The sequence below is a fragment of the Brevibacillus humidisoli genome (assembly GCF_020923435.1).
GTDB classification, from domain to species: Bacteria; Bacillota; Bacilli; order Brevibacillales; family Brevibacillaceae; genus Brevibacillus_E; species Brevibacillus_E humidisoli.
This window is the reverse complement of sequence record NZ_CP087263.1, coordinates 57,672-173,014: the sequence shown is the minus strand read 5'-3', so window position 1 is coordinate 173,014 and position 115,343 is coordinate 57,672. Positions and strand designations below refer to the sequence as shown.

Here is a 115,343-nt window from a genome sequence, read left to right as displayed (position 1 = left end):
CGGCTCCGCCGGTGGTTCCAGTACAAAGACGGCTGCCGAGCCGCGAGCCTCCTGCTCAATCAGCGAACGTGATGACGGGCTGCCAATCTCTTCGTCACTGTTGAGCAGCAGGACCACTTTTTTGTCCATCGGCAGCCGATCCGCTAACAGCAGCAGGTGCAAGGCATACATCGCCTGCAGCACCCCTGCTTTCATATCGTATACGCCAGGGCCGTATGCTTTCCCATCCTCGACACGAAAGGGGCGTCGTGCTGATTCCCCCAGCGGCCAGACCGTATCGTAATGTCCGATCAAAAGGATCTGCTTGTCACCACTGCCGACCGTACAGCGAAGCTGGTCTCCATAGGTCGGATTGGCAATTCGCTCTACCCTGCCATCCGTCAACTGTACAAACTGTCGTGCATACCACTCCGCCATCTGATCGCCTTGTCGTTTGTCCCTGGAGGGAGAATCTACGTTAACGCTTTGTTCAAGCAACTGTAAAAATTGGTGCATCTTCTCTTGCATATTGGTTTGAACCGACATGGTCTTCTCCATCTCCAATTAATGTGATTGGGAGTTAAGCCCGAACAACCGCTCCAAGCCGTATACTTTTTCCAGCAGCACGATGAACACCAGACTCAACAGGATCACGACGGTGGAGACCGAAGCCACCAAAGGATCAAGTGTCTCCTGCATGTAGCTGAAAATGGTCAGCGGCAGGGTTGTCGTGCCAGGTGCAACCAGGAACAGCGATACGGTCACGTTGTCAAAGGACGTCAGGAACGAAAAAATCATTCCCGAGACGATCGCTGGACGGATCAGCGGAAGGGTAACATCCCAAAAGACGCGCAGAGGTCTCGCTCCAAGCATGTATCCGGCTTTCTCCAATGTGTAGTCGAACGTGCTGAGACCGGTCAGCACGAGCCGCACGACGTACGGGATCGAGATCAGGATATGGGCAAGCAGCAGACCAGTAAACGTCCCCGCTAACCCGATGCGGGTAAAAAACATCAACGCAGCGATCCCGATAATCAGTGTAGGTACGGTAAGCGGAGACAGCATCAAGGCGTTCAACACACGGCTTCCGCGAAATGTGTATTTGGACAGGGCGAATGCCGCCAACGTTCCGATCAATGTGGACAGTACCGCCGTAACGGCGGCCAACTGCAAGCTGAACAAAAATGAATCGATAAACTCAGGCCGGTCAAATATCTTGGCATACCACTGCCAAGAGAACCCGTCCGGCGGAAAGGCGAGGTAGCCGGCAGCTGTAAACGAACTGGGGATAATGATCAGAAACGGCAGGTTGACGAGTATCAGGACGACAATCGTAAGAACTCCAAGCCAATTGATCTTTTTCATGCCGAGAACACCTCTTTATACCGTTTCGTCTCCACCAGCCGTGCAAACAGCGTGACGAGCAGAATGCTGCTCCCCAACAGCATGAAGGCGAGCGCAGCGCCCAACGGCCAATTGAGTGTCGTCATGATTTGTTCATACGCGCTCACCGGGATCACCTTGACCGATGTGCCCCCCATCAGGGCTGGCGTGACGAATGCACTCATCGACAAGCTGAATACCAGTGTAATCCCCGCCACCACTCCGGGCAGGCTGAGAGGCAGCGTAACGGTAAAGAACGTGCGGATGTGGGATGCTCCCAAGATCGCAGACGCTTTGTACAGGGAGGTGTCGATCGCGTACAGACTAGTGGCAATCGCCAGCACCATGTAAGCGATAAAGGCATCGGTCAAGCCGATCACCACGCCTAGCTCGTTGTACAGCAAGCGGAGCGGCTGATCGATCACACCCAGCGAGAGCAGCGTCTCGTTGATCCAGCCTTTCTCTCCGAGGATCACCACCCAACCGAAGTTGCGGATCACCACGCTAATGAGATGAGGTGCCAGAATAAGCATGGCCACGATGCCCCGCATACGTCCTGATGCTCCGGCCATAAACATGGCGACGGGAAAGCCGAGCACCAATGTGCACAGCACTGTCCAAAGACTGACCCGAATGGTGCGGCCCAGAAGTTCCAAGTAGTATGGATCTTGGACCAGCAACAGGTAATTCTGCAGACTGAACTGCTCGGTCTCGTCTTGTAAGCTGAGCAAGAACATCATCAACATGGGAATGAGAAACACGCCCAGCAGAACGATCATGCTGGGGGCTGTTAAAAGCAGGATAGACAGGCGCCTCGTCATCTCGCATCCCTCTCGGTCGGCATCAGCAGAACATCCTCACGATTCCAGCTGCAGCCTACTGTCTGCCCCTGCCTCAGATCGATATCCTGCTCCATCATCTGCACTTTTACCGAGAGCAATTGCTCGCCAATCCGCACCTCACACTCGGTAAAAGCCCCCAGGAACGATGTCATGACAAGCTGTCCAACACCACCGTTTGCCGCCATTTCCTCAGCTGGGAACAATCTGATTTTTTCCGGACGGATAAACACGTGAACCTCCTGTCCTACATCGAACGATTGCCTTTGAGCCGCTGTCTCGATAACCAATCCACTGTCCGTCAACACAGTAAACCGATCCTGCCCGACCTCCGTCACCTTTCCGGTCAGCTTGTTTGTTTTGCCGATAAAGGTGTGGACGAATTCGGAAGCTGGATGGTTGTAGATCTCGGCGGGCGTACCGATTTGTTCGACATGGCCATCGTTCAGCACGACAATGCGGTCGGACAAGGAGAGTGCTTCCTCCTGATCATGGGTAACAAAGATCGTGGTTACGCCGATTTCCTGATGGAGCCGCTTTAATTCGTCACGCAATTCTTCACGCAGTTTCGCATCCAGGTTGCTGAGCGGCTCATCGAGCAGCAGCAGCGACGGTTCAATGACCAGCGCCCGTGCGATGGCAATCCGCTGCCGCTGTCCGCCGGAAAGCTGCTTGGGATAACGATCAGCGACCTGCGGTAATTTCACCAGTTTGAGCACCCGCTCTACCCGTTCCGCAATCTCCGCCTTGCCCACTTTGCGCAGCTTCAAACCATACCCCACATTTTCCGCCACTGTCATGTGCGGGAACAGCGAATAGGTCTGAAACACCATACCTAACTCTCGCTTATAGGGAGGAACGCCGTTCATCCGCTTTCCCTTGATCAGCAGATCCCCTCCATCCGGCTCCAGAAACCCGGCAATCATGTTTAATGTGGTCGTCTTGCCGCAGCCGGAGGGGCCGAGGAAGGAGACGAACTCTCCTTGCTCGACCTGCAGATTAAAGTTCTTTACCACGACATTGTTCTGAAACCTTTTTTCGATGTTGCGCAGTTCCACGTCGATCATGTTGCTCAAGATGACACCTACTTTCCTGCCAATGGTGCGACTTCCTTGTTGAAGCGGTCAAGCCACTCGGCTGTTTTGCTTGCCACTACATCGTTGTCAAACGTCACTACCTTGCTGCGGTCAAACTCCAGCATTTTCGCTACATCATCAGGCAGCTTGACGTCTACCGACGGGCTGTAGAACAGGTCGGTCGCATACATCGTCTGGATTTCATCGGTCAACAGAAAATCAATAAACGCCTTGGCCGCTACCGGATGTTGTGCTCCTTTTACCTGCGATGCGACGGTCAGCACGGCGTTTCCTCCCTCTTCCGGGAAGACGAATTCGAGCGGCAGACCTGAGTCTTTCAGCACCAGACTGCGCGCCATCGTCCAGGTGGTGTAGGCGGCACTTTCGTTTTGCAGGTTTTGCATCAGTTGGGCAGAGCTTTTGGCAAAGGTAGGCATATACCCTGCAATGATCTTCAACTTCTCAAAGCCAGGGTCCATATCTTTCTCCGATCCACCGTTCGCATACGAGAGCATGATCAGTGGAGAACGTCCGAAGTTGCTGGTGATGCCAGCCATTGTGATGTAGCCCTTCATCTCTGGTTTGGTCAGATCGTTCCAGGATTTTGGGATCGGCAGTCCTTTCTCCTCAACCAGCTTGGCATTGTAGGAAATGCCGATCGGCGTCACGTTCACGGTAACGCCACTGTTATCGCTTACATGATACTCTTTGGGAACCTTGTTCATGTTAGGTACGTCTTTTTCTGTGATAGGCTCCCAAAGTCCAGCTTGGTGCCCTTTCTCCTGCTCGCCGCCTTCAATCACAGCCACGTCAATCTGGGGCGCATTTTTCTGTGCTTTCACCTGGGCGACGATCTCTGTTGAGACACCAGGAACATAAGTAAGCTTTACGTTTGGATATTTCTCATTAAACTTTTTGAAAATCTTGTCTTTCATTAACTTCTCTACAGTAGAACCATTGCCGGCAACTACCAGTTCTCCTTCCATTTGAACCTCGCTGCCTGCATTCCCTCCCGACGTCGTCTGATTAGATGCAGCGGGTTGGGGCTCGGAGTTCCCACAGCCAGCCAGCAGCAATCCAACCAGCGACATGACGGATAATACGGATAATGCCTTTTTCATCACGACAATCAACCCCTCTTGTTCTCAAATGTTGTTCACTATATATGAACAGTGTTTCCAATTAGGAAACTACTATGCTATACTAGCATAAAGGGACTGACAATTCAACTAAATCTGAGAAAAGCACCACGCCGGGTTGTCGATTGCGCTTTCCACGTTTTTTTGCTTGAATTGTGGTAGACTAGTAATTATTTTCCTAAGACTGATTTTTTAAAGGGGCTTTATGACGATGGAGAACTTCCTTTCTTCTGTACGTAACAGCTGCAAGCTTTTAAAAGTGTTTCTAGATTCCCCCAAAGAGTTGGGTGTCACGGAGTTAAGTAAGCGGTTGCAACTGTCAAAGGGGGCCGTGCACAAGATCTTGGCAACGCTTGAGTCTGAAGGATTTATTCGGCAAAATGAGGCAACCAAGCAGTACACTCTGGGATACACGTTATTGGAGTTGGGCAACAAAGTAATCAAAAACCACGATATTGTCGACTTTTCTGCTCCCTACCTCAATCAACTGCTTGCGCAGACCAAGGAATTAGTGGTTCTTTGCATTCTCGACAAAACCGATGCACTCTACGTTGCCAAACTGGATTCACCTCATCCCATCCGCTTCAACGTGGAAATCTACCGTCGTTTTCCGCCTTATGCAACGAGCGGTTCACGTGTTCTGCTTGCCTATCAATCCGATGCCTTCCAGCAGGAAGTACTGTCAGATGTGGAGCTAAAAAAATACACGCCGCAATCCTTTGCTAGCGTGGAGGAGATTAAAGAAAACTTGCGGCAAATCAAAGAGAGAGGCTATGAGATGAGCTGGAATCGCCGCAATCAGGGAGTGACGGGAATGGCTGCTCCGGTGTTCGACGCAACCGATCAGGTGGTTGCAGCTGTGAGCGTGATTGGTCCAACTGACCGTGTGCAACCGCAGGTTGACTCGATCCGCAACCATCTGCTTCAGATCACATCAGAAATGTCGGAGCAGTTGGGGCACAGACCTTAAAAAGAATTGGAGCTGCGAAAAGAACCAGAGCTATGGCAGCAGGCGCATTCTCGACGATTTGTCCTGCTGTCCAGCCTGTTGGAAGCGATCCGTTTTGTCCCAGACGGGCGCTTTTTTTGTTCGCTTCAGCTTGATTTGGAAGTAAAGCGCCCGCAACAAAATGAACAGCCAAAGCTGGGAATAGGAAAAGTACATCACGAACGATACGAGCAAATCCAGCGGCCTGATCACTTTGTCAACCATTTGGGCAGATACGAGTTGAACATAGTAGATCAGCCACGATTCAAACCAGAGGATCAGCAGAGGCACCTGTACCGCCTGGGCCAGATCGGTCATGCCAAACAGCCCGAACAGAAACCAGAGATCCGACACCAGGAGGAATCCGGTAAAGCACACATAGACCAACAGCAATTGGGCTGTATTGAATAGATTGCGCCCCTTGAACATGCACGGGTTTTTCATCGCCTTTTCCAGCAGATACAGATTCCCCTGCATCCAGCGTGTCCGCTGCCTCAACCATACCCTGATCGTTTCCGGCTCTTGTTCCCAGGTGCGAGCCTCTGGAACGATGAGCAAGAGCCCTCCCCGTTCTGTCAGTGTCACGGTTAAATCGGCGTCTTCTGCCAGCGCATACGGATCATATCCACCGGCATCCAGCAAGTCTCGTCGTTTGACCAGCATGTTGGTGCCGGTCAGTGACCCGAGCTGAAACAGCATCCAGCGGCCGGACTGCATCAGCAACTGAAAGGTGGAGAACTCCAGGGCAATCATCCGGGTCAACCAGTTGGCCGACTCGTTCATCGTCTTCACATAGCCGACGGCACCGACGGCACCGGGAACCGTTTCCGCTGCTTCTACCAACAATCTCACGCTCTCCGGCTCTGGCTGATTGTCTGCATCGTAGACACAGATGTAGTCCGACTCCGTCACGGAGATGCCGTAATTGAGCACACGCGCTTTCCCTCTGGGCTCGCCTGGCGGGACGTGGACATGATGAAAATAGGGGTATGAGTGCTCATAATACTGAGCAATCTCTCCTGTCTCATCCTGAGAACAATCATTTAGCACGTAGATCTGCAGATCGCCGGGATACTTGATTTTGCTCATCGCGTACAGGGTATCAGCGATAACAACCGCTTCGTTGTGGGCCGGTATAAGGATCGCTACACTAGGGTAACGCTCCAGTTGCGACGGTGGTTTGCTCCGCACCCGATAGAGCAGGCCCGCCACCGTCAGGAGCGAATAGTAGAACAGGAGCAGCCAGAAAAAGAAGGTAATGATCATCAGTAAGCTGCTCATGCCGAGATCTCCTCAGCAAAGGCCGTTGTCTCCCGTTCAAAGGTGGTCCAGTCCTCAGCGATTTGCTGTATGCGAACCTGCAGCATCCACATGTCCAGATTAGGCTCCTGCACCACTTTCTGCTCGAATCGTTCCAAGACGGACTCGACACCTTTACGGTTGGTATTGGTCAGAAAGACAACCAGCCGATCGCAAGCCAGCTTGCCTACTAGATCATAATCTTGGCGAACCGTCCGCAGCAGGATGGCCACCACTTTTTCGTACAGGACAGGCTGTTTGTACGGCTTGCCGTCCTGTTCGCCAACGATCTGAATCAAGAGGCAAAACCCCTGCTCGCCTCTTCGTTTTACTCCGGTAAAAAGCAATTTTGCCTTTTCCATGAATTCATTGAAGGTTAGCACACCCGTGGATGGTTCCACTTTTTGCAGTTCGGCCACCTGGCGGCGAAGCTGCTTCAGTTCTTCCCTCTGCTGTTTGATGCTGTAGACGAACAGCCAGACCGCCGCAACTGCCAGCGTCCACACGGTCTGCCTCCAGATCAACGCACCTTGCAGCCCAAGCTGGATATCCCGGTCAAAGGAAACCCATAAGGTGTAGCCCACCAAGCCCATCACATACACGATCAGCAGCGTAAATCCGTGCATTCTATGCAGGAGAAGAAAAAGCAGCCCCATGGCGAGGATGCTTCCCGCCAACACGTACTGTTCCGCCTGCGACAAAGAAATGATCCCCAAAGCAAGAGATGTCAGCAGCAATAGAAACATCGCGCCAACGCTCGTCATTCTCTCCACAGTACACACAACCTCTTGTTCAGGATGTAGGAATCAGAAGCTTGCCAAGTAGTCCCTCCTGCGATGGACATCATCACGTCCTCAACAGAGACGAATGGAAGCCAATCCTCTTCAACAATACCCTAGAACAAAGAGCTTGCAATCACTCAATTTATGTAAGATTACGGAAAGGATAACCAGCCTGACAACCGAACCAGGGGTCGGGGTCATTCAACCATTTAAGAATCGGAAAGCCTGCCAAAATGCTTGCGGGAACTGAGATAGTGAGCGATCAGATAAATCACCATGTAGACGGGAAACGAATAATAGTGCTCCCAGTTTCTCGGTTGATACAGTTGCAACCAGACAAACAAGGGCTCACCTACAAATGCGGCCAGTCCTGCAAACAACACAGCCTTCACAAATGGAGACATGTTGGGTCTAAACTGGAGCAGAAACAGCACAGTAACAGGCATTAAGGTAACATCCCAAGGCTCGTAGGCAGGAAACCAAGGGAATACTTCTGCTTTGTAATACCACAGCCCGTTCCTGACACCCAGAAAATCAAGAAACGCGGAGATCATCATCACAAAAAAACCGGCATACATCAGGCGATGCGTGCTCTCTCTCGTTCGAAAAAACAACCACAACACCCAGGGGACAATACTGAGAATCACCCCTAACCACCAATTGGGGGTAAACAAAATCTCCTTCTGCCACAACGCTGCCATCCGGTCGTCGAGCAATATGTTTTCCTGATACAGTTTTTCGATTTGTTTTTGAACGGGTTCAGATAACTGCATCGGTGCTCCCTCAACTTTCGCGATCCTATCCATTTAGTATTTCCACATCTCACCAATCCATGACGCGATTTTTCTGTGAAATGAGGCACAAATCCGCTTTCTTTAACCTGCTGAAGAACGCATTTGAAGCGATACCTGAGAAAGGCAACTGTCACCGTCAAACATTTTGTCAAAGATGAGCAGGTCTTTGTCATCATTCAGGACACGGGAGTAGGGATCCCGCGAGACCGTCTTGAACGACTAGGCACTCCTTTTTTCTCCACGAAGCCAAGTGGAACCGGAATATGTGGAAGGTCAAGGGATCCGGGAGTTCTTTTTGGAAAACCGAGCCGCTTTTGAGGAGCGATTGCTGGCAGAAGCAGTCAATGTGCGAGACAAGATCGAGGAGATAAACGCTATCGGCAACATTAATCTATTACATAATGCACACAAGCTGGTGCTCTATATCGTCGAAAACAGGGAGCACGAGATGATCACATTTGCCAAAGTGGAAGGGGAAGCATGGGCAAAATATTCTTTGACGCTAGCCTTTAAACTGGAATGGATCCAGTCGGTGCGAAGGGCGATGTGGAATTTCCTGTACAATTACGATCGGCTTCGTGGAAATGAAAGCAACCGTGAAGAATTCTTTGCACTGGAGAAACAGATCAACGAGATGGTCGATCATTTCCTGAGCTGTTTCTTCCTTAGCTATTCGCAGTTTAAGGACAGGCTGATCCAGGTGCAGCGCAATCTGGTTGAAGATTTGTCCGTTCCGATCATACCGGTAACGGAAGCAGTCTCGATCCTTCCCCTGATCGGCGTCATTGATTCATACCGGGCAAGCACGATTGAAGAGAAGGTGATTCAAGCCGTAGGGAATACCCGGATTGAGAGCCTGATCCTGGACTTGTCGGGAACGGCCAACATGGATCCAGAGGTCATTCAGCACATGCTGAAAGTAATCGAAGGAATCTCCATGATGGGGTGCAAAACGATTGTGACCGGTATACGACCGGAAATCGTCAGACAAATGATTCGATCCGGATTAACATTTGAACACCGGGCGGAGACAAAAGGGACGCTGCAGCAAGCCCTGGCCGACTGCCTCACTATTCAAGTGTGATCGATATACTTTCATAAACAGGCCAACCGGATCCTGGAATTCGGTTGGCCTGCTATTTGTCATTCCCTCAAATTGTCGTATCTTGAATCCCTTCTGCGTCACTTCGTTTTGACCAGCTCTCTGCGGTTCTCCGCTTGCGGAGGCTGTTCCATCCATCTTCGATTTACCATAATGGAAAATCCTTCTTCAGCATACAGGATGATCTCACCGATGACCTTGCTGTAGTTTGCCGCCAGATCGGTCCTCATCGACAGGGAGAGAGCATGTCCTACCAGTGTGATATCAATGGAATTCAGGTAATGAAAAAGGCTAACAATCAACTTGTCCGAAAAGGGAGACGTAGTGGAATCCGTTACCTCCATACTGACTGGCACCGTTCCCAGCAGCTCCTCCTGAATCAACAGATCGTTAAACAAACGAATCTGTTTTTCAGAGATCGCCTTACCCTTTTTTAAATATCGTTGGATTTCCTTGTCTTTCACCACCTGCAGCAGCCCCAGACAGATTAATACGGCGAAGTAGTTGCGCTCGATGTTTAAGAAGATTTCGGTGAGCTCTACTGCATTGAGCGGCCTTTTTTTGCCTAGTAGTCCCATCATGTAAGAATGCTTTTGGACGTACTCCACCTTTTTGGGATAAGCGATCATCGGTGGTCGGTCGTAAATCCCTTTGGACAACATGAGTGACGTGGAATCGTTGTAAATCTCTGCTGCCTGATTGAGACAAGATGTAAAAAAGGTACGGACGTCATTTCGTGCGGTACTGGAGAGCACAAAAGCGTAATTGACCATCGACATTCGACTCATTGCGTATACAAAGCTTAACGTGAATGGATCGTAAAAGAGCGGTGGAGCAGTCAAATCAACATCCTCGCTCGTAAACCCGTTGGGAGTCGGGAAATTCTCCTCCGCAAAAAGCGCCCGGATCTGCTCCATACGTGACAGGGAGTACGACAATGCTTTCTGCAGAACGTTTTTTATCTCCTCATCTTGGAGATGATGGAGAAAGTACTTCTGCATACAGACGGTCATGCTTTCTTGCTGGTACGTACCCCACAAGCCCCCTATTTCGGGACTAGAAAGCCTGATATTCCGCTTCATACTGCCCCCCTGCCAATACAGATTTGTTTCTCTAGGATTCCGTGTCAGGCTAACCTTTATTCTTCAATGAAAACGGGTCGAGCCACCGCCATGACGCATACAGCCGTAGCGATTAAAAAAGATGGGGATGATACATTCAAATATACTTTTGACTGTAACATCAAATCCTTATATGATAGAAAAAAACTGCCAAAAAAGCGGGTGATACACATGCCGACTAGAGCAGATTGCTGTGAAGTTTTCTGTTTTGATGAACAGAAAGTAAATCGAGTAAAGTCAGATTTGACAACTCAAGATACAAGAACAGCTGCACGGGTGTTCAAAGCATTGGCTGACGATACGCGGATGAAGATTGCATACGCACTCTGTGTGGAGCAGGAGTTATGTGTCTGTGACGTAGCCAATATCATCGGTTCAAGTGTCGCTACCGCGTCACACCATCTGCGCCTGCTGCGAAATATGGGCTTGGCCATATACCGCAAAGAGGGAAAATTGGTCTTCTACTCTCTCGATGACGACCACGTCAAGCAGTTGATTCTGTTAGCCATGGTACACAGCAAGGAGCGTGAATAACGTGGATGAAAGCGTCAAAAGAAACATTTATCGGGTAGAGGGTTTTACGTGTACAGGCTGTGCCGCTACCTTTGAAAAAAACGTGAAGCAGTTGCCGCATGTCCAGGACGCCCAGGTTAACTTCGGTGCAGCGAAACTAACGGTTGTCGGAGAAGCGTCCATCGCAGAACTGGAAAAGGCCGGAGCGTTTGAAGGCTTGAAGATATACCCCGAATCAGAGCGATCGGCTGGCCGCAAGGAACCGTTCTGGCATCGAAAAGCGACCATCCGCACCGCCATTTCGGCGTTGCTGCTGCTGACCGGCTGGCTGCTTGGCGCGCAGTACGGCGACGAGAACAGTCTGTCTGTTTTCAGCTATGGTCTGTCGATCCTGATCGGCGGCTATACACTTTTCTTAAAAGGAGTCCGCAATCTCGTCCGCCTCCAGTTTGACATGAATACCTTGATGACGGTTGCGATCCTCGGAGCTGCCGCCATTGGCGAATGGGGAGAAGGGGCAATGGTGGTCTTTCTGTTCGCGATCAGCGAGGCCCTGGAGAGCTATTCCATGGACAAGGCAAGAGAATCGATTCGATCACTCGTCGAGATCGCGCCAAATGAAGCCCTGATTCGCCGGAACGATCAAGAGATACAGGTGCCTGTGGACGAGGTGCGTGTCGGAGAGATTATGATCGTCAAACCGGGGCAGAAAATCGCCATGGACGGCAAAGTAATCACGGGCGCCTCCTCGGTCAATCAGGCAGCGATAACCGGTGAGTCGGTCCCCGTCACCAAAGATGTTGACGATGAGGTATATGCTGGGACTCTGAATCAGGAAGGGCTGTTGGAGGTATCCGTAACGAAGAGGTTCGAAGACACGACGCTGGCAAAAATCATCCACCTGGTAGAGGAAGCACAGGCGGAACGGGCTCCCTCCCAAGCGTTTGTCGACCGATTCGCCAGTGTATATACGCCTCTCATCATGCTGACAGCATTGGCCATCGCCGTGCTGCCCCCCCTGTTCGCTGGAGCAAACTGGGCGGAATGGATCTATCGGGGGCTGGCCGTGTTGGTTGTAGGCTGTCCCTGTGCACTGGTGATATCCACGCCCGTAGCGGTCGTGACCGCGATCGGCACGGCTGCCCGCAACGGTGTCCTGATCAAAGGGGGCATTCATCTGGAAGAAGCAGGCAGGCTTTCTGCCATAGCTTTTGACAAAACAGGAACACTGACGAAAGGTGTACCGACGTTAACCGACATCAAACCGGTTGGCTCCCTGCCCAGGGATGAATGTCTGATCATCGCAGCGGCGATCGAGAGAGGGTCGCAGCATCCGCTGGCCTCGGCGATCATCAGGCAGGCCAATCATTTGGGCAAGCCGATTCCCGCTGCAGAAAGCTTCGTCTCCCTTACCGGAAAAGGAGCCAAGGCAGTAGTGAACAGCACGTTGTACCATATCGGCAGTCCACGCCTTTTTGAAGAGATCCTCCCCGGTGGAATGGATCAGTCGAACCGTCAAGAGATTGCCACCCTGCAGGAACAAGGAAAAACCGTGATGCTGCTTGGCACGAAAGAAGAAATCATCGCCCTGTTCGCCGTGGCCGATGAGATCCGTGAAACCAGCAAGCAGGCATTGCAAAAACTTCATCAGTTAGGTATCGGTCAGACAGTGATGCTGACCGGAGATCATCAAGCAACGGCTGCGGCAATCGCCCAACAGCTTGACATCAGCGATGTGGACGCGGGATTGCTGCCACAGGATAAACGAGAAGCAATCAAGCGATTGATCAACAAACATGGTCATGTGGCGATGGTAGGGGACGGCATTAACGATGCGCCGGCTCTCGCTACGGCCACGGTCAGCTTTGCCATGGGCGGCGCAGGCTCAGATACGGCTCTGGAGACGGCAGACATCGCGCTGATGAGTGACGACCTGTCCAAACTGCCATTTACGATTGCGTTAAGCAGGAGGGCTCTGGCCATCATCAAGCAGAATATCACGTTTTCCCTGGCGATCAAGGCTGTTGCCCTGCTGTTGATTTTTCCAGGCTGGCTGACCCTCTGGATGGCGATATTTGCCGATATGGGAGCTACGCTCCTGGTTACGCTTAACGCGCTGCGCCTGTTGCGTATAACCAACTAGAGACGGTAGCAGGTTCCGACAAGGATTCCTGCGAGAGGCGTTGAACAAGGTTACCTTGAAGAAACTAGCTTACTTTGGAGTGCGTACTTTCAAAAATCGGGCGTATGCCTGATAATCGGTATATTACTGTGTACGGAATCATTTGCGGTTCCTACGGAGGAGGAGACCATGAAACTAAGAGTAGCGGCTGTCCAATACCATCTGCATACCATCCGCTCATTCGCAGATTTTGCCAATCAATCGGCCCATTATGTGAAAACAGCCGAGGAATTCGGCGCCGAGTTTCTGTTGTTCCCTGAGTTTTTTACCACTCAATTGATGTCGATCGGAGACAAACAAGGCAACGCCCTGACGATTCAAGACCTGCCCGACTTCACAGAGCAGTACCGGGAGTTGTTTTCGTCCTTAGCCGAGCAAACGAACATGCACATCATCGCAGGAACCCATGTCATCCGCAAAGACGATCGGCTGTACAATGTGGCCCATCTGTTTTATCCGGATGGCAGGATTATCGAACAGCCCAAGCTGCATATCACGCCGACAGAAGTGAAGGAATGGGGGATGACTCCAGGGGAGAATCTCCAGGTTTTTGAAACAGACAAGGGAACGATCGCGATGCTCACCTGCTATGACATCGAGTTTCCCGAGATCGTTCGGATGGCGAAGGCCAAGGGAGCGGATGTGATATTCTGTCCGTCTTGCACCGATGACCGGCATGGATTCCATCGGGTCCGCTACACCAGCCATGCGCGAGCGGTAGAAAACCAGGTATACGTCGTCACTACAGGAACAGTCGGGTCCCTGCCAACCGTTGACTTTATGCGGGCCAATTTCGGTCAGGCGGCGATCATCACTCCTAACGATATCCCATTCCCTCCACGCGGCATCTTGGCAGAAGGAGAAATTAACGATGACATGATCGTGACCGCTGACCTGGATCTGGAACTGTTGTATCAAGTTCGTGAAAGCGGCTCGGTTACCACTTGGCGTGATCGACGTACCGATCTCTATCCGGATTGGAAATAAACAAGCGAGAGCTAATCTACTCTTTGAGGGGGAGGCGCATGTATTGCAAAGAGTTTTACGTTTTTGACCAGGATCGGCCAATCCCGGCTGTCATCCGCAATTATACCGAACAGGACTTTCCCGGGTTAATTCGCATTCAGCAGGAGAGTTTTCCTCCTCCATTCCCGTCTGAACTGTGGTGGAATACCGAGCAACTACAAAACCACGTGAGCTTGTTCCCGGAGGGGGCCCTGTGTGTTGAAGTAGACGGGGAGATCGCCGGATCGATGACCGGCTTGCTGGTCAACTTTGACCCGGATCATCCGGAACACACATGGGAAGAAATCACAGATAGCGGCTACATCCGCAACCATGACCCAAAAGGCAATACCCTTTACGTAGTCGATATTGGCGTACGCCCTGCTTACCGAAAGCTAGGGTTGGGAAAATGGCTGATGTTATCGATGTACGATGTAGTGGTTCATAAACGCTTGGAGCGGCTGTTGGGCGGCGGCAGGATGCCTGGCTATCATCGAAAGGCAAATGAGATGACTGCTGAGCAATATCTGGAAGCTGTCGTAAAAGGGGAGCTGAAAGATCCTGTCCTCACCTTCCTGCTGCGCTGTGGACGCACCCCCGTTCAGGTAGTGGCCAACTACTTGGAAGATGAGGAATCTTGCCATTATGGGGCGCTGATGGAATGGAAAAACCCTTTTTGCCCGTCACTACCTTCGCAAGGAGAATGATGAAAATGGATTATGTAAGAATTACAAGTATCGAAGATCCCTTGTTTGCAAAAATGCATCAGCTCATGCAGGACGTGTTCCCGCCTGAGGAGGTATTGGCATTCGATCTCTGGAAAGAGCCGCTGGAAGACCCGGGAATCCGCGTATTTGTTGCCGTTCACGATGGCAACGTCGTTGGAGCGACAGAGTATCGCTACTATGAAGATATGCATGTGGCGATGACCGACTTCACAATCATTGGTCAAGCTGGTCTGGGGATTGGCCGGTTTTTGGCTCGCAAGCGGATGGACGACCTCACCGCGCTTGCCGCCGCATGCGGAAAGCCGTTATACGGGATGTTTGCCGAAATCTACGATCCCTATCGGGTGGAGGAGCACCAGTTTGGCGGGATAAAGCCAATGGACCCCTATGTTCGGCGTGAAGTATTGTCTCATCTTGGGTACAAACGTCTGGACTTCCCTTACGTCCACCCTTCCTGGAACAATGACGGACAGCCCGTAACCGGACTGGACCTATGCTTCCTCCCGTCTGAAGAGGAGACCAACCAGTTGGATGCAAAACTGATCGTCGATTTCCTGACTCGCTACTACTCCGTCCTGCCGAACAAGCCGCAGGAGTGGCACCAAATGATAGAAGCTCTCTCCTCGAAAGAGAGCGTAGCGCTGCTCCCTATTTAGAAAAACGGTACGATCAAACAGCCCTTTATAGAGAAGGGCTGTTTTTGTGTGTAGACAAAACCTCGGTACAGGCGGAGAACAGCTCTTTTCCGGAAGGAGCAACTTTTGCCAACCAACCTAGCGGAGCCAGTCCGAAGCGGGGGCTTTCGGGCGCAACTCTGAGTTGCCTCGTAGCAATAACCCCTTTTGCGCCCGCCCGCTTGCGTACTGGCGCAGCGGACAGTCCCGCTTCCTCGCAGGTTGGCAACGGCGCGACTGCAGGAAAAGAGCTGCTCTCCCCCCGCGACGCCCCCACCTGTCTACAGTCTAACAGCCCCATCCTCAAAACATCTTCTGCTTAAAAAACGAGGGATACGACAAAAAACTGACCAGCAGGGCCGTAATCGCAGAAGTGGACATGGAACTGACCAATATCACCAACTGGTACTTTACGGCGATGATAGGGGAAGCACCGGCAATAATCACTCCTGTCATCATTCCTGGCAGATGAATCAGCCCGGTTGATTTCATCGTCTCGATATTGGGGATCAAAGCCGCTTTTACAGTCGCCTTTATCATTTCCTGACACGCCTGTCGCGGATTCGCTCCCAAGGCAAGCTTGGCCAGTATCATCTGTTTTGTCAGCTTAAACTCGTTTAGCATCCGCTCAAAGGTCACACTGGCTACAATCATCGATCCACCGATGATCATCCCGCTCATCGGCAGGATGTACTGTGCTTTGGCGTCGATGATATCAAACATGAGCCATACCGAAACGGATATCACTTCCGCCACCAATATCGCGGCACTTGCAATGGCAAACGCATGAGGGAACTGCTTCCCTCTCCGCGCACAATTCCTGCCTGCGATCATGATCATGGTGAGGATAAAAAGTCCCAACGCATACCATGATTCAATGGAAAAAACGTAGGTAATCACGTACCCGATCACGATCAACTGAATCGCGCCACGGAGGGTAGAAAGCGCGATTTCCCTGGCAATACCAAGGTTTTGCTGATAGGAGACCCAGATCGGGATCAGGATAAAGATGCAGGTGATCAGGAGTGCGGCATGGCTGATGTCTTTCACGGTTTATCCTCTTTTCCCATCTTATTATTCTATAACTGGTCTGCCCGTCCCCCGCCCGAAACCCGCCGCGTCGGCGCTGCGGAACATCCGGAGCCCTGCTACCGTAGTGTGGTGTGCAGCCCATAGCAACCACTGGTTACAACCCATGATACGATTTCGACGATCTGCCCCAAGTTCCTCCCCCAGAAACTTCTCCTCACGTAACGAGCCTTCTCTGCCTGTTGACATCTCTTCCTTTCACTTGTATCATAGTTGCATCAACAACAGTTGTATAGTAAACCAAAAAAAAAGGGGGGGGGAATGATGGATTCCGACAAGTCTTTGATTCTGCAACAGCAAATCCAACAGTTTATTCGCTTGTTTGGCGTATTGGAACAAAATAAAACACCTTGTGGAGCACCGATCAACATCACACAAGCCCATGCTCTCCATGAATTAAGCAGCGCAGGTGCGATCACGCAGCAAGAATTGGCAAACAGGTTGTACATCGACAAAAGTACAACCAGCCGTCTGATTGATGCTTTTGTGAAAAAGGGATTCGTTTTAAGAACAACGAACCCCCACAATCGACGAGAAACGCTCATATCCATTACCGATCAGGGGCGACGGGCGAACGATCAGGTGGAAAAAAGGCGACGGGCAAAATATCAGAAAATACTGGACGGTATTCCACTCGACAAACAACCAGAGGTATTGTCAGCCTTGTCTCACCTTATCCAATCACTGAAAAAGGAAAAAGAAAATACGATGACGGAGGAGTGAGAATGTGTTCAGCAAAACAATCCTTCTGACCGGTTTGCTTTCGTCCGTAACCGTTCTATCCATCGGATGTAGCGCTGCAGAAACAACGGAACCCGCTGTTTCACAACCATACACCGACTTGCAGAGCCGCACGATAAAAGCCTTGTCTGCCGAAAAAATAGAAGGCCTGTTGAAAGGTGCGGGCTTGCAGTACGCGCTATCTGCGGAACTAAATCACTATCCCGGTCCCAAACACACACTCGACTTTGGCAAGGAATTAGGGCTGCATCCTGATCAAGAGAGTGCGATCAAGGAATTGGCCGACGACATGACCTCAGAGGCAAAAACACTGGGAAAAAGACTGGTTGAACTGGAAAGCCAGTTAGACAAATCGTTCGCAAGCGGGTGGATCACAGAGGAAGAGCTCACCGCAATAGTCAACCAGATTGCCATGGTGGAAGGGCAATTGCGAACTGTCCATCTGCAAACCCATCTCAAAACAAAAGAAATCCTCTCCCCCGAGCAAGTTGCCCGTTATGACGTATTACGCGGGTACATAGAAAATCGTGATGCTTCTACACAAGGCAAACAGCACCAGCATGATCATTGAAGCGGAAAAAGGGACCTCTTCGCATTGGCGCAGGGGTCCTTCGGGGGTATAACGAAACCAACGAATCGCCGTACCGATCCTCTTCATTCTCCTAAAGCATTGTAGGTCTGCGATACGAATACGTTTTTTTCCATAAACCGTTTAACGTAACCCTGATCGGACAGCTTGCTGCTGACCTCCTTCTCCCATCGCTCTTTTTCCTGCAGGGAGTTGAACGCATCTCCGTACCATCGTTCTACCGCCTCTCTTCGAATCGTATAGGAGTCGTCCTGGAAGTTGAGCTTCAGGACTTGCAGATTATCGATCAGTACAAAGTTTGCCGTTGAATTGTAGACGATCGCATGCGTACGCAACTCTTCATCGATGCTGGCCGCTGCCTCCTCGTAGGAAATCTCTGCCGTTAGCTGATCAGGGTAGAGCTGATACGTTTTTGCGATATTGTACAGGGGGAGCCGGTTGTTGAGGTTGGTCAGATTGCCTGCATTCCCCATGTACTTGCTTTTATATGGCAACACGTGAGCGATATCATGGGTCAAGGGGTTGAGCTGCGCCAACTGCTCCTGCTGTTCCTGTCGCTGCAGCTGCGGCTTGGCAACGCCCTCCACATACAACATGCCGATAACACCAATCATCATCAGTGCAATGATCCATCCATTTCTCTTCTTCATCTCACACGTTCACCTCGTATCTGCTGGCCAGACGATGCGCTGTCTGAAATAGCAAGGGTACAACAATTGCTGCAAAAGGTGCCGCAAAATCAACCGCAGCGACGGCAAACTGGTATGGGCCATCGATGCTGATCGGGCGGCCAAACCAGAGATCACTTCCGAACCAGATCGCTGCGGTATAGGCCGTCATCATCAAAACGTACATCGCCCAGATGACCCATGCCGCTTTGCTTCGTTTGGCCAGCTTCATCGGATGGATAATCGATACCGCATTGCGAAAGTGATCATCCTTCTTCGATGCGAGGAGGAAATAGGCAACCGTGCAAAGTGCGACGGCCAGCGTGAACAAGTTGTTAACCCATACGCCTGTCGATACCATTCGAATTGGGATGGTCAGAATCCAGCCGACCAGCAGATACAAGAGCGCCGTCTGTACCAGATCCGTTTTGTAGCGATTTACGTATACCGGTTGATGGTCCTCGACCAGAAAGTCAACCGTATCCATATGTCTAGTGGCGCGATGGACGGCTTCCAGGTAAGGAATGCCCTCAGCGATGTAGTCGGTTGCTTTCGCCTCCAGGTTGCTGAGTATTTCCCTCTTCAGTTCTTGGATCTCTCTGGTTTCTCTGTAGTTGGCAAACAAGTCTTCTACAAATCGCTCCAACTCTTTCACGGCTTACTCCTCCCCTCCACTCTCGATCAGGCGGTCTATCAGATCTCTCGCTGCCTTCCATGCCGCATAATTTTGTCTGTACATCTCCCTGCCCGCCTCCGTAATGTGATAGTATTTTCTCCGCCCGCCCTGGGTCTCTTCACCCCAGTATGATTGGATCATGTTCTGTTTTTCGAGACGTCGCAAACTGGAATACAGCGTCGGCTCTTTTAATTCAAACCGGTTTTCACTTTTGCGGTAGATTTCCTTAATTAACTGATAACCGTAATTATCCCCTTGCAGCAGCACACAGAGGATAATGGTATCGATGTTTCCCCGGACCAAATCACTGTTGTAAAACGGCTGGTTCAATCTGTTACGCCCCCCATCCTTCAGCCAATACATCATAACACATATTACTATGTCTGTAAAAGTACTATTTCAAACAAAAACACGGAAACAGGCATCCGTGCTTTCGTGACTTTCTCTCATTTGCCTACAGATGGCCTCAGTATCTGCAGCAACATTCATACTAGGTCGATGGTGAGGCTGCTTGGCACCCATGCTGCAGCATCACACCTGATCAGCATGGGGTTTCACCCCCATACCTCCCTTAATGCCGCGCGGAACAGTTCGTCGAGCTGATCATCCTGACTCCCCGCAGAGCCGTTATCGAAGTTGGCAGCCAGCCGTTCATAACGGGCAATCCGTTCTTCCAGGAAATCGTGAAGCGGCTCTATTCTCGGCTCAACATCCCATTCTTCGCCCGCCTTTTTTCGTATCAGCAACTGCTCTATGCTGGCTTTCACTTCACTCCCATCAGGAAGCAGTTCCTCCATCAGGCGATGAAACTGTATAGGCGGCATCGTTCCATATTGTTCGATCCACCAGCAGGCCAGGATGGGCCGGAGTACATAGAAATACTTTTTGCTCTTCACCTGTTCACTCTGGAGATAGTCCCTATAGTTGCCCTTGGCCATGTTTAGATAGTGATACACGCTGGATTTTGGCGCGTACGTAAGTGACGCCAACGCCCGGATTTGATTTGCCACGCTGTACTGCTCCAGGTATACGATCGGCGATTGCAGCCACTCCAACAGGGACGGGTTGGATTTACGAAACAACTGCAGGGCTTTTCGCAGATCCCAACCGCTGATATCCAGCATCTCGTGAATGGGCCGCTCAATCACATCTCTCCTGTCAAAGATAGAGAGATACCAATCAACAGGGCGGATATAGAGGAAGCGCACATCATAGTCACTGTCTTTGGAAGGAAATCCCCATGCCCGGCTGCCTGATTCACAGGCGTACAGGATGCGGATCCGCTCTTCCTGTTCGATTTTTTGCAGCTCATGCAGTATCGTCCCGGTCATGTCAGCCATGGGAAGACCTCCTCTTGGTCGTTGCTTCACTCTTCTTCTATCACCCGTTCGTTCCATGTCCCCTCTACGTAATAGCGCAAGATCAACTGAGTCTCCTTTTTCTGCAAATCAAACGAGTAGTAATCCGAATCGCTGTCTAAATCCGTGCTCTCCGTTGTTCGGGACACGTGCACTCGCTGCTCATCCCAGTAAGCATCGATCACCACTTCTTGTTGCACGGCGATCTCGTCCCATATCTGGTGATGCAGATTACGGATGTCGCCAGCAAGGAATTGTTTCACCCGATGGAACACCAGGTTCGTCTCCTTCGCTTTCCCGTAAAAATCCAATATCTTCTCCGTATCGTAGTCCAGACTGATCTCGATTCTCTCAGCGTCTGGATTGTAACGAACTTCTCTGATGGCGGACCAATCCAGCAGTCCGCTTTGCTCTGCCCGAAGGGAGCTGACGAACTGCCGGACGTCAGCGGTTTCCCGCCTCACTTCTTGAGAGACCATATAGGTGATGGGAAATGACAACACCAGCAGCGGAACCACCGCGAACACGATCAGCCCGAGATAGGCCCATCTCGTGCGCCTGCTCTTCCCGTCAGGCCACGATGCGAGCAGTGCTGCGATCCCGATGAGAAACGATACGCCGATCACCACCAACGCCCCTGTTTCGTACTCCAACTCTCTGGCCATATTGCTGGCAAACGTACCGTGAGAAAACAAGGATGTGAGCAATGGAGAGACGGATAAGGAGAGGACAGAGAAAAAAAGACGAGAATTGAAATGAACGAGAGAATCCTGATCGCACGCCACCCCCCCACTGTACCAGACGTAGTAAACCTTCCAAGGGGATCCAAGACCCTGTTTAGAAGCCCTTCATACTACAAATGCAAACTCATCGTGATATTTCTATCGACAAAACCAAGCTGCTCATAGAGCCGTTTCGCATGATTTTCCACGTACACGCTCAGCCGAACTTCACGATACCCCTCTGCTGACAACTGTTCGATCGCCTCTCTCATCAACCGCTTGGAGACACCCTTCCCCCTGTGTTCCGGCAGCACATAGAGCTCATAGATAAAGCCAAACCATTGATCACTGAACTGATCCTGTCTTGCTCCAAACAGAACCCATCCAGCCAACTGGTTCTCTTCTACTGCGACTACGTAGCGTCCACCTTGCTGCAGCAGGGATTCCACCAACTGCTTTATCTTCTCAAAAGTAGGTCGCGTCCTGCCCATCGTGCCTTCGAAAGCCGCCTGCGGCGAATGTTGCAGGATAAGCTCCAACTCGCCCTCTGTTGGTGTTCTTACTTCCATCTAATCTCCCCCTCCTTACTAGTTACTCGTTTTCTCCGTTCACCTCAAAAACAAACCATACACTGCCATAATCCCAAGATCGGCCAGCATATGACTAACAATGGAGCCAAGCAGGGACTGACCGATCAGCCGCATATATCCCCAGATCACTCCAGCCAGAAAGACGGAAGCGATCACAACAACATGGTACGGTCCATTCATCAACGGTAACACCGACAGCAGATGATACAGCGTGTAAAAGAGTGAGCCAAACACGATGATCGCTCTCACACTCCACGCTGTACGCAGTTTTTGCCACATATACCCCCGCCAATACAGCTCTTCCAGTATTGGATTGAGAAACATGACGATGCCCATCAGCCAAATCACCTGATCTCCTGAAAAGTTCCATCCAGCCAACACCCTCTGCAGATGAGACAACTCAAATGCGTAACGATGAAACAGGTATCCGGCCGTCAGTATTGTCAGGAAGAAAAAAAGGCCGGAGAAGAAGCCATGGTACAGGTTTTTCCGATTCAGACTCAGTCCCAGGCTGCGGAATGTCTCTGACAGCGTCATTCTTCTGATCACCAGCAGTTCCCACAACGGCACGGCAAACAGCCAGCTATAGAACAGCAGAAACGTGATCGGCACACTGCCCATCACTTGCAGGCCGAGGAATATCATCAGCGTAGGTCCAAACATAAGAAGGATAAGAGCCATGTGATCCCCACCAGATCCTAGTATATGTGCCTATCAAAATAGTACCTGGTCTGAGAAGCGGTTCATAGTACCAACCTAGCGTAGTACCGGCTGCCCTTGGTGGCTGGGCCGATTTCTGCACACCGACCTGTTACAAGCGTACAAATATGGTAACATAGGGAAATAAGATTGCGGAAATAGGTGATACAAGTGGTATTTATATCCCTTTTGATCTCCAGCATCCCCCTCCTCTTCCTGATTCGGGGCTTGTCGTCCAACAACCCAAAACCCCTGAGACAAAAAATATTACCCGGGCTGCTGGCGTACCTGGTCCTTTTGGGAGTCACCTCATGCCTCCACCTCTATTTTCGGTCTACATACGATTTTCCTCTACTCCCTTCTGTTGGTGACTTTACGATCGGATTTATCATGCTCATTATATTTGGCGCCATCTTTCTGCTTGTCGGAATTGTCTCACTCGTTATCACTCGCGATCTGTTCGGAACAATGGTTGCCTTGTTTATTTTGATTCTGCTATTGGTGCAAATCTTCCTCTCCATTTTCTGGTTCGCATCACTGGGGGAGAAGTGGGAATATGCAGAAATACTGGATCGGGCAGAACGGGTTTTTGCCACAGCAGGAGATGAAGAGGCAAAACAGGAGATCTCCGTAGAACTGCTCTACTCCGCTCGGGGTTTTTGTTGGAGAGACTGCTCTACTGAAGACTATCGCAATCTGTTTATGGTGAAAAATCACCTGGATCAGCCGGTACAGGCAGAATTGAAGATCCTCGCCGCCAATGAAAGAAAGCAACAATTGGCGATGTATGAATCATTGCCCATAGACCTGCAGCCGGGCGAATACCGCGTAGTGGTTACCGAGGAGACGAACCTGGAGGACAGTGTTTGGGACCGTTGGACTTCCTATACCGATGAGAAAATAGCATTTTTCCAATACCAATACCGATATGAACCGATAAAATAAAAAGAGTCAGAGACAGCGCCGCATCGGAAAGCACTGTCTCTGACTCTTTTTGTCCCAAGCTTAGCAAAAACACTCCGGTCCATCATCTCGGTTCTGCTGAGGCGGGTTATCGCCTTCCTCTTCATAGGAGTTCAGTGCGTGAACGCCATGGCTGAGAATCGCTCCAGCACATGTACATCAATACAGTAAGGACATCCCGAGACGTGGGCTACTGCGATCGCGAGCAGTTCCTGCTTGTCTTTTGTGGTATGGCGTCTGCCGTCTGGTAGACCTGCTGCTCGAAATGTTGATAGGCGGCAGCCGCTTGGGGGCTTAAGCTGACCAATTCCGGGATACGCCTTAGATTGGCAGAGGAGTAATACGGCTTCATCTCATTCCCTCTCCTTTCATGAACGGTTGGTCGGGCAGGTACTCACACCTAGAATGCCATAGGTGAAACAGACACCGAGCAGACCTGTCAGCAGCAGTGGAATCCCCAACCATGCTGCGTATTTCCATGGGGCTTCCACAAACCCGAGCATCGATAGCAAGAGAATGCCCAGCACGACTCGTAGCACCCGATCCCATTTTCCGACGTTTTTCCTCATGTTCATCCCTCCTCTACACTGTTTATGGTAGGAGATGAACCTACATCGCTTCTGTGACTACGTCACTATACCTGAACCAGCCGTTCCAGATCGCTGCGCTGAACCAGGTAGATTTTCCCTCTGCCTAGGCGAATCGAGCCTCGTCTTTCAAAATCCTTCAATATCCTGCTGACCACTTCCCTGGCCGTCCCCAATTCGATAGAAAGCGACTGATGGGTCGCATACAGGGGGGCATCCGTTTGAGCGTTGGTTTTGCGCAGGAGCAGGTCCGCTACTCTGTGAGCCATAGGGTAAAACGACATCTCTTCCACCAATCCGGTTACCGACACCATTCTCCTGATAAACTGGCGATAGATAAATCGGCTGAGGACAAATGAGGCATGCTGAAAGATATGTCCCTCCTCGATTACCGGTCGGGCGGGAAGGGTAATGGTCGATATACCCGCCTGCTGCCATTCTTTAGATGGTACTGCCGCAAAGCAGGGGACCGCCGATACCATTTTCTCGATTTGCTCGGGCCGCATGTGTTGGATCACTTCCTCATTCGCCTAATCCCAGGTTTCCTGCAAACGATCCGCATAGAACAAGATCGCTTTCTTGTATCCGGCAATCCCCGGATCATCGGTCACTTCTACGATTTTTTTCAACAGGGTTTGCATGGCCCCCTCGTACTCCCCCACGTTGTGCAGCACCATTGCGTAAAAAACAGAAAACTCATGGGCGTCAGGCATTTCTGCCAATCCCTGTTCAAACACTGCCTTGGCCATGTCGTACTGCCCAAGCGCACGATAGGTGCTGCCTAACCCCAACAGGGCACCTCTTCTCTCCTTGCTTTGCAGTCCCATCTGTATCGCCTTTTCGTAAAATGGAACTGCCTCTCTTTCCAGTCCGAGCGCATCATGGATCCATGCACATTGATAGAGGACGGATGGATTTTCCGGCTCTCTCGCATACAGGTCGAGCAACAACCGCTTCGCTTCCTCTAACTGCCCTTCTTTTCTCAACGTTATTGCTTTTTGCAAATCAGACATCTGTACCTCCATCGTCACGTGTGTATTCGATCTTGCTGTCATTCTATCATGCCTAGACAGAAAGAGTAGGAGCTAGCAAGCATCGACATGCGAAGCGACTCCCTCCTTCAAAAAAAGTTCCTCCCTACTGCAATCATACGGTACAATTATGTATATTCTGTAAAATCAATTGCGGTAGAGGAATCGTTTATGTTTGATCGCGATTCCAACACAAGTACGCCGATGGCTCAAAGTACTGGCTGTCATTGTTATGGTCGCTACTTTACCTCAACGAGGAGCGTGTATGAATCATGCTGTTGATCAGCCTGCTTTCTTTTCTGGCAGGAACAGTCTTAGTACTCGTTTCTTTCTATACGACTCGCAATGTTTTGCGAAGCAGCGTGGCGCTGCTGACCATATCTTTTGTCACATTCGTTTGTGGCATTTGGGGCGCAGCAGTTGATTTTTTATCTCTGCTTGATTTGATTGGAGAGTGAGCAAAACGCTGTAACTCCTGTGTGATTGCTCTCCAAGAAACATGGAGGTGGGCATGGTCATCTATGTTTTTCTGCTACTCCATGTTGTGCGCAAAAAACCAGACATCTAAACCTTGCATCGGAATCGTCTGTTGATGATTTCTTGTGAAGTTCGGGTTGCCCTTCTTTTTTCTGCAACCCTAAAAACCAGGAAAAGAGGTCCACCTATGAAGCAAACACGGTTTCATTTTTTACAGCGTGAGTTTCCCAGCGCAAACATGGTGTTGATCGGGGGAGATGAACCGATTCTGGTCGACACCGGCTTTGGCAGTGACATTGCCGCCGCCGAAGAAGCGATAAAAGAGCTGGGAATCCAGCCGGATCAGCTGCGCCTCATCGTTAATACCCACTACCACAGCGACCACGTCGGCGGAAATCACCACTTCCAGCAAAGATACGGTGTGCCAATCGCCGCCCACCGCTGGGACGCGGAGATGATCAATCGGCGCGACCGGGAAGCTTGCTGCGCAGAGTGGCTTGATCAGCCGGTGGAACCATACATAGTCAATCAAGCGCTATCCGATGGTGATGAAATCGCTGCGGGAGAGATCCGTCTGCGAGTGATCGATACGCCTGGTCATACGCTGGGCCACCTGTCGCTTTACTCCCGCGAGCATCAGATCCTGATCGGCGGTGATCTGTTTCATCGTGACGATGTGGGCTGGATCAACATCTACCGGGAGGGTGTCGCTTCCCTGCATCGGTCTCTGGAAAGTCTGGAGCAGGTAGCTCGTCTGCCGCTGCAACGCGTCTACCCTGGGCATGGTCCGGCCATAGACGATCCGCAAGCCGCTATTGAAGCAGCAAAACGCCGCTACACCAAATGGCTGAGCGAACCGGACAAGATGAATTGGCATGCGGTCAAACGGATATTTGCTTTCACACTGATGATCCGCAACGGATTGGCTGAGCACGAGCTAGAGCCGTACTTGCTCACCTGTGGCTGGTTTCGTGATTTTAGCATCCATGCGTTCCGGCAAGAGCCCCATGATTTTGCCAAAACCTTGCTGGATGAGATGCTTCGCTCTGGTGCGGCGGTCTGGCAAGGGAACATGTTGACGGCAACTACCCCGTTTCTCTCCCCTGCTGCCGACTGGTCGGGGCGTGAGCGATCGCCTGCCAATTGGTAGGAAGTGCGGCCGATCCTGCCATGGAGTCTGCGCTTCCACACAGTATCGCAGACTACTGTTATTCTAGGTACAACAGCACTTTCCCCAAGCTGTTTCTGCCCTCTACCAATTGATGTGCGAGCGATGCGTCTTTCAGCGGAAACCGTTCACTGATTTTGATGTCCAACTGTCCATTTTCCAAAAGAGAAAATACGTGAGTTGCTGTTTCCTGTAATAGCTCGGGACGTTCTTTTCTAGTGGTTCCCAAACTGAATCCAAGTACAGAGCGGCAGCTGGCGTGCAGGTCACTGGTTTGCACTTGTCCGCTCTTTCCACTAGAGTTCCCAAACATGACCAGACGCCCGTAATGAGCAAGACATTGGAAACTTTTCTCCGTTATCTCTCCGGCAATCGAGTCCAAGATGATATCGACACCTTTGCCTCCCGTCCATTCGTTAACTTTTTCAGAAAAATTTTCTCTTTCATAACAGATTACATGGTCTGCTCCGGCACTCATGGCCATTGGTATCTTGTGTTCGCTGCCGACGGTTCCGATAACGCTTCCCGCTCCTAACACTTTGGCCATCTGAATCGCCGTCGTTCCTACCCCTCCGGCTGCAGAGTGAATCAGAACCGATTCCCCCTTGCTCAACTTAGCTACATCAGCAAGCAGCTTGTAGGATAAAAAAGATACGATCCCACAAGCCCCGGCCGTATCAAAATCAAGCCGATCGGGAATGGCGAAGGTTAGGTTTTCGTCCGCGACAATATACTCTGCATACGACCCTTGGTGAGGAAAAGCGATGACGCGTTGACCTACCTGTATCGACTTCACGTCATCGCCTACTTTTTCCACCACGCCCGATGCTTCCAATCCGGGGATAAAAGGCGGTTTCTGCCCTTTCCCGCCGTATCTGGCTTTAATATCTGCAAAGTTAACGCTGGTCGTTTTGACGCGAATCAATACTTGTTTCGAATGGATCGTGGGCATCTCCATGTCTACATAGTTCATATTCTCTGCTGAACCAAAGTTTTCAACAATAACGGCTTTCACCCTTGTCCGTCCCCTCGTTCCGTATTATGCAATACAGTTCCATTTCTTTGAATCTTATAACCAATCGTAGAGAAAATCAAACTTGCAGGAAAAGCACAAATAATCAAAAACAAGAAAGTGCTGTCGTGCATAATGGTGTTGAGCGAACAATCAGAAAGGAACGAAGAACATGGACTATTATAAAAGGATTCAACAGGCGATATCCTTCATAGAGGAACATCTTCATGAGGAGATGAACATTGCTGAGATTGCTTCAGCAGCCTGTTTCTCACCCTTCCATTTTCAAAGACTTTTCCAGGCGATTACCGGATTTTCTGTGCATGAATACATCCGCAAGAGGCGATTGTCGGTAGCTGCCGACTTGCTCAAGCAGACGAATACCAGCGTACTAGATATCGCGCTGACCTCCCACTATAACTCGCAAGAAGCGTTTACGCGTGCTTTTGAGCAGCTATTTGGCATTACACCGGGCAAATACCGCAAAGCGGATACTAGTGTTCGACTGCAGCCAAAAATCGATCTACTTGACTACCAAAAAGCGATGAAAAAAGAGATCAACGTACAGAAACCCGTGACGAAGCATCTGGACCCTATCGAGATCATTGGTTACGAATACAAAACCAACTTGAATTATGAGCGATACTTTGAGGAGATCCCCGGTTTTTATCGCGAATTCGGGGAACAGGGACGCTACATGCACATACAGAATAAACGTGCGCCTCATATGGCCTATGGCATCTCATGCAACTTTCAGGATGATGGTACGTTTTCATTTATTGTTGGGGAAGAAGTGGAGCCCTTTGATGGCGGTTTGCCAGACGGTTTTGTCCATCTTGTGATTCCCGCGGGGACGTATGCCGTCTTTCAAGCCTACGGTGGGGACGGCATTGTCCAGGATACGAGGAAGTATATTTATGGCACATGGCTGCCCAATTCCAACTTTGAGAGAAACGAAGGGCCAGATTTTGAGGTTACGGATGTGGTCGGCTCCGTCTACCCCCATGATTTAAAGATCACCATATACATACCGTTGAAGAGGTAAGAACCGTTTCACTGCCAGCACCTGCTGACGGGTTGAATCGATGACCCGCAATTGGTCCACACGATACACGATTGCGGGTCGTAGCAGGTTCTCACAGCAGTCTGCTCCCTGCTTACTTGCATGCAATGCTTAATTCTCGCAAATATCGTTCTGCTTTCACATACAAACGATGCGCTTCTTCTATCGATACTTCCGCAAATCGCAGTTGATGGCCGGGCAGCATTTGCGCAATATAGGGCAAATCGACCGAAATCACTGTACCGATCCTCGCATATCCACCCGTTGTCTGACGATCCGCAAGCAGAATAATCGGTTCCCCATTGGCGGGAACCTGGATCGTCCCAGGTACGATCGCGTCAGAAAGAATGTCCGCCCCTTCCCGGTGTCTGATCTTCGGACCCGCTAACCTGTATCCCATCCGATCCGCCTGTTGGGTGATCTGGTATTCTCCCTGAAGGAATATGGTAATCCCTTCTTCCAGGAACGAATCACGATCCGGTCCCAGAACGACCCTAGCTGTATAGGAATCCCGATACTGCGGTATTTCCGTCGGCATCAGCCCTCGGCCGATCAGATGTTGCAGCGGTCGATCGCTGCTGCCTTGCTGCAGGATATCCCCTTTTTGCAAGGCTCTGCCTGCCAATCCGCCTACGCCTGCTTTCATATAGGTCGATTTGCTGCCCAATACCAGAGGTACATCAATTCCACCGGCCACCGTAAGATACGCGCGCGCTCCTTTTTTCGGGGCGCCAAAGCGTAGGGTTTGTCCTTTTTTGGCTTTCAACGATTTCCACATCGGCACACGGCTTCCATCGAGCGTCGGAGAAAGCTCTGCACCGCAAATCGCAATCACGGTATCACAGAGGATTTCCAATTCCGGTCCGATTAACGTGATCTCCAGACCGGCTTCGCCTCGTCCGTTTCCAACCAGCAGATTTCCCACCTGCAAGGCAAATGGATCCATCGCACCGGCGACAACCATCCCATATTGTTGATAGCCTGTCCGCCCCAAATCTTGAACAGTTGTGAGCACGCCCGGCTTCTTTACCCTGAACACATCTTTTCCTTGCTTCACTCCGATCCCACTTTCTTGATCGCAATCTGATGGTGTTGCAAGCCCTGCTTTAGCTTTTGCACAAATAACAGCGCACTAGGCTCATCCCCATGTACACAGATCGTGTCTGCTTGAATCGCAACATCAGAGCCATCAACTGCCTCCACTTTTCCTTCTTTGATCAAACGAATCATCCGTTCCACCGCCTCTTCGGCATGATGTATCATGGCGTTGGGCTGCGTACGCGGCGTCAAAGTACCATCCGGTTGGTACGTCCGATCTGCAAACACTTCCTGGGCTGAGGCTAGCCCCTTTGCCTGTCCCGCCTTGACCAATTCTCCTCCTGCCAATCCAAACAATATGAGGTTGCGATCGACATCATAGACAGCTTCGGCGATGGCCTGCGCAAGATCTCTATCTCTGGCCGCCATATTATACAGGGCTCCGTGTGGTTTTACATGGTTAAGGGATGCTTGATGAACCCGGGCGAAAGCCTGCAAGGCACCGATTTGATAGACCACAAAGTTGTAAACATCCTCTGGAGCTACTTGCATCGGACGGCGGCCAAATCCGATCAGGTCGGGCAGACCAGGATGTGCCCCTATGCCCACCCCTTTTTCAACGGCCAGCTTCACTGTTTTCGCCATCACATTATGATCACCCGCATGGTAACCGCAGGCAATATTGGCTGATGTGACAAGATCGAGCACTTTTTCATCCTGCCCGATTTGATAGGCTCCAAAACTTTCCCCCAAATCACAGTTCAAATCAATGCGGTGCACTCTCCCTCACTCCCCGTACCGTTTTTTTGAGATCATCAGAAAAGGTTGACCATCAATGCGTCCGCGTCTCCTTTTGCAGCTGATAGCGGCCGGCTTGAACATCCGCTTCGATCTGATCGTATTCCGCTTTTGAAATCGATACAAACTGCAGATAGTTGCCGGCCTGCAAAAGCATCGGCGATTCGCGATCAGGGTCATACAGGCGCAGCGGTGTGCGACCGATGATTTGCCAGCCGCCCGGCGTTGCCATCGAATAAATACCGGTTTGTTCACCAGCGATTCCAACCGAGCCGGGGGCAATCCTCTCACGCGGTGTTTGCAGGCGTGGCGTGGCAATTTTCTTGGACATCCCCCCCAGATACGGAAACCCTGGCGTAAATCCCATCATGTAGATCAGATATTCGCTTCCCGTGTGGATCTCGACAACCTCTTCCGCACTTAATTGATTGTGCCGAGCCACCACCTCCAGATCAGGGCCTGACTCACCGCCATAGTACGTCGGGATATAGATCCGCTCTGCCGGTGGAATCTCTCGTTCTCCTCGTCTCCTATAGAGCTCCGCTATCTTTTCCGCCAGTCTATCATAGGAAATGGTATAGGGATCATAAAAAAGAGTGACAGCCGTGTACGTAGGAACCCATTCCGCCACTCCCTTGATGTTCGCCTGCTCCAGCAAAACACAAAAGCTGCGAATCTGTTCATTCAACTCGGGAGATATTTCCGTTCCCCATTGAACACGGACAGCGGTATCTCCCAACGTGTCCAATCGCAATTGCTGTCCATCATGCATAACGCTGATTTGCTCCCCCCTTCCAGGTTGCCAATCTTTCAGGCTGCTTACGATCCATCTGCTCTGCTCACGATCGACCTGCTCTGCTCACACATGGTTCTCTCCACTCACGATTCCCATTCAATCGTATGCTTTTCCAAAAATTTTGTATCGAAGTCTCCCTGTTGAAAGACTGGATGATCCAACAGCTTATGATGAAACGGGATGGTGGTGTGAATACCTTCGATCACAAATTCCTCCAACGCTCTTTTCATCCGCCTAATCGCTTCCTCACGATTGCTTCCCCATACAATCACCTTGGCAATCATCGAATCGTAAAACGGCGGGATCTGATATCCACTATAGGCGGCACTGTCGACTCGCACGCCAAATCCGCCAGGAGGCAGGTAATGGGTGATGCGCCCCGGCGAGGGCATGAAGTTCTTGACCGGGTTTTCCGCGTTGATCCGGCACTCGATCGCCCAGCCGTCCAGTTTCACATCTTCTTGCGAGAAGGAGAGCGGAAGACCGGCCGCCACGTTGATCTGTTCCTTGATCAGATCAAAGCCGGACACCCATTCTGTCACCGGGTGTTCTACCTGAATCCGTGTGTTCATCTCCATGAAGTAAAACTTGCCGTGTTTATCCAACAAGAATTCAACCGTTCCCGCCCCGTGGTAGTTGACCGCTTTTGCCGCCGCAACGGCTGCCAGCCCCATCTCGGCCCGCAGCTCTTCACTCAGGGCAGGCGAGGGTGCCTCCTCGATCAGCTTTTGGTGACGACGTTGAATGGAACAGTCCCGCTCCCCGATGTAGACGACATTGCCGTGTTTGTCCGCCATGATCTGGATCTCCACGTGGCGCGGTCCTTCCACAAACTTTTCCAAGTAGACGCCGGGATTGCCAAAGGCGGTCTTCGCTTCGTTCTGCGCCTGACGGATCGCTTTTTCCAGTTCCTGATCATCGTTTGCCACACGCATCCCGCGTCCGCCGCCGCCTGCCGTCGCTTTCACCATGACAGGATAGCCGATCTGCTGCGCCGTCTCGATCGCCTCCTCCACGTTTTCGATCAGCCCGTCCGTACCGGGAACAATCGGAACCCCTGCTTGTTTCATCGTCTCTTTGGCTGTCGATTTGTCACCCATCTTGGTAATCGCATCGGGTTCTGGACCGATAAAGGCGATGTTGCAGGCGGCACATATCTCGGCAAAGTCAGCGTTTTCAGCAAGGAAGCCGTATCCGGGATGAATCGCGTCAACCCCTATCTTGGCAGCCAGACTCATCAGATTCGCCATGTTGAGATAGCTCTCTTTGGAAGAGGTTGGTCCGATGCAGTACGCCTCGTCAGCCAGCTTGACGTGCAGCGACTCGCGGTCGGCTTCGGAATAGACGGCTACCGTTCGGATCCCCATTTCGCGACACGCACGGATAATCCGCACGGCGATTTCACCGCGGTTTGCTATGAGCACTTTTTGAAACATCGCTACCATCCCTTGCTATTTTTTCTTGACCGCAAATAAAGGTTGGCCATATTCTACGAGCTGCCCATCCTTCACCATGACCTCGACGATTTCACCGTCCACTTCCGCTTCGATCTCATTAAATAGTTTCATCGCTTCCACAATACAGACTACCGTATCCTTATGAACCGTATCTCCTACCCTGACATAGGGGGCAGCTCCTGGCTGCGATGCGGAGTAATAGGTACCCACCATCGGTGAGGTGATATGGGTTACAGGATCAGCATGCTGTTCCTCTCTCGCATGATTAGCTCTCGCGTCATCACCGGCTGTTAGGCGTGCTTCGACCGCTGCACGATGATCCTCCTGTGCTGGTTGTGGAATGGTTGTCGTGACTGGACCGTCCACAGCGGCAGTTTCCAGAACTACATCCCCTTTTTTGATGCGAATTTTTTCGGATTCCGATTCGTATGTGAATTCCTGAACCGAAGATTGATCCACCACTTTGATCAGATCTCGTATATGCTGTACCTTTAACATTCTCTCACGTCCCTCGTACTCCTGTTATCCATTTTTCAAATAGCAGCGGTTAGTGCACCATCTGGTTCGGCAGCCAGAGTACAATATCCGGATAAAGCGTAACGATTGCCACCACGGCCAAGATCATCAGAAAAGACGGCAGGGCATACCAGGCAATCTTGAGTACGTCATCACGTACCAGACCGTTAATGACAAACAAGTTAAACCCTACAGGCGGCGTAATTTGAGCGACTTCAATCATCATGATCAGATAGATGCCGAACCACAGGGGATCAAATCCTGCTGCGATAATCAAGGGCAACGCCAACGGCAGACTCATCACAATCATCGAAAAGCCGTCAAGCAAGCAGCCCAGTATAATATACATAATCGACATCAGCATGATTAATTGGAACCTAGACAGTCCAAGTGTGCCAATCCATTGCGTCAGCGAGGCCGGAATGCCGAGATATCCTACAGCCACGGACAAGTACGACGCGCCAACGACAATCAACATGATCATCGAGCTGGTCTTCACGGCCCCCAAAACGGCTTCCCAGAAAATATCCTTATTCAAACTCCGAGATAAGAGGGCAAAAAAGAGTGCACCAACTACACCAACGGAAGCCGCTTCGGTCGGCGTAGCCCATCCCGCGTAAATACTGCCCAATACCATGACAATTAAGATACATACAGGGAGTAACAGGGGCAGTGATTTGATCCGATCCGCCCATGTATAGCTCTCTCCCTTTGGCGCGAGGTCAGGGTTTACGATGCAGCGAATGATCGTAAAACCGCTAAAAGCGGCAGCAAGCAGGATCCCTGGAATCACACCGGCGATAAACAATTTGCCAATGCTGACTTCTGCGACAATACCGTATACCAGCATGATCATACTGGGAGGGATCAAAAAGCCTAACGTTCCGGCACCTGCAAGAGAACCAAGGCTGAGAGAACGATCATAGTTCCGCTTTAGCAGCTCCGGCAGCGTTATCTTGCCTACAGTCGCAGTCGTCGCAGCCGATGACCCACTCACTGCAGCGAACAGACTGCTGGCGATGATATTGACATGGATCAACCGTCCCGGCAAAAAACTCATCCAGGGGGACAACCCCTTGAACAGGTTTTCCGAGATTTTGCTGCGAAACAGAATTTCTCCCATAAAAATGAACAGGGGAAGTGCCATCATCGTTGAACTGTGTGTGTTATTCCAGAGTACATTGGCTAAGATGGTCATCGGCGGACTATCCGTAAAAAATGCGAAGCTCCCTATCCCTACAAGAAACAACGATAATCCAACCCATATCGTGCTTCCCAAAGTGAGAACCAAAAGCCCCAATATGGCGAACGAAACAACAGACAAGCTCAAGGCTGCTCTCCTCCTTTACACGTGACTACATGATCAACGCCCTAACGCCTGGGACTCCGCTTCTTCTTCCTCAATTTGCCCGCTGCGCAGTCTCGTGACTGAGCGAACGATTTCCGCAGCAAACTGCAGCGTCACCAACAGCGAGCCCAAGGGCATGGCAGACTGCGGAATGGCTAGATACGTTTTTGATAGCTGCATCGACTGCGTTCCCGAAACCACAGAGTCCCAAAAGAACGCCCAGGTTGTTGCGGTAATCACTGCAAAGACAGCAGCCCCTACGACAAACGCATAGAGGTCCAAGAGAATACGAGCCTTGCCTTTTACGAATTTGTGCAGAAACACCATGCGGATATGGCCTTTTTCTTTTAAGGTGTAGGCCAAACCGAGAAACGTAATCGCCACCATGAGATAAGCGGTATATTCTTCGGTAATATACAGCGTGCTGTTGAAAAGGGCGCGAACAACGATCTCTGCAATGACGAGAGCGACCCCGATGAGCATCATGATACCTGCTATTAGGCCAAAGGCACGGGACATTCGGTCAACGACACGGACAAATGGTTCCATCCTTCTCCCCCTTCCAAGTGATCCGTACGTAGTTTCGCCAATCGTTCGGTTGGTAGGCAACAAAGGCAACCGGCAAAACTGCTCTACCGCCGGTTGCCCTTTTGCTGCATTTTGTTACCTTCCGACCTCTTGATGAAACTTTTCAACAATCTCTTGTGCCTCAGCCGGTGCTTGCTTTAACCAATTCTCCCGGATATCTTTGGTCACTTCAGATAATTCTTTTAAAAACGCTTCATCAGGCTGGAGTGTTTTGATGCCATTTTCATTGGCGATGCCTTCTTGTTCCTGATCAAGCTTGGCAACCTTCTCCCACATCTCCGCTTCCATTTCTTTACCGGCTTGGATGATAGCCTCTTGTGTCTCTTTATCCAGTTTGTTGAATTGATCCAAATTAACAGTGACCAAGTTGGTCGCCATCGTCACATTGGCAGGTACGTAGTAATCCAATACTTCCCAGAACTTGGCGTCAACAGCAGTAGGTGTAGAAGTTAAAACCGAGTCAATGACGCCAGTGGCCAGCGATGAATATACCTCACTAAACGGCAGCGGATGCGGTGTACCGCCAGCCGCCTCTACTACGAGCGCGCCGTTTTCATCATACGTACGCATTTTGAGGCCTTCCATATCCTTCAATGAGTGAACTTCATTTTTGGTCCAGAAACCTGCTGGCGGCCAGGGCGCAATGTAGAGAATTTTTTGGTTCCATTTTTCTTCGGCCGCTTTATCAAAATAGGGACGGGCAATCTCGTTCAACTTCTTGCCTTCTTCAAAACTTTGCACAAGAAACGGCAGGGTAACTAACCCAAAGAGCGGTTCATCTCCCGCTACTCCACTGGTAAGCATATCGGATACAGGAACTAACCCATCACGAACGGCCTTCAGAAGCTCAGGCCCTTTGTAACTCAGTGCTCCGCCTGTCATCACGTCGAGCTCCACTTTCCCGCCGGTAGCTTCTTTCACCTTGGCGGCAAACTCGTGAAGACCCTGGCTGTGATGATTGTCTTCCGGCCAGACCGAGTTGACGATCCACTTGACCGGCTCAGCAGATTCCTTGCTGCTCTCGCTGCCCGTTTGGCTGCCAGCCGTTTGGTCAGCCTGGTTGCTTCCACCGCAGCCAGCAAGGGCAAAAGAAAAGGTTAGCAATGCTGCTGCAACAATCCATATTTTTCGCATCTACCTGTTTCCCCCTTTTTGTGATATCGCCCTACCCATATCGCAACTATCATGCCAACCTTCACAATTCGACAAATTGCTTGGCAAACCGGAATGTTTCGATTCTTTTTTCAGTAGATCCAAAACAAAAAATCGCCCAAAATGAGCGATTTCGCACATGATCAAAGTTTTCGCACAATCACGACTATTTCTGCGGAAAGTATTTGTCTACCCTGCGTTGACAGGCATACCGGCTCATTCCCAATAGCTTGGCCGCCTGCGAAATATTCCAGCGTGTCTGTTCCAACGCTTTCAAGATATAGGTCCTCTCTATCTGCTCCAGGATCTCTTCCAAATAGACGGCTTGCCCACTAAACCGCGCATCTACCTCGTCAGCAAGCTGGCCTGCGTTGCCAGCAGGCTCTTCAAGGGTCAGTGAATCGCTGATCGCCTTCTGATCCAATCGAATCAATTCTTTCGGCAAATCTTCTATCTGTACAAATCTCTCTTTTTGTAAAATGGCGATGCGCTCCATAATATTCTTCAGTTCGCGAATATTGCCCGGCCACGTATAGCGCAGCAGCGTATCCTTTACCGCGTCTGTGAGCTGCAATGGTTTTCTGCCCATCTGCTGACAATACTGCTTTAGAAAATAGTCAGCCAACAGCACAATATCTTTGCCTCTTTGGTGCAATGGCGGCAATGTAATCGGAACGACATTCAACCGATAGTACAGATCAGAGCGAAACGCTTTTTCCACTACCATTTGCTCCAGGTCCCGGTGGGTAGCCGCTATTACCCGCACATCGACCACGATGTCCCGAAAACCGCCCACACGCTTAAACTTTCTTTCTTCCAGAAAGCGGAGCAGTTTAACTTGCATCTCAGGCGCCAGTTCGCCAATCTCGTCCAGAAACAACGTGCCTCCGTCCGCCCATTCAAACAGCCCCTTTTTCGTCTGGTTGGCTCCTGTAAAGGCTCCTTTTTCATGGCCAAACAGTTCACTTTCGATCAGATTGGATGGCAGCGCGCCACAATTGATCGCCAGAAACGGACGGTCTTGTCTGTCACTTGCTTCATGGATGTATCGGGCGGCCAGCTCTTTTCCTGTCCCCGTCTCCCCCCGAATCAACACCGTCGTATCCTTTGCGACAGCCACCTGCTCCAATACGCGTATAAAGTCAAGCGTCGCCTTGCTCTCTCCAATAAAAGAGACCTCTTGATTCTTCTTGGCTTGCCGATACAATTCAACCTCTGATTCGAGATCCATCTGTTTAAACGTTTTTTCGACCAGCAACTGAACCTCTTCCAGCTCAAACGGCTTGTTAATATAATCAACCGCTCCCGATTTGATCGCCCGAACAGCGCTGCGGGTATCGCCATACGCCGTCATCATCACAACCGCGATATCAGGGTGAGACTCTCTGATCTTCTCCAGCAAGTCCAGCCCGTTCCCGTCTGGCAGACGAATATCAAGAAACATGATGTGCGGGAGAAAATCTTTGATGATCGCATTGGCTTGCTTGATATTTTCCGCCGTCTCTACCTGACATCCATGGTCTTCCAATCCTGCTTGCAGCGCTAATCGCAATGTCATCTCGTCATCTACGATCAGAATGCGCTTAACTCCCATCTCGGATCACTCCCTTCCCTGCACGGGGAAATATAGAGTAAAGACCGTACCTTTCCCCTGTTCGCTTTGTATCGTGATTTCACCGTTATTTTGCAAGACAAGCTGGTGAACCATCGTCAGCCCTAAGCCTGTACCCGTTGAAGTAGTGGTGTAAAATGGCTCGAAGATTTTCTCAAACTCCTCCTTGGCAATGCCTGTTCCCTCATCCTGTATGAAAAGCTCCCCGTTGAGACCGGATGAAAACGTAATCGCACCTCCAGCAGGCATCGCATTGATCGCATTTAAGCTTAAGTTGATGATGATTTGCTTAAAGTGGTCAGGATCTACCAGATAATGCAGCTCGCTGGAGATACGGTTGTGAAACCAAATGTTTTTCTCTTTGTTTTCCTTCTCAAGCAGCACCAGTGTCTGGTTCACGACGTCATGTACCGAGATCGTACGTGTCTGCGGGTCACGGGGGCGGGCCAGGTTCAACAGGTTGGTAATAATGCGGTTGACCCGGTCAATCTCACCGGTCACTCCTTGAAAAAGCGCCTGGTTTTTCTCATCCAGCTCTAATCTGGAGGCGAGTACTTGCGTCGTGGTTTTGATCCCGGCCAACGGGTTGCGAATCTCGTGGGCGATACCGGATGCCATCTGTCCCATCGAGGCCAGCCGCTCCATGCGCTCCATCCTTTTTTCCAGCAGCTTCTTTTCTTCCATGTTATCCAGCATTTCCTTGATCGCATGGGCAAGGACGCCAATCTCGTCATCGCGGGTTAAAGCAAGGTCTGTTTCTTCCGGCACCTCATCCTTGCCCAACCGCTGACAAAACGCCGCCAGGTTTTTCAGCGGACGAGAAAGATGATGAGAGAGAAAAATCGTACATTGCACCGCCACAATAGCAGCCACAATCATCACCAACAAGGTGTTCTTCTGGATATCAATCAGCGGTTCGGCAATATAGGAGAGGCGAAAGGGGATCACAATCGTCCATTCCCATGTGGGCAGATGATGGATCAATACCCACTCTTCTTGCAGCGACACGCTGCCTTGCTCTCTCTTATACGAGCCATTGCCTTTGGCCAAGTACGGCTCCCACCATGGGCTCCGTCCATCCTCTGCCAGATCTGCATCGTGAGTTGAGCCGGAATATTCCAACAATATGACGGATTCCGTATCGGACACCAAGTCTTTCGCCAGCTTTTTCGCATGCTCTGCCATTAATTCTCCTCGCAGAGACTGTCGCTCCAATACGTTTACGTAGCTGATCACCGTATTCAACTGGTTCTCCGCCTCTTGCAGGCGCTCATGTTTGTACGATTGAAAGCCAGTCCAGTAAGCTGCCGAGCCAACGGCCAAACAAGGGATCAGGACGACGATCAAAAAGGGAATCATGATTTTAATCTCGATGGTTCGTTTTTGTTTCATCCTACGATCTCCTTATCTGTGAGAAAAACAAGATTCCGGATACGATCACGGATGGAACAGCGGGATGCACGTATCTGCTCACATCCTCAGGTATGAGCAGGAAGCTGATCAGGTAGGTCGCCATTCCTCCGACAAATGATAAAATCGCTCCCTGACTATTCGCCTTTTTCCATAACAGCCCACCAAATAACGGAAAAAAGAAGGTGGAGGCGATAATCCCCCAGACCTGTCCACTAAATCCGACCAGATCGTTCAAGGGGGTAAGGGAGAGCAGGAGAGAACAGGTAGCCAGCAAGACAATCAGCCACCGCGTGTAGATTAACAATCTGCGATCGGAAAGCGCCGTCTTGCGAACCGATTGATACACATCATAGATCACACTGCTCGCAAGCAAGAGAAGCTGCGAATTCGCGGTAGAGATACTGGCGGCAACGATGCTGATCAAAATGATCCCTTTCAAGGGGGACGAGATAAACTCCGTCATCATATAGGGAAAAACCTCGTCATCGTTGGCGACACTTCCCGCGGGGACCAGTATCTTGCCACCCATTCCGACGATCGCCAAGGAGAGATAGACAACCGATAGCAACAGAATACTGATCGCGATCATGCGATAAGCGGTTCTTTTGTTGCGGGCAGACCAAATCCTGACCACATACTGCGGATTTGCCGCTAACCCCAGCCCCAGTGCAAAGAAGGAACTAATAAAAGCGGCAATCGACCACATCCCCTCCGGTAGCGGAGAAAATGGATCATGAGTTCCTTTTCCAAATGTCACATACTGCTGCCCCACCGCCGCATGCAGCCGACTGATGCCGCCCACCTCATCCAAGACGAGGAACGCAGCCACAATGGAACCAACCACAATCAGGATAAAATTTACCATATCTGTCCGGGCCACGGAATGCAGCCCGCCAAAGGTGGTGTAGATAATAAACAAAAAGACAAGAAAGATGCCGACAGTGTAAGGAACATCAAGAAGCTCCCCGATCACAATGCCGAACCCTTGGATTTGAATGACGATATACAAAATGTAGCTGAAAAGTAAGATCAGGCCGGATAATATCTGCAACGTGGTCGAACCGTAACGGATCCGAAAAAATTCCGGCACCGTCACAGCACCAAAATCATACAACTTGTCCACCACCAGCACCATCAAAGCAGCCCCGAGGAACCAGCAAACAGTGGTAAAGAGAATCTCGGAGTATCCATAAGAATAGACAAGCCCAGTAAAACCAAGCATGGAAGCTGCGCTAAACCAGGTTGCGCCAAAGGTAGAGACACTGCTCCATGTACCAAGACGCTGATTAGCTATAAAAAAATCCTTTAAGCTTTTGCTCCGATCAAATCCGTGTCGGCCAAAAATGAGGATCAGGATCGTGTACAATACAAAAAAACCTAGGTATAAAAGCGGATCATACATGGTCTTTCTTTCTCCTTTCCCGTGTGATGATGGCCGCCAACAGAGCCGGAAGGGATGCGGAGAGAAGAAGAGGGGCCCCCACGCCTATCCAGGTAAGCCAAGGCAATTCCAACAACATCGATGTTCACAACCTTTCCCAGGTTAACCAAACGGCTACAGACTTCACGAAATATTCGAACGACTCGCCTCTAAACAGCAAAGGGCCTGAACGTCAGGCCCAAATGATACTGATCGAGTCTATTACAGCTTGTGCCCTTTAGGTCCATATCCTGCTGAAGTCATGCTGTTTAACCTGTATACTTCCACAGGTAAGGGCTTTTTCCTCTAACCATGAAAAGATCAGAACTTGGAAACATGCTCTATGCAGACTCTATTCAGCATGGTATGGAGTTGAACTATTTCTTCACCATCAAATACATGAAATAAGGGGCACCGATCACGGAAACAATCACCCCGGCGGGAATACCGCCAGGTTCTAGCAGAACCCTACCAACGGTGTCGGCAGCCAGCAGCAAAATCGCCCCCATCAACGACGCACTTTTCCGGTGGGTTCAGTCCAAGCGCGTCGTACAGAATCTCCGTTCCCCTGGCACCGTGATTAAACAATCAGTATGCAAATGTTGAAATCTCTCGTTGTATCAGTTTTTTCGTATGTAGCTTGTAAACATAATAGATGTTGGTAGTCAAATCAACCAATCCTAAGGCCTGTTCCTCTATAATGGCATAGGTATGGGCACCTAAATCACAGTTCATCCGTGCTCCATCACTGTAAATGTATTCACAGGGTGTATGCCCGTGAATGACCGTTTTCCCCTCTGTCCGACGTAAAATCAACTCCTTCGGATAAGAGTAGAAGTCCTTTTCTGACATCCAAAGAATTTCACGATTCTGCTCCTACATGGAGACATAAGGCACAATGCCCGCATGTGTATAAACATATTGATGATCCTGGTGCAGCAACGGCAACGAAGCTGCCCATGCAACATGCTCCTGTAATTCATTTTCCTGTCTAAACGTCTTCTTTACCTTTGATAACGTATGTTTTCCAGCATGCCTTAACCACAAGTCTGACTTCCCCTGGAAATACCAACTCATCATTTCCTCATGATTGCCCATCAAGGCAACCACATTGGTCGGATGCTGTAAGGCAAGACGGCGTACCCCTTTGAGTACTAACCCGCTGTCATTGCCACGACTCACCATATCCCCGCCAATGACGAGTTGGTCTGACGAGGGTTGGAAATCAGCATGTTCTAACAGCTTCATCATTCCGTTGTATTCACCATGTATGTCTGTAATGAACAGTTTTCTCATCAGATCACCTGTTATGATTGATAATCAACCATTTTTGCCATTGATGAATGGATTCATCGTCGTGACTCTATCAAAAGGAGAACGTATTTATAATACCATGAAATTCCTTCCAATTTTAATTTTCCTCCCGCAACACAGACAACCTATCAAAAATGGGGATGTGTGCGGGACCCTGCTGCACAGCGACAAAAGGATTCCACACACATCCCACCATTGAACTGATTTAACACAATCTTTTTTTACATCCCGTCTACACTAGCTAACGTCGCGTTTACACTAGCTAAGCCCGGTACAATACCGGGCTCAGACTGTAGACACACTTACTGCGGCCTATTTACGACAAAATCAATCGAACCAAGACCATCCCACTTGGCGGAAACGACATCTCCCTCTGCCAGTTGGTGTGCTCCGGTGATTCCGCCGGTCAAAATCAGGTCGCCTTTCTTTAGCTTCCGTCCTTTGCGGGAGAGCATGTTTGCCAACATGGCAACCGAGTGGGCGGGATGACCCAGTACGGCTGCTCCTGCTCCCAGATCTTTCAGCTGACCATTGATCGACAAGGTCACGCCAAGCAGATCCAATTCTAGATCGCCCGGCTTCTTCAGATTGGGTCCGAGAAATACCCGCGAGGCTGACGTATTGTCGGCGATCACATCCGGCAGGGTAAACTGAAAGTTTTCATACCTGCTGTCGATGATCTCCAATGCCGGCAGGACGTACTCAGTAGCAGCCAATACTTGAGCGCCCGTGATGCCTGGCCCTTCGATATCCCTGCCCAGAACAAAGGCAATCTCTGCCTCCACCTTGGGATGAATCAATTGATCCAGATCAAGGACGCCGTCCTCAACGGCCATGTAATCAAAAATATATCCGTAGATCGGCTCGTGCACATTCATTTGTTTCATTTTCGCCCGGCTGGTAAATCCCATCTTGGCGGCTAACACCCGATGTCCCTGTTGTCGCTTGATTTCGACAAGCTCCTCTTGAATCCGGTAGCCATCCTCAACGGACAAATCAGGATGTTCAGCGGTCAGTCTGACCACTTCCTGCCTGTTTCTCTCCGCATCTACCAGCTTTTGCGCCAAGGGTCTGTACAACTGTTCCGAGAGCAAACCTGTTTCCCCCTATCTGGATCCTACACTGGTGTTCTTCTTCGCGATTTCCGCAGCTACATCCACGATCATATCTTCCTGGCCGCCTACTGCTTTTCGTCTCCCCAGTTCGATCAGAATATCGCGGGAATCGATGCCAAACTTTTTAGCCGCCCGCTCCGCATGCAACCGGAAGCTGGAGTAAACACCGGCGTATCCAAGCACGAGACTGTCTCTGGTAATCTCTTGGGGCACATGCAGAATAGGCGCCACGATCTCCTCAGCCAGATCCATCATTTTGTACAGATCGACACCAGTCTGGATACCCAGGCGATCCAGCACGGCAATCAACACCTCCGTCTGTGTGTTGCCTGCACCCGCTCCTAGGCAGCGAACACTGCCGTCAATGCGCGTCGCCCCTTCCTGGATCGCGACAAGTGTATTGGCCATGGCCAACGACAGGTTGTTGTGGGCATGGAAGCCGATCGGAATCTCAAGACTTTGCTTCAACGCCCTGATCCGCTCCGAGACCTGGTCCGGCAGCAGCGCTCCCGCAGAATCGACGACGTAGACCACATCGGCCCCGTAGCTTTCCATTAATTTTGCTTGTTCTACCAGTTTGTCCGGGGCCGCCATATGAGACATCATCAAAAATCCGACGGTTACCAGGCCAAGTTCTTTGGCCCGGGAGATGTGCTGTGCCGAGATATCGGCTTCCGTCACATGCGTGGCAATCCGTGCCATGCCTACGCCCAGTTTGGCCGCTTCGTTCAAATCCTTGATCGTACCAATGCCCGGCAGCAAGAGCACCCCGACGGCTGCTTGCTTGCACACGGAAACGGCCGCTTCGATCAGTTCCATCTCATTGGTCCTAGACAGTCCGTACTGTAGAGATGAGCCAGCCAGCCCGTCGCCATGCGAGACCTCGATGAACGGCACATTGGCCTCATCCAGCGCACGGGCGACATCGATTACCTGCTGTACCGTAAACTGATGGTTAATCGCGTGACTGCCGTCGCGCAGCGCCACTTCCGTGATCAAAATATCGCGTGCTTCACTCATTTTGGTCCCTCCTTTCCTCGATTGCTTAGGAGATCGCGCCGGTGCGCTGTTTAGCAAATTCCTCTGCCACTTTTACCGCTGTCGCTGTCATGATGTCCAGATTGCCCGAGTATGTGGGCAGGTAGTCACCGGCTCCTTCTACCTCCAGGAAGACGGTTACTTTATTGTCGTCAAAAATCGGCTCTGTGCGCAGGCGATACCCAGGTACATAGGACTGGATATAAGCAACCGTCTGCTCGATAGAGGCTGCAATCTCTTGCTGGTCCGCACCTTCTTCTACCAGAGCATACACCGTATCTCTCATCAGGATCGGCGGTTCCGCCGGGTTGAGGATGATGATCGCCTTCCCCTTTTTCGCCCCGCCGATCGCTTCGATGCCATGGGCCGTGGTTTCCGTGAATTCGTCAATATTGGCACGGGTGCCGGGACCGGCGCTTCTGCTGGAAATGGTGGCAACAATCTCGGCGTAGCTGACCGGAGAGACCCGGTTAATCGCATGCACGATCGGAATCGTAGCCTGGCCGCCGCAGGTTATCAGGTTGATGTTTTTTTCACTCATGTGCGCGCCTAGATTCACGGATGGTACCACATACGGTCCAATAGCTGCCGGAGTGAGATCGATGGCGATCTTGTCTGCTTCCCTGAGCGCCTTGGCGTGACGGACGTGCGCTTTGGCCGATGTTGCGTCAAAGACGATGTCGGCCAGTTGTGGACTGGTTTGCAAGAACTGCTTCAATCCTCCATCAAATACCTGGTATCCCGCTTCTTTCGCCCGGCGAAGTCCGTCTGATTCTGGGTCAATTCCGATCATCGCCGTCAATTCCAGTACATTGGATCGGCCCAGCTTGATCATCAAGTCGGTTCCGATATTGCCCGATCCAAGAATCGCTACCTTCACTTTGGACATCTGCTCTCCCCCCTTCAACAAGCTTATGTGGTAAATCGGACCCCTACTTCTCCAAGATGAGCGACGCGTGCCTGAAACGCGTCTCCGGGTTTGGCATCCACAGCTGCAGACAAGGCACCGGAGAGAATCACCTCACCCGCTCGCAACGGCATGTCGAATTCAGACAGTTTGTTGACCAACCATGCCACGCAGTTGGCGGGATGGCCCAATGCGGCAGCCCCTACGCCGGTATTCATCAACTCGCCGTTTTTGTACAGAGCCATGCCAGCCAGCGAGAGATCGATTTGATCGGGTTGCACAGGGCGTCCCCCCAACACGTAAAAGCCGGACGAGGCATTGTCCGCGATCGTGTCCTGCAGCTTGATTTGCCAATTGGCGATGCGGCTGTCCACAATCTCCAATGCAGGCAGGACGTAATCGGTCGCCATCAGGACATCGTGAGCGGTGACCTGTGGACCATGCAGATCGTGCTTCAACACGAAAGCAATCTCTGCTTCTACCTTTGGCTGCAGCACTTGTGTAAACGCGATCTCCCCGTTCTGTTCGACCACCATGCTGTCCAGCAGCTGACCATAATCCGGTTGATCCACACCAAGCAATGTCTGCATCGCACGTGAGGTAAGCCCGATTTTCTTTCCGACGATTCTGGCACCGGCGTTCACCTTTCGCTCCATCGTTTTCAATTGAACATGGTACGCTTCTTCCACGGTGAGCTGCGGGTCCAGGGAGGTGAGTGGCTCTACGCCTCTGCCGCTTCGTTCCGCCTCCGCCAAATGATCGCAAAATCTCGTGATTTTTGCCAAGTCCAATCAAGCTACCTCCCCTGAGTTGCTCATCGTTTCATCGTGATCGTCTTCGCTTCCGTATAGAATTCGAAGCTGTGCCGCCCGCCTTCCCGACCAATGCCGCTCTCCTTGGCCCCGCCAAATGGTGTCCTCAGATCACGCACGTACCAGCAGTTGATCCACAACAGACCGGACTGCACCTGATCCGCTACCCGGTGGGCACGCCTCAAATCGTTGGTCCATACCACTCCGGCCAATCCATAGATGGAATCGTTGGCGATGCGAATCGCCTCTTCTTCCGTTTTAAATGGGATGATCACAATCACCGGACCGAAGATTTCTTCTTGGGCTACTTTCATTTTGTTGTCCACATCGTACAGGACAGTGGGTTCGTAAAAGTTCCCATCTCCGAGACCGCTCACTCGTCTGCCGCCAAAGCCAAGCTTTGCACCCTCGGCAAGACCGGTCTGCACATACTCATCTACCGTATTCAGATGGCTGCGGGAGACCAGCGCACCCATATCCGTATCAGGATCTAGCGGGTTGCCCACCTTGATCTGTTTTACGGCTGCTATAAATTTATTGAGGAATTGATCGTAGACGCTTTCCTGTACCAGCAGCCGCGAACCGGCCAAACAGATCTCTCCCTGGTTGCGGAAAATCGCTTCAATCGATCCCTTTACCGCCTCATCCAGATCGGCATCTTCAAAGACGATATTGGCCGATTTTCCTCCTAATTCAAGCGAGACGGGGATCAACTGAGAAGCAGCCGCCTCCATCACGGTTTTGCCTGTCTTGGTCTCACCGACAAACGAAATCCGGCGTACATAAGGATGAGTGGTCATCGCCGTACCGACCGTTCCCCCTGGCCCAGTCACGATGTTCAGCACCCCGGGCGGCAGGCCGGCCTCGTTGGCGATCTCGCCGAGCATCACGGCGCTCAGCGGCGTATAAGAGGCTGGTTTTACCACGACCGTATTGCCGGCCGCCAGTGCCGCTGACGCTTTCCAGGTCATCTGCATAAACGGCAGATTCCACGGGATGATCAGGCTGGTGACACCGGCAGGAGCATATTTGGCATACGACATGAAGTTGTGCATGTGGTAATGTTCGTGCACCAGATATTTAGCCATTTCCGCGAAGAAACGCAGGTTGGCAGCAGCCCGCGGAATGTCGAAGCCCTGGCTTTCCTTGATCGGTTTGCCTACATCCAAGGTCTCCACAACAGCCAATTCCTCTACTCGTTCCATGACCAGGTCGGACATTCTGCAGAGGATGCGCGCTCGTTCCTCAACGGGCATGTTGCTCCAGACGCCGCTTGCAAAGGTGCGTTGGGCCACTTCAATCGCCCGGTTGACATCCTGTTCGCCCGCCTTTGCTACCGAGGCCAGCTTGCGATTGGTAGCAGGGTCGATCGTGTCAAATGTCTCGCCGGAGCTGGCATCCACATATGCTCCATCAATAAAGAGCTTGGCGTCTTTTACTTTTTTCAGGTATTCCTGTGTAGTCTGACTCATGGGAATCCTCCTACTCCTCAATTTCCAGGATCATCTCTACTTCAACCGCGTTATTGTGCGGAAGTTGAGCCATGCCTACTGCTGAACGTCCGTGCTTTCCTTTATCACCAAAAATCTCGACCAATAGGTCGGACGCTCCGTTCATGACCTTGGGCTGATCCGTAAAATCGGGGTCGCTGTTGACAAACCCAAGCAGCTTGACGATCCGTTTCACCTTGCTTAGTTCCCCAATCTCTTGTTTGACTACGGCCAACAGATTGAGCATGCACTGTCTGGCGGCCTGATAGCCCACATCGATCGTTACATCCTGGCCCAGCTTGCCGCGATACTGATCTGTGCCTTGACCGGCCATAAAGAGCAGGTTCCCGACGCGCACGCAGCCGACATAATTGCCGGCCGCCTGCCGCGGCGCAGGCAGTGTGAAGCCGAGTTCCTGCAGTCGCTGTTCTGGTGTCGCTGTAGGGTTGGTCATCGTCATCGCACCTTCATCTCGCTCATATTCAGAAAGCGGAGTGCATTTTCTCCCAGCATCGCCCGCTTTTGTTCTTCCGTTAATTCCAACGCCTGATCGATCACCTCGCCAGGAGGAATCTCCCGCAGCAGGAAGGGATAGTCTGATCCCATCATGATCCGATCATCGCCGAAGCGATTCACCATGTACTGGATGTTGAGCGGGTCGTAGTTCAGCGAATCAAAGTAGAAATTCTTGGCATAATGACTAGGTGGTTGTTCAATCATCCGCAGATGCGGCCACACTTTCCAACCTTGATCCAGACGCGGCAGGATATATGGGAACGATCCCCCGCCATGGGCAAAACAAATCTTCAAGCGCGGGTATTTCTCAATCACGCCGCCCAGGATCAGACTAGCTGCGGCTAGCGCTGTTTCGCTTGGCATCCCCACGGTATACATCAGGTTGTGGCGAGGCATCCGCTCTCTGCCCAAGGTCTCCCACGGGTGAACAAACAGCGGCACGTCCCACTCCTGACACATCTCAAAAAACGGCATCAAAGCGGCATCATCCAGGTTGCTGCCGTTTACGTTGGTGCCGATCTCGATCCCTTTCAGGCCCAGTTCGTGGATGCAGCGATCCATCTCCCGAATCGCCGTCTCCGTATGCTGCAAGGGAACTGTGCCCAGTCCGATAAAACGGTTCGGATGTTGTTTGACGGTTTCGGCGATGAAATCATTCTGGATGCGGGCCATCACTTCCGCTTCCTCTGCCGACGCCCAATAGGAGAAGGTGACGGGAATCGGGGAGAGCACCTGCATGTCCACCTTTTCCCGCTCCATGTCCTGGATCCGCTTCATCGGGTCCCACACCTGATCTGTTACTTCACGGAACACTTTTCCGCCGACCATGATGTTGGCACCGCATGCACATGTCCGATGCAGGACCGGCCAGCGATCTCCCTGGAAGCGCTCCGCCATGTTGGGCAAATCCTCCGGGATGATATGGGTGTGGAAATCTACTCGCATTTCCACTCACTCGCTTCCGGCGGCATGACGTGTCCGCAGTTCTTGCACGTGCGCAGCTCCAGGCTCCCGTTAAACGCTTGGATCGCTTCTTTTACCTGCACTTCAATATTGGTCAATTGGATCGTCGCACGGTGCATCTCATGGTCGCAGTTGTCGCAGAACCAGGCGAAATCCTCCAGCTCGCCCTGTTTTCGGTTGCGCTCAATCACGAGACCAATCGTATCGGCTACCCGGTGGGGCGAGTGCGGCACATTGGCCGGCAGCAAGAACATTTCCCCTTCCCGCACCGTGACCACTTCCCGCTTGCCCTGTTCATTGATAATCTCGACGTAGCAGTCCCCTTTGAGTTGATAGAACACTTCCTCAGACGGATCGATGTGGAAGTCGCGCCGCTTGTTCGGCCCGCCCAACAGCATCACCATCAATTCGGCATCTTTCCAAATCATCTTGTTATTGACCGGAGGCTTGAGCTGATCTTTGTGCTCCTCGATAAACTTCCACAGATTGATCGGTGGTACCATTGCCATTCCCATCACTCCCGTATAGTTTTTTCCTTCCGCCTCTTTGCTGCCGTCTCCCCGCCAATCGCCCAGTGTGTCAAGGGAAGTTCATACAGGAGGACCCTGACACGCTCAGGCGATACCTCCAGCGTTTCCGAGACGGTTTTCGCTACGTTTTCCATCAACCGCTCCTTTACTTCCTGATCCCTTCCCTCGAGGAGCTTCAGTTCAACGATTGGCATGGGTCACGCCGTCAGGAGTCTTCAACGCTTTTTGCATGAGGACTACTTCCTGGGCCAGATTGGCGATGCGGCTCAACACTTCTTCGTCAACGATCTCGTTCTGCTGATTAAAATGATCGGTGTGGGCGTACACAAAACCAGGTGCCACATAGGCACGGAAATAGCCGGCGATCGGCTTCAACTGGTTTTCAACCACCAGATAGTGCTGATAGGTCCCGCCGTTGGCTACAAAGCCCATCACCTTGTTGCGGAGAGCTTGCGGGTGAATGTGATCAAACAAGTTCTTCAAAGCGCCTGTCATCGAGCCTTGGAAAATCGGTGTTCCAATGATATAGCAATCAGCCGAAGAGACGATGTCGATCACCTTTTTCGTATCGTCCGGGTAAGTGGACGGATCGCGTCCGTCTACCAGTGACATCTGATAATCGCGCAAGTCAAGCAGCTCTACTTCCATGTCGGGAGCTAGCTTCTTTGCTTCATCAAGGACTTTCTGCACGATGATGCTGGTTTTGGCTCCGATCATCGTGCCGGCGATCCCTAGCAGTTTCACACGGATTCCCTCCTTTTGGTTGACCACCCCAACAGGGTGAAGGATTGCTGTATGTCGCCCATGGAGAGCAAGTGACGGATTCTCGTTGATGAGATTGGATTTCCATCAGAACAGCAGACCGGCTTCGTCACACGCACCTTGAAATGCCGCGCAAGCACATGAACGTCGCCTTCGCGATCTCGTCCAAACCGGAAATCCTCCCCCACCGAGATTTCCAAGGGATTCATGCTCCCCAACTCATCGATAAAATCGTCGGCACGTCGCATCGTAAAACGATGGTCGAAACGGGTAATCACCACATAATCAGGCTCCAGTCTCGCTAATAGTTCCAGCTTTTTTTCCACTGTGGTCAAAATGCGAGCTGACTGGAAATAGTGGCGAGGAGGAGGATCAAACGTATAGACAACGCTTGGCACACCCAGCATCTTGCTGTGCTTCACTGCTTGGCGAATCACCGCCTGGTGCCCCCGATGCACCCCATCGAAAGCGCCGATAGCGATCACCGAGCGGGACAAGTCCGGCGTTTCGTCTACGTATACCTTCATCCCCTCCACCTCCTGACAGGACCTGCCGCCGCTTACTTATGCAGCAGTGACTTGGCCTGATTTTCCTCTTTTCCCTGATACACACTGAGTGCGTCGTCTACCAGTGAAAACGCATGGATGCGCTTGTAATTGTTGTAGAAAATCGCCCGCTTGCGGATCGGGTCGCCTGTATAATACCGCTCGTATTGCAGCAGGCGCTGCCCGAACGCTTCCCCGCACAGATCCCAGGCCAGCTTGAACAATCGCACCCGCTCTTTGCCGGAAATGCCATCCCGGCCAACGTAGTACTTCTCCATCTCTTCGCCCAACACCGGATGTTCCAGATCGGCATCGGTCGGAGACATGAGCAGCCCGCCCGCTCCGATGATCTGCATCACTTCGATCGCCCGCGGATACATCTTGGGCAGCAACCCGCGAATCGTCTCCAGCGGCACATACCCTGGCATCAGTTCCCCTGACGGCAGGATGTCGTACTCTTGCTCAGCGGTCCGCAACAATGCCCTGATCGATTCCAGTGATTGGATCAGTTCTCCCAAATCATTTTGTACATTGAGATAGACATCCACCCCGATAGAGTCAGCCAGACGGACCGCTACTTCTGTGGCGAATTGCAGCTTGATCAGCCCTCTTACGCCAGTCTGATGGGCCGGTTGTTGGCCAATGCCCGTTTTGGGATACAACAGGTTGGCCGCTTCCACGTTGTTGTACAAGAATACGCGGTCCCATGGAACCAAAACGTCGTTGAAGACGAGGACGGCATCCATCTCCTCGAACCGCGATGCCAACGGATGGTCATACACCGAACGGATGCCATCCTGCATTGGCTCACGGCAAATGATCCGCAGTCCCGGCGTGTCAATCGGCAGCGCAAACGCGAGAGCATACCGCTCGTCCCCCGGTTTAAACCCTGGGAAGGAGTAGATGATCACTTCATCCGTGATCGGGGCGAGGGTTGCCAGCATTTTTGCCCCTCTCACCACCAAACCTTCCGGAGTCTCTTTGACCGCGCCCAGATGGGTAAACATATCCTGCTGTTCATGCGAGGATTTGCTGCGGTCATTTTGCGGATTGATAATCGCGTGGGTCAAAAACAGGTCATTGTCGCGAATATACTTGAAGTAGTTCTTCACATTTTCCGCCCATTGCGGATCGTATTTTTCCAGGAAAGAAGCGTTGCAGTACAGTGAAGTGAGCACAATATTGAGGAAGTCAGGTGTTCTGCCCATCAGTCCAAATGTGGCTTTGGCATAGGCTTCGTACAGCGCCCTGCGTGCCTGCAAATCCTCTGGGCTTTTCACGACCAGGAAGGCGTTGTTTACTCTTTCGCCCGTCTCTTCACAGATGTGCGTGATCTGCTCCTGATACTCTGGATCGTGCTGCATATCGTACAGCTTGGCTATCTCACGGATTGGCTGTTGGAACACAGCCTCGTCGCACACACTTGTCACCTTTCGCCCTTGCAGCCATATCTCTGGCTGCCGGGATTTCAAAGCATTGATGTACTGGTCGCCTGTGCGGATTCCCATAGCGATCCCTCCCTGTGTCCTTGGATTGAAGTGTTTTATCGGTCATCTGATTGCATTATAATATCCAACAATTTTGAAAATTGTAGCCCGCTTAACGTTTTCAGCTGATTTTTCGAATCGGCATTGTTGTGAAAAGCTGGGAGGGGAAAAGACATCCTTGCGGTCCTTTTTCTTGGACGAGCGAAGTGGGGGCTCAAAGAGAAAAACAGGTGAGCTCCCGCTCGTGGCAGTGCCTGCGGGGAAGCTGGGATGGCCGTCTCCGCTCCAACAAAGCGGTACAGCGGCCAAAAGCCCTCAAGGGGCGGGGGGATTTCAGGGAGCGGTTGGCCGCCAAGCGTGTACCGCTTTGTTTCCGCTCCGACTCTGTGGGCACTGCCAAGGCTTTCGCACACCTGTTTTTCTCATTGCGCTTCGAGACAGTTGCTTGCGCACGCAACATTTCTTTGCGTACGTCCGAAATCTTCTTCTCAAATCCAGACACAAGGCGATTGTTCTTCTCACGCTTTGCTGCAAAACAGTCCAATGCGGGTGTTTATCGATTCGCATCGTAAGGCTATTGGCGCTGCCGAAGCCTTCGTTGCCAGACAAAAAACAAGCTGGCTGGAAACGTTCTTCCAACCAGCCTGCTCCAGACCCGCTCCGGATATGAACTAGCTCAGCTAGGACAATCCCAACATCCGGGGAATCAACAAAACAGCATCTTCCCAATAGGTGATGACAAAGAGAACCAAAATGGCCATCAGCAAGAATGGCATTGTCGCCTTGACCAACTGTTCAAATCGCACCTGGGCAATCGAGGACACGATAAACAGTCCGGTGCCAACGGGCGGTGTCAAGAGGCCAATCGTCAGGTTGATGCACATAATCACACCGAAATGAATCGGATCGATCTGAAAGGCGGTGACCAGTGGCATCAACACCGGTACCAGGATGATCAACGCAGCAATTCCATCCAACACCATGCCAAGAAGCAGCAGCAACAGATTGACCAGCAGCAGGAAGACAAAAGGATTGTCGGATATGGACAGCATCGCATTGGCGATCATTTGCGGAATTTGTTCGAAGGCAATCATCCAGCCAAAAATGTTGGCCATCGCGATCAGAAATGTTACGGTCGCCGTACTGATTACAGTGTTGACCAGAATCTGCGGCATTTTTTTCACGTGTAGTTCCTTATACAGGAAAGCTCCTACCAGGAACGCGACGACACAGGCGATCGCTGCTGATTCGGTCGCGGTAAATGCTCCGCTCAAGATCCCGAAAATAATGATAAATGGGACGAGCAGCGCGGGCAAGACATGCACCGTACTCCTTAGCATTTCTTTTCCTGTGGCACGTTGGCTTTTCGGGAAATTCTGCTTATAGCCGACATAAGCGATCAGCGACAGGAAACCGATCCCATAGATGATGCCGGGAATGATGCCGGCCATGAACAATCCGCCGATCGATGTGCCGGATAGTGTCCCGTAGATGATAAAAATCATGCTAGGGGGAATGATCGGAGCTACGATCGACGAGGCAAGGGTTAAAGCAGATGAATACTCCCTTTTGTAGCCTTCCTTTTCCATCTCAGGAACCATCACCTTGCTCATCATCGCAGCCTGCGCATTGGCCGAGCCTAAGATCGAGGCGAGAAACATGTTGGACACAATCGTGACATAGGCCAACCCTCCGCGTACATGTCCAACAAACACTTTGGCGAATTGGACCAGTCGGGTGGTGATGCCGCCGCCGTTCATCAACTCCCCGGCCAGCATGAACAGCGGAATCGCCAGCAAGCCGAAATTCTCCAATCCGGAAAACAAGCGCATCGGCGTAGAGGAGAGCAGCGCCGTGTTGCCAACGAGCAAGAAGTAGACGAGGGTGATCATGCCCAGAACCAGCGAGATCGGGATGCCCATCAACAAAAAAAGAAAAAAGCAGATTACGACCAACGAGGTCACTGGACGTCCTCCTCTCGAAACAGATCAACCAGATTGGACAAGAGATGGATCCCGGCAAACGTCAAGCCGATCGGAACAGCGCTGAACGGAATCCACATCGGCAGCAGGATGGCGCTCGATCGTTGAAAAGCAACGCCTGGCGAGAGCACCCACGTATAGCTGTAGTAAAGCAGCAAAATCAAAAACAGCAGCATCAACAGATGGGCAATGATGGCGATGATACGCTTTGCCCTCGCCGACACATAGTCGATGATGATGGTAACAGCGGCCTGGGACTTGTATTTCAGTCCCAGGCTGCCGCCGATAAAGCTAACCCAGATCAACAAGAACACGGATACTTCCCCCGCCCATGACAACGGAGCATTCAGCACGTAGCGAAACAGAACGGCCAGCGCAACAATGACAGCCATCGCAAACATGAGCACAATGGCAAGATATTTTTCTATCGTAGAAATGTGGTTGCTCAATGCTTTCATCCGTTTCTCCCCTTAGCTGTCTATTTGCGGAATGTGTCAATAAACTCTTGAATCAGGGGGTCAGTCGGCCCGTATTTCTCATCAAATGATTTCATATGGGGAGCAAACAAGGCTGGATCGATCTCATAGATCGTCATCCCTTTGTCACTCAGTTCTTTTTTAAACTCTTCTTCCTGCCCTGCTCGCGTCGTCGCCGAATAGTTGGCCGCAGCGGCGATCGCTTCCCGGATAATCTGCTGATCCTCCTCGGGCATCTTGTCGAAGGTGGACTTGTTTACGATCGAGACAGCAGGCCACACCATGTGATTCGTCACTGCCCCGTATTTGACCACTTCGTAGTATTTGTTCGTAATGGTGGCGTCAAGGTCCATATCCATCCCATCGATCACGCCCATCTGCACCGCTGAATACACCTCTGGAAGCGGAATGCCTTCCGTGGAGGCACCTGTCGACTGATAGAAATCTGTCAGGGGAGGGCTTGGCGTCACCCGCAGCTTCAGTCCAGCCATGTCCTCCGGCTTGGTGACATGCTTGTCTTTAAACAGCATCACACGCTGACCCGCAAACAAGTAGTCGAGGCCGACCAATCCCTGTTCGTCCAACGTACCAAGTATTTTTTTGGCAATCTCCGTATCGCGCGCTTCATTTGCCGCCTGCAGATCTTTAAAAGCATACGGTGTAAACCAAGCGGCAAATGAGGGAGAGCGTGAACTCAAATACGCCGCCGTGATAAAACCGAAATCGACAGAACCAGAAGCGATCTGTTGGACCATGTCAGCTTCCGTACCCAATTGACCAGAAGGATAGATCTCCAGCTTCATCCGGCCATCGGAACGCTTGTCCAGCTCTTCTTTAAACTGTTCGGCTGCCAAATGCCACATGTGCTTGGCGGTGTAATGTGCGCCAACTTGAAGGTATAGGTCGGCTTGGAATCTCCGCCTGATGCGGCCGGCTGTGATGCCGTAGGCTGACTGGAAGTCCCACCGCTGCTACAAGCTGTTGTCATCAGAATCGCCAGCGAAGCGGACAACAGAGAAACGCCCCATTTTTTAAACTTGTTCATCTGACTACCCCTCCATTTTCTACATGTCGTAACCGGTCCACAAAAACTGTCGTAACCGATCGCGCAAAACGAATGCAGCATCCAGTGCCTGTTCCCGCTCTGTCAGTATTGAATTTTTGGAACAATCCCTCTATTTCATAATTTCAAAACTCATTTTACTAAAACGTGAAACAAGCGAATGTAAAGTCATTAACGTTAGAAGCGATTTTTTTATTCCGGGTAAAACAAAAAAGCGATCATCCCGATCGCGTTTGCGTGTAGACAAAACCTCGGTACAGGCGGAGAGTAGCTCTTTTCCGGAAGGAGCGACTCTTGCCAACCAACTCAGCGGAGCCAGTCCGAAGCGGGGGCTTTCGGGCGCAACCCTGAGGCACATCGTAGCGATGACCACTTTTTGCGACCGCCCGCTTCGGACTGGCGCAGCGGACAGTCCCACTTCCTCGCTGGTTGGCAACGGAGCGAATGGAGGAAAAGAGCTACTCTCCCCCGCTCCGCCCCTTTGTCTACAGGCTGAAGCGATCATCCCGATCGCGTGACTGTAAACCAGTTAACATGATTTCTGGTTTTTTCTGAAACATGCCCTTTTGTACTGTAAAGATTTCTTTTTCTCTTATATAATAGCGATAACCGGTCAGTTCTGAAAATTTCGATATGTATTCGCTTACAATGATTGTGACTCATGGAGGAGTATGAGGGAATGAACCTACTGCAAAATGTCGTAAAAGTATCGTCCTTGATGCACGGGATGGTTTTATGCTTTGAAGATGATTTTACATTAGGTGTAACGGATACCGAGAAATTTTTGGCCTATCTGCCGGGAAAGAGCCTGCGTTTTGGACTATCCCCTGAGGATCCGATCAAAGAGGGCAGTCTCGCCCATATCGTCATGCGTCAAGGCGAAGCCATCAGCAAAGTGATGGACTCATCTGTTTACGGTGTGGCGTATGTGGCTGGCGGACTTCCCATACTGGAAGACGGTAAAGTCACAGGCTCCCTCGTCTTTGGCGTCAGTATGGACAGGCAAAATAAACTGGCCGAGATAGCCGAGCATTTGTCTGCCATCGTAGAGGAAGTAAACGCACAATCCCAGATGATGCGAGATGGTGCGGAAGCATTATCTTCCCATAGTGAAAAACAATACCACGTCATGACCAACATGCTGCAGCAGGTGCAGGCTACGTCTTCTGTGCTGCAGTCAATCTCCCAGATCGCGAAGCAATCGGAAATTCTAGGCTTGAACGCCTCGATCGAAGCCGCGCGTGCCGGTGAACACGGCAAAGGCTTTACCATTGTCGCCAAAGAAATGCGCCGCCTGGCCACCATGTCAGGCGATTTGGCGAAGCAAATCGCAGAGCACCTCTCCGCACTGCAAACCGAGATGTCCGCCATATCGGAGATGGCGCTTGACTCCAAGAATCTGTCCAAGGCGCAAACAGAAGGAATTATCGAGTTGGCTTCTGCGATTCAAGAGGTTACCGAGGAATCCATCCTACTCCAACAAATGTCGCAAATCAAAACAACCACCCAAGCCTAGCCGGGAAAATGTCCGCCATTGCGTATCCGTCACCTTCGGAAATCAACATCTATGTTGTAAGGAGTGATCGATTGTGGTATCCCCGTTTGAAACCGACGTGAAGTGGGAGACATTCCTGAATTACGGCACCAGACAATTTTTCAAAGGCAAAACGGTTATCTACGAACAAGGAACGATGGGAGAAGGATTCTACTATCTGCATAAAGGCTTGGTCAAGATCGTCAGCTCCACGGTAAAAGGCAGAGAACGCATGTTAAACATCGTCGTGCCCGGTCAAATCCTCGGAGTCCAATCGACGGACCAACAGACGCACTTCACCACCGCCATCGCCGTCAAAAACACGGTTGTCTACCATTTTTCCTGCGAACAATTCCAAGAGATGCTGAAGGTACGGCCTGAATTATTGTCTCTGTTTACCCAGACGGTTAGCCAAAAAATGCGCATTCTCCTGCATGCGATCAATATGAAGGCGCTTACTTCCGAGGAGCAAGTGGCCCGCCTGCTGCTCAATATCTGCGAGGAGTTTAAAAACTATGAAGTGCCCCTCACCCAGCAAGAGTTGGCCGACTGCGCCGGTCTCACCCGGATCACTGTCTACAAGATCCTGAAACAATGGAAAGAAGACGGCATCGTCGAGATCAGGAATCGCCGCTTTGTCATCAAGCGACCCGATCTGCTGCAAGCGCCGCAAATGGACACCCAGACAGCAAAATCTGTATAGCTGCCAGCTGTAACGACATGCACGGTAAACCACTGAAAAGGGTGATCATCATGTCAAACCTGCGCTACAAATGGACTCCGTTTTTGATGTATGGCAAGAAACTGGAATTGAGTAAAAACACCGTCGTCTACCGCCAAGGCGAGCGCGGCAGAGGCTTTTACTATCTGGACAAGGGCGGTTTGAAAATCACGCTGTTGTCCGATAACGGGCATGAACGCACGATTGACTATGTTCCGACTGGCGGGTTGTCAGGTGAGCATGGCGCTTACAAAGGGACCTATCTCACCTCCGCGATCACCACATGCTCCTCGGTGCTATACTTTTTTTCCGATGAAGCACTCTCCCGCGTCTGCCAGGATCATCCCCACGCCGCCATCATCTTTACCAACTCACAGATCTATAAAGTACGCTTGCTGGCGGAGATCATCGCTTTCCAGGACAGCCCGATCGAGCAGCAAATGGCCAACTTTTTGATCAAGCTGACCACCGTCCACGAAAACGAGAATGTTCCGATTGACCAGACCTCGTTTGCCCGGTATATCGATACATCGCGGATCACGGTGAACAAGATCTTGCAGAAGTGGCGGCAGCAGGGGTTGATTGAGCTGTCGAGCCGGAGCAAGATTCGGGTGGTAGATGTGGACCGGTTGAAGGAGTTGGTTTGTTGAGGCGCTATCCGTAATAAAACGGTCTGTGCCCTGGACGAATAAATTATTGCTATAATCGTTGCTCCTCCGTTATTTATCGCGGAGGAGTTTTCCATTTGTGGACGGTGCGACTGTAACATAGAAGGCGCAGGCTAGGTATGCAGACTGGCTGAGTTTCCCCTAGCCTAGACCAAAAACTGAAGACCTAGCGATTTGCTATGCTTTTGCACGACGCAAGTATGCCTCTGTCACCTCTTCCGCAATCGCCGCTTTTTCTTCCTGGCTGAGAATGAGGCTGACCATCGGGAAAAAGTAGTGGTCCTCCTTTTCGATATGCTTTTTCAGCAGATAGGCGAGCAGGTTCATTTTTTGGATCAGATCCGGGCCAGGATTGTCCGTCTCCCGGTTGGCAAATAGATAAGCCGCATCCTGGTAATGGTTGCGGATGATGCGATGCTCCTGTAGCAGTTTCCTTACAGGACCCACCTCTTCTGTGGCAAAATAGCTTTTCAGCCGTGTCAGGATAAAGCGTTCTTCATACAGAAAGTGCTGCTCCAATTCTGTCTCTATCTCGTGCAACGCTTGTTGGTAGACCGTCTCGTCATAGCCCTCTCTTACCTTATCCATCAGCTGGCTTAGCGCTGCGTGCTCCTCGACAAAAGAGTGAAGTTCAGGGGAAATAATGGATAAAATCTGCTCGTATTCTTCTTTTTTTACCGGTTGCCAATCTCTTAGGTCAAGTTTGGGTTTATATCCGGGTGCCTTCATTCCTGCTCACTCCTTACTGGTTATATGCTTCAAGGGTAGTGTATACATTGGCCGGGAGCGAAGGAGTGACGAGGATCACAGAAAGTGAGGAGAAGCGGTGAACACGTTGTCACTCTCTTCATACAATACGACGTTCTCTTATTCTCTCCACATTCGCTCGATGCTGGTAGCATCGTCGATGAAGGCGATACGGTATACATCAGGATTAGACATGGCTTCCCACTCGCTGAAGCCAATCCGGTGATCAAAATGCTTTAGCATCAGCGACATCAGGTTGCCGCGTGATACGATAACAGCGTTTTTGTGGTCACGATTGAGAACTTCCATCATCACGGAAACAGCACGACGCATAGCCGTGTTACTGGACTCCCCGCCCTCATAACACAAGTCGAGATCATCGTATGTTCTTTGAAGCATATCGCGCCAATCGGGGCGATTTTCACTACATAACACCCTCTCCGTCAGGCGATCATCCAGTACGACCTTTAGACCAAGTTTTTGTGCTAAGGGTGTTATGCTGCGGTAAGCTCTCTCGTACGGGCTAGCAACGATATGATCGATATGTTTATCTGATAAGAATTCGGCAAGTTGGTCTGCTTGTTGCCGTCCCGCATCGGTTAACTTGGCGGCGGCGGATTGTCCTTCTGCTTGGCAGTGACGGACGATGTATAGATGTTTCATGGACGTGGTCTCCTTGTGCGTGAGTGAATGTTTATTTTCGTACATTTTTCACGGACAGTTGTTCCTTACCGTGGGCCTGCAACACCTTAGTGCAACACAAGTTCCGGTAGCTGGCCCGCAAATCATACGAATGTACGTGAAAAAGCTGCTGCAACAACTGCGAATCTACATGTAAAAGTTTCCTGGACGGTATGGTTCTCCATAAAAAAATGATTCCTATGTAATGCCTGCGTATGATTCCCTCCTGCGGAATGTTTATCTCGCCCCATCATCCCATCCTCTATGCTTATAGGGGCCTTTTTAGCCCCTTTCCATTGAAGTATCACGATATCCACTCTACACTGGGTAGGTTTATTGTTAAAGAAACGATATTGCCATGCCATAGCTAATGTTTTAAAACTGGACAGATTACAACTCTTCGCACAATTTCTTATACGCAACATCAAAATTGGGAACTTTGGTCCACAATTTACTGTCGCCAATAATTGCTAACCGATACTTTGCTCTGGTCACAGCAACATTCAGTATATTAGGCTTCTTCCCGGCCCACTGCGCTGCTCTTGCGCCGCTCTTGTCATCGCAACCAAGGACGAATATCACCTCATTAGCTTCCTTTCCCTGAAATGTGTGAACTGTTCCACAAGACTTTTCTACCCAATCATCTATTTCATTTTTAGCAATTGCTGCACAATGTTTGTAAAGGCCCTTCTTTAGAAGGATTTTTATATTTCTTGCAACAGATTTAAAAGGACTAATAATATAGATTTGAGGTAATCCATTTTGTACTGAAAAAGCTTGTAAGACCATTTCAAGTACCTTTTCCCCTTGCTCCGGTACATAATGGTCTTTGTTCCCGATCTCTTTTCCGGCAATGTCTATCCATACAGACTCCTTAAGCAAAAGATTTATGCCAGAATTTAGCACTCTTGTCGCAATAAACATACGATTGTTATATGCCACTTCATTAGAGATGGAGAACATTGGGTCTAGGCATCTTCTGTGTACCACTAGGGGACAACCGAGCCACATATGCGTATCATTATATTTTCGGTATCCACCGTAGGGATTTATGTTGTCAGCTAATACTTGCACCGAGATCTCATGTGACTTATACGGTTCCTCTATTGCAAACTCCTCAGCAAACCTCTTGGAGAGTTCCTTCGGAATTGTCATAACGGGTTCTACTTGCAGAGGATCACCAACAACAATCGCCTTGTTGGTACGCCACAGTGCTCCTAACGCAGATTGAGGAGTAGCCTGGCCCGCTTCATCAATGACTAACATTCCTAATTGTTTTTTGCCCACATACTGCAAAAATGTTGTAACCGATGCAAATGTAGTCGACACCACGGGTATGACAAGGAACAGTGTATTCATCAAATGAGCGAACGCTGAGACCTTATCCTTCTCCGAAAAATTGTTGCTCCACATGTTTACTAGACAATTCAAATTTTGTTTTGTACATCTTGAATTCAGGATAAATGATTTATGGAGCATTATCGCATAGTAAAAGAGTTCTTCTCTGAGGGTATCGTATTTTTTGTCTGTCCACGGACAAGATTCTTGAGATTGTTGGTTACTTTCGATCTCCTTCCAAAAGTCTTCACCTGCAAAATTTTTCCCAAATTGCGTTTGGATACGCATCATCTGTTGATTTGAACGATCAACTAACCTCTCTTTTTCTTGATAATCGGTTTTGGCGCTTTCGTAATTGGTCCTTATTTCTTCTACTTGATTATTCAAGGTGCCGATTTTGGTATTGATTTTGGTGAGATAAATTGTTAGTTGATCTAGAATTTGTTTGGATTTTTTCACTTCTATTAAAATTGGGTCGTTTTTGAAGAAAAAGGGGAGCCACTTTTTATACCATGGGAGTCTGCTTTCAAGTAAACGAACATTTTCTTGGACTCCACCCATCTGTTTCTGTAATTGAGTTTGTTGTATGAGTTGCTTATCCAACAGTTTCTGCAACTCATCTAACTTGCTTCTCGATGTGACCATTCTTTCGAACGCAATTTCACAGTCCGTCACAAATCGTTTGTGATTGTTAACTTTTTCAACGGCTTCTCCAATTTGCTTACGGTATTCGATCACTTCTGAATATTTTTTTCTGAAAATGTTTTTAGCCTGATCCCAGTCAGGTACCTCATCTTTGTAAAGCTTCTGTAAATTAACCTCTTTGTTAAACCAAAGGGCTTGTTTCAACTCATCGATATTGGATTTTTTGCCAAGACGTGCAGAAATAAGCCCCCAACATTGCTGATCATTTCCTATAAGCATATTTGCGATATCAGAAAAATAAGTAGCGTCGTTTTTCTCAATATCAAAAAGATCTGTATTTGAATGCTTCACATCTTTAGCAGTGGGGAGCTCTCTGGAAATGTTCTCAACTGCTGCATTATTATTAGACGCAACAACAATCCCAAACTTTATAAGTGCTTCATCTGGTATGTAATAATGCTTTAAGTATTCACTCTCCGACTCGGAAAATTTATATTTTCTGAAAGCATCGTCCGGCCTATTATACTCACTCAACAATAGTGCCCTTTCTGCCACATTAGATGCTATGACTTCCTTTAATAGGGTCGTTTTCCCAGTGCCCGGCGGTCCATTAACAGAAAAGATACTACCTGGATATCCATCTTCTGATATCGCTATATTTATCGCCAGTTGTTGCATCAGACTAGGACTATGTTTTGAAGGCCATTTGGCAACAGGATACTTCTCAGGTGATAACCACTTTTGCATCTCAGAAATGTTCTTATCTATTTCCACTCGATTATCTTCTGGTTTTTTTAAAGCTTCTATAAATCGTAGGATTGTATCATCAGACCGAATATTGCGTTTGATCATATCAATATCCGAAACATAGAAGCTTTGCATCATATCTGTACTCGTATCAGTGTCAATATCTTGATCGTCTTCATGTGCACCATTGATTTCTTTCGCATTTTTTCCCTTTTTAGCGAACTTTCGATTAATAATGGCACTGAAGGGATTGTCGATGAATGTAAGAGATATCTTTTCCGTAACGATACCGTATATGTGTAACAAATCTTTGTATTGCAGCGGAGTATTTATCGATACCAAGATATCGTTAATCTCATTATTCAATTTATCAATCTCTGACGTTTTTAATTCCGCCATGAGATTCTTCTCTGAAATGATTTTGGAAAACGCCCACACATAGGTGGAGATTGAAAAAGAATTCACAATATATCTTCCATCATACGTTACTTTGAAGGCACAAACGCATGATTTTGAATTATCTGGTTCTACTGTGTCGTCTTCGCCGTTATAAAACTCTACCAATTTATCGATCAAGTCCTGGGATTTAATATTACCCATGTACACGTCATACGTATACTTCGGATCAGTTTTTGCTAGCCATACCACTTCCTTCCTGTGTGCATTTATATATTTTGTATCATTTGTTACTTCAGGTAAAAACGGAGAGAAAAACTCTAATTTGTACCAGTAGCTCAAAAGATTGTGTACACTTTCCATTTAATCCACCCTGCTTCAATTTTCCATTTCTTTGCACTTAAACAACTCTTACTAGTCTTCAAATCAATCGTTTAGTATATGTTACGGATCGCCTTTTCAGCTTTTTTATCCTTCTTTATTTCTAATGCTGGATCATTATACTCAGACCAGGACTCTAAGATTACTCTTGGTTCTTCTTCAATGATATCTTTCGCTCGATGTATGTCACCTTGCTTAAAAGCATCAATTATGTCTATTAATTCTTCACGGTCCAACAATCTCACATGGTTAATACCTGCGAGTGTTTCGCACGATCGTGTAAAATTAGTGGTAGCGATGACAATTGCCTTCTTCGCTTTGTAATATCTCATCGAGGCAAAAACTTCTTGTACAGCATGAATCCCAGCTGGATTATTTACCCCATAACGTTTCGCTTGGATGACGTTTCTAGTCCCAGTACGATCCTGGAAAACCAGATCAGCACCAAAATCTCCGCTCCCTACGGTTTTGTATACACCGGAATAGCCTAAAGCTAAAAAAAGACGATAAAGATAGATTTCAAATTCTGATCCGTCCACCATTCGATCGATATCATTGATATCAATTTTTAATGGATCGTAATCGTGCTCAGGTGACTTGGTTCTACGAATTCGGAAAGTTGTTTGGTAGTATATTAACAATGCAAGAACTGCTATTGCGAAAAACAAGAGTAGATAAATCATGGTTGCCCCCCTACATTACTTTATTCACCCAACTTCAATTCGACATAAAAACCACCGCACCTCCCAAGAATCTGAGTAATATGTAAAAATTTTCATATTGTATTGAACGACAGTTCGATCCCCCTCAACTCCTTGCAGGCTCGTTTCCTACTCATCTCCGCTGACCTCCTTACATCTCAACCGTGCTCCGCCACTTCCTCCGGCTCCTCCCTGACAATTGCCAACGTCTGATGATCCTCCCAACGATTATTGATTTTCACGTTTTTGCGGGCGATCCCTTCCTTGTGGAAACCAGCTTTCAACAACACCTGCATCGAAGGAATATTATGCGGCATCACTCCGGCTTCAATCCGGTGCAAGTCCAGCTCCTTGAATGCATAATCGACAACCAGCTTCACCGCTTCCGTCATATAGCCTTTGCCGCCGTGGGCTTGATCGAGAACATAGCCGATCCAGCAGCTTTGTAAGTTATGCCGCATGACTTCCGTCAGAATCACTTCCCCAATCACTTGCTCCGAGCCGCCGTTCAAACGAATCAGAAAAAAATACCCCTTGTCTTGCGCGATCATGTCCAATGCCGTGTGCACTCGCTCCCATTGTCCCTCATAGGTGTAGAAGGACGGTTGGCGCAGAGCGGTGAATTGTTGAAAATAATCTTTATTGTTTACTTCAAGGCGCAGCAACTGTTCGACATCCGACTCCTCCAACAACGCGACATTGATCGCTTTTCCTTGCAGTTTCATGCGAAATCCTCTCCTTTTCATGGAAAATGAAAAACACCACAGACGTTCTGTGGTGACGAGTCGGTTCGCTATCACCACAGGGAAAGCGGCCTGTGGCGTTTATCCACCTGTATCCTTGGAATCCCAGGAACATACCGCTTCATCCGTATTTGGACATACGTATCCCGTGGATATGAGAATCGAAGAAAACGGCAGTGGAGTATCCGATGCCTTTCGCTAATGTACGCAGCGATCTTTTTTTCACAACGGATCCCCCTTTTGTTCCCCCAAGTTCTTCTATTATATCTATGTTCCTCCATACGTTCAATGCCAAGATGAGTCATTGTCCGAACGATCAGGAACGCCATCAGCCGAAATTGTCGACCATTCCGATCCTCGGCACGCATGTACATCTCCTCAGTTGAGTGCCGGTCACCGATTGCTTTGGTTTATCAAATGGTCGATAGCAGGCACAGTGAAACACGCCAGGTTTGCTGGGAGCTGATCAAGGCGAACCCATTTCAGGTCTGCAATCGCCCCGTCTGACTCCATATTGCGAGCTTCCCCACTCTTTACAGTCACTTCATATATGGCCGAAACCCAATGTTCCTCGCTTTCAGGTCGAATCGTTTCCGCCATACAGAGCAGACCCTTTACCTCAACGTCAAGATTTACCTCTTCTTTCACTTCTCGTATGACGCAATGCTCGAGAGTTTCGTAAGGGTCCACCTTGCCTCCTGGGATGCTCCACGTATCTTTTTCCGGGTTCCTATTGCGGAGCACCAATAGGATCTCATTTTGTTCGTTCGTAATGACTGCCCCTACACCTAACCGGGGAAGTCCAATCCTGTTTTGAGCCATCATGCTTTTTCCTTTCCTTTCTTAACTGGACTACTGACACTGGAGAAATGTTGGGATTCCTTTATGAAGGATTCGACAAAAAAGAAGCTGCTGCTATTGCCGCTGTTGAAATCTAGCAGGAACACTTTCGTCGAAACCGTAAGGAAATATTTACGGACAGAGCATCGATGAATTACGTCCGTGGATGCCATGGGCAGAAACCATTCTAACAATCGAAGCGTCCGAATCCAATATCCGACAGGCTCGACTGCAATGTTTGGAACGTACAGACCTTAGATTGCTTCTCATATTAAAAAAGACCGGCCAAATCGTGGGCAGCAGCGGTCTTCATCGAATCGATTGGCACTCACGCAAGTTTGAGATTGGGTATTGGGTACGTACCTCTTGTGCAAAACAAGGATATGTAACAGAAGCAGTACGTGCCATTACCCATTTTGCTATACAAGAGCCAAGCAAATCGTATTGAAATCCGTTGTGATTCCATACAAGAGTGCACTTACGTGGGAAGTGAACGTTGATTACTTATTCGATTGATACTCATGCTTTAGAATACTGTAAATCTCCAAATCAACAACACCCTTACCCGACCAGAATGATGCTTGTCTTAATGTACCTTCTTTGACAAACCCGTTCTTCCCTAACACTTTCTTTGATCCTTCGTTTGCAGGCATCACTTCAGCCTGAATTCTGTTTACGTTGACATCATCAAAGAGAAATCCGATCAATGCTTTGAGCGCATTTGTAGCAATTCCATTTCCCCAATACGATTCCGCCAAAAAGTAACCGATCGTCACCATGTTTACCTTTTGATTAAAATCAAATGCTTCCATGATACCAACCAGTTTATCGGTTTCGGTATTGCAGAAAATACCCCACTTCACCCTTGACTTTTTACGATAATCCCTTTCAAAATGGCCGATCATCGTCTTAACCGTCTCTTTATTATGTTTCGGGATGATCCCGCAATGTTGAAACACAGTGTCATTGCTGTAGATCTCATAAACGTCTTCCAGATGGCTCACATCAATCTTTTTCAGGACTAGGCTATCAGATTTTATGATTGGAAACTCGCTAAAAACAATGTTCGTATCCATGTATGATCCTTTCTAGGTTGACGACCTTTTTTTATCGGTATGTGCAAATCGATTTTGCATTTCCCTCTCCTTGTCAGTCAGATCCCGTGAGGGTTCCGGTAATGAAGAGTAGCCAATCGTATCACAGTAATATCCCCAGAATTCCCCACCAACAAATGTTCTTCAAAGGGATTCAAAACCCCTTCCAGAGTTTAGTAATCGAAAGGTTTGATAAAAAAGCAGACACACTGGTGCATGTTTACTCTCTCATGACTTCAGGAAAGATTCCCTTTGGCTCCATTCACGCAATCGATCATAACAAATACCGGATAACTATTTTTGAGTTTTGAGTCACTCTCTTACGTATCTAACAGTCGGTAATGGTATTCATACAAAGGAGTAAACCCCATTTTGCGATAGAGCGATAAGGCAGGTGAATTATCTTTTAAGACCTGTAAGTACAGTTGATCTGCACCATTCCGCAAAGACCAATCTGCAAGAGAACGGAGTAGAGCAATCGCTGCCCCTTTTCCGCGGTGTTCGGGGGCAACAACAATATTACTCAGACCAGCCCAACCTCTCTCCACTACGGCAGTGCCCAGCGCGATTAATTCCCCATGCTCACGCAGAATGACGAACGCCTTCTTGGGACCAATCATGGAAAAAATATGCACATACCCCTCATAGCGACCCGGCGAGTATCCTTCTAGGCGGATAAAAGCATGAATCCACTCACTGCTTGCCTCTCCCGCAAACTCAGAAGTAAACAGATCAGACTCCACGGAGCGGTCCATCACTTCCCCGCATGATGCGACCATCGTAAAACATGCGGAGTCCTTACGATAGCCAGCAGAATCCAGGATGCCATCCAATTCGGCTGGTGACGTCTCGCTGATATGGAAACAGGGCGAAAGCGATCGCCTCCTATAGAAGTCCTCTACAATGTCCAGCCATTCCCCATGCTCAGGAAAAGGGCCACTCGTATACACACTGTTCGCTCGCTTCGTTACATCCATATTTGCCCGCAGCCTCCACGCTCCCAGCGTCTGCTGGATGTATGCAGGCCAACCGTTGGCCGCGAGCTCTTCTATCAATCGAATCAGTTTTGTATCCCCGCTCATGTCTTCTCCTCCAGTCTCGACCGTTTAAACCTTCTCGTAGCGCCTCATTCGCGGAGCAACCATTACAAAAGCTTGTGGGTCGCATTACTTGTTTCTAAGTTTGTTGATTTATTAACTATATCGCTCATTCGTTGTTTATTTTGCAATAATTGTTGTTTACGTGGAACAATATATCTGCTTAAACATGTAGTTATAGGATATTCCATATAAATACCATTTCCAGACGTTGAATAAGGTATCGCACACTCCTCTGGACAGCCAACACGAATATATTATTGCTTCTATGAGAGGGTTATTTTTCGACGAAATGATCATAAAAATTGAGGGGTAATATCCCCTCATCTAAATACCATCAATACATCTCCATTTGATTATCCTTCCTTACCAACAGCGAGCGACACTCCACATGTCTGGAAGCGACAGAGCGTGCAAACTTGCTGCTCAAGACGATTTTTTCATCGAGATGCGTGGCATAGTACAGTAGCCCTCGTTTGAAATATTGAAGTTTCTCATCATTTGTGGTCTCCAACAAACTGGTCAAAACGATTTCCATCGCTTCCTTGTAACGCTCCGTATTGTACAGAGTCATCGCGAGTAAGACCTGGATCGCTCGGTTATACGGAAACTCTTTCACGCCTCGCCGCAGTATTTCCTCCGCTTGCTCGTAGTTTCCCAAATAGCGATACGTGCTTCCCAGACCGAGCAAGCATCTCTCAAAGTCCGGTCCCGAGAGCCCGACTTCAAGGGCACGCAGATAATACGGCACGGCCTCTGACCCTAAACCGGAGTTGTCATGAGCCACTCCAGTCTGAAAAAGGATCTCCGCGTCATCAGGGTAAGCTGCGGCCAACTCTAAAAGAAGCGTTCTGGCTTCCTTTAGAATCGCTTGGTCTTGCTTGGCCCGTCCCTCTTCCCGCAGGCGAATAGCTTCTGCTAAACGATCTCTCGTCATCATATTCCCTCCCTTCCTTCACCATTCCAATAATCTGTACCAAGGAGTACACCTCTTTTGCCGACCTTTATGTTACATGCCGTCAAATCTATTGACTCCTAATTCGATTGTTACTCGTGCTTTAGAATACTGTAAATCTCTAAATCAACAACTCGCCAATTGCTGCATTATTGGCATGGATTAATTCCGTCTTGGTAAAACATTTCCCTTCGCAATTAATAGATGCACTTTTATCTGCTCCGTTTTTATTAGTAAAGAGTATTGTAGCGTTAGATACAGACTGTTTAACAAATTTTAACACACATTACCAGTCTAATAGTAAGTAAAAAGCAGAGGAATCTTGAATCCCTCTGCTACGCCAATACATCTCAACTATTGGTCTTTCCTTACCAACAGTGAACAGCACTCCACATGCCCCGTATGCGGGAACATATCCACCGGCTGCACCTCTTCCACCACATACCCATCCGCCAACACCTTCAAATCACGCGCCAGCGTCGCCGGATTACAGGACACATACACCACCCGCTTCGGCCTCATCTGCAGAATCGTCGCCAACAGCGCTTCGTCACACCCTTTGCGTGGCGGATCGACCACAATCACATCCGGTGTAATCCCCTGCTCCTTCCACGCCGGAATCACATGCTCTGCCGCTCCCACCTCAAACGTCGCGTTCGCTACACCATTTAGCTCCGCATTCCGACGAGCATCGGCAATCGCCTCCGGCACGATCTCCACACCATAGACGTGGCCCGCCTTTTGCGCCAAGAACAGCGAGATCGTCCCGATGCCGCAGTACGCGTCAATCACCTTCTCCTCGCCTGTCAGCCCCGCATACTCCAACGTCTTCCCGTACAAAATCTCCGTCTGTGTGGGATTGACCTGGTAAAACGAGCGAGCCGAAATAGCGAACTTGATCGGTCCAATGTAATCGTAGATCACGTCACTTCCCCATAGGGTGATGGTGCTGTTCCCAAAGATCACATTGGTCCGCTCCGGATTTATATTCTGCACGATGCTGGCAACGCCGGATACTTCTTGGCGGATCGCTTCGATCAGCAGTTCCCGGTTGGGGATAAATTCTTCCGTGGTGATCAGCACGACCATGATCTCGCCTGTCCTCACGCCCACCTTGGTCACCACGTGACGCAGCAGTCCGGTATGGTTCACTTCGTCGTAAGCAGTAATACCCACTCGGGCAGCCATCCGCTTTACCACTCCTACAATGGCGTCGCTGGCTTCATTTTGAATCAGGCATTGGTCGATGTCGACAATCGTATGGGAGCGTTCTGCGTAAAAACCGCCAACCAATCCGCCGTCCTGCTCACCGATCGGTACCTGCGCTTTGTTGCGATAACGCCACGGCTCATCCATGCCGATCGTGGGATGGACGATGACAGGGGGTGCAGGTTCAGTTTGCTGTTCAGTTTGCTGTTCAGTTTGCTGTCCATTCCGCTGTCCGACCTGATCCCCCATCTGCCCGGGCGCACCGTTGTCTCGCTGGTCGTCTTCCCCCGCCACGGAAAACCGGCCGATCCGTCGCAGATTATCCACCACGATCTGCCGCTTATGCCGCAGCTGCTCCCCATAATCCAAATGCTGCAGGGAACAGCCGCCGCAGCGGTCAAATACCGGACAAGGAGGCGCCACACGGGTCTCCGCCTGTTTGAGGATCTCCAGCAGCTTGGCAAAGCCGTACTTCTTTTTGGTATGCTCCACCTGCACCCGCACCCGCTCACCAGCCAGTACCTGCGGGATGAACAGCGTATAGCCTTCGTATCGGCCGACACCTGCTCCATCATGGGTCAGACCGGTTACATCCAGCTCGATGATCTGCCCGACCGAGACAGGGAGGTTTGGCGTTTCCTTCTGAACGATGACTCCCGGTGTGTTAGTAGTAGCTGTTCGAGTGGCATCTGCTCTACTGGCAGCTGCTTTGCTGGCAGATCTTCCGCTGACAGCGGCTGCGCCAACAACCCCTCCCTTTCGGTTTCGTTTCGTTTTGTCCTGTTTGGGGCCGGGTCGCGCGCTATCCTTTTCTCTAACCAGCCTTTTGGCTGATTGATCTGCTTGGCGCAGTTGGTCCGAGCTCAACCGCTCTTTTCTACTGCCAGTAGCCTGTGTTCCACCGGCTTGCGTTCTATCATCTTGCATACGCACCGTTTGTGTCCGGTTAGCCTGCGTTCGATCCGTTTGCGTCCGGTCGGTTTGCGAGCGATCCGTTTGCATGCGATCCATTCGCGCTCGATTCGCCTGCCTTCGATCCGCTTCTCTTTTACCCGTCTGCTTTGCCCGCTTCCCACTATTCAATTCCGTCGTCTGCTTTCGCTTTTTCGGCTTGGCCACTCTTCTGTCTGCTCCTTTTGTCCAAAAACATGAGAAAACTCGGCGTCGCCCATTCTTGCCCAGTGGCGGTGAACGCCGAAGTTTTTCTTATACCATCATTCCTTATCGCGTTAGCGGCGGAGGTTCGCGAAGGTTCGCGAAGGCTTCCCGAAGGTTAACTTTCTCGGGTAGATAAAAAAGGAAAACACCCACCTGTGACGCTATCCTTCTCCGTTCCCTCCACCGTTTCTCTCCATTCACTATACCATCTGCTGTGTAGAAAAACGAATCATACAGCAGCATGTTCGTATCCTCTCAGCTCTTAATCCTCTCAAAACCCGTCACCCTACGGCACAAACACTTCCAAATGTCCCCGCAGCGCCCGGCACTCGCAGGGGAGCCGGCCGCCCAGTTCACCGTCCAGGTTCAACTGTACGTTTTCCGATTCGGGAGCGACGGCCTTTAGATAATCGGTCTGGAAGTAGAGAATATTGGGATCCTTGATATGATCTCCCTTGATCGCCATTGTGGCCAGCCGTACAAAGTCGGGCAGGCTGGTTTTTTTCAGCACCAGACAGTCCAGCAGTCCGTCGGAGAGGTCAGCGCTTGGCGCCAATCGATGAAAGCCGCCTACGGAATGGCTATTGGCGACGAGAAATAGCATGATCTCATCGTCGATCACTACCTTGTCGCGGGTCTGCAGGCGCATCCGCGTTGGTCGGATGGACGGCAGTTTTTCAATTCCCTTGACGTAGTAGGCGAGCTGTCCCAGCATCGTCTTTAGCTTGCTTGGCACTTCGTAGGTGAGTTCAGTAAAGGAACCGCCGCCTGCGATGTTGATAAAATATCGGTCGTTTACTCGTCCCAGATCGATCCGTTTGGTTCGTCCGTTCGTGATGATCTCACACGCTTGACCGATCGAGCGCGGGATGTTGAGAGCTCGTGCCAGGTCGTTGCTGGTACCGCATGGGATGATTCCGAGAGAGGGGCGATGTTTTTTCTCCGCGATGCCGTTCACCACTTCGTAGATCGTGCCGTCTCCCCCTGCAGCGATCACCACATCGAATCCGCGGGCCACCGCACGCTCCGCTTCTTTTGTCGCATCGTTTTTTCCCTTCGTCGCATAACAGGACGTCTCAAAGCCTGCTTCCTCCAGAAAGTCCAGAATGTCAGGCAGCCGTCGTCGCACCACTTCTCGTCCTGATGAAGGATTGTATATTAATCTGGCTCGGATCATATGACCCTCCCTTCCGTCAATCTGTTTCGTTCTCTCTCCATCATATCCTGTATTTCCCACTTTGGGAATTGCTATGCCTGCTCTGAATATTCGCTATGTTCCTGTACAAAACTTATGGTAATATAAGACGTAATGGAATGAAACGGTGGGAGAGGATGGTTATGGCGCAAACGATGATCGCAGGGGTGGATCTTGGAGGGACTGCGATTAAAGCTGCTCTGTTGACGATGGAGGGGGACATCCTGCGCAAGACACAGGTGCCGACTCCGGTAACAGAGGGAGCGGACCGCGTGATCGGCAGGATGATGGAGACGATTGACCAGCTGTTGGCGGAGGAAGGGCAGCAGCGCAGCAGCCTCGCCGGCATCGGGATCGGAGTTCCCGGACCGGTCGATGAAGCGACGGGCAGCGTCCATGAAGCGGTCAATCTCTACTGGAAAAGTGTCCCGCTCAAACAAAAGCTGGAGCAGTTGAGCGGCCTTTCCATCTCGGTCGACAATGATGCCAACACGGCAGCGCTCGGGGAGATGTGGCGCGGTGCCGGTCAGGGGGCCAAAGACATGGTGGCGATCACGCTGGGGACCGGCGTAGGCGGAGGCGTGATCGCCAATGGTCGGATCATCCACGGTGTGCGCGGCGTGGGCGGCGAGATCGGGCATGTGACCGTCGTGCCAGCAGGCGGCCCGCTCTGCAACTGCGGCCGCACCGGTTGTTTGGAGACATTCGCATCCGCCACGGCGATTATTCGTGAAGGGACCCAGGTAGCTGCAGAAGGAAAGAGCGAGACATTGGCTGCCGTCCTGGAGCAAAACGGGGCGCTGACGGCCAAAGACGTCTTTGATGCTGCCAAGGCGGGAGATGCCGCTGCAGTCAAGGTCGTTGATGATGCCGCCTATTACCTCGGGCTCGGCCTCTCCCATTTGGCCAATATCCTCAATCCCGGCAAGATTGTGATCGGCGGGGGAGTAGCCGCTGCGGGCGACTTTCTGTTTGAGCGCGTCAGGGAGGAGTTTCGACGCTATACCTTTAGCCATGCTGCTGAATCGTGTGAGATCGTGCCTGCCATCTTGGGCAACGATGCCGGGGTGATCGGGGCTGCGTGGTTGGTGCATGAACAACAGATCGGAAAGTGAAAAAAGCCTGCTGAACGGCGGATCTTCCTGGAATCCGGCCGATCAGCAGGCTTTTTACATGTTTTTGAAACTGACCTTTTACCTCATTGGGCCCATAAGATCAAGTCAAAGCCGTCAGTAATGGCTGCAAAGCTACCCATTCCTTTGGCCTTCCGTAGGCCTACAAGTGCCTCATGTTTTAATAGAGCCCGGCAAATCCCGTACTCGGACGCACTGCGCATTTCTCTTCAACAAAATGCACACCCTTATCCCATGATTCAAACACATACTCTGACCCAATCTTCTCCAATACCTTCATCTTTTCCAACCGGGCCCGAACATTTTCTTTCACTCCAGTAAGGATCAGCGTACTTTCTTTTTCTCTCACTTTTCCGCTGATCTGCCCTAACGCGAGCGCTCCCGATGCATCGATCACGGAGACATCGCTCATATCCAGGATGACAAATCGGGAGTCAACCTTCGTCACCTCATCCGTTAACCGGCTGCATGAGCCAAAGTACAGGGGCCCTCGAAGCGAAAACAGCGTGATTTCCTCGTTTGCTTCCACCGATTCTCGCGTGATGGATACGCCCTCTTCACTCATCCGTTTCATAAACAGCAGAGAAGACAGGACAACCCCGACGCCAACCGCAACCATTAAATCCACCATGACGGTCAGGACCATCGTGATCAGCATCGCTGCCGCATCCGATTTTGGCTCGCTGCGCAGCACTCGCAAACTCTCGTAGTCAAACATCGATACCCCGGTTACCACGAGAATGCCAGCCAGCACAGCAAGCGGGATTTCACTGACAAACGAGCCAAGCACCAGCATGAACAGCAGCAAAATGACGCTGTGCACCATGGCGGAAACGGCTGTTCTTCCCCCGCTCTTCACATTTACCACCGACCGGACAGTGGCTCCTGCTCCTGCCAGTCCCCCGAATAAACCGGAGATGGCATTCCCGATGCCCTGTCCGATTAACTCCTTATTGCTGTTATGTTTTCGTCCGGTTATATTGTCCATCACTACCGATGTTAGAAGCGAGTCGATCGACCCCAATACGGCAATGGTGATGGCCGGGGAGATCAGTTGGATCAGGATCTCAGGCTCCCAGCCTGGCAGATGCAATTGCGGCAATCCGGTGGGAATCGGGCCAATCAGCTCTATCTGTTTGAGCAAGTGAAGCTCACCCAAAAACGGGAGGGAAAACGATGTTTGCGGCAGATAAGGTCCCAATAACAAGACCAAGCCTGTTCCTGCGAGCAGAGCGACCAAGCTGCCAGGTATCACCTTGATATATCGACTGGAGAGCAGCATGATCATGATCGTGATGATGACAATCAACAGACCGCTTTCGATCGTCTGCATCTGGGTCATGATAATGATGATGGCTATCCCATTCATAAATCCGCTGATGACAGGCTGTGGAATAAAGCGGATGTAATCCCCCAACCGGAGTAATCCAAACAATATCTGGAACAGCCCCGCAAGTACAGTCGCCACCAGCGCGTACGCGAGGCCGTACTCCGCGATTACGGCCGTGATGACGACGGTAATCGGCCCGGTCGGACCCGTCACCTGAGCCGGAGTTCCTCCGAACAATGCGGCAAAGAAACCGGTGAAGATCGCTCCATATAGACCAACAATAGCCCCTTCCGGTGAGCCCGTGGCTGCCACTCCAAACGCCAGTGCCAACGGGAGAGCGACAACGGCAACGGTAATACCGGACAATAGTTCCTGGTGCAAATTCTTATACACTGCTCATCACCTGTCTGTGTAGTTTCTACTCCACGAACTCATACCTGGATTGCTCCTTGATAACACCATCATGTTGACGTAGCTGCGTTCAATCCGCATTCATCTGATTGAGCAGAGAAATCGTATCGCTCAGATGATTGTGGAACATTTTCTTGGCTACTGCCAGCAATTCGTAAATCGCAGGGTCTTTGACCGAGTATGCCACTTTGTTCCCCTCTTTCACGCCAACCACAATATTTTTTGCACGCAAAATAGCCAACTGCTGCGATACGATCGAACTCTCCACTTCCATATGAGCTTGCAGCTCATTGACATACTTGTCCCCATCCCGCAACAATTCGATAATCCGAATCCTCAGCGGGTGAGCCAGCGCTTTAAAAAAATCAGCTTTAAACTGCTGCAGTTCCAGATTCAATTCCTTTGCATCCTCCTTGAGCCTTATGGTTTGCCGATCGAAATGCCGAAAACCATTTCCATTCACGTTTGCGATTAGAAATATATGTAGCAATTTTACTATATTCCAACAATCAAATCATAACACTTTTTTACGATCTGATAAAGCTCAGCAGAACTCGGTGGGAATGGAACGCAAAGAGGCTGCCAAAAGTCGGGCAGCCAGTTACTTGCGATTTCATATTCATTCCCGGTATCAACGCCTAATCTATGTATCCACCCGCACCTGCTGATCCTGCTGCATCTCCACCACGGTCCCGCCTGTGATCTCCTGCAACTGCGCAAAACTGACCGGCAGCACCGAGTTGGCCGTCCCCGCCGCAGTGTACACCGTCGAAAACCGTTTCATCGATTCGTCCAGAAAGATCGGCACCTCTTGTGCCAGCGCAAACGGGCAAACCCCGCCGACGCGAAAACCGGTCACTTCCTCCACTTCCTGCGGCTTGGCCATCCGCGGTTTGCCACCCAGCAGTGCTTTGACCACTTTTGCACTCACCTTTACATCACCTGCCGCGACAAACAAGCCATACTGTTCTCCCGCACGAAACAGGATCGACTTGGCGATCTGCCCCGGTTCCACGCCCAGCACGCGTGCAGCGTCTTCCACCGTTTTGGTCTCTTCTGCAAACTCGATCGGCACGATCGACGGATCATGAGCTGCTACATAATCCCTCACCCGATTGATCGGCATCGTTCACTCACTCCTTCTCCACATGCATGGCAACTGTTATTCGACTAACGTATTCGGGATAGCATAAGAGAAATAGCAAAAAGGATAGCAATCAATGATGTCAGCTACCCGCTCTGTTCCACCTTGGCCTGTTCCCGTGCGGTGACGATCAGCGACGCACCGATCAGCACGATCGCCCCTCCCATCATCTGCAGCCAACTGAGCCGCTCCGCGAACAGCAGCGCGGAGAAGAGACTGGTCACCACCGGCTCAATCATGCTGAGCACAGATGCCCGCGTCGAACCGACCAGCGACAGTCCCCGAAAAAAGGTAAAAAAGGCGATCACCGTACAAACAACGGCTACTCCCAGCACGGCCCACCACGCGCTTGGCGCAAACGACAAGGCTAGCCCGCCTGTAGCCAAGCCGACCACAAACAGCGAACAGGTGGCAAACAGCGACACATAGCCGCTCACCACCAACGGCGGCAGATGCTGCACCGTCCGATTGCCCAGCACGATGTATAGGGCATAGCTAACAGCCGCTCCCAGCGCCAGCAGTACCCCGACGATCTCCACTTCGCCAAACGAGGTTCCCAATACCAACGCCAGTCCGCTCATCGAGATCAGAATCGAGGTAATCGTCTTGCCATTGATCGGCTCCCGATCGACCAGATAGGAGAGAATCGAGACGTAGATCGGAAAGGTATAGAGCAGCAGAGCAGCCAATGAAGCCGGGATATAAGCAACTGAAGAAAAGTACAGGATCGACTGCATCGTGTAAAAAAAACAGCCGAGCAGCAGCAGATGAATCAACTGCTGCGGTGTCAGCTTGAGGCGGCCCGACTTTTTGACAAACAGATAGGAAAAGAAAAGTACGCCTGCGATCAGAAAGCGGAGAAACAGCAGCGTCGCAACGCTGACCCCGCCCTCGTAGGCGTACAGTGCAAAGATGGGGATCATCGCAAAAGCTGCCGCCGAGATAAGCACAAAAAAACTGCCTGCGTAGAATGAACTCACGGTTGGTCTACCTTCCCTGTTGACTACCGGGGGTGGGAACACCATCGGCCTGTGTTTTGCCAGATGCTGCATGATTTTTCCCGTAGTCTTGTTTTTACCTGCCATTCTACTACACCTGCCGCAGCCTAGTCCAGCCCATCCGCACCACTCTACTTGACCAGCAAGCTCTCTTTTTGAAAGAAGCGTGCCGCCAGCCAAATCACCAGCACCACATAAACCAGCGAAGAAGCTACTACCAGCAGCGCGTGCAGCGGCTCGACCACGCCGTAAAACACTTCTTTAAAGATCGCCATCCCGTTAAATGCCGGCAGCAGATAGTAGATCAGCGGGATGTCCACCGGGTTGATCGGCATCAGCATGTAAGCTGGCACCATCGCCAGGAACACGACAGGGGTCATGTACGTCTGTGCTTCCTTAAACGACCTGGCCATCGTACTGATCGCCAACTCCAGTCCGGCAAAAAAGGCGGCCAGCAGGAGCAGCATCAGCAGCAGCAGGGCGATCGTCGCGGGCTGCAAAAAGCCGAGCGAGAAGTTTGCCTGCTCCATCCCCAGCGGGGAAAAGGCAAGCACAGTAGACAGGCTGATCAGGGAGGCCAGCGCACTGACGCCGCTCATCAGCATGACCGCAAACAGTTTGGCCGTCAACAGACTACTGGGTGAGACAGGGGAAGCGATCAACGCCTCCATGGTTCCGCGTTCTTTTTCTCCCGCCACCAGATCCGTGGCTGCCGGGATGCCGCCGGAAGCGAGGGAAAGCAGCAGCATCAGCGGAATGACCGACGCAAGCATACTGCCGGTGATCCGCTCGTCGGAAGCTACGCTTTCCACCGTCGTCTCGATTGGTTGGATCGTCTGCAGGGTCAATCCGACTCTCTCCAGTCGTTCCGCCACCACCTGCCGTTCATATTGGTCAATCGCCTCTTCCACCACATCCCGCGCGTAGGCCGACTTTTGATTGGACGGATCGTACCAGAGTTTCACCTGGGTCGTGTCACCGTCCGCCAATCGCTGCTCCAGATCATCCGGCACCTGGATGACAGCCCGAATCTCCCCCTGCTGGAGCGCAGCCAAAGGATCAGATTGCTGCACCAGACGGGTCCCCGGCTGCTGCAGCAACTGCTCGATCAGCGGGTGGTCGGCTGCCCCGCGCACGGCCAGAGGAATGTCTGACCGGGCCTCCTCTTCCACACTGCTCATCGAAGAGCCGATCAGCAGAAACAACAGCGGGATGACGACGATCGGGATCACAAATGCGCCGATCCAGGTCTTGCGGTCGCGCAACAGATCGATAAACTCCTTGCGAAACACCAGCCAGATCTGTTGTCTCTTCATCGCCTCTCTCCTCCCACTACCTGCATGAAGATCTCATCCAAATCATCGTTATGATAGTCCTGCTTCAATTCCGACACAGTCCCCGTAAAGCGGAGGCGCCCCCTCTGCATGATCACCACGCGGTCGCACAGTTTCTCTACCTCGCCCATGTTGTGGCTGGAAAAGAGAATTGTCTTGCCCGTCTGCCGCAGATCGGCAATCAAGTTGCGAAACACGCTGGCGGCGCTCACATCAAGACCAGTCGTCGGTTCGTCGAGCAGGATCACCTGCGGATCGTGGACGAGCGAGCGGGCAATCGCCACCTTTTGCTTCATGCCTCGTGAAAAGCCATTCACCCGGCGGTCGATATATTCCCCCATCTGCAGCGCCTGACTGAGATGATCGACTCGCTGCTCTAATGTCCGTTCGTCCATGCCGTACAAATGGCCAAAGTAACGAATATTTTCCCGCGCTGTCAATCTCCCGTACAAACCGACATCACCGCCGAACAACAGGCCGATTCGTTTGCGCACCTCCATCGGTTGGCTGCGAACGGAAAAGCCCTCCACTGCAATGTCGCCCGACGTGGGCGCGATCACGGTGGCCATTATCCGCATCGTGGTTGTTTTGCCTGCCCCGTTCTCTCCCAGCAGACCGAGCACTTCACCCGATTGTATCGAAAACGACAGATCGTGGACGGCGACAAACTCTCCAAACCGTTTTGTCACCTGGTTTACCTCTATCATGCAGTTGCCACTCCTTCCAGCCTTGTCGGATCTCCTTTTCAGTGATACGATGTTTCCCGTACATGGGTTTCAAAAAAGGTTTATCCATGGAGGTATGCTGCTTGTCATCACCATCATCTTCTTTGAAAGGCGTTGACTTCCTGCTTATTTTTGTCGCAATCACCTGGGGTGTAAACGCAACAGTTGTAAAGTTGTCGCTTGGATCCGGGTTTCTCACCTTGCCGTTCAATAGTGTCCGTTTCCTGCTGGCTTCTCTGATCAGCTGGATCCTGCTCCTGCTTGTGCAGCGGCAGCGCAGTTGGCGCTGGGCCGACATCCCCGGTCTGTTCGCCATGGGCATGCTGGGTCATACCCTGTACCAGTATCTATTTATTGAGGGCACCAATCTGACCACGGCCGGCAATACCGCTATCCTGCTGGCGACGATCCCGATCCATGTCGCCTGGGTCAGCATCCTGCTCAAAACGGAACGATCCCGGTGGTACATCTGGACCGGCCTTGTCTGCTCATTCATCGGGATTCTGCTGGTGTTCGCCTCCCAGTCAGGGGTTCAGTTCTTCTCGTCCAAACACTTCGTTGGCGATGTGCTGATCGTCTGCGGCGGATTGGTGATGGGCCTCTACACCGCACTCTCCAAAAAGTGGCTGGCAGGCTACACACCATTGGAGTTCTCTACCTATACGATGACGCTGGGCACGATCCCGCTGCTGTTCGTCTCAGCACCCAGTCTGATGAAGCAGGACTGGACAGCAATCACCGCTGTGGGCTGGGGCGGCCTGGTCTTCTCTGGCATGTTCGCCATCGCCATCTGCTACCTGATCTGGAACTGGGGACTGCAAAAAATCGGCAGTACCCGTACGGCAATGTACGGCAACCTGCCCCCTGTCTTTGCACTCCTGTCAGGCGCGATCTGGCTCGACGAAGCGGTGACCTTTGCGCAAATCACCGGAGCCTTGCTGATCATCGGCGGAGTCCTGGTAGCCCGCTTCGGCAGCCGCTTGCCGATGGGACCCAAAACCCCAAAAGCAGAGGCTGGGGCATAGGCCTAGCTAATCCACGGGCATAGTAGCTAATCCATCTGTAGGAAGCCACAAGCAAAAAAACGCACAGCGCTTGTCGCCATCGACACCATCGACATGCAGAAGCCGCAACCCAGATATTCATTGCAGATACTCATCAACACGATACGTTAGAAAAGCTCCACGTTCCCCCAAAAAAAGAGGGAGTTGTGGAGCTTTTAGATTACAGACAAGTTGCATGCAAGGAAATGATGCGCATGCAAGGACAAGATACGCACGCAAGGATAAAGAATGCCATGAAAAGAACTGTTGCGTACACAAGTAAAAGTCGCGAAGCGCATAGAGAAAAACAGGTGAGCGATAGCCTTGGCAGTGCCCACAGAGTCGGAGCGGAAACAAAGCGGCACACGCTTGGCGGCCAACTGCTCCCCTGAACTGCCTTCGCCCTTTGAGGGCTTTTGGCCGCCATGCCGTTTTGTTGGAGCGGAGACGGTCACCCCGGCTTCCCCGCAGGCACTGGCACGAGCGGAGCCCACCTGTTTTTCTCTTTGCGCCCCCACTCTCCCGGATAAAGCAAAGCACCGCCAGGCTGTTCCCCTGGCGGTTTGTCATTTATCCTCTCAGCGAAGAGCGCTCACCCCTGCTCAGCAGCAATCGCCGCCCACTCCTCGTCTGTAAAACAACGAGAACGCGTCAGAAAACGAATGCCCAACGGCCCTTCCAGCGAGAAACCGCTCCCCCTGCCAGGCACCACGTCAATGATCAACTGGGTATGCTTCCAGTACTCGTACTGAGTGGCCCCAATGTAAAAAGGACAACCACCGATCTCCCCCAGGTAGACGTCCTGCTGGCCTACCTGAAACTCGCCCTGCGGATAGCACATCGGCGCACTGCCATCGCAGCAGCCGCCCGACTGATGAAACATCAGCGGGCCGTGCGCAGCTTTCAATTTTTCGATGTAAGCGAGCGCCTCATCGGTCACAATCACTTTTCGCGTATCCATCTCGGATGTATCCTCTCCGCCCTTAGAAGAAGCCAAGTGCCTGGGGACTGTAGCTGACCAGCAGGTTCTTGGTCTGCTGGTAATGCTCCAGCATCATCTTGTGCGTCTCGCGTCCGATGCCGGACTGCTTGTAGCCGCCAAATGCGGCGTGCGCCGGATAGTCGTGGTAGCAGTTGACCCAGACGCGTCCTGCCTGGATGCCTCGTCCCATCCGGTAGGCAGTATTCATATCCCGGGTCCAGACACCTGCTCCCAGACCGTACAGGGTATCGTTGGCGATTTGCAGCGCATCGTCGAAATCACGGAAAGAGGTAACCGAGACGACTGGTCCAAATATCTCCTCCTGGAAGATGCGCATCTTGTTGTTCCCCGCGAAGATCGTTGGCGTGACGTAATACCCCTCGGCCAGGTCACCGGGCAGGACATTGCGCTCGCCGCCGATCAGCAGTTCTGCTCCCTCCTGCCGTCCGATGTCGATGTAGGACAAGATTTTCTCCAGCTGATCGTTGGAAGCCTGGGCGCCGATCATCGTCTCCGTATCCAGCGGGTTGCCCTGTTTGATCTGCTTGGTTCGCTCCACCGCCCGATCGAGGAAATCATGATAGAAGCTCTGTTGGATCAAGGCGCGGGATGGGCAGGTGCAGACCTCGCCCTGGTTGAGAGCAAACAGCGTAAACCCTTCCAATGCTTTGTCCGCAAACGCATCCTGCTGGGTAAAGACGTCCTCGAAGAAGATATTCGGAGACTTGCCGCCCAACTCCAAAGTTACCGGGATGATGTTTTCCGATGCGTACTGCATGATCAGCCGACCGGTCGTCGTTTCACCGGTAAAGGCTACTTTGGCTACCCGCTTGTTCGTCGCCAGCGGCTTTCCTGCTTCAATGCCAAACCCGTTGACCACGTTGACCACTCCGGGCGGCAGCAGATCGCCGATCAGCTCCATCAGCAGCATGATGCTGGCCGGGGTTTGTTCCGCCGGTTTCAGCACGACGCAGTTGCCCGCGGCTAGGGCAGGCGCCAGCTTCCATGTGGCCATCAGCAGCGGGAAGTTCCAGGGGATGATCTGACCCACGACACCCAACGGCTCATGGTAGTGGTAGGCCACAGTATCGTGCGTGATCTCGCTGATGCTCCCCTCCTGCGCACGGATGACACCGGCGAAATAACGGAAGTGATCGACGGCAAGCGGGATGTCGGCGGCCAGGCTTTCCCGGATCGGTTTGCCGTTGTCCCATGTCTCGGCCACCGCCAGCATCTCCAGGTTTTCCTCGATCCGGTCGGCTATCTTGTTCAGGATAGCGGCACGCTCTGCCGGTGATGTTTTTCCCCAAGCCTCTTTCGCCGCATGGGCGGCGTCCAGCGCCTTTTCGATGTCCTCCGCTGTAGAGCGGGCCACTTCGCAAAATACCTTGCCGTTTACCGGAGAAACGTTCTCGAAGTACTCCCCTTTGACCGGTGGTACCCACTCACCTCCGATATAGTTCTCGTAGCGGCTGCGATATGCGACCTTGCTGCCAGGTTGCCCGGGCTGTTCGTAGATCATCAGACATCCTCCTCTGTTTGCGATTTTCTTCGTTTTAATCCATCGTCAACACGACTCGACCGTTTATCTGGCCCTGTTCCATCCGCTGGAACACCTCGTTGATGTTGTCCAATGGCTGTGTTTCGATCATCGCCTTCACTTTCCCTCGTGCCGCAAAATCAAGTGCTTCCTGCATATCTTTTCTGGTCCCCACGATGGAGCCTTTGACAGCGACGCCATTGAGAACGGTGTCAAAAATCGGGATCGGCAATTCGTCGTTTGGCAGTCCGACCACGACCAGTGTTCCGCCGCGCCGTACGGAACGATACGCTTGCTCAAACGCCTTTTTGGTCACAGCGACACTGACGGCAGCATGAGCACCGCCTGTCTGCTTGACGATTTCCTGCACCGGATCAGTGGCTGCCCCGTTCACGGTCAGGTCTGCCCCCAGCTCTTTGGCCAACTTCAGCTTTTCCTCATGAATATCGACAGCGATGACGTGATAGCCCATCGCCTTGGCATACTGCAGCGCCAGGTGTCCCAGCCCGCCAATCCCGTAGATGGCGACCCATTCTCCTGCCGCCAGCTCGGCCAACTTCAGCGCTTTGTAGGTCGTCACGCCGGCGCACAGAATCGGGGCTGCATCCACATCACTCAGTCCGTCGGGAATCCGGGCCACATAAGCAGCCGGTGCCTTGCAGTATTGGGCATATCCGCCGTCAACAGAGTATCCGCCGTTCTCTTGACGTTGGCACAAGGTCTCCCATCCGGTCAGACAGTAATCGCATTCGCCGCAAGCCGAATACAACCAGGGAATCCCCACGCGGTCCCCAACCTGTAGCGATGTCACACCTTGGCCCACCTTTTCCACGACTCCCACGCCTTCGTGACCGGGGATCAGCGGCAGCTTTGGCTTGACCGGCCAATCTCCGTGTGCAGCGTGGAGATCGGTATGGCATACTCCGCAGGCTTTGATGCGCACCAGCACTTCTCCGTACCCGATCTCGGGAACGGGTACATCCTTGACTTCCAGTTTTTCATGAAAACGATTCACAACAGCAGCTTTCATACACATGCTCCTCCTTAATAAAGATGATGTGGCCACTCGCTGTGATCATTTTTGCAATATACATACCAATTACAATTGTGCGAAAATAATGATAGCGCTTTCTTCATCGGGACATTTTTACGGCCATGCGGCCAAATATTCGGCTCGTCGGCCAAAATTTTGTCCTTTGGAATCGCCCATCGCCTGTATTACAATCTTTCAAAAAAAGGGTGAGCATATGAAAGTTTCCAAGTTCATGGCCCCGGAAATCATCTTTGGCGATCAGTCGATCAGCCAAGTCGGAGAGTGTCTGGGCAGGCTGGGAGCAAAAAAGGTGTTTCTAGTCAGCGATCCCGGCGTGGTCGCTGCCGGTTGGGTGGAGCAGGTGATCCATTACCTGCGGCTGAGCCATCTCGACTACCATCTGTGGACCGATGTCACCCCCAATCCTAAAGATTTCGAAGTTCACTCTGGCCTTGCTGAATACCTTGTCCATGAGTGTAATGCGATCGTCGGAGTTGGCGGCGGCAGTGTGCTGGATGCAGCCAAAGCAATCGCCCTGCTGGCGACAAATGGGGGCAGCATCCTGGAGTATGAGGGAGTAGACAAAATATCCCATCCACTTCCACCGATGGTGATGATCCCGACTACCGCCGGCTCAGGCTCCGAAGTATCGCAGTTCTCGATTATTGTATATTCAGAACGCAAGGCAAAAATAACCATAATATCAAAATCGCTAATCCCTGATATTGCCATTATTGATCCGCAAACCTTGATGACCAAAGACAGGCGGTTAACCTCCAACACCGGCATAGATGCGTTAAGCCATGCGATCGAATCGTACATCTCGCTGGCTGCCACTCCGCTGACAGAAGTGCTGTCCCTACAGGCGATGCGGCTGATCGCTCAGCATCTACGCCCGTCAGCGGCCAGCCAGTACAACATGGAGGCAAAGCGGGCGATGGCCATGGCCAGTTTGCAGGCAGGGCTGGCCTTCTCCAACGCGATCCTGGGGGCGGTACATGCGATGTCGCACCAGATCGGCGGGCTGATCGATGCCCCGCACGGCGAGATCAACGCGATCCTGCTGCCGTATCTATTGGAGTTCAACTATCTGGCCGCTCCCGAGAAATACAAAAACATGGCAGAGGCGCTGGGAGAAAACGTATCCGGACGAAGTCTGCACGATGCCTCCCGCCTGGCGATGAAGGCGGTCAAAGAACTGGCTTCCGACCTCGATATTCCCGTCAGGCTGTCCGCATTGGGACTGTGTGAAGAACAGATCGAGCTGATCAGCCGCCATTCGATCAACGACGTCTGTATGGCCACCAATCCCCGCGACATGAGTGTAGACGATGTCAGGGAACTGTTTCTCAAAGCACTGTAGGAGGGAACCGACTTGCATCCCAAACAGGAACTGTTGGAAAAGTTGACAGGCATTCGCTCCTCCCGCAAAAGCTACTACAAAGAACTAAACTACGTAGTGGAAGAAATGAAGAAAAAGAACAAGCAGTTGGAGATTATCAATCAACTGACGAAGATCCGGATCAACGCCGACTGGGCCGACGTCAGTGCTTATTTGGCCGAACAGCTCAATCAACTGCTCTCGTTTGACGTATTCGTCCTCACCCTGATGGAAGGCGGCAGCCTAGCTTTATTTGCTTCCCAGCGACAGCAGCAGTCTTGGACGCATGTCCCCATCACCGTCCCATCCAATCGGGAAGCACCCTCATCCGTAGAGGAACTGCATGACATCCTGCAGCCTGCTTACCTCGATTGGCATATGGTCTCTGTCCCGCTGCAAAGCCGTTTGCAGCGCAGCTTCGGTTTTCTCACCCTGCTGCAGGCAACCCGACCACAGCAGGAGGACGAGGAGCAGCTCATCCTGTTTCGTCAAATCGCCGAGCACATCGAGGTGTCAGTGGAAAACATTCTGCTATTTAAAGATGTGAGCAAAAAAGTAGGAATTGAAGCCCAACTGGTCCAGTCCGCCAAAATGGCTGCCATCGGGGAGATGGCGGCAGGTGTCGCCCATGAGCTGAACAGCCCGCTGACCGCGATTCTGGGCAACGCTCAGCTATTGCTGCGTCAGTTGCCGTCCGATCCCCTGCAGCAGATGACAAAAGATATCTATCAATGCGGCGTACGCTGCAAAAAGATCATTCAAAATCTGCTAACCTTTTCCCGCCAGGAGGAGTACCACTTTGAATGTTTGTCCGTCAACGAGCTGATTGAAGACGTCCTGGTTCTGATCGGCTACCAACTGAAGGTCTCAGGCATCTCCATCTCCAAACAACTGTCAGCTGAACCACTCTTGTTCCAGGGCAGCCGGCATCAGATTGAACAGATCTTGATCAACCTGCTGCTCAACGCCCGTGACGCGCTGCAGGACGTACCCAATCCCGTCATCACCATCTCATCATTTTGCCATGTGACAGCCGATCGATCCTATGTCGGGGTATCAGTGCACGATAACGGCGTAGGCATTGAACAAGAGTCCCTTTCGCAGATCTTTCAGCCCTTTTATACGACCAAGGCAGCGAGGAAAGGTACCGGATTGGGTCTGTCCGTTAGTCTGGGGATCGCTGAATCGCATGGAGGAATGGTAACGGTTGAAAGCGAAGCAGGAGCGTACAGCACCTTTACCCTGCTTTTGCCAAACTACGCAAACGAGGAGAATGCGAGTGAATAAACTGAACGTACTCGTCGTCGATGACGAAGTAGAAGTCACATCGTTTTTTCCTATTTTTTGCAGGCCAAAAACTGTGAGGTAACGGTATCCCACTCCGGACGGGACGTCTACCGGCTGCTGGAGACGCGCCCATTCCCGTATCATCTGGCCTTGATCGATTTGAAACTGCCCGATGCGAATGGATTGGACTTGCTGCCAGCGATCAAAGCGGCATGTCCTGCCTGTGAGGTCATCGTCATGACCGGCTACAGTACGATCAAGTCTGCCGTCACAGCAATCCAGTCGGGCGCTCGGGATTATCTGGAAAAGCCGTTTGACAATCTGGACGACTTGGAACAAGCGATCTTTTCCGTCTTGGATCACTCCCATCCCCAGCATGACCTGATCACCCGACAAGCTGTCAGCTACGGCATGATCTATGCTGATGACAGTCCGATGGCCACCGTGATGTCCGTTGCCGACAAACTGGCCAAAAAAGCGATCAATGTCCTGATCGAAGGAGAGACGGGCACAGGCAAAGAACTGATGGCCCGCTTTTTGCACGGCGCCAGCTTGCGTGCCCAAGCGCCGTTTATTGCGATGAATTGCGCTGCCATACCGGAGACCCTGTTGGAAAGCGAATTGTTCGGACATGAAAAAGGAGCATTTACGGGCGCGATCAAGGGTCGCAAAGGATTTTTTGAGTTGGCCGATTCAGGAACGCTTTTTCTCGACGAGATTGGAGAAGCGCCGGCGACGATTCAAGCCAAGCTGCTTCGCGTCATGGAGACAGGAGAGTTTATGCGGATCGGCGGTGAACAGACACTGAAAGGCAACATCCGGTTTATCTCCGCGACCAATCGCAATCTGGAGAGGGAAGTAGAGCTAGGGCGGTTCCGGGCTGATCTGTTGTATCGGCTGGAGGGCGTCAAGCTGACTATCCCCGCTTTGCGGAAAAGACCGGGTGACATTCCGCTCATCGTCAACCACTATCTGCAGAAAAAATCAAACGATGCTTGCCGGATCGACCCGGCAGCGGTACAGGTGCTGCAGCAATACGACTGGCCCGGCAACGTAAGGCAGCTGCTCAATGTGGTAAACCAGGCGATGGCGCTCCACGACTCGCCGGTGCTGCGGGTCGAGCACCTCCCCGCACAGCTTTTGCAGGAGAGAAGGGACGCCTCACCTGCCCCGTCAATGGAGTGCCCGCCAGATGCTTTTGAATGCTTTGTTGAGCAGGAAGCTGCCAGGTTTGTCCATACGGTCACGGCGCGCATCGGCTCTGTGGACCAGATCGATTTCCCTCGGCTGCTGGAACGAATCAGGCGATTGGAAGGGGAAGTGGGCCGTCGAGTGATCCGACAGGGGCTCGCAGAGACTGATGGGGATCGTGCTCTGCTGAGCGACAAGTTGGGGATTTCCAAACGCACGCTGCGTTATATCCTCAATGAAAAAGAATAGAGCCAAGCAGTGAGTGCCGATCTGCACAGTCGTTGCCATAGTCGTTACTGTGATGATGACGACATCTGTCGGACGAACCTGATGATTCCTGTTCCAGCAGCAGGATCGAGAGACTATGAGACGAATTGATGTAGAGGACTTGATATCGCCAAAAGGAGGTCGCTTCATTGTCACACACCATACAAGAAAGAAAGAGCAGCAGGCAATCCTTCCTCTTCGTCGGAACACCTGCTACCACCACAAATGAGGCTGAAATGAAAGGGGAAGGAGTAATCCCGGCACAATGGCAGCGTTTCTATCAGGAACACATACTCGACCAAATCCCTCATAAAAAAGACGCCACAATCCTGGCTGTCTACACGGACTACGAATCGGACGAAACGGGCTCTTATACGTTTGCTTTAGGGACTGAGGTGACGGCAGTTGACCATATTGCGAACGGCATGAAAAGCTACTCCATACCAGAATCGAATTACGTGGTCTTTACGACAAGAATAGGACCTGTTCAAGAGATTGTGGTGGAAGCTTGGCAGCATATCTGGGAATGGTCAAAAACGAATAAAAGAGCATTCGCCACAGATTTTGAAGTATATGACGAGCGGTGTGCCGATCCTCAAAACAGTCAAGTTGACATTTATATCTCTGTGTTATAGAGCTTTGGCAAGGATCTGCCGATAAAAAAAGACCGCTGTCGACACCAATCGCGTGCCTGACAGCGGTCAACCCGGCCAACTCTTCCTTTTTTCTATGCCTGCAGGACTTGCTTGATTACATCTTGCATCCAATCACTCACATGGGGGTGCGGCAGGTAAGTCTTGCCGCTGTAGGTGTACGGCAACCCCTCCAGACGTGACGGGATAACTTGTTGGGTGAAATACCCCTCGCTGAGAAAAAGCGGTACGATCAACGCGCGGTTTTTACGTGTGACCGCACGGGCCCGCTTGTGCAGATTGTCGGGATGAAGGGTGCCATAAGTCGCTCCTTTGAATCCGCCGCGCTCGCGGACAGCCACTGCCAACCGCTGCAGGAGCCGTTCCCAGCGGAGGTGGTTTGTCCCTTCGTCTGCCCCGTGACCAACCAGCATCACCACTTCCGAAGCTGGATCAGCGGAGAGCTCCTTGGCCCGCTCCAGTACGATCTCTTCGATCAACGGATGGTCATCCATCGGTGGACAGTAGACAATCTCCGCATCCGTCTCGATACGCTCCCAATCTTCTTCCGGCTCAGCCAGCTGCAGGGCGCCCAGCATATAGCCAATCTCATCGATATGGGTGCTGCCTGAGGCCACGAATAGCGGCACAGCGATGATCCGCTCTACCCCTTCCCGCTCCAGTTGACGGATGCCGTCTTCAATCAGACGTCCCTCCACCAGTTCCAGAAAACAGGCCACAACCGGAACCGGCAGATCAAGCTGATCGACCGCGTGATCTACCAGTTGTACCCAAGAGGCGCTGCTTGAACCGTGTCCTATGATCAGCACTCCGCTTTTCTTCTTCATCTACGCACTCACCCCTGATCCAGATCGGTCTTATTTATAATAATTATAATCTATATGGAGGCAAAACACTGTGTACGTTTTGTGGACATTCTCTCTCTAGTCTGTGCAAAAAATGGAAAAACCCTTGCGCATTATTTACGCAAGGGCGAGATGTCCGTACTTCGCACGAAACGGTTCAAGAGAAAACCCTTCGAATAAAGCCATAAACGCGTCCGCATCGTTAAAATAATGGCGTGATTCCTTCGGAGCCGGGTGCTTTTCCAAAAAGAGGACGGCAGCCAGTTTGTTTACCGCAACCCCTGCTTGCTCCTCATCATATATCCCTCTCTCAGCCAACAGTCTGGCAAAGTAGCGGACGTAGGTGACGGTCAGCGTCTTGGTCTGCCCCCCATCCTCGTAAGTTGCGATCGATCGGTCAAACGTGTCCGACGGCGACCCGCCTTTGCCGGGCGGCACGCTCTCTCCTGTGACAGACAGGATCTTCATCTCTTTCCAATCCCCCTCCAACAGTCTCTGCTTCCATTATAGGCCAAGGGAAGGGAATCGACAAATGTCCGCTTAGCTGTTGTGGTGATCGGAATTCCGCAGAGATTGCTGCAAACTCAGTTCATTGTAGACCCGCTGTGAGGTGCTCAACTGCTGCTGCGGTTCTTCTGTAAAGTCTGTTCGCCATTTCTTCCTCTTTGCCGCAAAATCGTAGAGAAAGCCGAGCAAAAACAATCCGCCGATGACCAACACCAGAACCAACCAGAACGGCATGGCGTCCCTCCTTTAACGAATTGCTGCTTTTAGCATATCGTTTTTCCGCTGCGTCCGCCAGTGTCGACCGCGTAATGGCAGACAGTCGGCGGACTCTAGGCAAAAGGTCGCCGGGAAGTATCGCTTATCCGGAAGGAGCGACTGGAGGAAAAGCGATACTCTGCTTATTCTCTACTGGGCGTATTCGCCATTGTAGCTTACGAGCGCGACATCCCTGACCCCTTCGATGCTGGAGATCTCGTTGACAAAGGCTGTGTTGTCGTCGCGTATGCGCATCTCCACCGTTAGTTCGGTCACGCCTTTGCGAATCGTCTTCGACTTTAACACAGCGTTGATCTTGCGCACTTGCCGTTTTACTTCTTCCTCCGCCATATCCTCGTAATGGAGGATCAGCAGGTATGGTGCAGTCTTGTCCCGCCGACGGGAAAGCCACCAGATCGTAGCGCCGACAACCAGTGAGCCGATGATCGCAATCGGGTAAATCTTCGCCCCCACCGCGATCCCTGCCGATATGGACCAAAACATGTAGACGATATCCATCGGATCTTTGACCGCTGTCCGGAAACGCACGATACTGAGGGCGCCGACCATCCCCAGCGACAGCACGATGTTGGTGCTGATCGTCATGATGATTAGTGCGGTGATAATCGTCATCAAGACAAACGTGATATTGTAATTGTGGCTATAGACGACGCCGCGAAAACAAACCCGATAGACATAATAGATAAACATGCCGATCAGAAACGAAATCAGCAGTCCTAACAGCGTATCGAGCAGCGATATCGTCTGAAACGACTCTAGGTTTAACACACTTTTCTTAAAGATATCCTGAAAATTGATCAGTCCGTCCATGATCCACCTCTTCCTGACCTGTGCGGCGGTATGCCCGCCGCCACCTGCCATCTAATAGCTGTATACTTTTTGCCTTTCCTTGCAGAGGACGTATTTGGAGATCGTCGAGCGGTTATGGGCTGACAATTGGAGCAGGGCCCGAATGTTGCTCGGGATAAAACGATCATACTTGACCTCCAGGATGGTGCGCGGTCCTTCGATCACGTCCCACACCGGCAGTTCGGGGTCGAACAGATCAACGGCGTGAAACGCTGCCGCCAGACCCTTGTCCAACGTGATACGGGAATTGGTCAACTCGTCCACGTACGCTTCCCGAGTGTAGTCAACAATCACCGAAGGACGCATCACTTCGTGCTTCAAGTCACGGTAGAAATCGCTCATCAAGGGATGTCCGCTGCTGCCCAACCAGTCGATTTCGCCGTTCAACAGACGCTCCACCTGCTCGCGGGTCAGATCCGCCGACTCTTTCATCACGTATTCATTCCATTTGCTTTTCCGTTCCAGCTTGATCACCCGATCGCTCACGTTGTAGATGCGGATGCGATACTTTTTTCGCTGGAACACTCCATTGATCTTGTCGTAGAGGGCACTTTCGTGCATGTTGTCAAAATAGAGACTGCGGATGTGATACCCCTCAGCGCTGACCGAATGGGAATCGAGCGGCAGGAGATGCCGCACGCGGTCACGCAGCCCCGCCACTTCATGCCGGTGCAGATAATACTTTAGCTCATGACGCAGTTTTTTTCCGAACTTTTGCATATCGCCAGACTCCCCCCCGCCTTTACTCCACGTAAAACTCTCGAACCCCGTGATGATACACGTCATCTTGACTGCGGTACGTATCAAACGCGGACATGCTGTTCCCTTGTGCATCCGTAACAATCACGCGCCAAAAGTAACGTCCCTGTTCCATCGCGTCCAACTGCAAAGTCGTTCCCGTCAGCCCGTCCCGGTCTACCAGCGGTCGGGCAAAGGTTGGTTCTTTGGCCAATTGGAAGTGGTACGTCACATCGTCACCTTGGAAATCGTACGACGGATCCCAGTTAAAGGTCAGTTTCCCTTGCTCTTGCCGGACATCGCCCAGGAAGAATGGCATCGGATTTTGCAGACTCTCGATAAACTTCCGCTTGTTTTCCGGCGGCTGCTCGATGATCCGCTGAAGCTCTTCATCGTACAGATCTAGCGGACCAGGCAGATAGCCGACGTCAGGAGCCCGCCGGACATAGGAGGAGACAATCGGCTTGTAAGTCTCGATCAGGCGCCGGTTCTCTTCGGGCGTGATGATCTGGCTCAACTCCTCCACCTTGTCCACCAATTGTTGCACGTTTTCCGGGTTTTTGAAGAATCGCTTTTGCAACACGCTTCCCCAGTAGTTGGCGATGCCGCGCTGCCATGGTGCACGTCGTCCTGGCTTCTGCCCGTACGTTTCAAAGTACCCCCACGTCCCGTCGTAATCCCACGGCAGGAAAAACCACTTCTGGGAGTTAAGCGGTGAGTAGAGGAAAAAGTTCTGGGAGTTGGTATCGATGTTGTCCATCAGGATGTTGGCCGCCATCCAGGTCAAAAAGTTGTCACGGTCAAAGTGTGTCTCGAAGACTTCGTCAAAGTCCTTGCCCATGTCATTTACATCGTCCAGCATCTGCAGCAGCTTGGAGTGATCGTTGGAGCCATCGATCTCCAAAATCGATTCAAACGCTTCCTTGTCGTAGCCCGCATCGTCTGCCAGCTTCAACTGATCAGGGTAGCGGAGAAACTCAAAAAAGCTGGCCTTGTACAAGTGGCCATACGGATCGAGTCCGTGCATCCGCAAAAACGATTTGTTGGGATGCTCAATCTGCGTAAACAACCCGTAATCTACGAATTGGGCTGGACCGCCTCCTGTCATGTCCCTGACATGGAGGTGGACGAATTGCGTCCGCAAACTGGTCATATGCGGAATCTTGGTAAAGTAGTCAAAACTAAGTTTGTTGCGCATTCGAGAAAAGTCTGACACGTGTTTGTTCAGGTTGATCGTCTGGTGATTCCGCCAGTAGCCGGCACTGTCGAATAGTTTGATCTTGTACGACTTTTGCGCTCGCCTCAGCGACGATGCGCCGCGCACCGTAATCGTTGCATTGGGATGGGAGGCGTCATAGCCGAACAAACCACTCTCGGGCCCCTCCGCCGTCCCTTCCTGAACGATCACATTCAGTTTCCCTGCCTTCTTTTTTTCTTCTACATTGGAGATCTTGTTTAGCTGTGCCCAGGTAAACGGTTGCTCGGCGGTGAGATTATCATCTGTCACCGTCACGTACAAGTGAGCGATGGTGTCAGGCTGGTCGTCCTCATATACCAGTCGGTTTTCCACTAGCTTGGGGGTGTACTCTCCGTTTTCATCCATCTGAGAGGTGACAGGTTGCGGCTGCTGATCTGGCTCCGCTGGCTGACATCCGCCGATGATGATAGCGATCAGCAGCAGCCAGACAAGAGGCCGTATATTTCGAGATGATCGAGCCATTTTGCTCCTCCTTTCTTCTACTATAACTCGCTTCCAAGTCAGTTGCCCGTCGGTCGCTCATCCCGCCGACTCACGCTTCTGCTCCAGCTTTCTCTTGCGGTTGTGCAGGGGCTGAGCGCTAAACGTTGCGTAATGCAGACGACGCAACCGATAGACCAGCCTGCCCAGCGTAACGGCCAGTACCGGAAAAGAGGCGACAAACAGCGGCAGCCCTTGGTACTGTTCGTCTCGCAGCAGCCAGGATGCCGCAAGGTTGGCCGCAAAAAACAGCGCCGAGAGGCTGAGCGCACCCAGTCGATCGTCAAAATAGAGCAAGAGCAGCAGGACCACACTGGTCATCACGTAGACGTAAAAGGCCATCACCAGGATGTTGAACGTGTCCACCTGTTGGGCGGTAAAGCCGATATACGGCAAAAAGCGGATCCCGCAGGCGACGGAGATCAGGGAAAAGACAAGCTGGATCCCCATCAGCTTGCCTAACTCGCCAATCAGCACCTTGTGCATCTCCTGCCTGGCCCGGTCAATATCCAGTATCGTTCCCTTCCCAAGTATCGCATCATAATACTGACGGAACTTCGGATAAAACGATGTCTCGACAGACACGACAAACCAGACGAGTGTCGGCAAAACGGACAGCACGGCATAAAAGACGGCCACATCGTATTCCGGCTTGACGAGAAATGCGTCTGCCAACCAGGTCCCGTGAAAGATCCACTGCGCAAACTGGTGCCAAAACATGCACAGTCCGGTAAACAAACCAATCCCCAGCAGGGAAGGGTACCGCTGAAGGTCCTGGCGCAGTGGAGGCAGGGCGGGTGATTCAGGCGTACGGAAGAAACGTTCGATCGCCCGCAGCAGTGTCGCAGCAATCAAAAAGAACCCAGCTGCCATCATCGTCAGCAAACCGGCTGCCGAGACCGCAGCACCAGCCCACTCCATGTATATCCATACCAGAGCTACTGCCAACGTCATGCCGCCCAGAAAGGAGTAGGCTATAGAACGATACGCTTTCATCGCTGACACGTATACAACTTCAATCCAGACCAGGTTCAATTCCATGTACAGCACGAACAAAGAAACTTTTTCGGCGATCGACAGTGGTGTCCACCACACAAACAAAAGCGCAGGTACGCAGCCAAAGAGAAGCGTAATCCGCAGATACCGATAAAAGGTAGGCAGAAGCTGGTCGTATCGTTTTTCGTACAGCAGATCGGACGCCAAGCGAGTCAGAAACATCGAAAACGGCGATGTGATCACAAACGAAAAGGCAAAGGCATAGGCGATGCCCGCCGTAAACACTTCTCGGGAAACATAAGGAGCATTGTCACTCACCAGCATCCAGTGGATAATCGCTACAGCGATGATGCAGCTAAGCATAGGACCAACCGTCACCAACGAAGCATACGAAATCGCCTGGATCTGCCCCATCAAGCCTTCCCGCTCAAACAGCCGCTTTAGTTGAAATCCAATTCCAGCCATGTCTCCGTTCACCTCCTCAATGCTAATCCGAGCGACATGTACAGCGATTCATACCGATCGATAAACAACTCATGGGTGTATGCGTTCATCACCCGTCGGCGCCCGTTCATTCCCATCACCTGACGATCCGTCTTGCTGTCGCATAATGCGATGATCGCTTTGGCAATCTCTTGATCGTCCAGCACCGGGACCACCGTTCCCGCACGTCCGTATGCACGGTCCGCCTCACTGCCGTACAGCATCTCCCGGCAATTGCCGACATCGGTGGCTACGACCGGTTTGCCCGCCGCCATCGCTTCTAGTACGGCCAACGGCTGTCCTTCGCTGATGCTGGTTAGGACGATGATATCCATCCGGCCGAGATACTGTTTGACATCAACGCTTCCGGTGAACGCAACATCCTCCAGTTCCAGTATCCTGACCAAATCGATGCACTCACGGTAATACTCCTGATCCTCGTCATGCGGCCCCATGATCGTGAACGTCGCATTCGGTACCTCTCGCTTGACGGCCGCAAAACTGTAAAGCATCGTTTTGATATCCTTGATCGGCACGACGCGGACGATCGCCCCGATCTGAATCATCTTGTCTTCTTCTGGTTTGCTAGGAAGGTCCAAATACTCTTCCACCTTGATACCGTTCGGAACAATGGAGATTTTGGACTCCGGGCAGCCTAACTCTACCTCAATCTCCCGATTCCGTTCAAACAACGTAACCACTTGATCGGCATAATGGTAGGCACAACGCGATAATCCATAAAAGTAGCGAATCCAGAGATCCTTGAAATACCCTTTTACCCAGTCCGCCTTGATGATCTCCTCTTCACGCTCACGCGAATAGATGCCGTGCTCGGTCAGCAGCATTGGCTTTTGATAGAGGTGTTTGCCAAGGCTGGCGATCACGCCGGCATAACCGGTCGATACGGCATGGTACAGATCGGCTTCCGGCAAAGGGCGACGGATCAGCTGGACCAGTGGCAGCAGCATCGAGCGCACGGTCCAAAACATCTCGGTAAACGGCAGTTGTTCAAATCGCACTCGGCACAACTCACTCAACAGATCAAAATAATCGCGGCTCATCAAAAACTCTGTCGAGGTTCGCCACTTTTCATCGCGCAGCGTACGGAACAGTTGATCCCAGTCTGTCTCATTGTCCCCGGCAATCAAAGACTGCAGAGCCGCCCGTTCTTGTTCACCGGTCTTGTAGGTACGCCCCCAGCGATTCTCTTCCAAATGAAAGGAGTCGAGAAACACTTCTTCTACCCGTTCCACGTTGGCTGGCAGCTCGTACTTGTAGCTGCCGCGATACCGCTGTTCAGCCCCAATTGCGTAAATGATAAACTCATGCTGGAGCATGGAACGAATCAGGGTGTGGATCCAACTGGAGACTCCGCCGGTAATGTAAGGATACGAACCTTCGGCAATGATACAAATCTTCATCCTTCTTCAGTCCATTCAATCGAAAATGTTTCCTGCTGTGCCCGCACCAGATAGACACCTTCGTCAATCCGCAAGACTTTGCAGTTATTTGCTTTGGCAAACGTTCTGTCCGAGCGCAGCACAAAATACAGTTCACCAGTAAAGTTGTTCACGTACCCGTATACTCCGTCCGGTCGATATTCAAAGACGGGTTTGCTCAGCGCCCATCGCTTCACCTGCACGCTGGCATCGGCCGCCGTCATGCTGCGCAGCCAGCCATGCCGCTCATGGACCAAGGCGACAAAACGCTCAAAGTCGGCGTACAATTCCGACCACCCTTTGCCCTCGCTGCGTTTTTGATCAAGGATATCGTCCGGGTGAACAAAGTGAGAAAAGACGCCCCATACCGTAACGGCGTTGGCCATGCTCCACTGTTCATATGCTCCGATCCAGTATCCGTAGGTGATTCGCGGCATTTCGACAATGCCATCCTCCGCAACTCCGTATTCCTGCAGGTAGGACAGATTCCGACCATCTTCTCCAGCGAGGGAGGAGATGGCGCGTACATCCGGCAGGGCCTCTTTGACTGCTTCGCGCCCTTCCGGACCTAATGCGTTGGAAGGCGGGACATAAGTACGCAAACGATAGTGGGGGAATGCCGCCTCGATATATTCCCGCACTGCACGCAGCGACTGCGTCATCTCATCTATGCTAGACCACTGGTTGTAGCCAAACGCAAACGAGATACGCCTGGTCGTGGTGAGCGATTGGTGATTGTATCCATGAACGGCGATCTCCCCGCCTTCTTTGAGCAATTCACGTCCGTAGAGGATCAGATTGGCCAGATCGGCATCGTTTTGCCAGTCGAAGGGGGGCGTCACGTCATCCTCGTAGGTGGCAATCAGCGCCCCTGTATAGACCAGATCGTAGGCTTGCCCCAGCCGTATCATGTCCGGCCACCACACCTTTTTGTAAAACTGCGGCAAATCGAGCTGGTACTCTCGATAGATGGACGGGTTTGTTCCTAATGGGAAGGGCGCTGGGAAATCATCGATGTACATAACCTTAGTGTTAATCACCGGGTAGATAAAATCCGGCAGCATCATCCCAAGCGCACCAGCCAGTAAACCGCGGCTGGCCGTATCCAGCAGCATCGTCCCGTTGCATATCAGAAAAGATCCCTTCCCGTATGGTGCCTCCCAGACAAGCGGCACTCCATTCTCCGCGGTCGCATGGACCCGGCTGCTGTCTGCCAGTTTTACCCGCAGAATCTCATTTGGCAGGTTCGGATCGACAAATGTATCACCAGCATGTCCAATCAAGATGTTGGTGTGCAGGTTAATAACATTTGCTTCCAGATACGCACCGATCTCCAGAATTCCTAGCTTGCGGTAGATCGTGTAAAATGCATCGTTTAAATCGGGAACAGTCGCAAACAATACGTGTCCCCCTTCGGCCACATAACGGTCCAGCCAGCCTAGCTCTCCCAGCAGAGACAGATCGGAAAAAGTCACCATAATCGCATCCACCTGCTGCAGGTCAGGCCGTTCACCGCCAACTTCGGCGAGGCGGTACGATTTCTTCATGCTGATCAGTGTTTGCTCCACATTATGGGTGATCTTTTCACTCGACGGATTGCCCGGTTCGTACAGAACCATCAGCCTTGCCTGATTCATGCGCTTCCACTCATCCGCCGTCAGCGCATCTCGTGGAGCTATCTCGGCTGACTGTTCTTCGGCCGTTCCATACTGGTTCAATTGCAGGAGGATATCGGAGCGTGACATATGCATCAACAGAGTTAACAGCAGGACAAACGCGAGTAGTACGATGATCCGTTTGAGAGATTGCGATCTAACGAGCATTCTGAACACCCTGATCCCAGTATCTGATCAATTGCAGCGTATCGTGCGACACTTTTACCGGCGATTGTTTCAACTGTTCCATCATCCTCACGAACTTATTTCCCGCTCGCAGTGTGTAGTAGAGCTTCAAGGTCATCACATATGACAGCTCCGAATCAGGATGCATCTCCAGAAACCGCTCACATGCCTTTTCCGCCAGGTCATATCGATGCAGCATCAATTCGCACTCTATTTTTTCTGCCCATCGTTCCTCTTCACATCCAGGTTGCTTGCACAACCGATCCAGCACATCCGCCTGCAGAAAGCGGTAAGTACGTTCTGTCTCAGCATCCATCAGTCGGCTGTTTAGGTATCGTTGCAGAGTATTGGCATACTCAGATAGCACGGTCAGATCATCTGGATTCTGTTCGTAGGCGACAGAGCAGCGCTGCAGTTGTGTCATCATGGTCCGTTTCATCTCCACCATCGCTGTCACCGCATAGTGCGAAGTTTCCGTGTCTTCGTTGCGAACGGCTTTAGCCAGAAACGGCACCAATTCAAGCGAATCTTCCTTGAGTGCATCCAGTATGATCCGGCGGCGCGTCTGGAAATCGTTGACGACCAGTACTTCCTCCAGCGGAACGATCGCCGATTCTTTGGCTAGATCCACTTTGTCAGGCAGATCCAACATTGGTATGATCTCGGTCAATTCAGCAAATCGTTCCGGATCGGATTCTCTCGCTTTTCTTTCCGAACGTCCTGCGATCAGTACGAGCGGCAGACCGGCCAGTGGTATCAGACATGTGATCGCAGCCAAACCGCCTCGAGCGCCATCCCGCTTCCGAAACAGCCAAACGAGATAGAGGCAGACCAATAGGTAATAGACGATCAAGGCTAATTCAAGCATAGGTCACCCCTCCGCTGAACGGTTCGGTGACAATCCCGTTTCGCTGCAGCCGTTCGATCGCTGACTGTGCTTCTGCTGCTCCGGTGTTGGATAAAAGCAGCACCAGACGCCCCTCCATCATACCCATATAATCGGTGTCGCGCATCTGCTGCATCACTCGCTCGGCCACTTTTTTCACTTCCACCTCTGCCGTCTGAACGGCCAGAAGCGTGAAGTCGGCCTGAGAGCGTTCTTTGGCTTTCAGCTTGCTGCGAACCACTTCTCGAAACACTGCTTCCTGCAGAATCGCCGTTCCCTCAACGTATCGCTCCATCCCTGTCGCAGACACGTAGGTAAAGGCACGGGACAGCGAGCGGGAGAGCAGTTCGACCGCTACTTTAAACAGGTTCTCATGGTAGAGCGTAAATCGTTCAAATGTTTGGTCGTGCAGGCAGACGATCGCCACTGTCTCTCCATCGTGCACGATCGGTGCAGCATACATCGGCAGCTCAGGAGTCAGGTTTTTGTTCACCCAAAGACGTTGTTTGCCGACAACCGTCGCTAACGCTGGCGCGTCATTGAGATGGAGCGTGCGCGGCAGTTGGAATTCAGGTGCGTTTGACTTCAACAAAAGCCGCATGTAGCCTGTCTGGGAAACAGAATAGACGGAGATCCTGTTTGAATCGAGTACGTTTTCCAGCACGGTTACAGAAGCGCTAACCACCTCTTCTGGCTCCAGACTCTCCAGTTCAGCGACGATCGACTGGAGTCTCCCAAGGCTGTCCCGGTTGGTCAGCACCTGCTTTTGCAGGGCTTCCTTGACGCTGCGGGTATCTTTGTACACATCCATCAGCAGTCGATAGCGCTGTTGTTCAACATGCAGCTCGTTGCGTGCGAACTGCAGTTCCTTTTTGTGCTTATCCGTCATAAATCCGACAGCTAGTCCAAAAAATAGATACAACGCCGCCACGAACAGTGTTTCCGGGTCGTACAGCAGTGCTCCCCAGTCACGGCCGTTGTCCAGACTGTCCGTCACGTACAACGTGATAACAGCCAGCGACGACAGGAAAGACTGTCGCGAACCGTAGAACAAGGCCATCAGCAAAATATAGATCAATTTATAGTCAAAAATGGTCTGATAAAAATATCCGCTTTGATCACGGGAGAGCAGAAACACCACTCCAAACGCGAGTGCATTCTCCACGAATGGCCGAACAACTGAAAGCCATTTCGGCGTCTCCCGGGGAACGGGCGCTTCCTGACTGGCTGCAGCCGCTTCTTGCCTGCATACCCATTCATATGTCTGGGCCAACCCTTCCTGCAGCGTATAGAGAGGTATCCAATCCAGCTCCTGCTTCAGTCGCGTGTTGTCCAGACACGAGCGCAGTATCTCCCCTTCTCTCCCTTCGCGATAGACGACGTCGGGAACCACGGCAAATGAACGAATCGCCTCAATCAAATCGTGAAGACTTACCTCAACACCACTGGAGACATTGTAAATCCCGCTTGCACTGTTGGTAGCACCACGGTAGATGGCATCAGCCACATCATCTACGTAAATAAAATCACGGGTCTGACTTCCGTCCCCGTAGATCGTCAGCGGTTTTTCGTCGCGTACCTGTTGCAAAAATACGGAGATGACTCCCCCTTCCCCGCGGCTTCCCTGTCTCGGTCCGTACACGTTGGCAAAGCGCAGGCAGAGTGTTTCCAGCCCGTAGATTTCCTGCCATTTTTGGCAGTACACTTCCCCTAACTGTTTGTTGGTTCCATAAGGGGAGAGAGGCTTGCACGGGTCCTCCTCTTTCGCAGGCAGGCTGCCCTCCCCATATACCGCCGCCGACGAGGCCAAAATAAACTTCCCAACCTTATGCAGCCGTGCACAGTTCAACATGTTTACCAAACCCAGTATGTTGGTGCGAGTGTCCGTCAGCGGCTGCTCCAGGGACGAGGTAACCTGCGTCTGTGCTGCCAGGTGGATGACGACGTCAAAGGCAACACTGCGAAACACTTCTTCACACGCCTGATCTTCCACATTGAGTTGATAAAATTTGTGGGGAACGGTTACGTGTTCGCGCCGTCCCGCAGACAGATTATCAATGATGTAAATCCGATGTCCTTCCTTGTAAAATCGTTCGGCAACTGCGGAGCCGATAAAACCATACCCTCCGGTAATCAGGACATTCATTGATCATACCCCCGATAGCTTCTTTCTCTCTTACCAATCAACAGCACGTTTTCTCCCTCCTAAGGATTGTCTGGCATTCCTAACAGGAGCTGACTATAATAGAATCAACCTGGCCTATCAGTCCAGCGCTGGTTTCCTCCCTTGTCGTCAACACGTTTCTGCTAGGAGGCTTATGCGATGAAAACAATTCGGACAGCGGTCCTATCTATGTCGATGCTTCTCTTGTTGTGGTCGACAGCCATGTCCCATCCAACAACTGCTTCTGCCGACAATACTGATGCTGAAGCAGGTTACAGACTGCTCATCTACTATGGCTCACCCAAAGGCGTCAACCAGGTCTGGGATGAGCATAAAGCAGCCGAAATTCTAGCTGCTTACGATGTATTGGTATTTGGCGAAGGCCTGGAGGAACCGGGACACCGTCAGTATCGCTCTACCAAAACGATCTTTCGCCTGATCCACGAACGAAACCAGGCGGCTCGTCTGTTCGGATATATCGATCTAGCGGTATCTACCGGTCATTCGGCCGAAACACTGAAGACCAAAGCCCGTCAGTGGAAAAAGCTTGGAGCAGATGGGATCTTTCTCGATTGTGCCGGATTTGACTACGACGTCTCCCGGGCCCGATTGAACGAGATTGTCCGATACATACACACGCTTGACATGCCCGTATTTGTCAACGCCTGGAACCCGGATGATGTACTGGGGAGTGCGGTCCATCCAGAGTGGAATCCCACTGGAGAACCAACTGCCCTCGACAGCCGGGACATCTACCTGTTTGAAAATTTTCTGCTGGCTACTGACATCACCACATCGGGCAGTCCGAGTACGTTTCGTTCTTCCTTCCGCGAAAAAATAGACAAAGCTTTGCGGTATCGCGAACAACTTGGCATTCGGTTGATGTCTGTGAGTGAAGTGGACTACGCTACATACTCAAAGCAAGCCGTTCGTAAATTTTTCCGAATGAATGAAGTTGCCGCAGGCGTATTTTCACTAGATGCGTATGGTGTTGCACCGGAAGAGTACTCGGGCTCCGGACCGACCGCAGATGTGGTTCGCTTTTTTCCGTACATCAACAACTTCCGAGACTACCACACCACAAACGTAAGCTACTTGTCCAAATACGAGGATCAGGATTTCTCCCGTGCCGGTTTTCGGCTTCATTCCTTAACTGGAGAACATTACTACAACTTTCCTGCCGATACGCAGTTTGCCGAATAGCGGCTGACGGTTCTCTATTCATCCTCCACCGCAACGTCGCAGGGCCATCGTCGTGTCCCTTAAAAACCGCTGCCCATCTCTAAAACGTTTTGAATCGTATGTCGCACCCGATCTTCCTGCAGTGGTTTCACGATGAAGTCTCTGGCCCCTGCGGCGATTGACTGGATCACAATATCTCGCTGTCCTAGCGCCGAACAAACAACAATGGTAGCCCTGTGATCGATCTCCACGATCTTCTTTAGCGCTGTCATACCGTCCATGACAGGCATGGTGAGATCCATCGTCACCAAAGTAGGACGATAGACCCGAAATAACTTGACTGCCTCTTCGCCATTTTCCGCTTCAGCCACGACCTGCAGACCGATCCCTTCGACGATTTCACGCAAAATTCTCCGCATGAAAGTAGCGTCGTCGACGATCATGACCGTCTTCACGTTCATACCTCTTTTCCTTCGCAAAACTAACTGTGATGCACCCGATCAGGGCAGGACCATAGGCACACCCGCCAACGAACATGCCTCTCATCTTACTTGCCCGTACTGAACAATTTCTGAACAGAAAAAAAGTATGACAGCGTGCTGCTGTCATACCAATCGTTTCGGATTGTAAGTCCCTTTTTCTTTTTTCCAGAGCCTGAACCACTGCTGTATCGATGGATGAGGTTCGGCTCCAAACTCCTCCTCCAGCATTTTGACCAGTTTATGGTACTGCTGTTCCACGGAATCCCGATCACCCAATCTATCGTATAGCCGCATCAGCGTAAAATAGCCTTCCTCTACATGTGGATGGAAATAGATAATACGATGACAGATGGCTAATGCATTGGCAAACTTTCCATACTCGATCAGATACTCAGCCAGTTGCAACGCATGCTGCAACCAAAGCGCTCGCAACCGCTCCCGCTCACTCTCCGCCCACAGATAGTCGTAATCGGCCAGGTAATCGCCGCGGTAGAGCTCTAGCAGCCGCAGGTGTTCGTGCAAGGTCTCCGCCGTTATGGGAATCGCTTTGCGAATCTCCCTCTCCCACTCTTCCACATCCAACTTCACATCATTCAGGATGAGCAGGTAACTATCATCACAGTTGTCGATTCGCATTCCCGTCCCCAAAGCTTCGAGCGTTTTCCGAATCTGATATACGGTCGTGTATAACTGGGTAAATCCTTTCTTCCAATCAGTGTCCGGCCAAAACAGTTCAAGCAGCGCATCCTTGCGCACCGGCTGACCGCGTCGGTACAGCAGATAAGCAAACAATTCCTGTGCTTTGGCGGTTCGCCAGCGAATCGCCTCCAGGCCGCGCGAGGCGGTCTCATACTGCAGCGACTGGAAGCAGCGGATCATCCCGGATCCTGCCGATACGTTTGTGGCAGTCTCTCCCCGTCTTTTGACAATTCGGTGAACAGTTTTGACCAGCCTGTCTCGGCGTACCGGTTTTAATATATAGTCAAGCACATTCAGTTCAAACGCTTTTACAGCGTACTCGTCAAATCCCGTGACAAAAACAACGTCTGCATTGGGCAAGAAGCGTAGCAGCCGCTCCGCAGCATCGATGCCGTTCAACCCAGGCATCTCTACATCGAGAAAGACAACATCAGGTTTGATGCGGACCGCTTCTTCCAGAGCAAGTCGCGGGTCCTGGTATTTGCCGACAATCTCAAGCTCGTCAACCTCTTGCAGCAGTTTTCCCAGACTGTTTAGCGCCAATCGTTCATCATCGACCAGTATCGCTCTCATCTCCTGCCACCTCTGCTTTCGGTAATCGAATGCTGATGGTTGTTCCAACTGTAGGAGTACTGTGAATGGACATGCCGTGGCCGAACAATTGCTTCATCCGACGGTTGATGTTCTTCAGCCCGATGCCTCCCGTTGGTTCGTCTTTCATCAAAGCCACCATCTTGTCGGGGGGAATCCCCACCCCATTATCACGTACCGTGATTACCAGACTGTCCTCTTCTTCTTTCACCTGAATGTGAATCTCTCCTCCCTCCGGACGCTTCATGATCCCGTGACGCACGGCGTTCTCTACGATCGGCTGAATCGTCAGCGGAGGAATCCGGTAGCGCAGGTTGTCCGGCAGGTCAAACTGTACTCGCAGCCTGTCCTCATAACGGATTTGTTCGATGTGCAGGTACGACCGTACCAACTGAAGTTCCCGCTCCAGCGGTACAAACGGCTGCAGGTTCTCAAAACGAAAGCTTTCCCGCAAATAGCGACCGAATTCGGTAAGCAACTCCCTCATCTGATCCGGGTCCTCCTCGCTGAGGGCAGCGATGGAGTTAAGGGTATTAAACAGAAAATGGGGTCTGATTTGCGCTTGTAAAAACGCCAGTTCCATGCGGATTTTGTCAGCAACCGATCGTTTCATCTGCAGCATGGTGCGCACACGTGCTCTCAGTTCTGCAGATTCGACCGGCTTGGTAAGCAGGTCGTTTGCTCCGGCCGCAAATGCCGCCAACGCATCGTCTGTTTGTCCGTCAGCCGTCAGCATCAAGACCGGCAGTTCAAACAACGAGTATTGTTCTCGAATCCTGCGGCAAATCTCAAAGCCGGACATCTCCGGCATCGTCAAGTCCAGGATGACCAGTTCCCAGCCTCCTAGTCGGTGCAGCTCTTCCAACGCCTCATTTGCTGTGGAGACGATCGCTACCTGATGATGATCCAGTTCCAGCAGGTTTCGCAGAACCATCAGATTGATAGGGTCATCGTCGACAATCAGAATATTGGCATCCCCTTTGTCATCCCTGCTGCCAAACGCGGTCGGTGCCAGACATTCCGCCTGATCTGTAATCACCGCAGCCAGTTCCTCTGCTGCCATCGAAGGCAGCAATTGGCGATGATCTGCTCCGGCGATGGGCAGGGTAAAGGTGAACGTTGCTCCTTGTCCGAGAGAGGAGCTGACGCGAATCGTGCCACCCTGAAGTTCGACCAGTTTCTTGGTGATACTAAGCCCCATCCCCGTCCCGTATGGAAAAAGGGTTGACGGAACAGCCTGCTCATAGGCGTCAAAGAGACCCTCCTGCTTTCCATGGGGAATGCCGCTGCCTGTATCGGACACTCGAATCTCCAACATGGAGCCTGATGATTGAGCCGATACGGTGATGGTACCTTGCTTGGTATGTTTTAACGCATTGTGCAGCAGATTGCTCAGGATCTGTGTCAGTCGCTGTTCGTCAGCCACGACAGGTGGAAGGTCGGATGGAACCTGGTTGACCAGCTGTACCTCAGTTTTTGGAACGACATGACGCAGTACATCCAAGAGGCTTGAGACCAGACTGGGCAGATGGACTACATGAGGCTGAATCGTCACGGTCCCCGCACGTAATTGAGACCAGTCAAGCAAGTCATCCAGCCGACGAACCAATTGCCGAACTACGGTGACAATCAACTTTATATCTTCTGTTTGCTGGACGATTGGCTGTTTGTGCTTACTCTCCAACAGCGATTGGGCGACGTTGATTACTGCATGCAAAGGTGTGCGCAGTTCGTAGGATGTATGAGCCAGGAATTCATCCCTCATCCGGTCCATTCGCAGCAATTCGCCAGACGACGTCTCCAGGCGGTAAAGCGTCTGAACAAAGCGATAGACGATCATCAGAGACATAACGACCGCAAACGTCAATATCTGCAGCGACCACAGATGATTCGGCTCCTGAATCCCCCATATATTCAGAATATCGGTCAATCCGGCTGCGACAAAACACAAAATCATCACAAACTCGTAAATCGTCTCTTTGCCACTGTTCAGTGCCGCCCTCAACAATACGCAGAGTGTGTAGAGTGTCATCGCCACCTGCAGGGCTACCGAGAGCCAGAGGATGTTTGTGATCAAAGGGACACTGCCGATGACATAGGTGATCCCCAGTCCGCACACAGCCCACAGCAGCACCTGCAGCACTCGTGGATGGGTGTATGGCCGGTAACGCCTGCAGATAAACAGTAGCATGAATAATCCGACACCTGTCCCACTCAGCATCAACAGCTTGACAGCCAAAGCGTCGGGGATGCCTGACCAGAGCCAATAGAGCCACCGCTCCCCGCGAATCGAGATGTAAAGTGCGGCTGATAAGCAGAAAAAGATCACGTAACGCCAATCGTTCCGCGCCGACTGATAGATGTAAACCAGCAAGAAATAAAGGGCAAACAACAACAGCATAATAATGGTCGTCATTTCGAGCACGAGCGAATACGTGTGTTCCTTGTTTACCTCAGCAGGCACACCAAACACGATGGGGCGATTCATTCCACCGCCAAAGGAGCGGTCGTAATTGGCGGTTTGTATCAGGAGTTCAACCTGCGTCCCTGCTATTTCCTGATAGGCGACATACGGTACCATCCGGGCCTGATAGAGATCTGTACTCGCTGCCGGAACGCCGCTCTCCCCTGCCAGCTTTCCGTTGACGAACAACTTGTGCGCGGCAGAGACAGACGGTACATAAATAGCAAAAGTCTGTCCGGACAGTTCCTCGTCCAGCAGAATCTGCAGGCGGTAGGTACCGTAACCGAATGGTGGCAGCTGCCGTCCTGCCGGATCCTGTTCACTCCACGTTCCAGGCAGCTGTATAAAGACTGATGATTCCGTCACTTTTTCAGGAGACAAGTCAATCAACTGCTGTGGATAGAACCGCCATTCTCCTCTCACCGTTACCGTCCCTCGCTCCTGCCAGTCCCAGTCCCGCAGATCGAGCACACCTTGTCGGGCCGTATGAGATCCAGTTGTGTCCAGCAGCGCGTTGACGACCACGAACAGGAACAGAAGGGTGACCACTGTAATAGATAGTAGAACGACCCGCTTGTTGTTCATTCGCTTACTTCCTCGTATCGGATTGCCAGATGAATACTGGCAATTGCACATTTCGACATTTTTTTCGTTAACCCTTTTCCGATCACGTCTGGATTGCAATAATATTGTCGGAACTTGTTCCCATAACAAAACACCTCCTCGAAATCTTAGACGACTCGGGAGGTGTTTTTCCGTATGCTGGCTTCATTCGCGCCATTCATCTTGAAGACGAATCGCTGGCGGTCTCTGGCTCACAAATGATGAAGCGGGCCGACGCCGAGGGCAGTAGGGATCGTACTTATTTAACTAGTCTTGCAGGGTATGCCGTACGGCTTCTTGGAGTGGAGTGATGGCCTCGCCGATCAGATTCTGCAAATCTTGTGAGGCATATCCAAACTGACCTTCCGAGACGGCATGGTATACGACGTGTACCATAAAGGAAGCCGCTCCTTCGGGAACGCCAGCGCGAATCATCTCCTGAACCGCTTGCTCCGCTGAGACTGAACGATGAACGACTGTTTTGCCCGATACTTCGGATAGAGCGGCCGCCAGATCGTCAAAGGTCCACGGGCTGGGGCTGGCCAGTTCGTAAAACTTGTTCTCATGTCCCTCACTGGTCAGCACGTTGGCGGCTGCAAGGGCCAGATCGTTGCGGGTAGCTGTATTCAGCCTGCCGTTCTCCGCAGAGGTGACGATCTCCCCCCGCTCGATGATGGCCTGCAATGCCTCCTTGTCAACGAACAGGTCTGTGTAAAAACCATTGCGCAGCACTGTGAACGGAATCCCCGTAGTACGCAATGCATACTCGGTAGCCAAGTGCACATGCTCCAATCCTGTTTGCAGTTTTTCGGCGAAAGCAAGTCCCGTATAGACGATATAGCCAGCGCCGGCATCCCTGGCCGCCTCAACTGCCGTGGCGTGCTGGCGAATGCGCAGCGTGTTGTCCGGCGACGGAGCGGAGATCAGCAGAAGCTTGGACGCTCCGGCAAAAGCCTTTTTCAGTGAAGCCGCATCATCGTAATCACCGTAGCGCACCTCAACCCCCAACGCAGCGAGCGCGGATGCCTTCTCCGGGCGTCGGGCAACAACGGCGATTTCACCTGCCGGAACATCCTTCTTCAACAAGTGGTGGACGACCAAACTTCCCAATTGACCGGTTGCACCGGTAACGACAATAGACATGTTATGTCCCCCTTTTCATAGGCATTTATGTAACTGTTTCAGTTACATGTGAGAGAAAAAAAGTGATCCTTGCACGATTTTTTGGCAAGAATGGAGTGCACGAGATTCTGTAACACCTTTTGTTACAAGAAGTCCGAAAAAAACGACTACATATGTCGGGCCATATCGGAGCAGAATTGTTCAATCGTGACGTTTGCCAGCTCGTTTTCCATTGCCTGCTGCGCATGGGAAAAGACCACGTCCAGTGATTTCTGGATCGTGCGGCCAACTGGACAACTGGGATTGGGATGGTCGTGCATCGCGAACAGTTCGTCCTGATCAGCCTGAACGGCACGGTACACATCCAGCATCGTGATATCCCCGATCGGACAGGCCAATGTGGCTCCAGGCACCCCTTGACTCGTCTTGATCAGCCCCGCCTTGCTCAACATCCCCATGATCCGCCTGACAACGACTGGATTGGTGTTGACACTGCCAGCGATGAATTCGGACGTCGGACGTTCATCCTTGCAAAAATGAAGTAGAGACAGGATGTGGACGGCGACGGAAAACCGGCTGCTAATCGTCAATGTATTCACCCCCTGGTATAGAGATGGGAGACGACACATGGAAATACGCGCCTACCTTTAATCTGTAACCATTTTAGTTACAATTAAGTCTGTTTGTCAACCTGCCTCAAGCAGATAATGCGGCAAAACGGCTGCAGTCCTAGATGAGAGCCCCTTTCGTCACACCTGCAGACGTCAACTCAGCTTTACGCCTCCCAGATGGCAGGCATTTTTCCGAGGCAAGGATGTGTGCCCTGAGATCAAATGAACCCAAAGCGATGTAAAAAAAACATAATAGGGTATTCCGATAAGATTACTTTTATTTTAAAATGAGAGCAATCATACAAATATTCTGTTAACGGGAGTGATTCGGATGGGAGCTGTACAAAATCAGGTGGTTATCATTACAGGTGCAGGAGCCGGTTTGGGGAGAGAGACAGCGCTTTTACTGGCACAAGCTGGAGCAAACATTGCCGCATGCGATCTGTCGACAGCCAAAGTGAAGCGACTTCAAAGTGAGCTGTATGCTCTGCAGAAAAATGCCTATGTTGCAGTAGCAGACATCTCTCATGAGGCTGTCGCGGATCACTTTGTCCAGGAAACGATCGCCCGTTTTGGCCGGATTGATGTTTTGATCAACAACGCAGCCTTGTACGAGAATTACCTGCTTGCGGAAACATCGAAGGAATCTTGGGACTATCAATTCATCAATAATGTAAACAGTGTTTTCTTCATGACAAAGGCATGCATCCCTGTGATGAGAGAGCAAAAACACGGACAAATCATCAGTTTGACGTCCAGCTTGGCCAAAACAGGCGGTGTCGGGTTTGGATCGTACAGCGCCAGCAAGGCGGCGATTGAGACCTTGACCTACACGGTGCAGGAGGAAGAGGCGCAAAACGGCATCACAGCCAATGTGCTAAATCCAGGTGTGATGAGGACAGATATGCAGACGACTGGTACGGACCCATCTATCGTAGCCCGGAAATTGGTGCAATGGTTGCAGGAGTACGAGCAGAAGAGCGGTCAGGTGGTAGCTCTGTAGACGTACCACAGCCCATCAGTGAGACACTGATGGGCTGCTTGCTCTCTTTATTTTACGTACGTATCACTTACCAACAGGTCGGACAGCACTTCTGTAGGGATCACGAATTCCACAACGCCCATATACCCGGGAGCAACCTCGTATTTATCAAACGAAATAACCAGTTTGTTGTCTGAGTTGATATAGAACGATTGGTCTTTGGCGATCGCTTCAAAGACGGTGAACGGCTCTTCTTGTCCCAAAACGGAGACCCAATAGATCTTTTCAGGGTCTGCTTCCATCTGGTCCCTCATCTGTTCTTTAATATTTTCGCTGATCACTGCAATGTATCGGTCATCCTTGAACAGGCTTGGCAGGGTGATCAGGACTTGATTCTTTTTATCGATGGTATCGTATTGAAAAGTGGTCGAAGAAGAACCAACTGTATTCACCACATATCTGCCTACTGATAAAATCTGTTCCGTATCCGTCTTGACGACATATCCACTCTCCACCCCGAGATGAGCCTCTATTCCGTTCTTCTGCAAGTCCGCCATGTCGGTCATAAATTCTTCGTATAGCCGCTTCCCCTCTGCCAAATATTTTTCGTTCAGGCTGCTTTCCAATGATTGATCACCTCCAGCTTTTGATCGCATCCTGGTGATGCAGCGAGTCAATGGATCGTATCGCTTTGTAGATCGCCTCCTGGATAATATCTAAGGCGTCTTCACTGTTTTTTACATAGCTATAGGCAAGTCTGTAGAACTTCTCCTTGTTTTCGATCACAAATGTTGAGAGTACGGCCATAGCTGCATCTTTTTGCATGATGATCTACCACCTCCTCTTTATCCTGTTGAGATTCAAGCAGCGGCTGTTTCCTTTCGCCATCGTACGAACACCTCTTTCGCCTGCTCACGGTTTGCTTTTCCTAGCTTAGACGATCGAGTGCGGGAAATAGTTTTCGACTTGCCAAAAAACAAGCAAATCAGATTGAATCGATTTCCCTGCTCGCTCAAAACGGGTCGTTTAATCGTAAAAAAACCCTCTCCCGCTTTGCGGCGGGAAAGGGTTCTCTGCCTCGCATGATTCATCTCCTACAGCTTCTCAATTGCTTCCACCAGCAGTTTGTTGACCATCGGTGGGTTTGCCTTGCCTTTTGTCTGTTTCATCACCTGGCCGACCAGGTAACCGATCGCCTGCTTTTTACCGCTCTGGTAGTCTTGTACAGACTGCGGGTTGGCAGCAATCACCTCGTCGACGATTTTCATCAGAGCGCCTTCATCGCTGATCTGCACCAGCCCTTTTTCTTCTACAATCGCGGCCGGGTCTTTGCCCGAGTCCAGCATCTCTTTGAAAACCGTCTTGGCGATCTTGGTCGAGATCGTCCCTTTTTCGATCAACTTCACCAACTCACCCAATCCTTCAGGGGTCAGTTTCAGATCGGCAAACTCCAGATCGTTGGCATTGAGATAGCCAAACAGGTCGCCCATCAGCCAATTGGCGATCGCTTTCGGATCAGCGCCGGTTCCGACTGCACGATCAAAGAAATCAGCCGACTCTTTGGCGATCGTAATCACTTCCGCATCTTCGCTGGATAGCCCGTATTTATCGATGTAGCGGGCTTTCCGCGCATCCGGCAGTTCCGGGATCGACTGTTTGACTGCCTCGATCCACTCTTCTGCTATCTGCATCCGGACCAGGTCCGGGTCCGGGAAGTAGCGATAATCGTGGGCTTCCTCTTTGGAGCGCATCACAATCGTCTTCTTGCCTGCCTCATCCCAACGGCGTGTCTCCTGTGTCACCTGGCCGCCGGAGGTGACGACCTCAACCTGCCGCTCTACTTCGTACTCCAAGCCAAGCTGGACATTGCGAAAGGAGTTCATGTTCTTCAACTCCGTCTTGGTTCCCAGCTCGGTTTGGCCGACTGGCCGAATCGATACGTTGGCATCGCAGCGAAGCGATCCCTGCTCCATCTTGACATCGGACACTTCCGTATATTGCAGGATCGCTTTTAACTTCTCCAGATACGCTTTCGCCTCTTGCGGCGAGCGGAGGTCCGGTTCGGAAACGATCTCCACCAGCGGTACGCCGACACGGTTGTAGTCAACCAAGGATCCGCCTCCGTAATCGGAGTGGGTCAGCTTGCCGGCATCCTCTTCCAGATGCAGACGGTTAATCCCGATCCGCTTTTTCTCTCCATTTACCTCGATTTCAATCCAGCCGTTTTTGCCGATCGGCTGGTCGTACTGGGAGATCTGATACGCCTTGGGCAGGTCGGGATAAAAGTAGTTCTTGCGGTCAAACTTGGTCTCCCGGGATATCTCGCAGTTGAGCGCCAGTGCTGCTTTCATCGCGAACTCCACCGCCTGTTTGTTGACCACCGGCAGTACTCCCGGGTGGCCCAGACAGATCGGACAGGTATGTGTGTTAGGCGGTGCTCCAAACTCGGTCGGGCAGCCGCAGAAGATTTTACTGTTCGTCGACAATTCGGCGTGCACTTCCAAACCGATCACGGTTTCAAACTGGCTCATCTCTCTCCCCCCCTCACCCGTTCCGGTTTCCGCGTATGATGATCGGTGGCCTGCTCGTAGGCGTGAGCCACTCGCAACACCGTTGATTCGTCGAAGGCTTTCCCGACGATTTGCATCCCGATCGGCATACCTTTGGCCGAAAACCCGCAGGGTACGCTGATGGCCGGCAGACCGGCCAAGTTGACCGGAACGGTACAGATGTCTTCCAGGTACATTTTGACTGGGTCGTCCAACTTTTCACCCAGCTTAAACGCGGTAGTCGGGGTCGTCGGATGCAGGATCACGTCATATTCGTCAAAGATTTGCTCAAAGTCGCGGATGATCAAGGTACGAACTTGCTGCGCCTTTTTATAGTAGGCATCGTAATATCCTGCGGAGAGCGCATAGGTTCCGAGCATGATCCGCCGCTTCACTTCCGCGCCAAATCCATGGCTGCGCGTCTCTTTGTACATCTCAATCAGGTTGTCCGCATTATCTGCGCGAACACCGTAGCGGACGCCGTCAAAACGGGCCAGGTTGGACGATGCTTCCGAGGAAGAGAGCAGGTAGTATGCCGGTACAGCGTATTCCGTGTGGGGCAACGATACTTCACTCCAAGAAGCACCCATGCCCTCCAACTGTTTGAGCGCAGCCAATACGGCTTCCCGAACTTCTGCGTCAATCCCCTCACCGATCAGCTCCTTGGGCACGCCGATGCGCAGTCCCTTCACATCGCCGGTAAGCGCGGACAGGTAATCGGGAACCTCCACATCAGCCGAAGTGGAATCGTATGGATCGTGCCCTGCGATTGCCTGCAGCACGTAAGCCGCATCCTCCACATTCTTGGTAATCGGACCGATCTGGTCAAACGATGAAGCAAACGCCACCAGTCCAAATCGGGAGACACGTCCATAGGTCGGTTTCAGCCCGACGACACCGCAAAACGCGGCCGGTTGACGAATCGATCCACCTGTATCGGAACCCAGCGTGAAAAAGAATTCACGGGCTGCCATCGCTGCCGCTGAACCACCGCTGGAACCGCCAGGAACGTATTCCGGATTCCACGGATTGCGTGCCGCAGCAAAACCGGAATTCTCCGTCGAGCCCCCCATCGCAAACTCGTCCATGTTGCATTTGGCCACGATGACGGCATCCGCATCCTTCAACTTCTTGCTCACCGTCGCATCGTAGATTGGGTCGTAATTGGCCAGCAGTTTGCTCGCGCAGGTTGTGCGCAGGCCTTCGGTCACGATGTTATCCTTCACACCCGCAGGCAGACCGAACAGCAGACCCAATTCGCTCTCTCCCTTGGCCAATCGCTCGTCCACCGCTTTTGCCTGCTGGCGGGCGGCTTCTTCGTCCACCATGATCACCGCGCGCAGTTCGCCATCCACCTCGCGAATCCGTTTTAGACTAGCTTCCACCAGTTCATTTGCACTAAGCTGTTTGCTGGTCAGTGCGCTATGTATTTCCGATAACCGTTTATCAAATAAGGACATGTCGTTCCTCCTCCTTTCCGCAGCTGTCCGTCATTCAAATACGGCTGGCACCTTGAATTGTCCGTCTTCATGATCGGCTGCGTTTTTTAGCACTGTTTCGCGCGGCAGCGACGGGCGATTTTCATCTTCACGCATCACATTTTTCACATCAGTGGCGTGGCTGGTCGGCGGCACGTCTGACGTATCCAGTTCGTTCAGCTTGGCTGCGAACTGGAGGATTGCGTTGAGATCATTGGTATACCGCTCCGCTTCCTCTTCCGTCAGCGTGAGACGAGCGAGGTTGGCGACATGCTCTACTTCTTTGCGGGTAATGGCACTCAAGGCCTGACACCTCCGGGAACACATTTTCTCATATACGT

119 protein-coding genes and 1 pseudogene (1 of these 120 only partly in view) are annotated in these 115,343 nt (G+C 51.3%); 27 read left to right on the top strand and 93 right to left on the bottom strand.

The window, feature by feature from the left end; genetic code table 11:
* The 5 genes in view from LOK74_RS00865 to LOK74_RS00845 are tightly spaced (at most 18 nt apart) and all read right to left on the bottom strand, a layout consistent with a single transcriptional unit that may run on beyond the window.
* Nucleotides 1–525, bottom strand: the 5' portion of a protein-coding gene (locus tag LOK74_RS00865; RefSeq protein WP_230044650.1) for a M20 family metallopeptidase. Its footprint begins 612 nt before the window's first position; 525 of the gene's 1,137 nt are visible here — the first part of the coding sequence; the start codon lies at nt 523–525; its stop codon lies beyond the left edge, outside the window.
* An 18-nt stretch (nt 526–543) separates the two neighbouring features.
* Nucleotides 544–1,344: an ABC transporter permease gene (locus LOK74_RS00860; protein ID WP_230044649.1), complete on the bottom strand. Its 801-nt coding sequence runs from the start codon at nt 1,342–1,344 to the stop codon at nt 544–546.
* A complete protein-coding gene (locus LOK74_RS00855; protein WP_230044648.1) occupies nt 1,341–2,183 on the bottom strand; it encodes an ABC transporter permease in 843 nt (280 codons plus the stop codon). The genes LOK74_RS00860 and LOK74_RS00855 overlap by 4 nt, the downstream gene beginning before the upstream one ends.
* Nucleotides 2,180–3,277: an ABC transporter ATP-binding protein gene (locus LOK74_RS00850; RefSeq protein ID WP_230044647.1), complete on the bottom strand. Its 1,098-nt coding sequence runs from the start codon at nt 3,275–3,277 to the stop codon at nt 2,180–2,182. The genes LOK74_RS00855 and LOK74_RS00850 overlap by 4 nt, the downstream gene beginning before the upstream one ends.
* Nucleotides 3,278–3,285: 8 nt before the next feature.
* A complete protein-coding gene (locus LOK74_RS00845) occupies nt 3,286–4,401 on the bottom strand; it encodes an ABC transporter substrate-binding protein (RefSeq protein ID WP_230044646.1) in 1,116 nt (371 codons plus the stop codon).
* A 226-nt stretch (nt 4,402–4,627) separates the two neighbouring features.
* Between LOK74_RS00845 and LOK74_RS00840 the strand changes: the two genes are divergently transcribed.
* Nucleotides 4,628–5,386 (top strand): IclR family transcriptional regulator, encoded by a 759-nt coding sequence (locus LOK74_RS00840; RefSeq protein ID WP_230044645.1) that lies wholly within the window; start codon nt 4,628–4,630, stop codon nt 5,384–5,386.
* Between the two features lie 30 nt (nt 5,387–5,416).
* Here LOK74_RS00840 and LOK74_RS00835 read toward each other — a convergent pair whose 3' ends face one another.
* From LOK74_RS00835 to LOK74_RS00825, 3 genes are all read right to left on the bottom strand, one after another.
* Nucleotides 5,417–6,685 carry a glycosyltransferase family 2 protein gene (locus tag LOK74_RS00835; RefSeq protein ID WP_230044644.1) on the bottom strand — a complete coding sequence of 423 codons (1,269 nt, stop codon included), beginning with the start codon at nt 6,683–6,685 and terminating at the stop codon, nt 5,417–5,419.
* Nucleotides 6,682–7,476 carry a PleD family two-component system response regulator gene (locus LOK74_RS00830; RefSeq protein WP_230044643.1) on the bottom strand — a complete coding sequence of 265 codons (795 nt, stop codon included), beginning with the start codon at nt 7,474–7,476 and terminating at the stop codon, nt 6,682–6,684. The genes LOK74_RS00835 and LOK74_RS00830 overlap by 4 nt, the downstream gene beginning before the upstream one ends.
* Before the next feature lie 218 nt (nt 7,477–7,694).
* Nucleotides 7,695–8,258 carry a CBO0543 family protein gene (locus LOK74_RS00825; protein ID WP_230044642.1) on the bottom strand — a complete coding sequence of 188 codons (564 nt, stop codon included), beginning with the start codon at nt 8,256–8,258 and terminating at the stop codon, nt 7,695–7,697.
* 123 nt (nt 8,259–8,381) lie between these two features.
* Between LOK74_RS00825 and LOK74_RS00820 the strand changes: the two genes are divergently transcribed.
* Nucleotides 8,382–8,597, top strand: coding sequence for an ATP-binding protein (locus LOK74_RS00820; RefSeq protein ID WP_230044641.1), 216 nt, complete (start codon nt 8,382–8,384; stop codon nt 8,595–8,597).
* Entirely contained in the window at nt 8,575–9,363 is a 789-nt protein-coding gene (locus tag LOK74_RS00815) for an STAS domain-containing protein (RefSeq protein ID WP_230044640.1), read from the top strand. Before LOK74_RS00820 ends, LOK74_RS00815 begins: the two co-directional genes overlap by 23 nt.
* Nucleotides 9,364–9,461: 98 nt before the next feature.
* Here LOK74_RS00815 and LOK74_RS00810 read toward each other — a convergent pair whose 3' ends face one another.
* Nucleotides 9,462–10,463 (bottom strand): DUF3231 family protein, encoded by a 1,002-nt coding sequence (locus LOK74_RS00810; protein WP_230044639.1) that lies wholly within the window; start codon nt 10,461–10,463, stop codon nt 9,462–9,464.
* Nucleotides 10,464–10,673: 210 nt separating this feature from the next.
* On the opposite strand from LOK74_RS00810, the gene LOK74_RS00805 reads away from it, so the two are divergent.
* The 5 genes from LOK74_RS00805 (at nt 10,674) to LOK74_RS00785 (ending at nt 15,586) form a co-directional block, all read left to right on the top strand.
* A complete protein-coding gene (locus LOK74_RS00805) occupies nt 10,674–11,036 on the top strand; it encodes an ArsR/SmtB family transcription factor (RefSeq protein ID WP_230044638.1) in 363 nt (120 codons plus the stop codon).
* 1 nt (nt 11,037) lies between these two features.
* Nucleotides 11,038–13,158 (top strand): heavy metal translocating P-type ATPase, encoded by a 2,121-nt coding sequence (locus tag LOK74_RS00800; RefSeq protein ID WP_230044637.1) that lies wholly within the window; start codon nt 11,038–11,040, stop codon nt 13,156–13,158.
* Between the two features lie 168 nt (nt 13,159–13,326).
* A complete protein-coding gene (locus LOK74_RS00795; RefSeq protein ID WP_230044636.1) occupies nt 13,327–14,184 on the top strand; it encodes a carbon-nitrogen hydrolase family protein in 858 nt (285 codons plus the stop codon).
* A gap of 38 nt (nt 14,185–14,222) precedes the next feature.
* The gene (locus LOK74_RS00790) at nt 14,223–14,909 is read left to right on the top strand and encodes a GNAT family N-acetyltransferase (RefSeq protein WP_230044635.1); all 687 of its coding nucleotides are present in this window, start codon (nt 14,223–14,225) and stop codon (nt 14,907–14,909) included.
* Nucleotides 14,910–14,914: 5 nt separating this feature from the next.
* Nucleotides 14,915–15,586 (top strand): GNAT family N-acetyltransferase, encoded by a 672-nt coding sequence (locus LOK74_RS00785; protein WP_230044634.1) that lies wholly within the window; start codon nt 14,915–14,917, stop codon nt 15,584–15,586.
* Nucleotides 15,587–15,907: 321 nt separating this feature from the next.
* Here the strand turns inward: LOK74_RS00785 and LOK74_RS00780 are convergent, their stop codons facing one another.
* Nucleotides 15,908–16,654: an ABC transporter permease gene (locus LOK74_RS00780; RefSeq protein WP_230044633.1), complete on the bottom strand. Its 747-nt coding sequence runs from the start codon at nt 16,652–16,654 to the stop codon at nt 15,908–15,910.
* Nucleotides 16,655–16,957: 303 nt separating this feature from the next.
* Here LOK74_RS00780 and LOK74_RS00775 point away from each other — a divergent pair, with 303 nt between their 5' ends.
* Both LOK74_RS00775 and LOK74_RS00770 read left to right on the top strand, forming a co-directional pair.
* A complete protein-coding gene (locus LOK74_RS00775) occupies nt 16,958–17,416 on the top strand; it encodes a MarR family winged helix-turn-helix transcriptional regulator (protein ID WP_230044632.1) in 459 nt (152 codons plus the stop codon).
* A 4-nt stretch (nt 17,417–17,420) separates the two neighbouring features.
* Nucleotides 17,421–18,005 carry a Spy/CpxP family protein refolding chaperone gene (locus LOK74_RS00770; protein ID WP_230044631.1) on the top strand — a complete coding sequence of 195 codons (585 nt, stop codon included), beginning with the start codon at nt 17,421–17,423 and terminating at the stop codon, nt 18,003–18,005.
* Between the two features lie 83 nt (nt 18,006–18,088).
* Here the strand turns inward: LOK74_RS00770 and LOK74_RS00765 are convergent, their stop codons facing one another.
* The 7 genes from LOK74_RS00765 to LOK74_RS00735 all read right to left on the bottom strand — a co-directional run bounded on the left by LOK74_RS00765 (nt 18,089) and on the right by LOK74_RS00735 (nt 22,718).
* Nucleotides 18,089–18,673, bottom strand: a complete 585-nt coding sequence (locus tag LOK74_RS00765) for a DUF4825 domain-containing protein (protein ID WP_230044630.1) — start codon at nt 18,671–18,673, stop codon at nt 18,089–18,091.
* A gap of 1 nt (nt 18,674) precedes the next feature.
* Nucleotides 18,675–19,346: a permease prefix domain 1-containing protein gene (locus LOK74_RS00760; RefSeq protein ID WP_230044629.1), complete on the bottom strand. Its 672-nt coding sequence runs from the start codon at nt 19,344–19,346 to the stop codon at nt 18,675–18,677.
* Between the two features lie 3 nt (nt 19,347–19,349).
* Nucleotides 19,350–19,730: a PadR family transcriptional regulator gene (locus LOK74_RS00755; protein ID WP_230047125.1), complete on the bottom strand. Its 381-nt coding sequence runs from the start codon at nt 19,728–19,730 to the stop codon at nt 19,350–19,352.
* A 191-nt stretch (nt 19,731–19,921) separates the two neighbouring features.
* Nucleotides 19,922–20,707: a nucleotidyltransferase domain-containing protein gene (locus tag LOK74_RS00750; protein ID WP_230044628.1), complete on the bottom strand. Its 786-nt coding sequence runs from the start codon at nt 20,705–20,707 to the stop codon at nt 19,922–19,924.
* Between the two features lie 26 nt (nt 20,708–20,733).
* Nucleotides 20,734–21,510 (bottom strand): hypothetical protein, encoded by a 777-nt coding sequence (locus LOK74_RS00745; RefSeq protein WP_230044627.1) that lies wholly within the window; start codon nt 21,508–21,510, stop codon nt 20,734–20,736.
* Between the two features lie 68 nt (nt 21,511–21,578).
* A complete protein-coding gene (locus LOK74_RS00740) occupies nt 21,579–22,016 on the bottom strand; it encodes a GNAT family N-acetyltransferase (RefSeq protein WP_230044626.1) in 438 nt (145 codons plus the stop codon).
* 39 nt (nt 22,017–22,055) lie between these two features.
* Nucleotides 22,056–22,718, bottom strand: a complete 663-nt coding sequence (locus LOK74_RS00735; protein WP_230044625.1) for a CPBP family intramembrane glutamic endopeptidase — start codon at nt 22,716–22,718, stop codon at nt 22,056–22,058.
* Nucleotides 22,719–23,126: 408 nt separating this feature from the next.
* On the opposite strand from LOK74_RS00735, the gene LOK74_RS00730 reads away from it, so the two are divergent.
* Entirely contained in the window at nt 23,127–23,681 is a 555-nt protein-coding gene (locus tag LOK74_RS00730) for a hypothetical protein (RefSeq protein WP_230044624.1), read from the top strand.
* A 131-nt stretch (nt 23,682–23,812) separates the two neighbouring features.
* On the opposite strand, the gene LOK74_RS00725 is transcribed toward LOK74_RS00730, so the two are convergent.
* The 5 genes from LOK74_RS00725 to LOK74_RS00705 all read right to left on the bottom strand — a co-directional run bounded on the left by LOK74_RS00725 (nt 23,813) and on the right by LOK74_RS00705 (nt 25,299).
* Nucleotides 23,813–23,899, bottom strand: a complete 87-nt coding sequence (locus tag LOK74_RS00725) for a hypothetical protein (protein ID WP_230047124.1) — start codon at nt 23,897–23,899, stop codon at nt 23,813–23,815.
* The gene (locus LOK74_RS00720; RefSeq protein ID WP_230044623.1) at nt 23,890–24,051 is read right to left on the bottom strand and encodes a hypothetical protein; all 162 of its coding nucleotides are present in this window, start codon (nt 24,049–24,051) and stop codon (nt 23,890–23,892) included. The genes LOK74_RS00725 and LOK74_RS00720 overlap by 10 nt, the downstream gene beginning before the upstream one ends.
* A 16-nt stretch (nt 24,052–24,067) precedes the next feature.
* On the bottom strand, nt 24,068–24,268 hold the full coding sequence (locus LOK74_RS00715) for a YgaP family membrane protein (RefSeq protein WP_230044622.1): 201 nt from the start codon (nt 24,266–24,268) through the stop codon (nt 24,068–24,070).
* A gap of 65 nt (nt 24,269–24,333) precedes the next feature.
* Entirely contained in the window at nt 24,334–24,792 is a 459-nt protein-coding gene (locus LOK74_RS00710; protein WP_230044621.1) for a Crp/Fnr family transcriptional regulator, read from the bottom strand.
* Nucleotides 24,793–24,816: 24 nt separating this feature from the next.
* Entirely contained in the window at nt 24,817–25,299 is a 483-nt protein-coding gene (locus LOK74_RS00705; protein WP_230044620.1) for a tetratricopeptide repeat protein, read from the bottom strand.
* 290 nt (nt 25,300–25,589) lie between these two features.
* Here LOK74_RS00705 and LOK74_RS00700 point away from each other — a divergent pair, with 290 nt between their 5' ends.
* On the top strand, nt 25,590–25,775 hold the full coding sequence (locus LOK74_RS00700; RefSeq protein ID WP_230044619.1) for a hypothetical protein: 186 nt from the start codon (nt 25,590–25,592) through the stop codon (nt 25,773–25,775).
* 206 nt (nt 25,776–25,981) lie between these two features.
* Nucleotides 25,982–26,944, top strand: a complete 963-nt coding sequence (locus LOK74_RS00695) for an MBL fold metallo-hydrolase (RefSeq protein ID WP_230044618.1) — start codon at nt 25,982–25,984, stop codon at nt 26,942–26,944.
* 58 nt (nt 26,945–27,002) lie between these two features.
* Here LOK74_RS00695 and LOK74_RS00690 read toward each other — a convergent pair whose 3' ends face one another.
* A complete protein-coding gene (locus LOK74_RS00690; RefSeq protein ID WP_230044617.1) occupies nt 27,003–27,977 on the bottom strand; it encodes a quinone oxidoreductase family protein in 975 nt (324 codons plus the stop codon).
* Between the two features lie 169 nt (nt 27,978–28,146).
* Here LOK74_RS00690 and LOK74_RS00685 point away from each other — a divergent pair, with 169 nt between their 5' ends.
* Entirely contained in the window at nt 28,147–29,019 is an 873-nt protein-coding gene (locus tag LOK74_RS00685) for an AraC family transcriptional regulator (RefSeq protein ID WP_230044616.1), read from the top strand.
* Between the two features lie 112 nt (nt 29,020–29,131).
* Here LOK74_RS00685 and LOK74_RS00680 read toward each other — a convergent pair whose 3' ends face one another.
* The 29 genes and pseudogenes from LOK74_RS00680 to LOK74_RS00540 form a co-directional block, all read right to left on the bottom strand.
* Nucleotides 29,132–30,094 carry a 5-oxoprolinase subunit C family protein gene (locus LOK74_RS00680; protein ID WP_420908712.1) on the bottom strand — a complete coding sequence of 321 codons (963 nt, stop codon included), beginning with the start codon at nt 30,092–30,094 and terminating at the stop codon, nt 29,132–29,134.
* A complete protein-coding gene (locus LOK74_RS00675; RefSeq protein ID WP_230044615.1) occupies nt 30,091–30,855 on the bottom strand; it encodes a LamB/YcsF family protein in 765 nt (254 codons plus the stop codon). The genes LOK74_RS00680 and LOK74_RS00675 overlap by 4 nt, the downstream gene beginning before the upstream one ends.
* A 52-nt stretch (nt 30,856–30,907) precedes the next feature.
* Nucleotides 30,908–31,645 (bottom strand): 5-oxoprolinase subunit PxpB, encoded by a 738-nt coding sequence (pxpB, locus tag LOK74_RS00670; RefSeq protein WP_230044614.1) that lies wholly within the window; start codon nt 31,643–31,645, stop codon nt 30,908–30,910.
* 107 nt (nt 31,646–31,752) lie between these two features.
* Nucleotides 31,753–33,105 (bottom strand): acetyl-CoA carboxylase biotin carboxylase subunit, encoded by a 1,353-nt coding sequence (gene accC / locus LOK74_RS00665; RefSeq protein WP_230044613.1) that lies wholly within the window; start codon nt 33,103–33,105, stop codon nt 31,753–31,755.
* A 15-nt stretch (nt 33,106–33,120) separates the two neighbouring features.
* Nucleotides 33,121–33,624: an acetyl-CoA carboxylase biotin carboxyl carrier protein gene (gene accB / locus LOK74_RS00660; RefSeq protein ID WP_230044612.1), complete on the bottom strand. Its 504-nt coding sequence runs from the start codon at nt 33,622–33,624 to the stop codon at nt 33,121–33,123.
* Between the two features lie 49 nt (nt 33,625–33,673).
* Nucleotides 33,674–34,921, bottom strand: a complete 1,248-nt coding sequence (locus LOK74_RS00655; protein ID WP_230047122.1) for a TRAP transporter large permease — start codon at nt 34,919–34,921, stop codon at nt 33,674–33,676.
* 84 nt (nt 34,922–35,005) lie between these two features.
* Complete coding sequence (locus LOK74_RS00650) at nt 35,006–35,539, bottom strand: TRAP transporter small permease subunit (RefSeq protein WP_230044611.1); 534 nt, start codon at nt 35,537–35,539, stop codon at nt 35,006–35,008.
* 114 nt (nt 35,540–35,653) lie between these two features.
* Nucleotides 35,654–36,712: a TRAP transporter substrate-binding protein gene (locus LOK74_RS00645; protein ID WP_230044610.1), complete on the bottom strand. Its 1,059-nt coding sequence runs from the start codon at nt 36,710–36,712 to the stop codon at nt 35,654–35,656.
* Between the two features lie 184 nt (nt 36,713–36,896).
* Complete coding sequence (locus LOK74_RS00640; protein WP_230044609.1) at nt 36,897–38,324, bottom strand: sigma-54-dependent transcriptional regulator; 1,428 nt, start codon at nt 38,322–38,324, stop codon at nt 36,897–36,899.
* Between the two features lie 6 nt (nt 38,325–38,330).
* On the bottom strand, nt 38,331–39,734 hold the full coding sequence (locus LOK74_RS00635; protein WP_230044608.1) for an ATP-binding protein: 1,404 nt from the start codon (nt 39,732–39,734) through the stop codon (nt 38,331–38,333).
* A gap of 1 nt (nt 39,735) precedes the next feature.
* Complete coding sequence (locus LOK74_RS00630; RefSeq protein WP_230044607.1) at nt 39,736–41,157, bottom strand: sodium:solute symporter family protein; 1,422 nt, start codon at nt 41,155–41,157, stop codon at nt 39,736–39,738.
* Nucleotides 41,158–41,552: 395 nt separating this feature from the next.
* Nucleotides 41,553–41,693: pseudogene (locus LOK74_RS00625) on the bottom strand (iron chelate uptake ABC transporter family permease subunit); the annotation flags it as partial.
* 358 nt (nt 41,694–42,051) lie between these two features.
* Entirely contained in the window at nt 42,052–42,471 is a 420-nt protein-coding gene (locus LOK74_RS00620) for a metallophosphoesterase (protein ID WP_230044606.1), read from the bottom strand.
* Nucleotides 42,472–42,791: 320 nt separating this feature from the next.
* Complete coding sequence (locus LOK74_RS00615; RefSeq protein WP_230044605.1) at nt 42,792–43,583, bottom strand: 2-keto-4-pentenoate hydratase; 792 nt, start codon at nt 43,581–43,583, stop codon at nt 42,792–42,794.
* A gap of 12 nt (nt 43,584–43,595) precedes the next feature.
* On the bottom strand, nt 43,596–44,624 hold the full coding sequence (gene dmpG / locus LOK74_RS00610) for a 4-hydroxy-2-oxovalerate aldolase (protein WP_230044604.1): 1,029 nt from the start codon (nt 44,622–44,624) through the stop codon (nt 43,596–43,598).
* A gap of 25 nt (nt 44,625–44,649) precedes the next feature.
* On the bottom strand, nt 44,650–45,531 hold the full coding sequence (locus LOK74_RS00605; RefSeq protein ID WP_230044603.1) for an acetaldehyde dehydrogenase (acetylating): 882 nt from the start codon (nt 45,529–45,531) through the stop codon (nt 44,650–44,652).
* A gap of 23 nt (nt 45,532–45,554) precedes the next feature.
* Nucleotides 45,555–46,340: a 2-keto-4-pentenoate hydratase gene (locus LOK74_RS00600; RefSeq protein ID WP_230044602.1), complete on the bottom strand. Its 786-nt coding sequence runs from the start codon at nt 46,338–46,340 to the stop codon at nt 45,555–45,557.
* A gap of 23 nt (nt 46,341–46,363) precedes the next feature.
* A complete protein-coding gene (locus tag LOK74_RS00595; protein ID WP_230044601.1) occupies nt 46,364–47,833 on the bottom strand; it encodes an aldehyde dehydrogenase in 1,470 nt (489 codons plus the stop codon).
* Nucleotides 47,834–47,843: 10 nt separating this feature from the next.
* Nucleotides 47,844–48,305 carry a RidA family protein gene (locus LOK74_RS00590; protein WP_230044600.1) on the bottom strand — a complete coding sequence of 154 codons (462 nt, stop codon included), beginning with the start codon at nt 48,303–48,305 and terminating at the stop codon, nt 47,844–47,846.
* A gap of 2 nt (nt 48,306–48,307) precedes the next feature.
* Entirely contained in the window at nt 48,308–49,318 is a 1,011-nt protein-coding gene (locus tag LOK74_RS00585) for an amidohydrolase family protein (RefSeq protein ID WP_230044599.1), read from the bottom strand.
* Nucleotides 49,303–49,839 carry a 3-hydroxyanthranilate 3,4-dioxygenase gene (locus LOK74_RS00580; protein ID WP_230044598.1) on the bottom strand — a complete coding sequence of 179 codons (537 nt, stop codon included), beginning with the start codon at nt 49,837–49,839 and terminating at the stop codon, nt 49,303–49,305. Before LOK74_RS00580 ends, LOK74_RS00585 begins: the two co-directional genes overlap by 16 nt.
* A gap of 5 nt (nt 49,840–49,844) precedes the next feature.
* A complete protein-coding gene (locus LOK74_RS00575; protein ID WP_230044597.1) occupies nt 49,845–49,994 on the bottom strand; it encodes a tautomerase family protein in 150 nt (49 codons plus the stop codon).
* A gap of 46 nt (nt 49,995–50,040) precedes the next feature.
* On the bottom strand, nt 50,041–50,604 hold the full coding sequence (locus tag LOK74_RS00570; protein ID WP_230044596.1) for an NADPH-dependent FMN reductase: 564 nt from the start codon (nt 50,602–50,604) through the stop codon (nt 50,041–50,043).
* The gene (locus LOK74_RS00565) at nt 50,601–51,149 is read right to left on the bottom strand and encodes an FAD synthetase (RefSeq protein WP_230044595.1); all 549 of its coding nucleotides are present in this window, start codon (nt 51,147–51,149) and stop codon (nt 50,601–50,603) included. Before LOK74_RS00565 ends, LOK74_RS00570 begins: the two co-directional genes overlap by 4 nt.
* Before the next feature lie 32 nt (nt 51,150–51,181).
* Complete coding sequence (locus LOK74_RS00560) at nt 51,182–52,675, bottom strand: 4-hydroxyphenylacetate 3-hydroxylase family protein (RefSeq protein WP_230044594.1); 1,494 nt, start codon at nt 52,673–52,675, stop codon at nt 51,182–51,184.
* A 659-nt stretch (nt 52,676–53,334) separates the two neighbouring features.
* On the bottom strand, nt 53,335–54,618 hold the full coding sequence (locus LOK74_RS00555; protein WP_230044593.1) for a TRAP transporter large permease: 1,284 nt from the start codon (nt 54,616–54,618) through the stop codon (nt 53,335–53,337).
* Nucleotides 54,615–55,094 (bottom strand): TRAP transporter small permease, encoded by a 480-nt coding sequence (locus LOK74_RS00550; RefSeq protein WP_230044592.1) that lies wholly within the window; start codon nt 55,092–55,094, stop codon nt 54,615–54,617. The genes LOK74_RS00555 and LOK74_RS00550 overlap by 4 nt, the downstream gene beginning before the upstream one ends.
* Nucleotides 55,095–55,114: 20 nt before the next feature.
* On the bottom strand, nt 55,115–55,966 hold the full coding sequence (locus tag LOK74_RS00545; RefSeq protein WP_230044591.1) for a TRAP transporter substrate-binding protein: 852 nt from the start codon (nt 55,964–55,966) through the stop codon (nt 55,115–55,117).
* Complete coding sequence (locus tag LOK74_RS00540; RefSeq protein WP_230044590.1) at nt 55,912–56,157, bottom strand: hypothetical protein; 246 nt, start codon at nt 56,155–56,157, stop codon at nt 55,912–55,914. Before LOK74_RS00540 ends, LOK74_RS00545 begins: the two co-directional genes overlap by 55 nt.
* Before the next feature lie 697 nt (nt 56,158–56,854).
* On the opposite strand from LOK74_RS00540, the gene LOK74_RS00535 reads away from it, so the two are divergent.
* The 3 genes from LOK74_RS00535 to LOK74_RS00525 all read left to right on the top strand — a co-directional run bounded on the left by LOK74_RS00535 (nt 56,855) and on the right by LOK74_RS00525 (nt 59,080).
* Entirely contained in the window at nt 56,855–57,691 is an 837-nt protein-coding gene (locus tag LOK74_RS00535) for a methyl-accepting chemotaxis protein (protein WP_230044589.1), read from the top strand.
* A 73-nt stretch (nt 57,692–57,764) separates the two neighbouring features.
* Nucleotides 57,765–58,412, top strand: coding sequence for a Crp/Fnr family transcriptional regulator (locus LOK74_RS00530; RefSeq protein WP_230044588.1), 648 nt, complete (start codon nt 57,765–57,767; stop codon nt 58,410–58,412).
* Between the two features lie 50 nt (nt 58,413–58,462).
* Nucleotides 58,463–59,080: a Crp/Fnr family transcriptional regulator gene (locus LOK74_RS00525; protein ID WP_230044587.1), complete on the top strand. Its 618-nt coding sequence runs from the start codon at nt 58,463–58,465 to the stop codon at nt 59,078–59,080.
* Between the two features lie 195 nt (nt 59,081–59,275).
* Here the strand turns inward: LOK74_RS00525 and LOK74_RS00520 are convergent, their stop codons facing one another.
* The 6 genes from LOK74_RS00520 to LOK74_RS00495 form a co-directional block, all read right to left on the bottom strand.
* Nucleotides 59,276–59,827 (bottom strand): hemerythrin domain-containing protein, encoded by a 552-nt coding sequence (locus LOK74_RS00520; protein ID WP_230044586.1) that lies wholly within the window; start codon nt 59,825–59,827, stop codon nt 59,276–59,278.
* A gap of 138 nt (nt 59,828–59,965) precedes the next feature.
* Nucleotides 59,966–60,508, bottom strand: a complete 543-nt coding sequence (locus LOK74_RS00515) for a histidine phosphatase family protein (RefSeq protein WP_230044585.1) — start codon at nt 60,506–60,508, stop codon at nt 59,966–59,968.
* Between the two features lie 408 nt (nt 60,509–60,916).
* The gene (locus LOK74_RS00510; protein ID WP_230044584.1) at nt 60,917–64,015 is read right to left on the bottom strand and encodes a DEAD/DEAH box helicase; all 3,099 of its coding nucleotides are present in this window, start codon (nt 64,013–64,015) and stop codon (nt 60,917–60,919) included.
* A gap of 71 nt (nt 64,016–64,086) precedes the next feature.
* Complete coding sequence (locus LOK74_RS00505) at nt 64,087–64,716, bottom strand: restriction endonuclease (protein ID WP_230044583.1); 630 nt, start codon at nt 64,714–64,716, stop codon at nt 64,087–64,089.
* A gap of 176 nt (nt 64,717–64,892) precedes the next feature.
* On the bottom strand, nt 64,893–65,459 hold the full coding sequence (locus LOK74_RS00500; protein ID WP_230044582.1) for a GNAT family N-acetyltransferase: 567 nt from the start codon (nt 65,457–65,459) through the stop codon (nt 64,893–64,895).
* Nucleotides 65,460–65,870: 411 nt separating this feature from the next.
* The gene (locus LOK74_RS00495; protein ID WP_230044581.1) at nt 65,871–66,302 is read right to left on the bottom strand and encodes an NUDIX domain-containing protein; all 432 of its coding nucleotides are present in this window, start codon (nt 66,300–66,302) and stop codon (nt 65,871–65,873) included.
* Between the two features lie 181 nt (nt 66,303–66,483).
* On the opposite strand from LOK74_RS00495, the gene LOK74_RS00490 reads away from it, so the two are divergent.
* Nucleotides 66,484–66,765: a GNAT family N-acetyltransferase gene (locus LOK74_RS00490; RefSeq protein ID WP_230044580.1), complete on the top strand. Its 282-nt coding sequence runs from the start codon at nt 66,484–66,486 to the stop codon at nt 66,763–66,765.
* 52 nt (nt 66,766–66,817) lie between these two features.
* Here the strand turns inward: LOK74_RS00490 and LOK74_RS00485 are convergent, their stop codons facing one another.
* From LOK74_RS00485 to LOK74_RS00465, 5 genes are all read right to left on the bottom strand, one after another.
* Nucleotides 66,818–67,393, bottom strand: coding sequence for a GNAT family N-acetyltransferase (locus LOK74_RS00485; RefSeq protein WP_230044579.1), 576 nt, complete (start codon nt 67,391–67,393; stop codon nt 66,818–66,820).
* Nucleotides 67,394–67,731: 338 nt separating this feature from the next.
* On the bottom strand, nt 67,732–68,493 hold the full coding sequence (locus LOK74_RS00480; RefSeq protein WP_230044578.1) for a GNAT family N-acetyltransferase: 762 nt from the start codon (nt 68,491–68,493) through the stop codon (nt 67,732–67,734).
* Between the two features lie 352 nt (nt 68,494–68,845).
* A complete protein-coding gene (locus tag LOK74_RS00475; protein ID WP_230044577.1) occupies nt 68,846–69,445 on the bottom strand; it encodes a tetratricopeptide repeat protein in 600 nt (199 codons plus the stop codon).
* Nucleotides 69,446–69,817: 372 nt separating this feature from the next.
* Nucleotides 69,818–71,674 (bottom strand): 23S rRNA (uracil(1939)-C(5))-methyltransferase RlmD, encoded by a 1,857-nt coding sequence (rlmD, locus tag LOK74_RS00470; protein WP_420908811.1) that lies wholly within the window; start codon nt 71,672–71,674, stop codon nt 69,818–69,820.
* Between the two features lie 442 nt (nt 71,675–72,116).
* Nucleotides 72,117–73,007, bottom strand: a complete 891-nt coding sequence (locus LOK74_RS00465) for a diacylglycerol kinase (RefSeq protein ID WP_230044576.1) — start codon at nt 73,005–73,007, stop codon at nt 72,117–72,119.
* A 161-nt stretch (nt 73,008–73,168) separates the two neighbouring features.
* Here LOK74_RS00465 and LOK74_RS00460 point away from each other — a divergent pair, with 161 nt between their 5' ends.
* A complete protein-coding gene (locus tag LOK74_RS00460) occupies nt 73,169–74,140 on the top strand; it encodes an ROK family glucokinase (protein ID WP_230044575.1) in 972 nt (323 codons plus the stop codon).
* 178 nt (nt 74,141–74,318) lie between these two features.
* Here the strand turns inward: LOK74_RS00460 and LOK74_RS00455 are convergent, their stop codons facing one another.
* The 6 genes from LOK74_RS00455 to LOK74_RS00430 all read right to left on the bottom strand — a co-directional run bounded on the left by LOK74_RS00455 (nt 74,319) and on the right by LOK74_RS00430 (nt 80,082).
* Nucleotides 74,319–75,881: a SulP family inorganic anion transporter gene (locus LOK74_RS00455; RefSeq protein WP_230044574.1), complete on the bottom strand. Its 1,563-nt coding sequence runs from the start codon at nt 75,879–75,881 to the stop codon at nt 74,319–74,321.
* Between the two features lie 88 nt (nt 75,882–75,969).
* Complete coding sequence (locus LOK74_RS00450) at nt 75,970–76,296, bottom strand: ArsR/SmtB family transcription factor (RefSeq protein WP_230044573.1); 327 nt, start codon at nt 76,294–76,296, stop codon at nt 75,970–75,972.
* Nucleotides 76,297–76,542: 246 nt separating this feature from the next.
* Nucleotides 76,543–77,025, bottom strand: a complete 483-nt coding sequence (locus tag LOK74_RS00445; protein WP_230044572.1) for a YbaK/EbsC family protein — start codon at nt 77,023–77,025, stop codon at nt 76,543–76,545.
* Between the two features lie 104 nt (nt 77,026–77,129).
* Complete coding sequence (locus tag LOK74_RS00440; protein ID WP_230044571.1) at nt 77,130–78,023, bottom strand: DMT family transporter; 894 nt, start codon at nt 78,021–78,023, stop codon at nt 77,130–77,132.
* Nucleotides 78,024–78,172: 149 nt separating this feature from the next.
* Nucleotides 78,173–79,357, bottom strand: a complete 1,185-nt coding sequence (locus LOK74_RS00435) for an ABC transporter permease (RefSeq protein ID WP_230044570.1) — start codon at nt 79,355–79,357, stop codon at nt 78,173–78,175.
* Entirely contained in the window at nt 79,354–80,082 is a 729-nt protein-coding gene (locus tag LOK74_RS00430) for an ABC transporter ATP-binding protein (RefSeq protein ID WP_230044569.1), read from the bottom strand. Before LOK74_RS00430 ends, LOK74_RS00435 begins: the two co-directional genes overlap by 4 nt.
* A 101-nt stretch (nt 80,083–80,183) precedes the next feature.
* Here LOK74_RS00430 and LOK74_RS00425 point away from each other — a divergent pair, with 101 nt between their 5' ends.
* Both LOK74_RS00425 and LOK74_RS00420 read left to right on the top strand, forming a co-directional pair.
* Nucleotides 80,184–81,125, top strand: a complete 942-nt coding sequence (locus LOK74_RS00425; protein WP_230044568.1) for a DMT family transporter — start codon at nt 80,184–80,186, stop codon at nt 81,123–81,125.
* A gap of 342 nt (nt 81,126–81,467) precedes the next feature.
* Entirely contained in the window at nt 81,468–81,779 is a 312-nt protein-coding gene (locus LOK74_RS00420; protein ID WP_230044567.1) for a hypothetical protein, read from the top strand.
* Here LOK74_RS00420 and LOK74_RS00415 read toward each other — a convergent pair.
* From LOK74_RS00415 to adhP, 3 genes are read right to left on the bottom strand one after another with little or no spacing between them, the layout of a single operon-like run.
* On the bottom strand, nt 81,736–82,104 hold the full coding sequence (locus LOK74_RS00415; RefSeq protein ID WP_230044566.1) for a DUF779 domain-containing protein: 369 nt from the start codon (nt 82,102–82,104) through the stop codon (nt 81,736–81,738). The genes LOK74_RS00420 and LOK74_RS00415 overlap by 44 nt on opposite strands.
* Before the next feature lie 22 nt (nt 82,105–82,126).
* On the bottom strand, nt 82,127–83,647 hold the full coding sequence (adh, locus tag LOK74_RS00410) for an aldehyde dehydrogenase (RefSeq protein ID WP_230044565.1): 1,521 nt from the start codon (nt 83,645–83,647) through the stop codon (nt 82,127–82,129).
* Nucleotides 83,648–83,681: 34 nt separating this feature from the next.
* Nucleotides 83,682–84,695 (bottom strand): alcohol dehydrogenase AdhP, encoded by a 1,014-nt coding sequence (adhP, locus tag LOK74_RS00405; RefSeq protein WP_230044564.1) that lies wholly within the window; start codon nt 84,693–84,695, stop codon nt 83,682–83,684.
* 217 nt (nt 84,696–84,912) lie between these two features.
* Between adhP and LOK74_RS00400 the strand changes: the two genes are divergently transcribed.
* From LOK74_RS00400 to LOK74_RS00385, 4 genes are all read left to right on the top strand, one after another.
* Nucleotides 84,913–86,061: an iron-containing alcohol dehydrogenase gene (locus LOK74_RS00400; protein WP_230044563.1), complete on the top strand. Its 1,149-nt coding sequence runs from the start codon at nt 84,913–84,915 to the stop codon at nt 86,059–86,061.
* 12 nt (nt 86,062–86,073) lie between these two features.
* The gene (locus tag LOK74_RS00395; protein WP_230044562.1) at nt 86,074–87,366 is read left to right on the top strand and encodes a sensor histidine kinase; all 1,293 of its coding nucleotides are present in this window, start codon (nt 86,074–86,076) and stop codon (nt 87,364–87,366) included.
* A gap of 57 nt (nt 87,367–87,423) precedes the next feature.
* The gene (locus LOK74_RS00390) at nt 87,424–88,806 is read left to right on the top strand and encodes a sigma-54-dependent transcriptional regulator (protein ID WP_230044561.1); all 1,383 of its coding nucleotides are present in this window, start codon (nt 87,424–87,426) and stop codon (nt 88,804–88,806) included.
* A gap of 167 nt (nt 88,807–88,973) precedes the next feature.
* On the top strand, nt 88,974–89,459 hold the full coding sequence (locus LOK74_RS00385) for a GyrI-like domain-containing protein (protein WP_255679485.1): 486 nt from the start codon (nt 88,974–88,976) through the stop codon (nt 89,457–89,459).
* Between the two features lie 92 nt (nt 89,460–89,551).
* Here LOK74_RS00385 and LOK74_RS00380 read toward each other — a convergent pair whose 3' ends face one another.
* The 11 genes from LOK74_RS00380 to LOK74_RS00330 form a co-directional block, all read right to left on the bottom strand.
* Entirely contained in the window at nt 89,552–90,304 is a 753-nt protein-coding gene (locus LOK74_RS00380; RefSeq protein WP_230044560.1) for a sirohydrochlorin chelatase, read from the bottom strand.
* A gap of 135 nt (nt 90,305–90,439) precedes the next feature.
* Nucleotides 90,440–90,790: a hypothetical protein gene (locus tag LOK74_RS00375; RefSeq protein ID WP_230044559.1), complete on the bottom strand. Its 351-nt coding sequence runs from the start codon at nt 90,788–90,790 to the stop codon at nt 90,440–90,442.
* A gap of 72 nt (nt 90,791–90,862) precedes the next feature.
* On the bottom strand, nt 90,863–91,063 hold the full coding sequence (locus tag LOK74_RS00370) for a hypothetical protein (protein WP_230044558.1): 201 nt from the start codon (nt 91,061–91,063) through the stop codon (nt 90,863–90,865).
* A gap of 171 nt (nt 91,064–91,234) precedes the next feature.
* Nucleotides 91,235–91,915: a DUF4956 domain-containing protein gene (locus tag LOK74_RS00365; protein ID WP_230044557.1), complete on the bottom strand. Its 681-nt coding sequence runs from the start codon at nt 91,913–91,915 to the stop codon at nt 91,235–91,237.
* Nucleotides 91,916–91,966: 51 nt separating this feature from the next.
* A complete protein-coding gene (locus tag LOK74_RS00360) occupies nt 91,967–92,674 on the bottom strand; it encodes a polyphosphate polymerase domain-containing protein (RefSeq protein ID WP_230044556.1) in 708 nt (235 codons plus the stop codon).
* A gap of 22 nt (nt 92,675–92,696) precedes the next feature.
* Nucleotides 92,697–94,412 (bottom strand): CotH kinase family protein, encoded by a 1,716-nt coding sequence (locus LOK74_RS00355; RefSeq protein ID WP_230044555.1) that lies wholly within the window; start codon nt 94,410–94,412, stop codon nt 92,697–92,699.
* A gap of 57 nt (nt 94,413–94,469) precedes the next feature.
* Nucleotides 94,470–95,891, bottom strand: a complete 1,422-nt coding sequence (gene pelG / locus LOK74_RS00350) for an exopolysaccharide Pel transporter PelG (protein WP_230044554.1) — start codon at nt 95,889–95,891, stop codon at nt 94,470–94,472.
* Between the two features lie 8 nt (nt 95,892–95,899).
* On the bottom strand, nt 95,900–97,330 hold the full coding sequence (gene pelF / locus LOK74_RS00345; RefSeq protein WP_230044553.1) for a GT4 family glycosyltransferase PelF: 1,431 nt from the start codon (nt 97,328–97,330) through the stop codon (nt 95,900–95,902).
* Entirely contained in the window at nt 97,327–99,171 is a 1,845-nt protein-coding gene (locus LOK74_RS00340; protein WP_230044552.1) for a DUF2194 domain-containing protein, read from the bottom strand. The genes pelF and LOK74_RS00340 overlap by 4 nt, the downstream gene beginning before the upstream one ends.
* A complete protein-coding gene (locus LOK74_RS00335) occupies nt 99,161–100,057 on the bottom strand; it encodes a hypothetical protein (protein WP_230044551.1) in 897 nt (298 codons plus the stop codon). The genes LOK74_RS00340 and LOK74_RS00335 overlap by 11 nt, the downstream gene beginning before the upstream one ends.
* Complete coding sequence (locus LOK74_RS00330) at nt 100,050–102,221, bottom strand: NAD-dependent epimerase/dehydratase family protein (protein ID WP_230044550.1); 2,172 nt, start codon at nt 102,219–102,221, stop codon at nt 100,050–100,052. The genes LOK74_RS00335 and LOK74_RS00330 overlap by 8 nt, the downstream gene beginning before the upstream one ends.
* 177 nt (nt 102,222–102,398) lie before the next feature.
* Here LOK74_RS00330 and LOK74_RS00325 point away from each other — a divergent pair, with 177 nt between their 5' ends.
* Nucleotides 102,399–103,442 (top strand): hypothetical protein, encoded by a 1,044-nt coding sequence (locus LOK74_RS00325; protein ID WP_230044549.1) that lies wholly within the window; start codon nt 102,399–102,401, stop codon nt 103,440–103,442.
* 59 nt (nt 103,443–103,501) lie between these two features.
* On the opposite strand, the gene LOK74_RS00320 is transcribed toward LOK74_RS00325, so the two are convergent.
* The 5 genes from LOK74_RS00320 to LOK74_RS00300 all read right to left on the bottom strand — a co-directional run bounded on the left by LOK74_RS00320 (nt 103,502) and on the right by LOK74_RS00300 (nt 109,972).
* Complete coding sequence (locus LOK74_RS00320) at nt 103,502–103,864, bottom strand: response regulator (RefSeq protein WP_230047119.1); 363 nt, start codon at nt 103,862–103,864, stop codon at nt 103,502–103,504.
* A 162-nt stretch (nt 103,865–104,026) separates the two neighbouring features.
* Nucleotides 104,027–105,175 carry a response regulator gene (locus LOK74_RS00315; RefSeq protein ID WP_230044548.1) on the bottom strand — a complete coding sequence of 383 codons (1,149 nt, stop codon included), beginning with the start codon at nt 105,173–105,175 and terminating at the stop codon, nt 104,027–104,029.
* Complete coding sequence (locus tag LOK74_RS00310) at nt 105,153–108,242, bottom strand: hybrid sensor histidine kinase/response regulator (RefSeq protein WP_230044547.1); 3,090 nt, start codon at nt 108,240–108,242, stop codon at nt 105,153–105,155. The genes LOK74_RS00315 and LOK74_RS00310 overlap by 23 nt, the downstream gene beginning before the upstream one ends.
* Before the next feature lie 285 nt (nt 108,243–108,527).
* On the bottom strand, nt 108,528–109,403 hold the full coding sequence (locus LOK74_RS00305; protein WP_230044546.1) for an SDR family oxidoreductase: 876 nt from the start codon (nt 109,401–109,403) through the stop codon (nt 108,528–108,530).
* 146 nt (nt 109,404–109,549) lie between these two features.
* A complete protein-coding gene (locus LOK74_RS00300; protein WP_230044545.1) occupies nt 109,550–109,972 on the bottom strand; it encodes an Rrf2 family transcriptional regulator in 423 nt (140 codons plus the stop codon).
* Nucleotides 109,973–110,324: 352 nt separating this feature from the next.
* On the opposite strand from LOK74_RS00300, the gene LOK74_RS00295 reads away from it, so the two are divergent.
* Nucleotides 110,325–110,996, top strand: a complete 672-nt coding sequence (locus LOK74_RS00295) for an SDR family NAD(P)-dependent oxidoreductase (RefSeq protein ID WP_230044544.1) — start codon at nt 110,325–110,327, stop codon at nt 110,994–110,996.
* A 47-nt stretch (nt 110,997–111,043) separates the two neighbouring features.
* Here the strand turns inward: LOK74_RS00295 and rsiV are convergent, their stop codons facing one another.
* From rsiV to gatC, 5 genes are all read right to left on the bottom strand, one after another.
* On the bottom strand, nt 111,044–111,601 hold the full coding sequence (gene rsiV / locus LOK74_RS00290) for an anti-sigma-V factor RsiV (protein ID WP_338148633.1): 558 nt from the start codon (nt 111,599–111,601) through the stop codon (nt 111,044–111,046).
* Nucleotides 111,602–111,608: 7 nt separating this feature from the next.
* A complete protein-coding gene (locus LOK74_RS00285) occupies nt 111,609–111,800 on the bottom strand; it encodes a sigma factor (protein ID WP_338148632.1) in 192 nt (63 codons plus the stop codon).
* Between the two features lie 269 nt (nt 111,801–112,069).
* Nucleotides 112,070–113,506, bottom strand: coding sequence for an Asp-tRNA(Asn)/Glu-tRNA(Gln) amidotransferase subunit GatB (gene gatB, locus LOK74_RS00280; RefSeq protein WP_230044543.1), 1,437 nt, complete (start codon nt 113,504–113,506; stop codon nt 112,070–112,072).
* Nucleotides 113,503–114,984, bottom strand: a complete 1,482-nt coding sequence (gatA, locus tag LOK74_RS00275) for an Asp-tRNA(Asn)/Glu-tRNA(Gln) amidotransferase subunit GatA (RefSeq protein ID WP_230044542.1) — start codon at nt 114,982–114,984, stop codon at nt 113,503–113,505. The genes gatB and gatA overlap by 4 nt, the downstream gene beginning before the upstream one ends.
* Before the next feature lie 30 nt (nt 114,985–115,014).
* On the bottom strand, nt 115,015–115,329 hold the full coding sequence (gene gatC / locus LOK74_RS00270; protein ID WP_420908711.1) for an Asp-tRNA(Asn)/Glu-tRNA(Gln) amidotransferase subunit GatC: 315 nt from the start codon (nt 115,327–115,329) through the stop codon (nt 115,015–115,017).
* Between the last annotated feature and the right edge of the window lie 14 nt (nt 115,330–115,343).

Coding starts and splice junctions, on each gene's coding strand:
- LOK74_RS00575 (WP_230044597.1), bottom strand. CDS start 49,994: ATGGAAAACGTAGCGAAAACCGTCTCGGAAACGCTGGAGGTATCGCCT.
- LOK74_RS00720 (WP_230044623.1), bottom strand. CDS start 24,051: ATGAAGCCGTATTACTCCTCTGCCAATCTAAGGCGTATCCCGGAATTG.
- LOK74_RS00855 (WP_230044648.1), bottom strand. CDS start 2,183: ATGACGAGGCGCCTGTCTATCCTGCTTTTAACAGCCCCCAGCATGATC.
- LOK74_RS00790 (WP_230044635.1), top strand. CDS start 14,223: ATGTATTGCAAAGAGTTTTACGTTTTTGACCAGGATCGGCCAATCCCG.
- LOK74_RS00620 (WP_230044606.1), bottom strand. CDS start 42,471: ATGAGAAAACTGTTCATTACAGACATACATGGTGAATACAACGGAATG.
- LOK74_RS00750 (WP_230044628.1), bottom strand. CDS start 20,707: ATGGCTGACATGACCGGGACGATACTGCATGAGCTGCAAAAAATCGAA.
- LOK74_RS00310 (WP_230044547.1), bottom strand. CDS start 108,242: ATGAACAACAAGCGGGTCGTTCTACTATCTATTACAGTGGTCACCCTT.
- pelF (WP_230044553.1), bottom strand. CDS start 97,330: ATGAAGATTTGTATCATTGCCGAAGGTTCGTATCCTTACATTACCGGC.
- LOK74_RS00445 (WP_230044572.1), bottom strand. CDS start 77,025: ATGCCGATCAATCGGGTGAGGGATTATGTAGCAGCTCATGATCCGTCG.
- LOK74_RS00710 (WP_230044621.1), bottom strand. CDS start 24,792: ATGCGGCCCGAGCAAATCGAGAAAATGGTATCGGCGGTCCCCTGCTTT.
- LOK74_RS00635 (WP_230044608.1), bottom strand. CDS start 39,734: ATGAAACAAAAACGAACCATCGAGATTAAAATCATGATTCCCTTTTTG.
- LOK74_RS00550 (WP_230044592.1), bottom strand. CDS start 55,094: ATGAAAGCATTGAGCAACCACATTTCTACGATAGAAAAATATCTTGCC.
- LOK74_RS00380 (WP_230044560.1), bottom strand. CDS start 90,304: ATGAAGAAGAAAAGCGGAGTGCTGATCATAGGACACGGTTCAAGCAGC.
- LOK74_RS00370 (WP_230044558.1), bottom strand. CDS start 91,063: ATGCCGTTCTGGTTGGTTCTGGTGTTGGTCATCGGCGGATTGTTTTTG.
- adh (WP_230044565.1), bottom strand. CDS start 83,647: ATGATCTACGAACAGCCCGGGCAACCTGGCAGCAAGGTCGCATATCGC.
- LOK74_RS00605 (WP_230044603.1), bottom strand. CDS start 45,531: ATGTCCAAAGTGAAGGTAGCGATTCTTGGATCGGGCAATATCGGAACC.
- LOK74_RS00695 (WP_230044618.1), top strand. CDS start 25,982: ATGAAGCAAACACGGTTTCATTTTTTACAGCGTGAGTTTCCCAGCGCA.
- LOK74_RS00540 (WP_230044590.1), bottom strand. CDS start 56,157: ATGAACAAGTTTAAAAAATGGGGCGTTTCTCTGTTGTCCGCTTCGCTG.
- LOK74_RS00705 (WP_230044620.1), bottom strand. CDS start 25,299: ATGTCTGATTTGCAAAAAGCAATAACGTTGAGAAAAGAAGGGCAGTTA.
- dmpG (WP_230044604.1), bottom strand. CDS start 44,624: ATGAGTGAAGCACGCGATATTTTGATCACGGAAGTGGCGCTGCGCGAC.
- LOK74_RS00735 (WP_230044625.1), bottom strand. CDS start 22,718: ATGGCTCTTATCCTTCTTATGTTTGGACCTACGCTGATGATATTCCTC.
- LOK74_RS00505 (WP_230044583.1), bottom strand. CDS start 64,716: ATGATTTATCTACTCTTGTTTTTCGCAATAGCAGTTCTTGCATTGTTA.
- LOK74_RS00730 (WP_230044624.1), top strand. CDS start 23,127: ATGCTCATTATATTTGGCGCCATCTTTCTGCTTGTCGGAATTGTCTCA.
- LOK74_RS00465 (WP_230044576.1), bottom strand. CDS start 73,007: ATGATCCGAGCCAGATTAATATACAATCCTTCATCAGGACGAGAAGTG.
- LOK74_RS00490 (WP_230044580.1), top strand. CDS start 66,484: ATGCCATGGGCAGAAACCATTCTAACAATCGAAGCGTCCGAATCCAAT.
- LOK74_RS00325 (WP_230044549.1), top strand. CDS start 102,399: ATGAAAACAATTCGGACAGCGGTCCTATCTATGTCGATGCTTCTCTTG.
- LOK74_RS00775 (WP_230044632.1), top strand. CDS start 16,958: ATGGATTCCGACAAGTCTTTGATTCTGCAACAGCAAATCCAACAGTTT.
- LOK74_RS00740 (WP_230044626.1), bottom strand. CDS start 22,016: ATGGAAGTAAGAACACCAACAGAGGGCGAGTTGGAGCTTATCCTGCAA.
- LOK74_RS00700 (WP_230044619.1), top strand. CDS start 25,590: ATGCTGTTGATCAGCCTGCTTTCTTTTCTGGCAGGAACAGTCTTAGTA.
- LOK74_RS00765 (WP_230044630.1), bottom strand. CDS start 18,673: ATGAAGAAGAGAAATGGATGGATCATTGCACTGATGATGATTGGTGTT.
- LOK74_RS00560 (WP_230044594.1), bottom strand. CDS start 52,675: ATGGGAATCCGCACAGGCGACCAGTACATCAATGCTTTGAAATCCCGG.
- LOK74_RS00295 (WP_230044544.1), top strand. CDS start 110,325: ATGGGAGCTGTACAAAATCAGGTGGTTATCATTACAGGTGCAGGAGCC.
- LOK74_RS00825 (WP_230044642.1), bottom strand. CDS start 8,258: ATGCAGTTATCTGAACCCGTTCAAAAACAAATCGAAAAACTGTATCAG.
- LOK74_RS00645 (WP_230044610.1), bottom strand. CDS start 36,712: ATGCGAAAAATATGGATTGTTGCAGCAGCATTGCTAACCTTTTCTTTT.
- LOK74_RS00840 (WP_230044645.1), top strand. CDS start 4,628: ATGGAGAACTTCCTTTCTTCTGTACGTAACAGCTGCAAGCTTTTAAAA.
- LOK74_RS00525 (WP_230044587.1), top strand. CDS start 58,463: ATGTCAAACCTGCGCTACAAATGGACTCCGTTTTTGATGTATGGCAAG.
- LOK74_RS00860 (WP_230044649.1), bottom strand. CDS start 1,344: ATGAAAAAGATCAATTGGCTTGGAGTTCTTACGATTGTCGTCCTGATA.
- LOK74_RS00460 (WP_230044575.1), top strand. CDS start 73,169: ATGGCGCAAACGATGATCGCAGGGGTGGATCTTGGAGGGACTGCGATT.
- LOK74_RS00355 (WP_230044555.1), bottom strand. CDS start 94,412: ATGGCTCGATCATCTCGAAATATACGGCCTCTTGTCTGGCTGCTGCTG.
- LOK74_RS00320 (WP_230047119.1), bottom strand. CDS start 103,864: ATGATCGTCGACGACGCTACTTTCATGCGGAGAATTTTGCGTGAAATC.
- LOK74_RS00515 (WP_230044585.1), bottom strand. CDS start 60,508: ATGAAACATCTATACATCGTCCGTCACTGCCAAGCAGAAGGACAATCC.
- accB (WP_230044612.1), bottom strand. CDS start 33,624: ATGTTAAAGGTACAGCATATACGAGATCTGATCAAAGTGGTGGATCAA.
- LOK74_RS00755 (WP_230047125.1), bottom strand. CDS start 19,730: ATGTATTGGCTGAAGGATGGGGGGCGTAACAGATTGAACCAGCCGTTT.
- LOK74_RS00640 (WP_230044609.1), bottom strand. CDS start 38,324: ATGGGAGTTAAGCGCATTCTGATCGTAGATGACGAGATGACATTGCGA.
- pelG (WP_230044554.1), bottom strand. CDS start 95,891: ATGGCTGGAATTGGATTTCAACTAAAGCGGCTGTTTGAGCGGGAAGGC.
- accC (WP_230044613.1), bottom strand. CDS start 33,105: ATGTTTCAAAAAGTGCTCATAGCAAACCGCGGTGAAATCGCCGTGCGG.
- LOK74_RS00315 (WP_230044548.1), bottom strand. CDS start 105,175: ATGAGAGCGATACTGGTCGATGATGAACGATTGGCGCTAAACAGTCTG.
- LOK74_RS00715 (WP_230044622.1), bottom strand. CDS start 24,268: ATGAGGAAAAACGTCGGAAAATGGGATCGGGTGCTACGAGTCGTGCTG.
- LOK74_RS00795 (WP_230044636.1), top strand. CDS start 13,327: ATGAAACTAAGAGTAGCGGCTGTCCAATACCATCTGCATACCATCCGC.
- LOK74_RS00365 (WP_230044557.1), bottom strand. CDS start 91,915: ATGGACGGACTGATCAATTTTCAGGATATCTTTAAGAAAAGTGTGTTA.
- LOK74_RS00475 (WP_230044577.1), bottom strand. CDS start 69,445: ATGACGAGAGATCGTTTAGCAGAAGCTATTCGCCTGCGGGAAGAGGGA.
- pxpB (WP_230044614.1), bottom strand. CDS start 31,645: ATGCATGATGGACAGCAATTGCGATTGGACACGTTGGGAGATACCGCT.
- LOK74_RS00400 (WP_230044563.1), top strand. CDS start 84,913: ATGAAAGTTTCCAAGTTCATGGCCCCGGAAATCATCTTTGGCGATCAG.
- LOK74_RS00285 (WP_338148632.1), bottom strand. CDS start 111,800: ATGCAAAAAGATGCAGCTATGGCCGTACTCTCAACATTTGTGATCGAA.
- LOK74_RS00685 (WP_230044616.1), top strand. CDS start 28,147: ATGGACTATTATAAAAGGATTCAACAGGCGATATCCTTCATAGAGGAA.
- LOK74_RS00590 (WP_230044600.1), bottom strand. CDS start 48,305: ATGACCAACCCTACAGCGACACCAGAACAGCGACTGCAGGAACTCGGC.
- LOK74_RS00500 (WP_230044582.1), bottom strand. CDS start 65,459: ATGAAACTGCAAGGAAAAGCGATCAATGTCGCGTTGTTGGAGGAGTCG.
- LOK74_RS00535 (WP_230044589.1), top strand. CDS start 56,855: ATGAACCTACTGCAAAATGTCGTAAAAGTATCGTCCTTGATGCACGGG.
- LOK74_RS00785 (WP_230044634.1), top strand. CDS start 14,915: ATGGATTATGTAAGAATTACAAGTATCGAAGATCCCTTGTTTGCAAAA.
- LOK74_RS00415 (WP_230044566.1), bottom strand. CDS start 82,104: ATGGATACGCGAAAAGTGATTGTGACCGATGAGGCGCTCGCTTACATC.
- LOK74_RS00810 (WP_230044639.1), bottom strand. CDS start 10,463: ATGAAGCGGAATATCAGGCTTTCTAGTCCCGAAATAGGGGGCTTGTGG.
- LOK74_RS00340 (WP_230044552.1), bottom strand. CDS start 99,171: ATGCTCGTTAGATCGCAATCTCTCAAACGGATCATCGTACTACTCGCG.
- LOK74_RS00330 (WP_230044550.1), bottom strand. CDS start 102,221: ATGAATGTCCTGATTACCGGAGGGTATGGTTTTATCGGCTCCGCAGTT.
- LOK74_RS00580 (WP_230044598.1), bottom strand. CDS start 49,839: ATGGCAATGGTACCACCGATCAATCTGTGGAAGTTTATCGAGGAGCAC.
- LOK74_RS00805 (WP_230044638.1), top strand. CDS start 10,674: ATGCCGACTAGAGCAGATTGCTGTGAAGTTTTCTGTTTTGATGAACAG.
- LOK74_RS00480 (WP_230044578.1), bottom strand. CDS start 68,493: ATGAGCGGGGATACAAAACTGATTCGATTGATAGAAGAGCTCGCGGCC.
- LOK74_RS00630 (WP_230044607.1), bottom strand. CDS start 41,157: ATGTATGATCCGCTTTTATACCTAGGTTTTTTTGTATTGTACACGATC.
- LOK74_RS00650 (WP_230044611.1), bottom strand. CDS start 35,539: ATGGAACCATTTGTCCGTGTCGTTGACCGAATGTCCCGTGCCTTTGGC.
- LOK74_RS00835 (WP_230044644.1), bottom strand. CDS start 6,685: ATGAGCAGCTTACTGATGATCATTACCTTCTTTTTCTGGCTGCTCCTG.
- LOK74_RS00595 (WP_230044601.1), bottom strand. CDS start 47,833: ATGAGTCAGACTACACAGGAATACCTGAAAAAAGTAAAAGACGCCAAG.
- LOK74_RS00305 (WP_230044546.1), bottom strand. CDS start 109,403: ATGTCTATTGTCGTTACCGGTGCAACCGGTCAATTGGGAAGTTTGGTC.
- LOK74_RS00495 (WP_230044581.1), bottom strand. CDS start 66,302: ATGATGGCTCAAAACAGGATTGGACTTCCCCGGTTAGGTGTAGGGGCA.
- LOK74_RS00375 (WP_230044559.1), bottom strand. CDS start 90,790: ATGAAGATCCTGTCTGTCACAGGAGAGAGCGTGCCGCCCGGCAAAGGC.
- LOK74_RS00435 (WP_230044570.1), bottom strand. CDS start 79,357: ATGAAGAGACAACAGATCTGGCTGGTGTTTCGCAAGGAGTTTATCGAT.
- rlmD (WP_420908811.1), bottom strand. CDS start 71,674: ATGCAAACGGATCGCTCGCAAACCGACCGGACGCAAACGGATCGAACG.
- LOK74_RS00430 (WP_230044569.1), bottom strand. CDS start 80,082: ATGATAGAGGTAAACCAGGTGACAAAACGGTTTGGAGAGTTTGTCGCC.
- gatB (WP_230044543.1), bottom strand. CDS start 113,506: ATGAGCCAGTTTGAAACCGTGATCGGTTTGGAAGTGCACGCCGAATTG.
- LOK74_RS00520 (WP_230044586.1), bottom strand. CDS start 59,827: ATGAAGGCACCCGGATATAAACCCAAACTTGACCTAAGAGATTGGCAA.
- LOK74_RS00360 (WP_230044556.1), bottom strand. CDS start 92,674: ATGCAAAAGTTCGGAAAAAAACTGCGTCATGAGCTAAAGTATTATCTG.
- gatC (WP_420908711.1), bottom strand. CDS start 115,329: ATGTGTTCCCGGAGGTGTCAGGCCTTGAGTGCCATTACCCGCAAAGAA.
- LOK74_RS00565 (WP_230044595.1), bottom strand. CDS start 51,149: ATGAAGGTATACGTAGACGAAACGCCGGACTTGTCCCGCTCGGTGATC.
- LOK74_RS00335 (WP_230044551.1), bottom strand. CDS start 100,057: ATGCTTGAATTAGCCTTGATCGTCTATTACCTATTGGTCTGCCTCTAT.
- adhP (WP_230044564.1), bottom strand. CDS start 84,695: ATGAAAGCTGCTGTTGTGAATCGTTTTCATGAAAAACTGGAAGTCAAG.
- LOK74_RS00510 (WP_230044584.1), bottom strand. CDS start 64,015: ATGGAAAGTGTACACAATCTTTTGAGCTACTGGTACAAATTAGAGTTT.
- LOK74_RS00485 (WP_230044579.1), bottom strand. CDS start 67,393: ATGGATACGAACATTGTTTTTAGCGAGTTTCCAATCATAAAATCTGAT.
- gatA (WP_230044542.1), bottom strand. CDS start 114,984: ATGTCCTTATTTGATAAACGGTTATCGGAAATACATAGCGCACTGACC.